The organism is Pseudomonas sp. PF05 (assembly GCF_056521845.1).
Window position 1 is genome coordinate 1 of sequence record NZ_JBWLPW010000015.1, and the last position, 113,692, is coordinate 113,692.

General features: G+C 61.9%; 103 protein-coding genes and 4 pseudogenes (1 of these 107 cut by a window edge). 49 read left to right on the forward strand and 58 right to left on the reverse strand.

The window, feature by feature from the left end; all coding sequences use genetic code 11:
* Positions 1-132 precede the first annotated feature (132 nt).
* A complete protein-coding gene (gene ppx / locus AC09SL_RS22260) occupies positions 133-1,635 on the forward strand; it encodes an exopolyphosphatase (protein WP_058542301.1) in 1,503 nt (500 codons plus the stop codon).
* A 205-nt stretch (positions 1,636-1,840) separates the two neighbouring features.
* Here ppx and ppk1 read toward each other — a convergent pair whose 3' ends face one another.
* Together ppk1 and hemB are read right to left on the reverse strand one after the other, a co-directional pair.
* Positions 1,841-4,057, reverse strand: a complete 2,217-nt coding sequence (gene ppk1, locus AC09SL_RS22265) for a polyphosphate kinase 1 (RefSeq protein WP_058542302.1) — start codon at positions 4,055-4,057, stop codon at positions 1,841-1,843.
* A gap of 17 nt (positions 4,058-4,074) precedes the next feature.
* On the reverse strand, positions 4,075-5,088 hold the full coding sequence (hemB, locus tag AC09SL_RS22270) for a porphobilinogen synthase (RefSeq protein ID WP_024619873.1): 1,014 nt from the start codon (positions 5,086-5,088) through the stop codon (positions 4,075-4,077).
* 205 nt (positions 5,089-5,293) lie between these two features.
* Between hemB and AC09SL_RS22275 the strand changes: the two genes are divergently transcribed.
* Complete coding sequence (locus AC09SL_RS22275) at positions 5,294-5,917, forward strand: DedA family protein (RefSeq protein WP_058542303.1); 624 nt, start codon at positions 5,294-5,296, stop codon at positions 5,915-5,917.
* Here AC09SL_RS22275 and AC09SL_RS22280 read toward each other — a convergent pair.
* On the reverse strand, positions 5,898-7,145 hold the full coding sequence (locus tag AC09SL_RS22280) for a sterol desaturase family protein (protein WP_058542304.1): 1,248 nt from the start codon (positions 7,143-7,145) through the stop codon (positions 5,898-5,900). The two genes, AC09SL_RS22275 and AC09SL_RS22280, sit on opposite strands and share 20 nt — an antisense overlap.
* Before the next feature lie 123 nt (positions 7,146-7,268).
* Here AC09SL_RS22280 and elbB point away from each other — a divergent pair, with 123 nt between their 5' ends.
* Positions 7,269-7,937: an isoprenoid biosynthesis glyoxalase ElbB gene (gene elbB / locus AC09SL_RS22285; protein WP_058542305.1), complete on the forward strand. Its 669-nt coding sequence runs from the start codon at positions 7,269-7,271 to the stop codon at positions 7,935-7,937.
* A 126-nt stretch (positions 7,938-8,063) separates the two neighbouring features.
* Here elbB and AC09SL_RS22290 read toward each other — a convergent pair whose 3' ends face one another.
* Complete coding sequence (locus AC09SL_RS22290; protein WP_058542306.1) at positions 8,064-8,519, reverse strand: YaiI/YqxD family protein; 456 nt, start codon at positions 8,517-8,519, stop codon at positions 8,064-8,066.
* A 135-nt stretch (positions 8,520-8,654) separates the two neighbouring features.
* Positions 8,655-10,553 carry a cytochrome c/FTR1 family iron permease gene (locus AC09SL_RS22295; protein WP_058542307.1) on the reverse strand — a complete coding sequence of 633 codons (1,899 nt, stop codon included), beginning with the start codon at positions 10,551-10,553 and terminating at the stop codon, positions 8,655-8,657.
* 315 nt (positions 10,554-10,868) lie between these two features.
* Between AC09SL_RS22295 and AC09SL_RS22300 the strand changes: the two genes are divergently transcribed.
* From AC09SL_RS22300 to AC09SL_RS22315, 4 genes are all read left to right on the forward strand, one after another.
* Positions 10,869-12,263: a COG3014 family protein gene (locus AC09SL_RS22300; protein ID WP_058542320.1), complete on the forward strand. Its 1,395-nt coding sequence runs from the start codon at positions 10,869-10,871 to the stop codon at positions 12,261-12,263.
* Positions 12,264-12,281: 18 nt separating this feature from the next.
* Complete coding sequence (locus AC09SL_RS22305) at positions 12,282-12,653, forward strand: YcfL family putative periplasmic lipoprotein (RefSeq protein WP_058542308.1); 372 nt, start codon at positions 12,282-12,284, stop codon at positions 12,651-12,653.
* Between the two features lie 210 nt (positions 12,654-12,863).
* Entirely contained in the window at positions 12,864-13,451 is a 588-nt protein-coding gene (lpoB, locus tag AC09SL_RS22310) for a penicillin-binding protein activator LpoB (RefSeq protein WP_058542309.1), read from the forward strand.
* A 3-nt stretch (positions 13,452-13,454) separates the two neighbouring features.
* Positions 13,455-14,198, forward strand: a complete 744-nt coding sequence (locus tag AC09SL_RS22315) for a hypothetical protein (protein WP_058542310.1) — start codon at positions 13,455-13,457, stop codon at positions 14,196-14,198.
* Positions 14,199-14,326: 128 nt separating this feature from the next.
* On the opposite strand, the gene rhtB is transcribed toward AC09SL_RS22315, so the two are convergent.
* The 3 genes from rhtB to AC09SL_RS22330 form a co-directional block, all read right to left on the reverse strand.
* Complete coding sequence (rhtB, locus tag AC09SL_RS22320) at positions 14,327-14,959, reverse strand: homoserine/homoserine lactone efflux protein (protein WP_058542311.1); 633 nt, start codon at positions 14,957-14,959, stop codon at positions 14,327-14,329.
* Positions 14,960-15,059: 100 nt separating this feature from the next.
* Positions 15,060-15,641 (reverse strand): mechanosensitive ion channel family protein, encoded by a 582-nt coding sequence (locus AC09SL_RS22325; RefSeq protein WP_058542312.1) that lies wholly within the window; start codon positions 15,639-15,641, stop codon positions 15,060-15,062.
* Entirely contained in the window at positions 15,641-17,551 is a 1,911-nt protein-coding gene (locus AC09SL_RS22330) for an ATP-binding cassette domain-containing protein (protein ID WP_058542313.1), read from the reverse strand. Before AC09SL_RS22330 ends, AC09SL_RS22325 begins: the two co-directional genes overlap by 1 nt.
* Before the next feature lie 50 nt (positions 17,552-17,601).
* Here AC09SL_RS22330 and AC09SL_RS22335 point away from each other — a divergent pair, with 50 nt between their 5' ends.
* Positions 17,602-18,066 carry a TIGR02444 family protein gene (locus AC09SL_RS22335; protein WP_058542314.1) on the forward strand — a complete coding sequence of 155 codons (465 nt, stop codon included), beginning with the start codon at positions 17,602-17,604 and terminating at the stop codon, positions 18,064-18,066.
* Here AC09SL_RS22335 and AC09SL_RS22340 read toward each other — a convergent pair.
* Entirely contained in the window at positions 18,063-19,196 is a 1,134-nt protein-coding gene (locus AC09SL_RS22340) for an AlgP family protein (RefSeq protein ID WP_064106869.1), read from the reverse strand. The genes AC09SL_RS22335 and AC09SL_RS22340 overlap by 4 nt on opposite strands.
* A 191-nt stretch (positions 19,197-19,387) precedes the next feature.
* Here AC09SL_RS22340 and AC09SL_RS22345 point away from each other — a divergent pair, with 191 nt between their 5' ends.
* Positions 19,388-20,053, forward strand: a complete 666-nt coding sequence (locus AC09SL_RS22345) for an FKBP-type peptidyl-prolyl cis-trans isomerase (RefSeq protein ID WP_058542315.1) — start codon at positions 19,388-19,390, stop codon at positions 20,051-20,053.
* Between the two features lie 59 nt (positions 20,054-20,112).
* Here the strand turns inward: AC09SL_RS22345 and AC09SL_RS22350 are convergent, their stop codons facing one another.
* The 8 genes and pseudogenes from AC09SL_RS22350 to AC09SL_RS22385 all read right to left on the reverse strand — a co-directional run.
* The gene (locus AC09SL_RS22350) at positions 20,113-20,571 is read right to left on the reverse strand and encodes an Rsd/AlgQ family anti-sigma factor (protein ID WP_058542316.1); all 459 of its coding nucleotides are present in this window, start codon (positions 20,569-20,571) and stop codon (positions 20,113-20,115) included.
* Positions 20,572-20,745: 174 nt separating this feature from the next.
* The gene (locus AC09SL_RS22355; protein WP_058542317.1) at positions 20,746-21,288 is read right to left on the reverse strand and encodes a disulfide bond formation protein B; all 543 of its coding nucleotides are present in this window, start codon (positions 21,286-21,288) and stop codon (positions 20,746-20,748) included.
* A 424-nt stretch (positions 21,289-21,712) separates the two neighbouring features.
* Positions 21,713-22,960 (reverse strand): heme biosynthesis protein HemY, encoded by a 1,248-nt coding sequence (locus AC09SL_RS22360; protein ID WP_058542318.1) that lies wholly within the window; start codon positions 22,958-22,960, stop codon positions 21,713-21,715.
* Entirely contained in the window at positions 22,957-24,090 is a 1,134-nt protein-coding gene (locus AC09SL_RS22365) for a uroporphyrinogen-III C-methyltransferase (RefSeq protein WP_058542321.1), read from the reverse strand. The genes AC09SL_RS22360 and AC09SL_RS22365 overlap by 4 nt, the downstream gene beginning before the upstream one ends.
* Before the next feature lie 36 nt (positions 24,091-24,126).
* Positions 24,127-24,873, reverse strand: a pseudogene (locus AC09SL_RS22370) (uroporphyrinogen-III synthase); the annotation flags it as partial.
* Positions 24,870-25,811, reverse strand: coding sequence for a hydroxymethylbilane synthase (gene hemC / locus AC09SL_RS22375; RefSeq protein WP_064106868.1), 942 nt, complete (start codon positions 25,809-25,811; stop codon positions 24,870-24,872). The gene hemC and the pseudogene AC09SL_RS22370, both read right to left, overlap by 4 nt.
* A gap of 137 nt (positions 25,812-25,948) precedes the next feature.
* On the reverse strand, positions 25,949-26,695 hold the full coding sequence (locus AC09SL_RS22380; RefSeq protein WP_058542663.1) for a LytR/AlgR family response regulator transcription factor: 747 nt from the start codon (positions 26,693-26,695) through the stop codon (positions 25,949-25,951).
* A pseudogene (locus AC09SL_RS22385) lies at positions 26,692-26,841 on the reverse strand (sensor histidine kinase); the annotation flags it as partial. The gene AC09SL_RS22380 and the pseudogene AC09SL_RS22385, both read right to left, overlap by 4 nt.
* A gap of 316 nt (positions 26,842-27,157) precedes the next feature.
* Between AC09SL_RS22385 and argH the strand changes: the two are divergent.
* Positions 27,158-28,552: an argininosuccinate lyase gene (gene argH / locus AC09SL_RS22390; RefSeq protein WP_058542662.1), complete on the forward strand. Its 1,395-nt coding sequence runs from the start codon at positions 27,158-27,160 to the stop codon at positions 28,550-28,552.
* Between the two features lie 130 nt (positions 28,553-28,682).
* Here argH and AC09SL_RS22395 read toward each other — a convergent pair whose 3' ends face one another.
* The gene (locus tag AC09SL_RS22395) at positions 28,683-29,342 is read right to left on the reverse strand and encodes a glutathione S-transferase family protein (RefSeq protein WP_058542661.1); all 660 of its coding nucleotides are present in this window, start codon (positions 29,340-29,342) and stop codon (positions 28,683-28,685) included.
* Between the two features lie 124 nt (positions 29,343-29,466).
* Here AC09SL_RS22395 and AC09SL_RS22400 point away from each other — a divergent pair, with 124 nt between their 5' ends.
* From AC09SL_RS22400 to AC09SL_RS22410, 3 genes are all read left to right on the forward strand, one after another.
* On the forward strand, positions 29,467-29,751 hold the full coding sequence (locus tag AC09SL_RS22400) for a hypothetical protein (protein WP_058542660.1): 285 nt from the start codon (positions 29,467-29,469) through the stop codon (positions 29,749-29,751).
* Positions 29,752-30,035: 284 nt separating this feature from the next.
* Entirely contained in the window at positions 30,036-30,281 is a 246-nt protein-coding gene (locus AC09SL_RS22405) for a TIGR02647 family protein (protein WP_003206789.1), read from the forward strand.
* A gap of 169 nt (positions 30,282-30,450) precedes the next feature.
* Positions 30,451-33,294 carry a class I adenylate cyclase gene (locus tag AC09SL_RS22410; RefSeq protein WP_064106867.1) on the forward strand — a complete coding sequence of 948 codons (2,844 nt, stop codon included), beginning with the start codon at positions 30,451-30,453 and terminating at the stop codon, positions 33,292-33,294.
* A gap of 13 nt (positions 33,295-33,307) precedes the next feature.
* Here AC09SL_RS22410 and rnk read toward each other — a convergent pair whose 3' ends face one another.
* From rnk to cyaY, 3 genes are all read right to left on the reverse strand, one after another.
* A complete protein-coding gene (rnk, locus tag AC09SL_RS22415) occupies positions 33,308-33,718 on the reverse strand; it encodes a nucleoside diphosphate kinase regulator (protein ID WP_058543102.1) in 411 nt (136 codons plus the stop codon).
* Between the two features lie 256 nt (positions 33,719-33,974).
* Positions 33,975-34,190 carry a DUF1289 domain-containing protein gene (locus AC09SL_RS22420; protein WP_058543104.1) on the reverse strand — a complete coding sequence of 72 codons (216 nt, stop codon included), beginning with the start codon at positions 34,188-34,190 and terminating at the stop codon, positions 33,975-33,977.
* A gap of 4 nt (positions 34,191-34,194) precedes the next feature.
* Complete coding sequence (gene cyaY, locus AC09SL_RS22425; RefSeq protein ID WP_058543105.1) at positions 34,195-34,527, reverse strand: iron donor protein CyaY; 333 nt, start codon at positions 34,525-34,527, stop codon at positions 34,195-34,197.
* A 184-nt stretch (positions 34,528-34,711) separates the two neighbouring features.
* On the opposite strand from cyaY, the gene lptM reads away from it, so the two are divergent.
* From lptM to AC09SL_RS22455, 6 genes are read left to right on the forward strand one after another with little or no spacing between them, the layout of a single operon-like run.
* Entirely contained in the window at positions 34,712-34,885 is a 174-nt protein-coding gene (lptM, locus tag AC09SL_RS22430; RefSeq protein ID WP_081264429.1) for an LPS translocon maturation chaperone LptM, read from the forward strand.
* A 9-nt stretch (positions 34,886-34,894) separates the two neighbouring features.
* Complete coding sequence (gene lysA, locus AC09SL_RS22435; RefSeq protein ID WP_058543106.1) at positions 34,895-36,142, forward strand: diaminopimelate decarboxylase; 1,248 nt, start codon at positions 34,895-34,897, stop codon at positions 36,140-36,142.
* 4 nt (positions 36,143-36,146) lie between these two features.
* On the forward strand, positions 36,147-36,977 hold the full coding sequence (dapF, locus tag AC09SL_RS22440; RefSeq protein WP_058543107.1) for a diaminopimelate epimerase: 831 nt from the start codon (positions 36,147-36,149) through the stop codon (positions 36,975-36,977).
* 13 nt (positions 36,978-36,990) lie between these two features.
* On the forward strand, positions 36,991-37,713 hold the full coding sequence (locus tag AC09SL_RS22445; protein ID WP_058543108.1) for a DUF484 family protein: 723 nt from the start codon (positions 36,991-36,993) through the stop codon (positions 37,711-37,713).
* On the forward strand, positions 37,713-38,612 hold the full coding sequence (xerC, locus tag AC09SL_RS22450; RefSeq protein WP_058543109.1) for a tyrosine recombinase XerC: 900 nt from the start codon (positions 37,713-37,715) through the stop codon (positions 38,610-38,612). The genes AC09SL_RS22445 and xerC overlap by 1 nt, the downstream gene beginning before the upstream one ends.
* Positions 38,609-39,313, forward strand: coding sequence for an HAD family hydrolase (locus AC09SL_RS22455; protein WP_058543110.1), 705 nt, complete (start codon positions 38,609-38,611; stop codon positions 39,311-39,313). Before xerC ends, AC09SL_RS22455 begins: the two co-directional genes overlap by 4 nt.
* Before the next feature lie 207 nt (positions 39,314-39,520).
* Here the strand turns inward: AC09SL_RS22455 and sutA are convergent, their stop codons facing one another.
* The 4 genes from sutA to glnK form a co-directional block, all read right to left on the reverse strand.
* Positions 39,521-39,844, reverse strand: a complete 324-nt coding sequence (gene sutA, locus AC09SL_RS22460; protein WP_007941277.1) for a transcriptional regulator SutA — start codon at positions 39,842-39,844, stop codon at positions 39,521-39,523.
* 102 nt (positions 39,845-39,946) lie between these two features.
* Entirely contained in the window at positions 39,947-40,372 is a 426-nt protein-coding gene (locus AC09SL_RS22465) for a secondary thiamine-phosphate synthase enzyme YjbQ (protein ID WP_014340828.1), read from the reverse strand.
* A gap of 212 nt (positions 40,373-40,584) precedes the next feature.
* Positions 40,585-41,910, reverse strand: coding sequence for an ammonium transporter (locus tag AC09SL_RS22470; protein WP_058543111.1), 1,326 nt, complete (start codon positions 41,908-41,910; stop codon positions 40,585-40,587).
* 33 nt (positions 41,911-41,943) lie between these two features.
* On the reverse strand, positions 41,944-42,282 hold the full coding sequence (gene glnK / locus AC09SL_RS22475) for a P-II family nitrogen regulator (protein WP_002555808.1): 339 nt from the start codon (positions 42,280-42,282) through the stop codon (positions 41,944-41,946).
* A 414-nt stretch (positions 42,283-42,696) separates the two neighbouring features.
* On the opposite strand from glnK, the gene AC09SL_RS22480 reads away from it, so the two are divergent.
* From AC09SL_RS22480 to AC09SL_RS22490, 3 genes are all read left to right on the forward strand, one after another.
* On the forward strand, positions 42,697-42,957 hold the full coding sequence (locus tag AC09SL_RS22480; RefSeq protein ID WP_058543112.1) for an accessory factor UbiK family protein: 261 nt from the start codon (positions 42,697-42,699) through the stop codon (positions 42,955-42,957).
* 368 nt (positions 42,958-43,325) lie between these two features.
* Positions 43,326-44,198 (forward strand): TylF/MycF/NovP-related O-methyltransferase, encoded by an 873-nt coding sequence (locus AC09SL_RS22485; protein ID WP_081264428.1) that lies wholly within the window; start codon positions 43,326-43,328, stop codon positions 44,196-44,198.
* A gap of 278 nt (positions 44,199-44,476) precedes the next feature.
* On the forward strand, positions 44,477-45,970 hold the full coding sequence (locus AC09SL_RS22490) for a YifB family Mg chelatase-like AAA ATPase (protein ID WP_058543113.1): 1,494 nt from the start codon (positions 44,477-44,479) through the stop codon (positions 45,968-45,970).
* 6 nt (positions 45,971-45,976) lie between these two features.
* Here AC09SL_RS22490 and AC09SL_RS22495 read toward each other — a convergent pair whose 3' ends face one another.
* The 3 genes from AC09SL_RS22495 to AC09SL_RS22505 form a co-directional block, all read right to left on the reverse strand.
* Positions 45,977-47,191, reverse strand: a complete 1,215-nt coding sequence (locus tag AC09SL_RS22495; protein ID WP_058543114.1) for an aldose 1-epimerase family protein — start codon at positions 47,189-47,191, stop codon at positions 45,977-45,979.
* A gap of 233 nt (positions 47,192-47,424) precedes the next feature.
* Positions 47,425-49,401: a methyl-accepting chemotaxis protein gene (locus tag AC09SL_RS22500; protein WP_058543115.1), complete on the reverse strand. Its 1,977-nt coding sequence runs from the start codon at positions 49,399-49,401 to the stop codon at positions 47,425-47,427.
* 182 nt (positions 49,402-49,583) lie between these two features.
* A complete protein-coding gene (locus AC09SL_RS22505; RefSeq protein ID WP_058543116.1) occupies positions 49,584-50,504 on the reverse strand; it encodes a LysR substrate-binding domain-containing protein in 921 nt (306 codons plus the stop codon).
* Positions 50,505-50,662: 158 nt separating this feature from the next.
* Here AC09SL_RS22505 and AC09SL_RS22510 point away from each other — a divergent pair, with 158 nt between their 5' ends.
* On the forward strand, positions 50,663-52,057 hold the full coding sequence (locus AC09SL_RS22510) for a NorM family multidrug efflux MATE transporter (protein ID WP_058543134.1): 1,395 nt from the start codon (positions 50,663-50,665) through the stop codon (positions 52,055-52,057).
* A gap of 111 nt (positions 52,058-52,168) precedes the next feature.
* On the opposite strand, the gene AC09SL_RS22515 is transcribed toward AC09SL_RS22510, so the two are convergent.
* Positions 52,169-53,839, reverse strand: coding sequence for a putative bifunctional diguanylate cyclase/phosphodiesterase (locus tag AC09SL_RS22515; RefSeq protein ID WP_058543117.1), 1,671 nt, complete (start codon positions 53,837-53,839; stop codon positions 52,169-52,171).
* Positions 53,840-54,111: 272 nt separating this feature from the next.
* On the opposite strand from AC09SL_RS22515, the gene rep reads away from it, so the two are divergent.
* A complete protein-coding gene (gene rep, locus AC09SL_RS22520) occupies positions 54,112-56,121 on the forward strand; it encodes a DNA helicase Rep (RefSeq protein WP_058543118.1) in 2,010 nt (669 codons plus the stop codon).
* A gap of 58 nt (positions 56,122-56,179) precedes the next feature.
* Positions 56,180-56,752 (forward strand): xanthine phosphoribosyltransferase, encoded by a 573-nt coding sequence (locus AC09SL_RS22525; protein ID WP_018602593.1) that lies wholly within the window; start codon positions 56,180-56,182, stop codon positions 56,750-56,752.
* 54 nt (positions 56,753-56,806) lie between these two features.
* On the opposite strand, the gene AC09SL_RS22530 is transcribed toward AC09SL_RS22525, so the two are convergent.
* The 6 genes from AC09SL_RS22530 to dadA form a co-directional block, all read right to left on the reverse strand.
* On the reverse strand, positions 56,807-58,729 hold the full coding sequence (locus tag AC09SL_RS22530) for an acetyl-CoA hydrolase/transferase C-terminal domain-containing protein (RefSeq protein ID WP_058543119.1): 1,923 nt from the start codon (positions 58,727-58,729) through the stop codon (positions 56,807-56,809).
* Between the two features lie 135 nt (positions 58,730-58,864).
* Complete coding sequence (locus tag AC09SL_RS22535) at positions 58,865-59,278, reverse strand: c-type cytochrome (RefSeq protein WP_058543120.1); 414 nt, start codon at positions 59,276-59,278, stop codon at positions 58,865-58,867.
* Positions 59,279-59,461: 183 nt separating this feature from the next.
* Complete coding sequence (locus AC09SL_RS22540; protein ID WP_003206841.1) at positions 59,462-60,010, reverse strand: cupin domain-containing protein; 549 nt, start codon at positions 60,008-60,010, stop codon at positions 59,462-59,464.
* A 128-nt stretch (positions 60,011-60,138) separates the two neighbouring features.
* The gene (gene alr, locus AC09SL_RS22545; RefSeq protein WP_058543121.1) at positions 60,139-61,212 is read right to left on the reverse strand and encodes an alanine racemase; all 1,074 of its coding nucleotides are present in this window, start codon (positions 61,210-61,212) and stop codon (positions 60,139-60,141) included.
* Positions 61,213-61,308: 96 nt separating this feature from the next.
* Positions 61,309-61,662: a RidA family protein gene (locus AC09SL_RS22550; RefSeq protein ID WP_058543122.1), complete on the reverse strand. Its 354-nt coding sequence runs from the start codon at positions 61,660-61,662 to the stop codon at positions 61,309-61,311.
* Positions 61,634-62,938 (reverse strand): D-amino acid dehydrogenase, encoded by a 1,305-nt coding sequence (gene dadA, locus AC09SL_RS22555; protein ID WP_058543123.1) that lies wholly within the window; start codon positions 62,936-62,938, stop codon positions 61,634-61,636. Before dadA ends, AC09SL_RS22550 begins: the two co-directional genes overlap by 29 nt.
* Before the next feature lie 155 nt (positions 62,939-63,093).
* Between dadA and AC09SL_RS22560 the strand changes: the two genes are divergently transcribed.
* Complete coding sequence (locus tag AC09SL_RS22560; protein WP_003206849.1) at positions 63,094-63,582, forward strand: Lrp/AsnC ligand binding domain-containing protein; 489 nt, start codon at positions 63,094-63,096, stop codon at positions 63,580-63,582.
* 39 nt (positions 63,583-63,621) lie between these two features.
* Here AC09SL_RS22560 and AC09SL_RS22565 read toward each other — a convergent pair whose 3' ends face one another.
* The gene (locus AC09SL_RS22565) at positions 63,622-63,975 is read right to left on the reverse strand and encodes a YkgJ family cysteine cluster protein (RefSeq protein ID WP_018602566.1); all 354 of its coding nucleotides are present in this window, start codon (positions 63,973-63,975) and stop codon (positions 63,622-63,624) included.
* A 146-nt stretch (positions 63,976-64,121) separates the two neighbouring features.
* Between AC09SL_RS22565 and AC09SL_RS22570 the strand changes: the two genes are divergently transcribed.
* Entirely contained in the window at positions 64,122-65,435 is a 1,314-nt protein-coding gene (locus AC09SL_RS22570; protein WP_058543124.1) for an NAD(P)/FAD-dependent oxidoreductase, read from the forward strand.
* Between the two features lie 112 nt (positions 65,436-65,547).
* Here AC09SL_RS22570 and AC09SL_RS22575 read toward each other — a convergent pair whose 3' ends face one another.
* Positions 65,548-65,793 carry a YjiS-like domain-containing protein gene (locus tag AC09SL_RS22575; protein WP_058543125.1) on the reverse strand — a complete coding sequence of 82 codons (246 nt, stop codon included), beginning with the start codon at positions 65,791-65,793 and terminating at the stop codon, positions 65,548-65,550.
* A gap of 179 nt (positions 65,794-65,972) precedes the next feature.
* On the opposite strand from AC09SL_RS22575, the gene AC09SL_RS22580 reads away from it, so the two are divergent.
* Positions 65,973-67,403, forward strand: coding sequence for an aminotransferase-like domain-containing protein (locus AC09SL_RS22580; RefSeq protein ID WP_058543126.1), 1,431 nt, complete (start codon positions 65,973-65,975; stop codon positions 67,401-67,403).
* Between the two features lie 37 nt (positions 67,404-67,440).
* Here AC09SL_RS22580 and AC09SL_RS22585 read toward each other — a convergent pair whose 3' ends face one another.
* The 3 genes from AC09SL_RS22585 to AC09SL_RS22595 all read right to left on the reverse strand — a co-directional run bounded on the left by AC09SL_RS22585 (position 67,441) and on the right by AC09SL_RS22595 (position 71,343).
* A complete protein-coding gene (locus AC09SL_RS22585; protein ID WP_081264427.1) occupies positions 67,441-69,789 on the reverse strand; it encodes a fimbria/pilus outer membrane usher protein in 2,349 nt (782 codons plus the stop codon).
* Positions 69,790-69,857: 68 nt separating this feature from the next.
* Complete coding sequence (locus tag AC09SL_RS22590; RefSeq protein WP_058543127.1) at positions 69,858-70,562, reverse strand: fimbria/pilus chaperone family protein; 705 nt, start codon at positions 70,560-70,562, stop codon at positions 69,858-69,860.
* Positions 70,563-70,695: 133 nt separating this feature from the next.
* Positions 70,696-71,343, reverse strand: a complete 648-nt coding sequence (locus AC09SL_RS22595; protein ID WP_058543128.1) for a DUF1120 domain-containing protein — start codon at positions 71,341-71,343, stop codon at positions 70,696-70,698.
* Positions 71,344-71,633: 290 nt separating this feature from the next.
* On the opposite strand from AC09SL_RS22595, the gene AC09SL_RS22600 reads away from it, so the two are divergent.
* On the forward strand, positions 71,634-73,172 hold the full coding sequence (locus tag AC09SL_RS22600) for a phospholipase D family protein (protein WP_058543129.1): 1,539 nt from the start codon (positions 71,634-71,636) through the stop codon (positions 73,170-73,172).
* Between the two features lie 22 nt (positions 73,173-73,194).
* Here the strand turns inward: AC09SL_RS22600 and AC09SL_RS22605 are convergent, their stop codons facing one another.
* Both AC09SL_RS22605 and AC09SL_RS22610 read right to left on the reverse strand, forming a co-directional pair.
* Complete coding sequence (locus AC09SL_RS22605; RefSeq protein WP_058543130.1) at positions 73,195-74,337, reverse strand: MFS transporter; 1,143 nt, start codon at positions 74,335-74,337, stop codon at positions 73,195-73,197.
* Between the two features lie 237 nt (positions 74,338-74,574).
* On the reverse strand, positions 74,575-76,068 hold the full coding sequence (locus AC09SL_RS22610; protein ID WP_058543131.1) for an aldehyde dehydrogenase: 1,494 nt from the start codon (positions 76,066-76,068) through the stop codon (positions 74,575-74,577).
* A gap of 233 nt (positions 76,069-76,301) precedes the next feature.
* Here AC09SL_RS22610 and AC09SL_RS22615 point away from each other — a divergent pair, with 233 nt between their 5' ends.
* Entirely contained in the window at positions 76,302-76,664 is a 363-nt protein-coding gene (locus tag AC09SL_RS22615; RefSeq protein WP_003206861.1) for a cupin domain-containing protein, read from the forward strand.
* A 150-nt stretch (positions 76,665-76,814) separates the two neighbouring features.
* Here the strand turns inward: AC09SL_RS22615 and rpmG are convergent, their stop codons facing one another.
* Both rpmG and rpmB read right to left on the reverse strand, forming a co-directional pair.
* Complete coding sequence (gene rpmG / locus AC09SL_RS22620; RefSeq protein ID WP_003177274.1) at positions 76,815-76,970, reverse strand: 50S ribosomal protein L33; 156 nt, start codon at positions 76,968-76,970, stop codon at positions 76,815-76,817.
* 11 nt (positions 76,971-76,981) lie between these two features.
* On the reverse strand, positions 76,982-77,215 hold the full coding sequence (rpmB, locus tag AC09SL_RS22625) for a 50S ribosomal protein L28 (RefSeq protein ID WP_003177273.1): 234 nt from the start codon (positions 77,213-77,215) through the stop codon (positions 76,982-76,984).
* Between the two features lie 437 nt (positions 77,216-77,652).
* Here rpmB and AC09SL_RS22630 point away from each other — a divergent pair, with 437 nt between their 5' ends.
* A complete protein-coding gene (locus tag AC09SL_RS22630) occupies positions 77,653-79,239 on the forward strand; it encodes an ABC transporter substrate-binding protein (protein WP_058543132.1) in 1,587 nt (528 codons plus the stop codon).
* A gap of 69 nt (positions 79,240-79,308) precedes the next feature.
* Here AC09SL_RS22630 and radC read toward each other — a convergent pair whose 3' ends face one another.
* On the reverse strand, positions 79,309-79,983 hold the full coding sequence (radC, locus tag AC09SL_RS22635) for a RadC family protein (RefSeq protein WP_064106866.1): 675 nt from the start codon (positions 79,981-79,983) through the stop codon (positions 79,309-79,311).
* A gap of 145 nt (positions 79,984-80,128) precedes the next feature.
* Between radC and coaBC the strand changes: the two genes are divergently transcribed.
* The 4 genes and pseudogenes from coaBC to argB all read left to right on the forward strand — a co-directional run bounded on the left by coaBC (position 80,129) and on the right by argB (position 84,387).
* Positions 80,129-81,337 carry a bifunctional phosphopantothenoylcysteine decarboxylase/phosphopantothenate--cysteine ligase CoaBC gene (coaBC, locus tag AC09SL_RS22640; protein WP_003206865.1) on the forward strand — a complete coding sequence of 403 codons (1,209 nt, stop codon included), beginning with the start codon at positions 80,129-80,131 and terminating at the stop codon, positions 81,335-81,337.
* A 4-nt stretch (positions 81,338-81,341) separates the two neighbouring features.
* Positions 81,342-81,797 carry a dUTP diphosphatase gene (gene dut / locus AC09SL_RS22645; protein ID WP_003206867.1) on the forward strand — a complete coding sequence of 152 codons (456 nt, stop codon included), beginning with the start codon at positions 81,342-81,344 and terminating at the stop codon, positions 81,795-81,797.
* 252 nt (positions 81,798-82,049) lie between these two features.
* A pseudogene (locus AC09SL_RS22650) lies at positions 82,050-83,453 on the forward strand (phosphomannomutase/phosphoglucomutase); the annotation flags it as partial.
* Positions 83,454-83,481: 28 nt separating this feature from the next.
* Positions 83,482-84,387 carry an acetylglutamate kinase gene (gene argB, locus AC09SL_RS22655; protein WP_003206871.1) on the forward strand — a complete coding sequence of 302 codons (906 nt, stop codon included), beginning with the start codon at positions 83,482-83,484 and terminating at the stop codon, positions 84,385-84,387.
* 462 nt (positions 84,388-84,849) lie between these two features.
* Here the strand turns inward: argB and pyrE are convergent, their stop codons facing one another.
* Positions 84,850-85,494: an orotate phosphoribosyltransferase gene (pyrE, locus tag AC09SL_RS22660; RefSeq protein WP_003206873.1), complete on the reverse strand. Its 645-nt coding sequence runs from the start codon at positions 85,492-85,494 to the stop codon at positions 84,850-84,852.
* A gap of 83 nt (positions 85,495-85,577) precedes the next feature.
* Here pyrE and AC09SL_RS22665 point away from each other — a divergent pair, with 83 nt between their 5' ends.
* Entirely contained in the window at positions 85,578-86,357 is a 780-nt protein-coding gene (locus tag AC09SL_RS22665) for an exodeoxyribonuclease III (protein ID WP_013694557.1), read from the forward strand.
* 109 nt (positions 86,358-86,466) lie between these two features.
* Here the strand turns inward: AC09SL_RS22665 and AC09SL_RS22670 are convergent, their stop codons facing one another.
* Together AC09SL_RS22670 and rph are read right to left on the reverse strand one after the other, a co-directional pair.
* Positions 86,467-86,835, reverse strand: a complete 369-nt coding sequence (locus AC09SL_RS22670) for a DUF4870 domain-containing protein (RefSeq protein WP_058545766.1) — start codon at positions 86,833-86,835, stop codon at positions 86,467-86,469.
* A gap of 31 nt (positions 86,836-86,866) precedes the next feature.
* Positions 86,867-87,589, reverse strand: coding sequence for a ribonuclease PH (rph, locus tag AC09SL_RS22675; RefSeq protein ID WP_003177262.1), 723 nt, complete (start codon positions 87,587-87,589; stop codon positions 86,867-86,869).
* Positions 87,590-87,861: 272 nt separating this feature from the next.
* Here rph and AC09SL_RS22680 point away from each other — a divergent pair, with 272 nt between their 5' ends.
* The 6 genes from AC09SL_RS22680 (at position 87,862) to AC09SL_RS22705 (ending at position 93,169) form a co-directional block, all read left to right on the forward strand.
* On the forward strand, positions 87,862-88,725 hold the full coding sequence (locus AC09SL_RS22680; RefSeq protein ID WP_058545765.1) for a YicC/YloC family endoribonuclease: 864 nt from the start codon (positions 87,862-87,864) through the stop codon (positions 88,723-88,725).
* 12 nt (positions 88,726-88,737) lie between these two features.
* Positions 88,738-89,358 (forward strand): guanylate kinase, encoded by a 621-nt coding sequence (gene gmk / locus AC09SL_RS22685; protein ID WP_053126561.1) that lies wholly within the window; start codon positions 88,738-88,740, stop codon positions 89,356-89,358.
* Between the two features lie 167 nt (positions 89,359-89,525).
* Positions 89,526-89,789 (forward strand): DNA-directed RNA polymerase subunit omega, encoded by a 264-nt coding sequence (rpoZ, locus tag AC09SL_RS22690; RefSeq protein ID WP_003177259.1) that lies wholly within the window; start codon positions 89,526-89,528, stop codon positions 89,787-89,789.
* 57 nt (positions 89,790-89,846) lie between these two features.
* Positions 89,847-91,952: a bifunctional GTP diphosphokinase/guanosine-3',5'-bis pyrophosphate 3'-pyrophosphohydrolase gene (gene spoT, locus AC09SL_RS22695; protein WP_058545764.1), complete on the forward strand. Its 2,106-nt coding sequence runs from the start codon at positions 89,847-89,849 to the stop codon at positions 91,950-91,952.
* 40 nt (positions 91,953-91,992) lie between these two features.
* Positions 91,993-92,373 (forward strand): RidA family protein, encoded by a 381-nt coding sequence (locus AC09SL_RS22700; RefSeq protein WP_003229509.1) that lies wholly within the window; start codon positions 91,993-91,995, stop codon positions 92,371-92,373.
* A gap of 55 nt (positions 92,374-92,428) precedes the next feature.
* Positions 92,429-93,169 (forward strand): hypothetical protein, encoded by a 741-nt coding sequence (locus AC09SL_RS22705; RefSeq protein WP_058545763.1) that lies wholly within the window; start codon positions 92,429-92,431, stop codon positions 93,167-93,169.
* A gap of 154 nt (positions 93,170-93,323) precedes the next feature.
* Here the strand turns inward: AC09SL_RS22705 and AC09SL_RS22710 are convergent, their stop codons facing one another.
* Positions 93,324-94,181, reverse strand: a complete 858-nt coding sequence (locus AC09SL_RS22710) for an SDR family oxidoreductase (RefSeq protein WP_058545762.1) — start codon at positions 94,179-94,181, stop codon at positions 93,324-93,326.
* A gap of 188 nt (positions 94,182-94,369) precedes the next feature.
* On the opposite strand from AC09SL_RS22710, the gene exbB reads away from it, so the two are divergent.
* From exbB to AC09SL_RS22740, 6 genes are all read left to right on the forward strand, one after another.
* A complete protein-coding gene (gene exbB, locus AC09SL_RS22715; RefSeq protein ID WP_058545761.1) occupies positions 94,370-95,371 on the forward strand; it encodes a tonB-system energizer ExbB in 1,002 nt (333 codons plus the stop codon).
* Between the two features lie 6 nt (positions 95,372-95,377).
* On the forward strand, positions 95,378-95,806 hold the full coding sequence (exbD, locus tag AC09SL_RS22720) for a TonB system transport protein ExbD (RefSeq protein ID WP_058545760.1): 429 nt from the start codon (positions 95,378-95,380) through the stop codon (positions 95,804-95,806).
* A complete protein-coding gene (locus AC09SL_RS22725) occupies positions 95,803-96,558 on the forward strand; it encodes an energy transducer TonB (protein ID WP_058545759.1) in 756 nt (251 codons plus the stop codon). Before exbD ends, AC09SL_RS22725 begins: the two co-directional genes overlap by 4 nt.
* Positions 96,559-96,913: 355 nt before the next feature.
* Complete coding sequence (locus AC09SL_RS22730; protein WP_058545758.1) at positions 96,914-97,834, forward strand: hydrogen peroxide-inducible genes activator; 921 nt, start codon at positions 96,914-96,916, stop codon at positions 97,832-97,834.
* Positions 97,835-97,843: 9 nt separating this feature from the next.
* Positions 97,844-99,919, forward strand: coding sequence for an ATP-dependent DNA helicase RecG (gene recG, locus AC09SL_RS22735; RefSeq protein WP_058545757.1), 2,076 nt, complete (start codon positions 97,844-97,846; stop codon positions 99,917-99,919).
* A gap of 79 nt (positions 99,920-99,998) precedes the next feature.
* The gene (locus AC09SL_RS22740; protein ID WP_058545756.1) at positions 99,999-101,396 is read left to right on the forward strand and encodes an aminoacyl-tRNA deacylase and HDOD domain-containing protein; all 1,398 of its coding nucleotides are present in this window, start codon (positions 99,999-100,001) and stop codon (positions 101,394-101,396) included.
* A gap of 97 nt (positions 101,397-101,493) precedes the next feature.
* On the opposite strand, the gene AC09SL_RS22745 is transcribed toward AC09SL_RS22740, so the two are convergent.
* The gene (locus AC09SL_RS22745) at positions 101,494-101,874 is read right to left on the reverse strand and encodes a hypothetical protein (protein WP_058545755.1); all 381 of its coding nucleotides are present in this window, start codon (positions 101,872-101,874) and stop codon (positions 101,494-101,496) included.
* 535 nt (positions 101,875-102,409) lie between these two features.
* On the opposite strand from AC09SL_RS22745, the pseudogene AC09SL_RS22750 reads away from it, so the two are divergent.
* Positions 102,410-102,788: pseudogene (locus AC09SL_RS22750) on the forward strand (DUF6124 family protein).
* Between the two features lie 232 nt (positions 102,789-103,020).
* On the opposite strand, the gene tagQ reads toward AC09SL_RS22750, so the two are convergent.
* The 8 genes from tagQ to tssM form a co-directional block, all read right to left on the reverse strand.
* A complete protein-coding gene (gene tagQ / locus AC09SL_RS22755; RefSeq protein WP_058545754.1) occupies positions 103,021-103,959 on the reverse strand; it encodes a type VI secretion system-associated lipoprotein TagQ in 939 nt (312 codons plus the stop codon).
* Between the two features lie 85 nt (positions 103,960-104,044).
* Positions 104,045-105,772 carry a formylglycine-generating enzyme family protein gene (locus AC09SL_RS22760; RefSeq protein ID WP_058545753.1) on the reverse strand — a complete coding sequence of 576 codons (1,728 nt, stop codon included), beginning with the start codon at positions 105,770-105,772 and terminating at the stop codon, positions 104,045-104,047.
* Entirely contained in the window at positions 105,765-106,961 is a 1,197-nt protein-coding gene (locus tag AC09SL_RS22765; protein WP_064106865.1) for an ABC transporter permease, read from the reverse strand. The genes AC09SL_RS22760 and AC09SL_RS22765 overlap by 8 nt, the downstream gene beginning before the upstream one ends.
* Positions 106,961-107,677, reverse strand: coding sequence for an ABC transporter ATP-binding protein (locus AC09SL_RS22770; RefSeq protein ID WP_058542809.1), 717 nt, complete (start codon positions 107,675-107,677; stop codon positions 106,961-106,963). Before AC09SL_RS22770 ends, AC09SL_RS22765 begins: the two co-directional genes overlap by 1 nt.
* The gene (locus tag AC09SL_RS22775) at positions 107,677-110,766 is read right to left on the reverse strand and encodes a serine/threonine-protein kinase (RefSeq protein ID WP_058542808.1); all 3,090 of its coding nucleotides are present in this window, start codon (positions 110,764-110,766) and stop codon (positions 107,677-107,679) included. Before AC09SL_RS22775 ends, AC09SL_RS22770 begins: the two co-directional genes overlap by 1 nt.
* Positions 110,763-111,494 (reverse strand): PP2C family protein-serine/threonine phosphatase, encoded by a 732-nt coding sequence (locus AC09SL_RS22780; RefSeq protein ID WP_058542807.1) that lies wholly within the window; start codon positions 111,492-111,494, stop codon positions 110,763-110,765. Before AC09SL_RS22780 ends, AC09SL_RS22775 begins: the two co-directional genes overlap by 4 nt.
* Positions 111,495-112,148, reverse strand: coding sequence for a type VI secretion system-associated protein TagF (tagF, locus tag AC09SL_RS22785; RefSeq protein ID WP_058542806.1), 654 nt, complete (start codon positions 112,146-112,148; stop codon positions 111,495-111,497). It abuts the gene before it with no gap.
* A protein-coding gene (tssM, locus tag AC09SL_RS22790) for a type VI secretion system membrane subunit TssM (RefSeq protein WP_058542805.1) crosses the window boundary here: on the reverse strand, positions 112,145-113,692 show its end. The gene runs 1,953 nt beyond the window's last position; 1,548 of the gene's 3,501 nt are visible here — the last part of the coding sequence; its start codon lies off the right edge, out of view — the gene reads right to left on this strand; it ends in the stop codon at positions 112,145-112,147. The genes tagF and tssM overlap by 4 nt, the downstream gene beginning before the upstream one ends.

Sequence of the window (113,692 nt, forward strand, 5' to 3'; positions counted from 1 at the left end):
GCGAGAGCGAGCTCCCTCGCCACAGGGAAGCCAAGCCAACACTGCTCTGGCTCAAGGGTTTGGTTCAGGTGCGTTGGCGTAAGCGGTTGATCGTGGCAGGATGGCGAGGTTATCGACCGAGACTTTTTGACCATGCCGCTATCCCAAGCCAAGAATCTGTCCCTGATCGCTGCTATCGACCTAGGCTCCAACAGCTTCCATATGGTCGTCGCCAAGGCCCAGAACGGTGAAATCCGGATTTTGGAGCGGCTCGGCGAGAAGGTTCAGTTGGCCGCCGGTATCGATGACGAGCGCAAGCTCAGCGAAGAATCGATGCAGCGCGGGCTCGATTGCCTGAAACGCTTTGCCCAACTGATCAATGGCATGCCCCTGGGGGCCGTGCGAATAGTGGGAACCAACGCCTTGCGCGAGGCCCGCAACCGCACCGAATTCATCCACCGCGCCGAGGAAATCCTCGGGCATCCGGTGGAGGTAATTTCCGGCCGTGAAGAAGCCCGCCTGATCTATCTGGGCGTCTCCCACACCCTGGCCGACACCCCGGGCAAGCGTCTGGTGGCGGACATTGGCGGCGGCAGTACCGAATTCATCATCGGCCAGCGCTTCGAACCGCTGCTGCGCGAAAGTCTGCAGATGGGTTGCGTCAGCTACACCCAGCGTTATTTCCGCGACGGCAAGATCACCCCGGCCCGCTACGCCCAGGCCTACACGGCGGCGCGCCTGGAAATCATGAGTATCGAACACGCCCTGCACCGCCTGACCTGGGACGAAGCCATCGGCTCCTCGGGAACCATTCGGGCCATCGGCCTGGCCCTCAAGGCCGGCGGCCACGGCACTGGCGAGGTCAACGCCGAAGGGCTGGCCTGGCTCAAGCGCAGGATGTTCAAGCTCGGCGATGTGGACAAGATCGATTTCGAAGGCATCAAGCCCGATCGCCGGGCGATTTTCCCCGCGGGCCTGGCGATCCTCGAGGCGATTTTCGACGCCCTCGAGCTGCAACGCATGGACCACTGCGAAGGCGCCCTGCGCGAAGGCGTGCTCTACGACCTGCTGGGGCGTCATCACCACGAAGACGTGCGCGAGCGCACCCTGGGCTCGCTGATGGAGCGCTATCACGTCGACCTGGAACAAGCCGTACGGGTCGAGCGCAAGGCGCTGCACGCCTTCGACCAGGTCGCCGATGACTGGGACTTGAACGACGGGGTCTGGCGCGAGTTGCTGGGCTGGGCCGCCAAGGTCCATGAAGTGGGCCTGGACATTGCCCACTATCACTACCACAAGCATGGCGCCTACCTGATCGAGCATTCGGACCTGGCGGGCTTCTCCCGGGAAGACCAGCAAATGCTCGCGCTATTGGTGCGCGGCCATCGGCGCAACATTCCCAAGGATAAATTTGCCGAGTTCGGCGATGACGGCATCAAGCTGATTCGCCTGTGCGTGCTGCTGCGCTTTGCGATCCTGTTCCATCACATCCGTGGCACCCAGGAAATGCCCCAGGTGGCCCTGCACGCCAATGGCGATCAGTTGGATGTGTTGTTCCCAGAAGGTTGGCTGGAAGAGAATCAACTGACCCAGGCCGACTTCGCCCAGGAAGCCGACTGGCTGACCCGGGTCGCGATTGTGTTGAACATTCACTGATTGCTTGCCGGTGGCTCTGCAATCCCGCCTGCCCCCGCCGGGCCTGTAGGAGCTGCCGAGCGAAGCGAGGCTGCGATCTTTCCCCCTGACGCTTGAGTCTCAAGCGAAAGATCAAAAGATCAAAAGATCAAAAGATCAAAAGATCGCAGCCTTCGGCAGCTCCTACAGTACAGCTCCGCGGGAGCAAGCGCCCCCGCCGCTGAACTTAACGAACCGCCAACACCGGGCTGCTCAAGCGCTCGAGCAAGGTCGCCTGGGCGCTGCGCGGGTTCTGGTTGCCGGTCGGCGTGTTGCGGATGTAACGGCCATCCGACTGCAAGCTCCAGCTGTGGGTGTTGTCGGTAAGGTAGCTTTCCAGCTCCTTCTTGACCCGCAGGATCAGCTTCTTGCCTTCCACCGGGAAGCAGGTCTCGACCCGCTTGTCGAGGTTGCGCTCCATCCAGTCGGCGCTGGACAGGAACATCTGCTCCTCACCGCCATTGAGGAAATAGAACACCCGCGTATGTTCCAGGAAGCGCCCGATGATCGAGCGTACGTGGATGTTATGGGACACCCCGGCAATGCCCGGCCGCAGGCAGCACATGCCACGCACCACCAGGTCGATGCGCACGCCCGACTGGCTGGCCTTGTACAACGCACGAATGATCTTCGGGTCGGTCAGCGAGTTGAACTTGGCAATAATGTGGGCCGGCTTGCCATCCAGGGCGAACTGCGTCTCCCGGGCGATCATGTCGAGCATGCCCTTTTTCAGCGTGAACGGCGCATGCAGCAGTTTCTTCATGCGCAAGGTCTTGCCCATGCCGATCAACTGGCTGAACAGCTTGCCGACGTCTTCGCACAAGGCATCGTCAGAGGTCAGCAGGCTGTAGTCGGTGTACAGGCGCGCGTTGGCGGCGTGGTAGTTACCGGTGCCCAAGTGGGCGTAACGCACGATCTCACCGGCTTCACGGCGCAGGATAAGCATCATCTTGGCGTGGGTCTTGAAGCCGACCACGCCATAGATCACCACCGCGCCGGCCGCTTGCAGGCGGCTGGCCAGTTGCAGGTTGGATTCCTCGTCGAAGCGCGCGCGCAATTCGATCACTGCCGTGACTTCCTTGCCGTTTCGCGCCGCGTCCACCAGGGCGTCGACGATTTCCGAGTTGGCGCCGCTGCGGTACAGGGTCTGGCGCACTGCAAGGACGTGGGGGTCCTTGGCGGCCTGGCGCAGCAAATCGACCACCGGCGTGAACGACTCGAACGGGTGCAACAGCAAGATGTCCTGCTTGCTGACCACACTGAAAATGTTCTCGCTGTTTTGCAGCAGTTTCGGGATCTGCGGCGTGAACGGCAGGTATTGCAGTTCCGGATGGCTGTCCAGGCCGGTGATGCTGAACAGGCGGGTCAGGTTGACCGGGCCGTTGACCTGATACAGCTCGGTCTCATGCAGGTTGAACTGCTTGAGCAGGTAGTCGGACAGGTGTTTCGGGCAGGTATCGGCCACTTCCAGGCGCACCGCATCGCCGTAGCGACGGGAGAACAGCTCGCCGCGCAGGGCGCGGGCCAGGTCTTCGACGTCCTCGGTGTCCACCGACAGGTCGGCGTTACGCGTCAGGCGGAACTGGTAGCATCCCTTCACCTTCATGCCCTGGAACAGGTCATCGGCGTGGGCGTGGATCATCGACGACAGGAACACATAATTGTCGCCGGGGCCACCGACGTCTTCCGGCACGCGGATGATGCGCGGCAGCAGGCGTGGCGCCGGAATGATCGCCAGGCCGGAATCGCGACCGAAGGCATCGACGCCTTCCAGCTCGACGATGAAGTTCAGGCTCTTGTTGACCAGCAGCGGGAACGGGTGCGTCGGATCGAGGCCGATCGGGGTGATGATCGGCGCGATCTCGTCGCGGAAATAACGGCGCACCCAGGTCTTGATCTTGGTGTTCCAGTTGCGGCGACGAATGAAACGCACCTGGTGCTTTTCCAGCTCCGGCAACAGGATGTCGTTGAGGATCGCGTACTGCCGGTCAACGTGACCATGGACCAGCTCGCTGATGCGCGCCAGGGCCTGGTGCGGTTGCAAGCCGTCGGCGCCGGCCTGTTCACGGGCGAAGGTGATCTGCTTCTTCAGCCCGGCGACGCGGATTTCGAAAAACTCATCCAGGTTGCTGGAAAAGATCAGCAGGAACTTCAGCCGTTCCAGCAGCGGGTAGGACTCGTCCAGCGCCTGCTCCAGCACGCGGATGTTGAACTGCAGTTGCGACAGCTCGCGATGGATGTACAGGCTGCTGTCATCCAGGTTGGGAATCACAATCGCCGGGGCCGGTGCAGGCTCGACGGCAGCTGGGGCAGCGGGCTCCAATGCCGGCGGTGTCTCGGCAACCTGCTCGACCACGGGTTGAGCGTCTTTTACGGCAACTTCGGAGAGTCCTTCGGTATTCATCGCAAGTTCCTGGGAGGCTATTTCTGCTCTCGTAACAATTGGGCGGCGCGCACAGCAAAGTAAGTCAGGATGCCATCAGCGCCTGCACGCTTGAAAGCGGTCAAGGACTCCAGGATCACCCCTTCGCCCAACCAGCCGTTCTGGATCGCGGCCATGTGCATCGCGTACTCGCCGCTGACCTGATAAACAAAGGTCGGCACTTTGAATTCGTCTTTGACCCGGCAAAGAATGTCGAGGTAAGGCATGCCAGGCTTGACCATGACCATGTCTGCCCCTTCTGACAAGTCAGCCGCTACTTCGTGCAAGGCTTCCTGACTGTTGGCCGGGTCCATCTGATAAGAGGCCTTGTTGGCCTTGCCCAGGTTCAGGGCCGAGCCGACCGCGTCGCGGAACGGGCCGTAATAGGCGCTGGCGTACTTGGCCGAGTAGGCCATGATCCGCACGTTGACGTGACCGGCCACCTCGAGGGCTTCGCGGATCGCCTGGATGCGCCCGTCCATCATGTCCGACGGCGCCACCACCTGGGCTCCGGCCTCGGCGTGGGACAACGCCTGCCTGACTAGTGCATCGACCGTAATGTCGTTCTGCACGTAGCCCTCTTCATCGAGGATACCGTCCTGCCCGTGGGTGGTGAACGGGTCCAGCGCCACGTCAGTGATCACTCCCAGCTCCGGGAAGCGCGCGCGCAGGGCGCGGGTCGCGCGCTGGGCGATGCCCTCCGGGTTCCAGGCTTGCGCGGCGTCCAGGGACTTGAGTGTCGGTGGCGTGACCGGGAACAGCGCCAGCGCCGGAATGCCCAGCTCGACCCAGTGAGCGGCTTCTTCGAGCAGCAGGTCGATGGTCAGGCGTTCCACCCCGGGCATCGACGCCACCGCTTCGCGACGGTTCTCACCGTCCAGCACGAACACCGGCAGGATCAGGTCATTGGTGGTCAGCACGTTTTCACGCACCAGCCGACGAGAGAACTCATCACGGCGGTTGCGACGCAGGCGAGTAGCAGGGAACAGACGATTGGCGGGGGTAAAGCTCACGGCAGACTCCTGAGCCCGTGCTGACGGGCGAGCGTGACAGTTATAAGCGCCCATTATGACGAAGACATTACAGTTATGTGCACCTGCGTCCTGTCGTCGCAGTTATTGTCATTGCAGGAATTGTTCACGTCGAGACACATTTCGATACTTTCCTGAATGTGCCTGAAGGGTTAGGCTGCGCGTTCATTTCGCCAGCACCCAGACAATGCTCCAACAATTTCTGCATGACTTCGGCTACTTGGCCTTGTTTATCGGCACGTTCTTCGAAGGCGAAACTATCCTCGTGCTCGCAGGTTTCCTGGCGTTCCGTGGCTACATGGACATCAATCTGGTGGTGGTCGTGGCGTTCTGCGGCAGCTACGCGGGCGATCAGCTGTGGTATTTCCTGGGACGCAAGCACGGGCGCAAGCTCCTGGCCCGCAAGCCGCGCTGGCAATTGATGGGGGATCGGGCGCTGGAGCACATTCGCCGGCATCCGGACATCTGGGTCCTGAGCTTCCGTTTCGTCTATGGCCTGCGCACGGTGATGCCGGTGGCGATCGGCCTGTCAGGCTATCCGCCAGGCCGATACCTGTTGCTCAACGGCATCGGTGCGGCGGTCTGGGCCACGGCGTTGGCCGCCGCCGCGTACCACTTTGGCGCAGTGCTCGAAGGCATGCTGGGCAGCATCAAGAAGTATGAGTTGTGGGTACTCGGCGCGCTGCTGGTGCTGGGCCTGGTCTTGTGGCTGCGCCGACGCATCAAGAATGCGCGGCTGGCCAGGAAAGTCCTCGAAGCCGAGCGCCTGGAGCGAGCCCGGTCCAGCGAACCTACGACGCCAACCGAGTAAACCGGCTGCGACAACAATACAGCCCGATGCCGCTGAGCAGGCTGTAGCTGAGCAACCCGGCCCAGGCCCCATGGCTCATCACAGCGCTGGCCGGCCACAACCCGGCCAATGGCGCCAGCCATACCAGCGGCAGGTTCGAGGCCAACCGCAACAGCTCCAGCCTCAGCGCCCACGGGCGATTCTCCAGGGCCACGCCCAACACGAACAGCCCCAATGCCACGGCGCCCCAACCCAGCACCAGGGCGGCGACCGGCAGGCGGCTTTCAAGGTTCATCAAATAACTGCCCAGGGCAATGTAGACGCAGAACTGCAGCCCCACGTACCACTGCTGGCGCGCATCCAACGGCACTTCGAATTTGCGGAACTGGCTCAGGTCCGGCTTGTTCAGCGGGTACTTGGCCGCGACGTCCGCCGGTCGCCAACCGGTGGGCATGAACCAGATCCGCAGCTTGTCTCTCCAGCGTTCGGCCCGCCGCGCATCGGCCCACAGCTGTGCATAGAACTGCAGGTTGGCCCACAACGGATTCCAGCTGGCCAGTGGCGTGGTCACGCCGAAAATCACCGGTTCGTTGGCGTCTTCTTCCTGGAAAGTGCCAAACAGACGGTCCCAAATAATGAACACCCCGCCGTAGTTGCGATCCATGTAGAGAGGGTTCTGTGCATGGTGGGCACGATGATTGGACGGCGTAACGAAGCACCACTCCAGCCAGCCGAGCTTGGGAATGTGCTGGGTGTGGACCCAGAATTGATACAGCAGATTCAACGCCGCGACGCTGACGAAGACCACCAGCGGCACGCCCAGCACGGCGAGCGGGAGGTAGAAGATCCAGCTCAGCAGGAAGCCGGTGCTGGTCTGGCGCAACGCAGTGGAAAGGTTGTAGTCCTCGCTCTGGTGGTGCACCGAATGGGCGGCCCAGAGGATGTTGCGTTCATGGCCCATGCGGTGCAGCCAGTAATAGCAGAAGTCGTAGAGCACAAAGGCAAACACCCAGGTCCAGGCGCGGTCGGCAGGCAGCTCGATGACAGCCAGGTGTTTCAACGCAAAGGCGTAGGTCACCAACCCCACGCCTTTGGTCAACAGGCCCGTGGTGGTCGACAGCACACCAGTGCTCAAGCTGTTGATCGCGTCTGCCACACGGTAGTGGCTCACGCCCCGCCAGCGATCGGCCAGCAACTCGACGGCGATCAGCACGAAGAAAAACGGCACGGCATACAGGATGAAATTCATGACGCAACCCGGGCATGCAAGGCAGGGAGATAGTCGGCAGATTAGGTGTAGCTGCCCGATCCCCCTATGGCAACGAGTGACAAATTAGTAGACATTTAACGCCATGAATCTGGAGAAAAGCCCATGAGCAAAAAAATTGCAGTGATCCTTTCCGGCTGTGGCGTGTATGACGGCGCCGAGATCCACGAAAGCGTGATCACCTTGCTGCGTCTCGATCAGCGTGGGGCTCACGTCCAGTGCTTTGCCCCCAACATTGCCCAGTTGCATGTGATCAATCACCTGACCGGCGAGGAAATGCCCGAGAGCCGCAACGTGCTGGTGGAATCGGCACGGATCGCCAGGGGTAACGTAAAGGACTTGCGTGAAGCCAGGGTCGAGGACTTCGACGCCCTGATCATCCCCGGTGGTTTTGGCTCGGCGAAAAACCTGTCCAACTTTGCCGTCGAAGGCGCCGGCTGCACGGTCCAGCCAGAGGTCCTGGCACTGACCGAGGCCTTTGCCGAAGCCGGCAAACCGGTGGGGCTGATCTGCATTTCCCCGGCCCTGGCGGCGAAAATCTATGGCCCGGGCGTGGTCTGCACCATCGGCAACGACGCCGACACTGCCGCCGCCGTGATCAAAATGGGAGGCACTCACGAAGAGTGCACCGTCACCGATATCGTCGAAGACCGCGCGCGCAAACTGGTCAGCACCCCGGCCTACATGCTGGCGCAAAACATCAGCGAAGCGGCTTCTGGCATCAACAAGCTGGTGGATCGGGTGTTGGAGCTGACGCACGAGAACGACGCCTGACACCGCCAACTTCCTTCCTGTGGGAGCGGGCTTGCTCGCGAAAGCGGTGTGTCAGCCACTCGATGGGCCAACTGAACCGACGCCTTCGCGAGCAAGCCCGCTCCCACAAGGGGATTGAGGCAAAGCTCAGGAAGTTCGGCTCAGGCGCGTCAGGATCCGGTCCAGCGCATTGGCAAACCCTTGCTTGTCCCGCTCGCTGTACGCCGCCGGGCCGCCGCCCATGTGGCCCTGTTCACGTAAATCGGTGAACAGGTTGCGCACCGCCAGGCGATCGCCCATGTTCTGGGCATCGAACTCTTTGCCGCGTGGATCCAGGGCGGCGACGCCCTTCTTCACCAACCGGTCGGCCAAGGGCACGTCGCTGCAGATCACCAGTTCACCCGGCTCGGCGTGCTCCACCAGGTAATCGTCCGCCGCGTCAGGGCCACTGGGCACCACGATCAGCTTCACACAAGCCAGGGCCGGCTTGATCTGCGGCTGGCCGGCCACCAGCACCACCTCGAACCTGCGCTTCAAGGCGAACTTGACCACCAGTTCCTTCGCGGCTTTTGGGCAGGCGTCGGCGTCGATCCATACACGCATTGAGTGATTCCTTCTAGATTAAAAGCATCGCGGGCAAGCCTTGCTCCCACAAGCCTTGCTTCCATAGCCTGTGGGAGCAAGGCTTGTGTGGGAGCAAAGCTTGCTCGCGATCATGAGCGCAGCGAATGCCGCTGTTCAGGAAACCTGAACCCGACGCTTCTCCACCACCCAACTGCGCCCATACAGCACCACGATCGCCAGGATCGCCACCACTTGAGCGGCCAGCGAATAGGCATCGGCATGAATGCCCAGCCAGTCGAAGTCAAAGAACGCCACCGGACGGGTGCCGAAGATCCCGGCCTCCTGCAACGCCTTCACGCCGTGACCGGCGAATACCACCGACAGCGCGCACAGCAACCCGGCATTGATGCTGAAGAACAATGCCAGCGGCAGTTTCGCCGAGCCGCGCAGGATCACCCAGGCCAACCCGACCAGCAATACCAACGCCGTCGCGCCGCCGGCCAGCACTGCGTCATGCCCGGCGGGGCCCGCCTGCAGCCACAGGGTTTCGTAGAACAGGATCACTTCGAACAGTTCACGATAGACCGAGAAGAACGCCAGGATCGCAAAACCAAAACGACCACCGCCGCCCACCAGGCTGCTCTTGATGTAGTCCTGCCAGGCCGCGGCGTGGCGACGGTCGTGCATCCACACCCCCAGCCACAGCACCATCACACTGGCGAACAACGCCGTCGCGCCTTCGAGCAGTTCACGCTGGGCACCGCTGACGTCGATCACATATGCCGCCAGCCCCCAGGTCGCCAGGCCGGCCAACAGCGCCAACCCCCACCCAACGTTGACGCTGCGCACGGCCGACTGCTGGCCGGTGTTGCGCAGGAACGCCAGGATCGCCGCCAGCACCAGGATCGCTTCCAGCCCTTCGCGCAGCAGAATCAACAACCCTGAGATATAGCTCAGCGACCAGCTCAAGCCATCGCCGCCCAGCAGGCCGGCGGACTCCTTCAACTTGGCCTTGGCCGCGTCCAGGCGCTGGACCGCCTGCTCGACCGGCAAACCGTCCTGCAAAGACTGACGGTAGGCCATCAGGGACTTTTCCGTGTCCTTGCGTACGTTGGCGTTGACGTTATCCAGCGAGCTTTCCACCAGCTCGAAACCTTCCAGGTAAGCGGCCACCGACAGGTCGTAGGCCTGGTCGTGGTCACCGGCACGGTACGCCGCAATGCTTTTATCCAGGGTGGCCGCCGTGTAGTCGAGCAACTGCCCCGGGCCTCGTTGCACCTGCGGCGGCTGGGCACGCTGGGCACGGAACGTCGCCGCCGCTGCTGGGCCTTGCACGGCGAGGACTTCGGCCGGGGTCTGGCGCGCCAGGTCAGCGAGGTTGAAGACCTGTTCACCTTTGGCAGCGGCCGGGTCGGCGCTGAGACTGGCGATGTAGGTCGCCAGGTCCCAACGCTGACGGTCGTCGAGTTGATCAGCGAAGGCCGGCATGTCGGTGCCCTCGATGCCCATGCCGACGGTGTTGTAGATCGCATAAAGACTCAGGCGGTCCAGGCGCTGGGCGTCCCGCAAGTTGGCGGGCGGCGGTTCCAGGCCGACACCGGCAGGACCGTCGCCAGCACCGTTGGCCCCATGGCACACCGAGCAATTCTGGGCATACAGCGGCGCACCGCGGGAAGGATCGGGAGTGATGACCGGCGCCTGGCTGACTTCATACGCCACCGCCAACCTGGCCCCCAGTTGCCGCGTCAGGCGGGCGACATCCTCGCCGCCCTGGCGCTGGGTAATCGCACGGCGCAAGGTATCGATGCCTTGGACCAGCTCAGTCTTTTCCGGCTTGGCCGGCAGCCCGGCGATCAAGCCTGCCAGCACCTGGGTGAATTCAAGCTGCTCGCGGTATTCCCCCTCCTCGATGACCTTGCCTGCCTCCACCGTCGCAGGGTAGTCCGCGCCGATGTAATCCAGCAAATGCAGCGCCTGGGGGGCGCCCTCGACGGTGTCGGCCAGCAGCGGAGTGCTGCACAGCACAAGCAATGGCAGTGCAAGCCAGGCCAGGAAACGGAACGGCGCAGTCATGAATGACTCTCGGTTGGTAATAAGAAGTAACACATTGTTCACTTCCAATGACTTTGGCTCAAGAGCCGATGTGCTTTGGCGGCACATTTTCATCGGATTTCCTGCTTTGGAGGTGATGTCACAAAAAAGGCACTTCGAGATTGAAAAGCCATTACATAGCCAAGCGCCATGTTTATAATCGCGCCGCTTTCTTATTGTTAGATGGCATAAAAGCTCCTCTTTTTATGAGGAACCGACAGCGTCCCGACGCTTGTCCGTGGGATCGCCCCAGCCCGACCCGCAAACCCCCGGCTGTTTCTCAGGGAAGAAATGTTCATGGCATCCCGCGCCGTTTTTTCGGTCGCCCTTGGCGCGATCACCTTGTTGTCCGGCTGTTCGGCCTTTCGCAACTACGACAGCGAATTGGCCCAGACCAACCAGCAGCTGGCTTCCGGCAATGTCGACGCCGCATTGACGCTGCTGGAAAAGAACAACGCCAGCCAGGACAAGGACCTGCTGTACTACTTCGAGAAAGGTGAGCTGCTGCGCGCCAAGGGCGATTTGTCTGGCAGCCAGACGGCCTGGACCAGCGCCGATCAACAGGTTGGCCAATGGGAAGACGCGGTCAAACTCGACACGGCCAAGTACCTGGCCCAGTTCGGCAGCTTCCTGGTCAACGATAAGGTCCGCCGCTACGAAGGCTACGATTACGAAAAGGTCATGCTGACCACGCAGATGGCGCTGAACCTGCTGGCTGTGAATGACTTCGACGGGGCGCGGACCCAGATCAAGAAGACCCACGAACGCGAAGCGGTGATCGCCGACCTGCGGGACAAGGAATACCTCAAGCGCGAGGAAGACGCCGAGAAGCAAGGGGTCAAGACCGAATACAAAGACCTCAAGGGTTACCCGGTGGCCAGCCTCGACGCCCCGGAAGTGGTCAGCCTGAAAAACAGTTACCAGAGCGCGTTCAGCCATTACCTGGCCGGCTTCGTCTATGAAGCCCTGGGTGAAAGGGACCTGGCCGCACCGGGTTACCGCCAGGCAGCTGAACTGCGCCCCAACACCCCGCTGCTGGAGCAGGCCCTGCTCAACCTCGACAAGCCTGCCGCCAAGAACGACGACAGCGACATCCTGATAGTGGTGCAGAGCGGCCTGGCACCGTCCCGGGACTCGATCCGCATTCCCCTGCCCTTGCCGATCAGCGGCAACCTGGTCATCACGCCGTTGTCGTTCCCGCTGATCAAGCCTGACACCTCCACGGCCACCTTCAGCCAGATCGGTGTCGACGGCCGTCAGTTGGACCTGACCCAACTCAACAGCACCACCGCCATGTCCCGCCGCGCCCTGCGCGACGACATGCCGGGCATCATCCTGCGCACGACCGTGCGCGCCATCACCCGTGGCGTGGCGCAAAAGCAGATCAACGATACCAACCCACTGGCCGGCCTGGCCGTCGGCCTCACCTCGGCCGTACTCGAAGGTGCCGACACCCGGACCTGGCGCACCCTGCCCGACTACACCCAGGTGGTGCGCCTGCGCCTGAAGAAGGGCGAGCACCAAGTCACCTTGCCAAGCTCGGTGGGCGGCTCGGTGGTCAAGGTCACCGTCGACCAGCGCTACCAGGTCATCAGCCTGCGGGCGGTGGGTAACCAGGTGTTCGCCGGTGGCCTGTCGGCCCAGGTGATGCCAAACGCCAACCCGACTGCCATTGCCCTCAAGCAACCTTAAGAACGGAGTCTTGTTCACATGCGTTTAAAACTGATCACCGTCGGCGCCCTGGCCTTGCTGGCCGGTTGCGCCACCCCGCCGCCACCGGAGCCGGGCAGCGCCGCCAGCAAGGTCGTGGCGATGGGCAAGACCAAAAACATCGTGGTCGGCGCCATGCGCGTGGCCCGGGAAAACGGCTACATGACCGTCAATGTCCAGTTGAGCAACACCAGCTACAACAACAAGACGATGTATTACCGCTTTGCCTGGCTGGGGCCGGAAGGCTTTCCGATCGCCGAGGAAGAAACCTGGAAAAGCCTGACGCTGTACGGCGAACAGACCCGTTTCCTGCCGGCCATCGCACCGACACCCAAGGCGGTGGATTTCCGTTTGGAAATCAATACGCCTTGAGCCTGGGCCATAGGAGCTGATGTAGGCACTGTGTAGGAGCTGACGAGTGCAACGAGGCTGCGATCTTTCCCCAGACACTTGAGTCGCAAGCGAAAGATCAAAAGATCGTCCGAACGCGGCCCGAGCCTTCGGCAGCTCCTACAGTGCGCAGCCAGCGGGGATAAATCCCATCGCCACAAAACCTTTTATACAGTTATTGAGAGCACCCACATGTTCGTACGCATTTCCTCCCTCGCCCTCGCCGCCCTGCTGGTCAGCGGCTGTGCCAACAACTCGCCGGTCCTGGGCAACAAGAACATCAGCTACGGTGACACCAAGGCCGTGGAAACCGTGACCAACGAGTTCGGCTCCACCGACCTGCAAATGATCGCCGAATCCATGACCCGCTCCCTGGCCCAGTCCGGCGTTTTGCAGGGTCGGCCAGTGGTCCAGGTCTATGACGTGAAGAACAAGACCAGCGAATACATCGATACCCGTGAAATCACCACCAGCATCAAGACCCAACTGATGAAGACCGGCGCTGCCCGTTTCGCCAGCGACAACACCGCTATGGACAGCCAGGTCGACCAGCTCAAGCTGCAGAACCAGAGCGGCCTGTACAAGAAAAGCACCGTGGCCAAGACCGGCAACATGATCGCTGCCAAGTACCGCCTCGAAGGCTCCATCAGCTCGATCGTCAAGCGCAGCAGCGACTACAAGGACGTCTTCTACAAATTCAGCCTGCAGTTGATCGACGTCGAAAGCGGTCTGGCCGAGTGGATGGACGAGAAAGAAATCCGCAAGACCACGGAGCGTTAAACCATGCGCACATGGATAGGTATCATGGCCCTGGCCTGCGCATTTGGCGCGCAGGCGGCCCCAAAAGTCGCGGTGACCGACCTTGCGTACCAGGAGCGGGTGGAAGAATACATCCACACCGTTTCAGCGCAGAGCAACTTCCAGGCGAACCCTTACAGCGCCAGCGCTTCCTCGAGCTACGACGAGATGGAAGCCACCAGCAGCTACATCGAGCAGGGCGAACTGCGCAAGTTCACCGGCGACATCAAGGGCGAGATCCTGCGCAGCGGGATGTTCCAGCTGACCCAGGGCACGCCTTACACGGCGGCGTCCCAGGGCGACGTCTATGACGTGATCAAGCGCATCAAGGCCGGGAACTTCAAGGGTGCCGACTACGTGCTGTTCGGCACGGTGTCGGATATCGACTTCACCCGCGACATCAACGAGTTGGCCAATACCGACAGCTACTCGGCCGTGCTGGCGCTGACCCTGGTGGCGGACTTCAGCCTGATCAACACCAAGACCTACGAAATCACCTCGGCCTTTACGGCCATGGGCGAAGGCCAGGACACCAAGCTGTTGAACCATCGGGACGTTCACATCAGCCTCAATCGTCCACGGGTGGTGCGCGAAGTGTCCAAGGCCCTGGGTGAAGACGTGGCGCGGCAACTGAGCGAACAGCTCGGCGGTCCAAGCTACCAGCAACCGGGTGAGCAGGTGCAGCGCAACAACCTGCCTCGGGACACAGCGCCGGTGATCCTGCGCTGACCTCGTAGGAGCTGCCGAGCGAAGCGAGGCTGCGATCTTTTTTTCTTTCGCTTGAGATTCAAGTGCCTGGGAAAAGATCGCAGCCTCGCTTCGCTCGACAGCTCCTACAGCTCCACTCCCGCTCGGTTTTACACCGCAGCCTTGCGAATCGTCGCCAGCAAACCCGCCGCGCCAATGAACATACCCGCGAAGGTACGGTTCATCCGCCGTTGCTGTTTCGGGGAGCGCAACAGTCGCAGGACTTTGGACGCCAGCCCGGTGTACCCGGCCATGACGATGAGGTCGACGACGACCATGGTGACGCCCAGGATCAGGTATTGCTGGATCAAGGGTGCATGGGGATTGATGAACTGCGGCAACACCGCCAGCATGAACACCAGCGCCTTGGGGTTGCTGATGTTGACCAGGAAACCGCGAAACACCAGCGCCAAGGGCTTGCCGATGGGCCGCGGGGACGCATCGTCAGTCATGTCACCGGGAATGGCCCGCCACTGTTTGACACCCAGGTAGACCAGGTAGACCACGCCGAACCACTTGATCGCATAGAACGCAGTGGCCGACGTCGTGAGGATCGCGCCAACGCCAGCGGCGACGATCACGATTTGCAACGCCAGGCCCAATTGCAGGCCCAAGGCGTTCCAGTAGCCACGCCAGAAGCCGTATCGCAGACCGCTGGACATCGAGGCAATAGCGCCGGCACCCGGCGAAAGACTGATCACCCAGCATGCGGCAAAAAACGCCAACCATGTTTCCAGCACCATCGCACACCTCGGCTCAGATTCGTCTAACCGCCTAAGCTAATGCGCCTTCGGGCGGTTGACCACCGCTTTTTGCAACGTCAGTCGATCGGCCAGCACCGGCTCATTCGACGAAACCACCCACCGGAAACGCTTCGCTGCCGCGCCAGCGTCGTACCGAACGCTGGAAGAACAGGCTATTGGGTACTTGCACCATGGCGCTGCCGGTGCCGAGTTCCTCGGGTTCGATCAGCGTGGTGTACAGCAGGTTGATCGCCACCACGCGCCCCTTGATGCCAGGCTTGTCGGTGGTGTCCACCAACTCGACCACATCGCCCAGGCGAAACGGTCCGACGGTGTAGATCAAAACGGCACAGAGCAGGTTCGACAGCACGCTCCAGATGGCAAAGAACGCCACCGCTGCCACCGCAACGAATCCCGACAGTGCCGTCCACAGCACCGTAGCCGAGACGCCCAGGCGTTCGAGCACCACCAGCACTGCGCTGCCCATGATCAGCCAGCGCAGTATGCCCCGCAGGATAATGACCAGTTGGGGTGGGAACGGGTAACGCTCGCCCAGGCCTGTCAGGGTCCGCGCCACGACACGCTGCGCGACATAACCGGCCAGCAGGATCAGCAGGATTTGCACACCCAGCCAGATCGGCTCGATCCACATGACCGGAATAGGCAACGCCAGCGCTTCCATCAGGACAATGCCTCCAGCTCCGCTTGCAGGGTTTCCAGCAGTTCCAGCGCTTGCATCCACGCCTCCTCGAGCTCCGCTTCCCGAACCTTCAGTTTGGCCTGCTCGGCCAGCAGGTCACGCAACTCATCCTTGCGCGCCGCCTCGTAGAGACCACTGTCGCCAAGGCTGGTTTCGATCTTTTGCAGTTTTTCATGCAACTTGCCCAGCTCGGCTTCGAGCTTGTCGGCCTCGCGCTTGTGCGGCGCCAGTTGCTGGCGCAATGCGGCGGCGGCCTGGCGCTGGGCTTTCTTGTCGGTCTTGTCCGGGTTGACCGGCGTGCTGCTGACCGGTGCGTTGCGCTGGCGGTATTCCACCAACCAACGGGCGTAGTCTTCCAGGTCGCCGTCGAACTCCTCGACCTTGCCGTCGGCCACCAGGAAGAAATTATCCGTGGTGCTCTTGAGCAAATGCCGATCGTGGGACACCACCAGCACTGCGCCATTGAATTCTTGCAACGCCATGGTCAGGGCCAGGCGCATCTCCAGGTCCAGGTGGTTGGTCGGCTCGTCGAGCAGCAACAGGTTCGGCCGGCCCCAGGCAATCAACGCCAGCGCCAGGCGCGCCTTTTCGCCACCGGAGAAATTCAGCACCGGCTCGTCGATGCGCGCCCCGCGAAAATCGAAACCGCCGAGAAAATCGCGCAGGGTCTGCTCACGCTCGGTCGGCGCCAACCGTTGCAGGTGCAGCAGGGGGCTGGCCTTGGAATCCAGGGAATCGAGCTGATGCTGGGCGAAGTAGCCGACCACCGTGTTCTCGCCCCGGGTCAGGCGCCCGGCCAGAGGCTGGAGTTCGCCGGAAAGGTTCTTGATCAGGGTCGATTTACCGGCACCGTTGGGCCCCAGCAGACCGATCCGCGCACCCGGGGTCAGTTGCAGCTTGACCTTCTCCAGCACCGTCTTGTCGCCGTAGCCCAGGCGCGCGTCGGACAGGTCGATCAGCGGGCTGGAAATCTTGGTCGATTCGCGGAAGACGAAATCAAACGGCGAATCGACGTGGGCCGCCGACAGCTCTTCCATCCGCTCCAGCGCCTTGATCCGGCTCTGGGCCTGGCGGGCCTTGGTGGCCTGGGCCTTGAAGCGGGCGATGTAGCTTTCCATGTGCGCACGTTGCGCCTGTTGCTTCTCGTAGGCCTGCTGTTGCTGGGCCAGGCGTTCGGCACGCGCGCGCTCGAAAGCACTGTAGCCGCCGCGGTAAAGGGTGAGCTTGCGCTGATCGACATGGGCCACGTGGTCCACCACCGCGTCGAGGAAATCACGGTCGTGGGAAATCAGCAGCAGGGTGCCGGGGTAACTCTTGAGCCAGTCTTCGAGCCAGATGATAGCGTCGAGGTCCAAGTGGTTGGTCGGCTCATCGAGCAACAGCAGATCCGAAGGGCACATCAAGGCCTGGGCCAAGTTCAGGCGCATCCGCCAGCCACCGGAGAAGTCCCCGACCTGGCGATCCATCTGCTCGTTGGTAAAGCCCAGGCCGGCGAGCAATTTGCGCGCGCGGGCATCGGCGGTGTAGCCATCGGCAGTGTCGAGTTCCGCGTGCAGGCGGGCCTGTGCGGCACCGTCGTGGGCCGCTTCGGCCTGCGCCAGGTCGCGCTGCACCTGGCGCAGGCGCAGGTCGCCATCGAGCACGTAGTCCACCGCCAGGCGCTCGAGGGTGTCGACCTCCTGGCGCATGTGGGCGATGCGCCAATCGGCCGGCAACAGGCAATCACCCGAGTCGGGGTGCAGCTCGCCTCGCAGCAAGGCGAACAGGCTCGATTTGCCGGCGCCGTTGGCACCGATGAGGCCGGCTTTGTGGCCGGCGTGCAGGGTCAGCTCGGCGTCTTCTAGCAGACGTTGCGGGCCACGCTGTAAAGTCAGGTTCTGAAGTCGGATCATAATGGCGGCGGAGTCTACCAGCTTCGCTCGCAACTGGCGCGAGTAGCACGATGTCCCCTGACCTGTGGAGTTTTTCCCTCGACCTCTATGCCAAGCCCGGCGTAGAGCCTGCCTGCCTGGCATCACAAGACGCCGGCGCCAACGTCTGCCTGCTGCTTTGTGGCTTGTGGCTGGCGCAGCGCGGCGTGGCCTGCAATGAACACAGGCTGCAGCAGCTTCGACAAGTGGCCGAGCCATGGGATACCGAGGTGGTGCGGCCGCTGCGCACGCTTCGTAGCCAATGGAAAACCAGCGCCCTCCAGGACACGGCACTCAATAGCCTGCGCGAGCAGGTCAAGCAACTGGAGTTGGCAGCCGAACGGCAATTGCTGGCGCGATTGCAAGCGTTGGCCAAGGATTGGCCCGGGGCACAACAGAACGATTCAGCGCAATGGCTGCAAGGGCTGGCGGCGAATGCCGGGCCAGCGATCCGCGACGCGCTGCATCAGCTGCGCGTCGCGGTGTCCGGCACTTAGGAAGCGCTGGTTGGGGTGCTGCTGGTGCTCGGCGCAACGGCGGTGGACGGGCTGGCCGCCGGAGTGCTGGCGGTTGGAGCCGGTGCCGCGGTCGGAGCCGGCGTCGCTGGCTTGGCTGCTGGCGCAGTCGACGGCTTTGCAGCGACTGGCTTTTTCACGGCAGGTTTGGCTGCTGGCTTGGCGGCAGGTTTTGCGGCGGCCGGCTTCGCGGCAGCTGGCTTGGCAGCAGGTTTTGCCGCAGCCGGTTTGGCAGCGGGTTTAGCTGCTACTTTGGCCGGTGCTTTGGCAGCGACGGGCTTGGCAGCCGTTTTCGCAGCAGGCTTGGCCGCAGCCGTCTTGGTTGCCGCAGGTTTGGCAGCTGGCTTGGCGGCGGCAGGTTTGGCAGTGGATTTTACCGCCGCTTTGGCAACAGGTTTAGCGGCAGCGGTTTTCGTCGCAGCGGGTTTTGCGGCGGCGGTTTTAGCGACAGGTTTGGCTGCAGCTTTTGCAGCGGGCCTGGCGGCAGCAGGTTTAGCGGCCGCCGTTTTTGCGACGGGCTTGGCAGCCGCCTTGACGACTGGTTTTTTTGCCGCAGGTTTTGCAGCACTGGCCGCGACGGGTTTGGCAGCAGGCTTGCTGGCAGCTTTGGCCGGCGCTTTCGCCGCAGGCTTGGCAGCGACTTTGGCCGGTGCTTTTGCCGCGACGGGTTTAGCCACCGACTTCTTGGCCGATACAGCGGTAGGCTTGGCGGCACGAAGTGTCAGCGCCTTGCCTGCGGCTTCCTGCACGCGACCGACACCCTGGGCCAGTTTCAGGCTTTCCTGGGCATCACGCTTGAGTTGCAGAATGTAGGCGCGGGTCTCGGACTGACGAGCCTTCAAGGCATCGAGCAGGTCTTCGAGTTCTTTCACGACTTCTTTGGCCTTGGCTTGCGCCTTGGCCTTGCCAGCGGTGGCTGCGTCTTGCAGTTTGGTGCGCGACTTGTGCAGTTTTTCCTGCGCTTTACCGCGTTGTTTTTCCAGTTTGGCGAGCAGTTTTTCAGCATCAGCCAGGGCTTGGGAGCAGGCGTTTTCCAAATGTTCGAGCAAGCTGCCCGAAAGTTGTTGGAGCAAGTGCAACGGAGTGTTTACAGGCTTCTTGGTGGCCGACATGGTTTACCTCCTGACTGACGTAAGTGCGGCTCATACTAGACCTCTGCTACAACCGCCGCTAGGGCATGTTGACACTACATAAGGCGTTGCGTTGCAAGAGACAAAAAATCTTCTGCGTCAGCGCCCAGGCAACACACCTTTATAGATATCGGCACTGGCATAATTTCTCGATTCGAAGCCGGAGAGCACACATGTCGCGTCACCTGTTTTTGTTCCTGTGCATGGCTTGCTCCACGGTCCAGGCCGTTGAAAAAACCAACGCAAACGATGCCCACGATCTGGCTTACAGCCTGGGCGCCAGCCTCGGCGAACGCCTGCGCCAGGACGTGCCGGACCTGCAGATCAAAGCCTTGGTCGAAGGCTTGCAACAGGCCTACCTGGGCAAGCCGCTGGCCCTCAAGGATGAGCGCATCGAACAGATCCTGGCCGAGCACCAGGCACAACTGAATTCGCAATCGACATCGCCGCAGATCGAAGCCGCGTTGAAAACGGAGCAGACATTTCTCAACGAAGAAAAGAACCGGCCCGGCGTCCAGCAACTTGCAGACGGCATCCTGCTGACCGAAATCAAGCCAGGCCACGGCGCGAAGGCCGGCCCGCACGGCAAGGTCCAGGTGCTGTATACCGGTCGACTGCCGGACGGCACCGTATTCGACTCAAACCGCCAGGCGCAGTGGTTCAACCTCGACAGCGTGATTGACGGCTGGCGCAGTGCATTGCCGCAAATGCCGGTAGGCGCAAAATGGCGCCTGGTGATTCCGTCGACCCTGGCCTATGGCGCCGAAGGGGCGGGAGATGTGATCCCGCCGTTCACGCCATTGGTGTTTGAAATCGAATTGCTGGGCGCGACGACCTGATGCCGGCCCAATAAAAAACGGTGCGCAATGCGCACCGTTTTTTCATGACTGCGAAACCCTCAGGCCTGGACCGCGTCTTCTGCCTTGTGAGCGGTGTGCAGCACTTCGATCAGGCAGTCTTCCAGTTCGAAACGTTCGTGCAGCAAGCCGCCCAGCTCCTTGAATTTTTCCGCTACGCACTTGCCTTCATCGCACAGGTCGTTGAACGCCAGCAGCTTTTCGGTAATGACGTCGATGCGCGGGTAGATTTGCTCGGCGAGCTCCAGGCCGCGCTTATCGTTGAAGGCCTTGGCCTCGCCCGTCAGTTGTTCGTAGATCTCGAAATGCCCGGCAGACACATAGTCGACCAGCACACCGCAGAACTCCTGCAAGGGTTTGCGGCTTTCGCCCAGCGCTTCAGGCCTGTCGCCGAGGGCATCATAGGCTCGAACCAGTTCGTGACGCTCCTGCAGCCAGCGATCGATCAGCAGATGCACCCCACCCCAGCGTTCCTGAGCATTCTGACAACTTTCGAGCATGGTGATTTCTTCCCTTGTGAGTCATGCCACTCGCAGCCTGTGCACGCCTGATGATCAGGGACAAGCCAGACATAACATGAGCGAGCGGCACAATTCCAATAACACGTGCGGGCCAGATTATGCCCGCACGACAATGGCTTCAAGGTACGCAGGAGATAAAGTTCATACAAGTGTTTAATCCAGGGCCCGGACCACCTGCGGCGTATCGCCGCTGAGCGGTCGTACCAGAGCACTCCAGGCAAGGCGCAGCAGCAGATAGGTCATCGCGCTGGACACCGCGAGAAAAAACAACAGGCTCCATTCGGGGACGCTCAGGTCGAACAGCGTCCAGGTGACATTCGCGCAGTCCACCGCTCCGTCCAGGACGCGATGCACGGCCCCCCACCAGGAATCTGCCCTCTGCAACTGCGCAATACAATCAGGTACCGGTTCGGAGGAAGCGCTCTGCACCAGAACCTGACGCCATGCCAGGACCATTCCCACCGACGCAAAAACCAACCCCATCGCCCCATAGCAAATGCTGCCTCTTTGACCTGGGCCATGTACGCAGGCCACGAGGCCAGTCACCAGGAACAGCATCAGACACAACCGCTGCAACACGCACAGGCTGCAAGGTGTCAGACCGACTGCATATTCCAGGTAGCTGGCTATGCCCAAAGCCAGGGCTGCGGCGATGGAAGCCATGAGAAACAAGAAGCGTGAGCTGGCCAAAGACATGGCGGTTCCGTAACAAAAGAGACAAGCAGTTACGGTAGAGGAAAGCCCTTGGGCCTTTCAAGGCAGGCCCGCGCAGACACTTCACCAGGGATGTAGGGAAATCCCGACAAGCCAAAGAGGATTCAGCGCGATGGGCTGTAGGACTTTACTAATGGCGTGACCAAAGCCCCTAAAACGGACCGGTGCTCGCCCCCTCTCTTTCGAGGTTTACACACACCTGTGGCAAGCAAGCTTGCTCCCGCCGGGCTGCATGCAGGACCTGTGTAGCTGTGTAGGAGCTGTCGAGTGCAACGAGGCTGCGATCTTTCCAAAGACACTTGAATCTCAAGCGAAAGATCAAAAGATCAAAAGATCGCAGCCTTCGGCAGCTCCTACAGGGCATCAGCCGAGCGAGAGCAAGCGCCCTCTCCACAATTATGCCCTCTCAGGTGGACAACACCTGGGCCGGAACCGGCAACGGCGCGGCCAGCAGGCGCTCGTCCAGCAGCCCCAACCCCTCCTGGAACAACTGGTTGCTGCGCTCGGCATCCCCCAGTTGCGCCAGCAATCGCGCCAGTTCAGCACAGGCTTCGGGATTGCGTTGGACGCGCAAGCTGCTTTCCAGGTAATCCCGCGCCTTGCCCCACAAGCTGTTCTGCAGGCATAGACGCCCCAGGGTCAGCAGCAGGCTTGGATCGGCCGGGTGATCCTTGAGCCAGCCTTCGGCCATTTGCAGTTGGCGGATCGGATCATTGCCACGAACCAAGCCGTACAGGCGCGCCAGATGGCTGTCGTAGTGACGCTTGAGCGCTCCTCGCAGCACCTCTTCGGCCTCGACCTGGGCGCCCAACTGGCGCAACTGCTCGGCATAGGCCAGCACCAGCGCCGACTCCTGGCGCTGCGCGGAGGTCAATTGTTGCCAGGCGCGATTGAGCGACTGCAAACCGACGCTGCCGTCCTCCTCACGATGGGCTGCCAGGGTGAGGTTTTCGCCCCAGGCGCGACGCTCCAATTCAGCCAGTTCAGCCCGCGGCAGGACCTTGTCCTTGCGCAGCTCCGGCAACAGCCGGATCACCGCCGACCAGTCGCCGCGTTGCTGATGCAGTCGTTGCAGTTGGCGCAAGACCTGGGCGTTATGGGGATGGCGCTCATGCATGGCCTGCAGCGTGCTCAACGCACCGTCCGTGTCGCCTCGGTCCGTCTGCAATTGCGCATGCGTCAGGGCAATGGCCAGTTCCGCCTGGGGCTGACGCTCCAGGGCGCGCTCCAGCAAACTGTCGCTCTGTTCGTAAAGACCTTGTTCGTTGGCCGCACGGGCGGCACCGAGGTAATACAGCAGCGGCTGGCGCTCGGCTTCGGCGGCACGATGCAGGTGCCGCTGGGCACTGGCCCAGCGTCCTTCGGCCAGGTCCAACTGGCCGTGCTCGATCGCCACTTGCACCCGACGGCTGCGGTTGCGCCGCGACCACGGGTTGACCACGCCACTGGACGTGGTCACCAGCCCGATCAGTGCCCTCAGGCCTCGCCACACCAGCCAGAGCACCGCCACCAGCGCCAGGGTGACCCACAGGCCGGCTTCATAACGGAAGTTCTTGTACGCCACCAACACGTAACCCGAATGCTCGGCAATCGCCACGCCCAGCAAACCGGCGGCAGCGATGACCACGAACAGAATCACGTAGAGACGCTTCATGGCGTGGCCTCCTGCGCGCCGGGCGCGGGCAGCGGCTTGACCGACTCCTGGGCATTGAGGTTGCGGCGCTCAAGGTAAGCCTGGACGCTGCTCAGCGTGCCCGTCAGGTCCGGGGTGACCACCGTCACCGGCTGCTTGGACAGCTCGACCACGCGCTCAAGCATGATCTTGCTTTGCGGGTTGTCCTGGTTGAAGTTGTTCTTCAACACGTCCCGAGCCTCGGTCAGCGCCTGGGTGTAGACCGATGCCTGACCATTGAGGGCGGCCCATTGCGCCTGCTCCAGCGCCAGGCTCAAGGCCAGGCGCACTTGCACAAGGCTTTGCCCGGCCAGTAGCGGACGGACGTTCTCATCGGCGTTGAAGTCGATACGGATATAGCGCGAGATCTGCTCCCACCACTGCGCCCAACGACTGGCGCCATCGCCGTCGGCGGTCAGGCCCAGCAGGGATTCACCGCGGTCCTTGTACTCGGGCGCCAGCTCGGTCAGTTCCAGGACCTGGTCACGCAAGGCACCCAGTTGCAGGAACAGCCCGGTACGATCCGGTTGCTCGGTGCTGCGCAACGCGGCGAGGGTCTTGGCCAGTTGCTCGCGGGCGGCGAACGAGCCGGGGTCGTTCTGCTCGCGCAGGATTTCGTCAGCCCCCTGGACCAGCGCCTGGGCACTGTTGATGTCCTGCAGGGCGGAAAGACGCAGGCTGGCCAGGCGCAACAAGTGCTCGGCCTCGGCCAGGCGCCAATCCTTGCGACTGGCACCGAGCACGGTTTCCAGGCGCTGGTTCAGGTGCTGCTGGTCACTTTGCAACTGGGCCACCAGGCGCCGCCGCTCCTCCAGCTCTTCGGCCGGGGGCAATTGCGCCAGGCGTTCACTCAGGCGTTGCTCGTTGAGCTTGAGGGTCTGGGCCTGGTCATTCAGCGCCTGGACCTGGGCGGACTGCTGCTGGTTATTGGTTTGCAGGTGACGCACCTGCCACACACCCCAACCGCCCACGGCCACGCCGGCGGCCCCGAGCAGCAATGCAACAATGGCCAACCCGTTGCCGCGACGCGGCGCCATCGGGGGCGGAGTTTCAACCGGCGCATCGATCGCTGGCTGGTCTAGATCTTCTTTTGGCAAGGCTGTTTCGCTCACGTATCCATCCTTTGCATTAGAAAACGGCACGCAGTGGTCCCGTAATGCCGCCAGCAAAGCCGCGGCATTGGCGCCACGACAATCCACAACAGTTCGGGCCCCGGCGGCACGCGCCATCTCGGCAACCCTTGGGCTTGGAACAAACAACGGTAACCGCGCCAAGGCCGGCCACGCATCGCCGGCCAGCCGCTGCAGATGCTCGAAGCCCTGCCCACTGCTGACCACCAGGGCATTCAAGCGTTCCGCTTCGACTTTCGCCAGTAACGCCCCTTCGCCGTAATGGGGCAAGTGGCGGCGGTACAATTCCAGATAATCGACACTAGCACCTTGCTCGCGCAAACGCTCTGCCAGCAAGCCACGCCCGCCTTCGCCCCGCACGATCAAAACCTTGGGGTCGGGCCGCGCGACTGCCTGGCGCAAGACCAAGTGCTCCAGCAAGGCTTCGCTGTCATCGCCGTTATCGGGATAAAACACTGTGAGGCCGGCATCGACGAGGATCTGTCCGGTGGCCGCGCCCACGCTGAACCATGGTTGGTCTGGAGGCTGGGGCCAGTATTGGCGCAGCAGCTCGACACACAGACGTGCGGCAGGTTTGCTGACCACGATCACGGCAGAGTATTGGTCCAGCGCCTGGAGTATCGCCCGCCCGGCATCGGACAGCGGGACCGGCTCGATATCCAGCAAGGGCAGGCTGCTGCTATAGACCCCCGCTTCGGCCAGGACCGCCGCCAGCGCAGACGACTCGTCTGCCGGCCGGGTGAGCAACAGCCGCCAGCCCGTCACGTGTGGCCGGCCTCGCCATAGACCGCCTTGAGAATATCGGCGGCGCCCTGGCTCAACAGGTCTTCGGCCACACGCACGCCCAACGCCTCGGCATCCTGGCGCGGCGCCCGGGCGTCGGCGCTGAGCAGCCGGCCACCGTTGGGATCCCCCACCAGACCCCGCAACCAGACCTGTTCGCCTTCGAGCACGGCGTAACAGGCGATCGGCACCTGGCAACCGCCATTGAGGTGTTTGTTGAGGGCGCGTTCGGCGAACACCCGCGTGGCGGTATCTTCATGGTGCAACGGCGCCAGCAAGGCGTGGATTTCGCTGTCGGCGCTGCGGCACTCGATACCCACCGCCCCTTGCCCACCAGCCGGCAGGCTGTCGTCGACGCCGATGGCCGAGGTGATGCGATCTTCAAAGCCCAGGCGAATCAGGCCGGCGGCGGCGAGGATGATCGCGTCGTACTCACCGGCATCGAGCTTGGCCAGGCGTGTATTGACGTTACCGCGCAGGAAACGGATTTGCAGATCCGGACGGCGCGTCAGCAACTGTGCCTGGCGGCGCAGGCTGGAAGTGCCGACCACACTGCCGGCAGGCAATGCTTCAAGACTGGAAAACGTGTTGGAAACGAACGCATCGCGTGGGTCTTCCCGCTCGCAGATGCAAAAAAGGCCCAGGCCTTCGGGGAAGTCCATGGGCACATCTTTCATCGAATGCACGGCGATGTCGGCTTCGTTGTCCAGCAACGCGGTTTCCAGTTCCTTGACGAACAGGCCCTTGCCGCCGATCTTCGACAGCGGCGAGTCCAGCAGCTTGTCACCGCGACTGACCATGGGCACCAGGGTCACGATCAGGCCGGGATGGGCGGCTTCCAGGCGGGCTTTGACGTATTCGGCCTGCCAGAGGGCCAAGGCACTTTTACGGGTGGCGATGCGGATCTCGCGAGGGGACATGGATCAATCCGTACTTAAAAGATACGGCAGATAATAACAGCTCAGCCAAAACCGCTTTGATTTGAATCACGACCCCAAGGCCTCCCTGGCCGTCAAATCCTCGAAATCAAACACATCGAACGCCTTGGACCGCCGTATCAAAGCTGCTGCATCATCTTGCGCACGCCGGCCACGTGTCGCCGGCTGACAATCAGCGCATCGCCATTGAGCCCCTTGAGGAACAGTTGGAAATGTCCAAGGGGGGTGCGTTGCAAACGCTCGATACGCTCGCGGGCCACGAGGGCGTTGCGGTGGATGCGTACGAAACGTTCGCCGAACTCGTCCTCGAGGGCCTTGAGGGGCTCATCCAGCAACACCTCGCCACTCTCATGGCGCAAGGTCACGTATTTGTGGTCGGCAATGAAGTAGACCACTTGGTTCAACGGGATCAGCTCGATGCCTTTGCGGGTACGCGCACTGATGTGGCTACGCGGGCCGCTGCCGCTTTCGGCGGCCGGACGGGTCAGCGCCGCCAGTTGTACCCGGTTGGGCCGCTCGGCCTTGCGCAAGGCGTCGAGCAATGCCTCGGCCGTCACCGGCTTGACCAGGTAGCCCACGGCACCGGCCTGCAACACCTCGGGAGGGAAGTCGTCCCGGGTGGTACAGAACACCACGGCGGGCGGCGACTCTCGTTCGCACAACCTCGCCGCGACCTGCAGACCGTCCAGGCCAGGCATGCGAATGTCGAGCAGCACGATATCCGGCTTGTGGCTGTCAATAAGGGCCAATGCCTCTTCGCCATTGGTGGCGCTCGGCTCCAGGACACTGTAACCCTCGAGCTCGCCAACCATTCGGCTCAGGCGCTCGCGGGCCAGTGGTTCGTCATCAACGATCAGGACATTCATATTGCGCTGGATTCCTGCGTGAGTCTCGCACAAGGATAGCGTAGACAGGGGAAGTGACATCCGTCACCGCGATCCACGCTAAGACTCGTCCGAGGGCCAAAAAGTGCCGCGAGACGGTTGCCTATCTTTACCAGCGCTTGCCGAGCGATGCCCGAGGCCCGTTGTCGCACGGCGTCGCCGTAGGGATTGTTAACTGTCGATCTGACCAATATGAGCACCCCCTTCTTATCTATATCCGCTGCGCCATGGATGGAAAAAGCAAAAGTCCTACCGTCCACTGTAGACGGTTGCCGCGACGATATTGCTCAATCGAAAAATATCGTTGTGGGAAAACCCGGTTGGATCCCAGGCTTGCATCGAAAAAACCTGCCGACCAGTGCCAGCGCCAGTCCCGGCAACCCTGCTATCATCCGCCGCAGCCTTTAACCGCTACTTTTTCTTCAGCCGATCACGAGCGAATTCATGAGCACTGACAAGACCAATCAGTCCTGGGGCGGCCGCTTCAGTGAACCCGTCGACGCCTTCGTCGCCCGCTTCACCGCCTCCGTCAACTTTGACCAGCGCCTGTATCGCCACGACATCATGGGCTCGATCGCCCACGCCACCATGCTGGCCAAGGTCGGCGTGCTGACCGATGCCGAGCGCGACAGCATCATCGACGGCCTGAAAACCATCCAGGCTGAAATCGAGGCCGGCCAGTTCGATTGGCGCATCGACCTTGAAGACGTGCACATGAACATCGAAGCGCGCCTGACCGACCGCATCGGCGTGACCGGCAAGAAACTGCACACCGGCCGCAGCCGTAACGACCAGGTCGCCACCGACATCCGCCTTTGGCTGCGCGACGAGATCGACCTGATCCTGGCCGAAATCACTCGCCTGCAAAAAGGCCTGCTGGAGCAAGCCGAGCGCGAGGCCGAGAGCATCATGCCGGGCTTCACGCACCTGCAAACCGCCCAACCTGTAACGTTTGGGCATCACATGCTGGCCTGGTTCGAGATGCTCAGCCGCGACTACGAGCGCCTGGTGGACTGCCGCAAGCGCACCAACCGCATGCCCCTGGGTAGCGCCGCGCTGGCCGGCACCACGTACCCGATCGATCGTGAATACACCGCGCAGTTGCTGGGCTTCGACGCCGTGGGTGGCAACTCGCTGGATAACGTCTCGGACCGCGATTTCGCCATCGAATTCTGCGCTGCCGCGAGCATCGCGATGATGCACCTGTCGCGCTTCTCCGAAGAGCTGGTGCTGTGGACCAGCGCGCAATTCCAGTTCATTGACCTGCCGGACCGCTTCTGCACCGGCAGCTCGATCATGCCGCAAAAGAAAAACCCCGACGTGCCGGAACTGGTGCGGGGCAAGAGTGGCCGGGTGTTCGGCGCACTGATGGGCCTGCTGACCCTGATGAAGGGCCAGCCGCTGGCCTACAACAAGGACAACCAGGAAGACAAGGAGCCGCTGTTCGACGCCGCCGACACCTTGCGCGACTCGCTGCGGGCCTTTGCCGACATGATCCCGGCCATCAAGCCCAAGCACGCGGTGATGCGCGAAGCGGCCCTGCGCGGCTTCTCCACCGCCACGGACCTGGCCGACTACCTGGTACGCCGTGGCCTGCCGTTCCGCGACTGCCATGAGATCGTCGGCCATGCCGTGAAATACGGCGTGGACAACGGCAAGGACCTGGCGGAAATGAGCCTGGACGAACTGCGCCAGTTCAGCGACCAGATCGAGCAGGACGTGTTTGCCGTGCTGACCCTCGAAGGCTCGGTCAATGCCCGTGACCACATCGGCGGCACCGCGCCGGCACAGGTCAAGGCAGCGGTGGTCCGTGGCCAGGCGCTGATCGCCAGCCGCTAAAAGCTGAAAAGCTTCGCGAGCCAGCCCGCTCCCACAATGGATCTTCAGTGAACTCAGAATCTTGTGAGCATGGAGATCTAATGTGGGAGCGAGCTTGCTCGCGATAGCTCACTTCAAAACACCACAAAACTCACTTCTTGGCAGCGATCATCGCCAAAAATTCCGGCATCGCCGCGTCCCTGTCCGCCGCGATCCGCTGCACATGCGGACTCTGCTCCAAGCGCTCCATCAGCGCCTTGGCCGCCGGCATGCCTGCCAGCAGGTCAATATCGAACAGTTTCCTGCCCACCTGGAGGGCCAGCGAAACGCTGTAGAAGAAATACAGGTCGGCAATACTCAAGCTATCGCCTGCTACATAAGGCGAAAATTTGCCGTGCCTGGCCAGTGACGCGAACCCCAGCAGCAATTCGGCCTTGGTCTTTTCCTTGATGGCCTCGGGCACCGACATGCCGAAAAACGCCTCGGCGTAGCAGGCTCGCCCCGGCAACTCGATGTACAACTCGATCTCCCGGCACAAGGCCAATACCTGGGCCCGCTCGAACGGGTCACTGGGCAGCAGGGCCTTGCCTGGCTGGGTTTGCTCGATGTACTCAAGGATGACGCTGGTTTCGTTGACGAACCCCTGTTCGGTTTTCAACACCGGCACCTTCCCGCGCGGGCTGATGGCCCACGCTTCAGGGGTCTGGTTGGGGTAGAAGTGCACTTCTTCGAAGGGCAGGCCCTTCTCCAACAGCGCCAGCTTGACCATGTTGTAATAGTTACTGACAGAGAAACCATAAAGCTTGAGCATTACAAAGCCTCCAGGCCGTGTGGGGTTGGCAGCCTTGCGTTATAGACCGTCGGGGCGCTTCTTGCCAGGCGCATCACGCCGCTGAATGCAGGTAAACTGGCGACCTTTCTCACAGGAGCCTGCCATGAGCGAGCCAACCGATATCGACAACGACGAAGAAGAATTCGTCGAGAACACGCTGATCCAGGCCATCGAAAACCAGATCGAAAGCGACAACCCGCCTGCGGCCAAGGCCACTTTCAACAAGTTGACCCTGGTCGGTTATGAGCGCGAAGAAATCCTCAACCTGATGGCCCATGTGCTGGCAGTGGAGATCGATGCGATCCTGGAAGAAGATCGCCCGTTCGATACCCAGTGGTACGAAGCCGCATTGCGCACCTTGCCTGAGTTGCCGCCGGAAAAAAACTGAACCGCTCTTGTCCCCCGCTCGGCTGCCCCCTGTAGGAGCTGTGTAGGAGCTGTGTAGGAGCTGTCGAGTGCAACGAGGCTGCGATCTTTCCCCTGACAATTGAGTCTAGAGTGAAAGATCAAAAGATCACAGCCTTCGGCAGCTCCCACACAGCTCCTACACAGCTCGGACCAAAGAGAATCGCTTTAAACAAAAAAAGCATGACACTGAGACTGGACAGCTCGGCCGAGTGCGCTCACCTTAGTGACGCTGTCGACCAAATTCCTAGAAAGTCTGGAGTCCTTATGTCGCTTACCCCTGAGCTGGTTGCCGAACTGGAAATCCTTGCACTCTTCAACCTGGACAGTTCCCAGGAAGGCCTGAAAATTCATCAGACCGCTGCCCCCAAAGCGATTGCCGCTGCCCAACGCCTGTTCGAAAAAGAACTGATCACCCAGCCCGACGGTGGTTACCTGACAAGCCTGGGCCGAGATGCCGCCCAAAACGTACAAACCGTCCTGACGATACTCAGCGTGCAAGAAGCCGCCTGATTCCCCCTGTCGCCCACGGGAATCTCCTTTACGGGATTTCCGCAGGCGCACGGGTGCCCTGCGTAAAAAACTGGCATCCAAATCCTGCTTCCAGCTTAAGAATTCTCAAGATCGGGCGCTAACCTGCCATCACCCCTACGTTCGACGCCGCGAGCCGGTTTGAGCTGACATGACCCGCAATCACGAAATACGCCCCGATCTGGACGAGGGAATCGACCGCAAGGTCTTGAGCCAGTTGCGCGCACGTTTTCTCAAGCTCAACACCGTGCGGATGGAGCGCGCCCTCGAAGGCCTGTCGCCTCGCCAGCAAGGCGTGCTGACGTTGCTGCCGCTATTCTTCCACGTCAACCATCCGCTGCTGCCCGGCTACGTCTCCGGCAGCACGCCTGCCGGGCTGTCGAACTACGAGCCTGACGTCACTATCCTTGCCGAAGCCCAACGACTGACCCGTTCGTTCTCCTACAAGCCCCGGCACGGCAGCAACCCGCCACGACCGATCCTTGGTCTGTTCCTGATGGGCAGCCTCGGCACCCTGGCCCAAGCCGACCAGAGCGACATGGACGTGTGGGTTTGCCACAGGCCGGACCTGAGCGACGATGAACTGGCCGAGTTGCGCAAGAAATGCCAGTTGTTGGAGATCTGGGCCGCGACCCAGGGTGCCGAAGCCCATTTCTTCCTGATCGACCCGACGCGTTTCGTACGGGGCGAGCGGGACAACCAGCTCAGTTCCGACGACTGCGGCACCACCCAGCATTACCTGCTGCTGGACGAGTTCTACCGCACCGCGATCTGGCTGGCCGGGCGCACACCGATCTGGTGGCTGGTGCCGGTCTATGAAGAAGAGAACTATGAGCAGTACACCCATACGCTGATATCCAAGCGCTTCATTCGCGCGGATGAAACGCTGGACCTGGGGCACCTGGCCTACATTCCGCCGGGCGAATTCGTCGGTGCCGGGCTCTGGCAGCTGTTCAAAGGTATCGAGTCGCCCTACAAGTCCGTGCTCAAGCTGCTGCTGACCGAGGTCTATGCCAGCGAACACCCGACTGTCCGCTGCCTGAGCCTACGCTTCAAGCAGGCCGTGTTTGCCAATCGCCTGGACCTCGAAGAGCTGGACCCGTACATGCTGGTCTACCGCCGCATCGAGGAATACCTCAACGCCCGCGGCGAATCCGAACGCCTGGAGTTGATCCGCCGCGCGCTGTACCTGAAGGTCAATCGCAAGCTCACCGGCCAGGCGCGTAGCAACGGCTGGCAACGGGTACTGCTCGAACGACTGGCCCGGGAATGGGGCTGGGACCAGCGTCAACTGGCGCTGCTGGACAGCCGCAGCCAATGGAAAGTCCGCCAGGTCAGCCACGAGCGGCGAGCACTGGTCAGCGAACTCACCCACAGCTACCGCTTCCTGACCCAGTTCGCCCGCACCGAGAAAACCGTCAGCCTGATCAACAAGCGCGATCTCAACGTGCTTGGCCGGCGGTTGTATGCAGCCTTCGAGCGCAAGGCCGACAAGGTCGAGTTCATCAACCCCGGCATCGCACCGGATTTGGCCGAAGACACCCTGACGCTGGTCCAGTCGCCCAACAAGAAAGAACCGGGACAGAACCAGTGGGGCCTGTACAACGGCAGCCTCAACGCCCTGGAGTGGGAGAACTTCGCACCGATCAAGCGCTGTCGCGAGCTGCTGGAACTGTTGACCTGGTGTCATCGCAACGGCGTGATCGACAGCAGCACGCGCCTGGCGCTGCACCCAGGCAGCAGCGACCTGAGCGAGTTCGAACTGTTCAACCTGCTGGGCAGCCTGCAACAGTCCATCGCCCTGCCCTTGGCCTCCGTGGATGAAGCACAGTTGCTGCGCGCCAGCGTGCCCAGCGAAGTGCTGATCCTGGTGAACGTCGGTGTCGACCCGCTCAAGCACCACCGCGACCTGAATATCCTGATGACCACCGAGCGTACCGACTCCCTGAGTTATGCCGGGGTCCGGGAGAACCTGGTGCTGACCCTCGACCAGGTCACGCTCAACAGCTGGAACGAGGTACTGGTCAACCGTTTTGACGGCGAACACGCCCTGCTCGACTGCCTGCGCGATTACCTCAACGACCTGCCCGTCACCCAGCGCCAGCCACGCTTGCAGGTGCGCTGCTTCTGCCACAACCGCGCCCAATTCATTGCGCGGCGCGTCGAAGAAGTCATCGAAACGGCGCAGACCCTGCTGTTGAGCAGGCTCAATCACCGCTATCTGCTTCAGGTCCAGCAGCACTATCACGTGTTGGAGCTGGTGCCCGGCCAGGTCAATCACGTGGCGCTGGGCAGCCTGTCGGCGCTGGTGGATTACCTGGGCGAGGATCTGACGGCCTACAGCCCCTTGCACCTGGACCCGATGGCCCTGGAGGACCATGACTTGGCGCTGATCCTGCCCATGGGCCAGCCCGAGTGCATCCAGGTGTTCTACCGCGTCGACGAAGACGAAGCCGATCTGTACGTGCTCGATGAATTCAACGCACTGTGGCAACAACACGTGCCTTATCACGACGAACAAAGCCTGCTGGTGCCGTTGCAACGCTTTTTGCAATCGGTGCTGTACCGTCGCGACGCCCTGCTGCCGCTGGATGCCGCCCAGCCGCTGACCCTGGAAACCCTGTACTACCAGTTATTGCCCTCCGGCAGCGGCCGGGCGCGACGGGTCGAAGCGCGGCAAGCCCCGCAGATGCTGGTCAACAAGCCGTTCTATGACGTTCAGGCGATCATCGGCAAAGCGGCGCACGGGCAGGTGCACGTCACCCTGTACTGCGATCAGCAGGAGTTTTCCGAACTGGAGCATGGCGACCAACTGTTTCGCGTAGTCGCCAGGGAGATCGTCCAACAGCGCCGCGAAGCCCAGCGCTATCGCTGCTACATCACCGACCTGGACCTCTCGGGCCTGGTGGGCGACGGGGCCTGTTCAAGCAATTTGTACCTGCGCTACAAGGCCGACCTGGAACGAGCCCTGAACGAGGCGCTGGCGTTGGTCTGAAGCCCCCAGGCACTCAGAGGTGGAAATCACCGCCTGCTTCAGGCTGGTATTCGACAGCCAGCAACGTCAGCTTCAACGTCTTGCCACCCGGGGCCGGCCAGTCGATGTGCTGGCCGACCTTCAGGCCCAGCAACGCACTGCCCACGGGTGCCAGGATCGAGATACGGCCTTCGTCGGCGTTCGCGTCCTGTGGATAAACCAATGTCAGGTGATAGTCCTTGCCGCTGCTTTCTTCGCGACAGTGCACGCGCGAGTTCATGGTCACGACGTCGACAGGCACTTCTTCGTGACCCACCACGTTCTCGGCGCGATCCAGTTCGGTTTGCAGCGCAATCACGCCCGGCAGCGTTTCATCAAGGCTGTCGATCAGGCGTTCCAGACGCTGTACGTCCAGACGGGTAAGGGTGATGGAAGGTGCGGTCATGGTCCTGGCAGACTCCTTTCTTCTGCACAAAAAAAGCAAAACCCCGCCACAAAAAGGCGGGGTTTTCACGGGCCTCGATAGGTTGAGGCGTAACCGGACACTATCAGTAGGAGCTGACGAGTGCAACGAGGCTGCGATCTTGCCCCGGGCTGTAGGAGCTGACGAGCGCAGCGAGGCTGCGATCTTGACTCGGGCAATTGGGTCTTAAGCGAAAGCCCCAAGATCAAGATCAAAAGATCGCAGCCTTCGGCAGCTCCTACAAGGATCTGCGCTTGAGCGCCTCGGCACAGATGACCCGCCGCCGCTCGTCGTCGGCCGAGCGCCATTGGCGGATATCTTCCACGTGGCGCGAACAACCGAGGCAGACTTTCCGTTCATCCAGCTTGCACACGCCGGTACACGGCGACGGCACGGCCGGGCTGACGTTGCTGTAGAGCGGCTTGGGTGGCCGTGGCGAGGCGGTCTGGCTCACGCGGTCACAGTCCTTCGAAGTCGAGTTCCTCGCCAGCCTGTTGCTTGACGATGCGCTCGAGCATTTCGCCCAGTTGCTCTTCGCTCTTGTCGCACATCCAACGCTCGCTTTCTTCGTCGTAGTCGAAGTGAAAACCACCGGAGACCGCCGCCAGCCATAATTGCCGCAACGGTTCCTGGCGACTGAAAATCAACTGGGTGCCGTTCTCGAACTTGACGGTGAGTACACCGGCGGAGACTTCCAGGTCAATGTCCAGGCCACTGTCATCGAACACATCCTCCAGCGTTTGCTGGGTCGCATCGACCAGATCGTGGAAACGGGCTTCAGTCAAACTCATTGCGGCAACCTCGAAAATGTCTGCTCATGCTCAAGCGCCGCAAGATACGGACGCTTCCCGGCGATTGCAAAGGATAACCCACTGACGACAACCAGCGCCGCCGGACGGGCGCCCCGTTGCATAGGCAAGCTGACGGGTGGCCGGTATACTCCGGCGCAATTAAAGCATTTTCAAGGATTTCGCCATGAAGCGCCTGATCTCTTCCCTTGCTGCGCTCGTCGCGGTTGCCTGCCTCGTGACAGCCTGTGGTCAAAAAGGTCCGCTGTATCTGCCTGATGACAGCAAGTCCCCTGAAGAACAGGCCAAGTCGTCGCAAGCCAAATCCCACTCGCACGACACCCACACCTCCACCTACTAAGGGAACGCCATGGACGCTTTTAACTACCGTGGCGGGGAGCTGTTCGCGGAAGGGGTTGCCCTGTCCGCGATCGCCGAACGTTTCGGCACGCCGACCTATGTCTATTCCCGCGCCCACATCGAAGCCCAGTACCGGACGTTCGCCGATGCCCTCGAGGGCATGCCGCACCTGGTGTGTTTCGCTGTAAAAGCCAACTCCAACCTGGGTGTGCTCAATGTCCTGGCGCGCCTGGGCGCCGGTTTCGACATCGTCTCCGGCGGCGAACTCGAACGCGTATTGGCTGCTGGCGGCAGCGCCGACAAGATCGTGTTCTCCGGCGTCGGCAAGACCCGTGAAGACATGCGCCGCGCCCTGGAAGTTGGCGTGCACTGCTTCAACATCGAATCCACCGACGAGCTGGAGCGCCTGCAAATCGTCGCCGCCGAGCTGGGTGTCCGCGCGCCGATCTCCCTGCGCGTGAACCCGGACGTCGACGCTGGCACCCACCCGTACATTTCCACCGGCCTGAAGGAAAACAAGTTCGGCATCGCCATTGCCGACGCCGAAGACGTGTACGTGCGCGCCGCCCAACTGCCGAACCTGGAAGTGCTGGGCGTCGATTGCCACATCGGCTCGCAACTGACCACCCTGGAGCCGTTCATCGATGCCCTCGACCGCTTGCTGGCGCTGGTCGATCGCCTCGGCGACTGTGGCATCTACCTGCGCCACATCGATCTCGGTGGCGGTGTCGGCGTGCGCTATCGCGATGAAGAGCCACCGCTGGTGGCCGACTACATCAAGGCCGTGCGCGAGCGCCTCGAAGGCCGTGAACTGGCGCTGATGTTCGAGCCGGGCCGCTACATCGTCGCCAATGCCGGCGTACTGCTGACCCAGGTCGAGTACCTCAAGCACACCGAGCACAAGGATTTCGCCATCGTCGATGCAGCGATGAACGACCTGATCCGCCCGGCGCTGTACCAGGCCTGGATGGACGTCACCGCCGTGCGCCCTCGCGATACCGCTGCGCGCAGCTACGACATCGTCGGGCCGATCTGCGAAACCGGTGACTTCCTGGCCAAGGGTCGGGAGCTGGCACTGGAAGAAGGCGATCTGCTGGCCGTGCATTCGGCCGGTGCCTACGGGTTTGTCATGAGTTCCAACTACAACACTCGCGGCCGTTGCGCCGAGGTGCTGGTGGACGGTGATCAGGCATTCGAAGTGCGTCGCCGCGAGACGGTAGCCGAGTTGTTTGCCGGCGAAAGCCTGCTGCCGGAGTAAAACCATGCTGCTGCGTTTTACCAAGATGCACGGCCTGGGCAATGACTTCATGGTCCTCGACCTGGTCAGCCAGCACGCGCATATCCTGCCCAAGCACGCCAAGCAATGGGGGGATCGGCACACCGGTGTCGGTTTTGACCAATTGTTGATCGTCGAGGCGCCCAATAACCCGGACGTGGATTTCCGTTACCGGATCTTCAACGCCGACGGCTCGGAAGTGGAGCAATGCGGCAATGGCGCGCGCTGCTTCGCCCGTTTCGTGCTGGACAAGCGCCTGACCGCCAAGCGGCAGATCCGCGTCGAGACCAAGAGCGGCATCATCGAACTGGATGTGCGCAGCGACGGCCAGATCGGCGTCAACATGGGCGCTCCGCGCCTGGTTCCGGCAGAAATTCCGTTCCAAGCGCCGGCCCAGGCCTTGAGCTATCCGTTGGAAGTCGATGGCAACACGATGGAGCTGGCGGCGGTATCCATGGGCAACCCCCACGCGGTGCTGCGAGTGGCCGATATCAACAGTGCCCCGGTGCATGAGCTGGGGCCGAAAATCGAGCATCATCCGCGCTTCCCCGCGCGAGTGAACGTCGGTTTCCTGCAAGTCATCGACCGCCACCGCGCACAATTGCGCGTCTGGGAACGCGGCGCCGGGGAAACCCAGGCCTGCGGTACCGGCGCCTGTGCCGCCGCAGTCGCTGCGATCAGCCAGGGGTGGATGGATTCGCCGTTGTTGATCGATCTGCCCGGCGGGCGCCTGTCCATCGAATGGGCAGGCCCTGGTCAACCGGTGATGATGACCGGCCCGGCAGTACGCGTATACGAAGGACAAGTTCGTCTTTGAGTGAGCCAAACCCATGACCGACCAGCCACAGGTTCCAGCCCCACAGCCCGACGAATCCCCCAGCCTGCCAGAAGCCGCCGCCGTGGCGGCTTACCTGGAAGCTCATCCGGACTTCTTCGTCGAGCATGAAGAACTGCTTGCGACGATGCGCATCCCCCACCGGCGCGGCGATACCGTGTCGCTGGTGGAGCACCAGATGAAAATCCTGCGTGAGCGCAACATCGAAATGCGCCATCGTCTTTCGCACCTGATGGACGTGGCCCGGGACAACGACCGGCTGTTCGACAAGACCCGTCGGCTGATCCTGGCCCTGATGGACGCCAGCACCCTCGAAGACCTGGTCATGAGCGTCGAAGACAGCCTGCGCCAGGATTTCCAGGTGCCCTTTGTCAGCCTGATCCTGTTCGGCGACAACACCATGCCGGTGGGCCGCTGGGTGACCCACGCCGAAGCGCAGACGGCCATCGGCGGCCTGCTCACGGAAGACAAAAGCGTCAGCGGCAGCCTGCGCGAGCATGAGTTGGACTTCCTGTTCGGCGAAGAGCAGCGCAAGCAGATCGGCTCCACCGCCGTCGTCGCCATTGCCCATCAGGGCGTGCACGGCGTACTGGCTATCGCAAGTCGCGATCCGCAGCACTACAAGAGCTCGGTGGGCACGCTGTTTTTGAGCTACATCGCCGAAGTCACCGGCCGGGTGCTGCCACGGGTCGCCGGTTCGCTGCGCTCGGTACGCTGATGGAACGGCAACTGGACGCCTACTGCGAACACCTGCGCAGTGAGCGCCAGGTGTCGCCCCACACGTTGTCGGCCTATCGCCGCGACCTGGAAAAAGTGCTGGTCTGGTGCCAGAAACAGAATATCGGCAGCTGGTCGGCCCTGGACATCCAACGCTTGCGCAGCCTCATTGCCCGCCTGCATCAACAGGGGCAATCCTCCCGCAGCCTGGCACGACTGTTGTCAGCGGTGCGCGGCCTGTATCACTACCTCAATCGCGAAGGCTTGTGCGATCACGATCCGGCCACCGGCCTGGCACCGCCCAAGGGCGAGCGCCGATTGCCAAAGACCCTCGACACCGACCGCGCCCTGCAATTGCTTGAAGGTGCCGTCGAGGATGACTTCCTGGCACGGCGCGACCAGGCGATTCTCGAGCTGTTCTATTCTTCCGGCCTGCGGCTTTCAGAGCTGACAGGGCTGAACCTGGATCAACTGGACCTGGCCGATGGCATGGTCCAGGTGCTCGGCAAGGGCAGCAAGACCCGCCTGCTGCCCGTCGGCCGCAAGGCCCGTGAAGCCCTGGAGCAGTGGCTGCCGCTGCGGGCGCTGACCAACCCCGCCGACGACGCGGTCTTCGTCAGCCAACAGGGGCGGCGCCTCGGCCCGCGAGCGATTCAGTTGCGGGTCAAGGCCGCCGGCGAACGGGAGCTGGGACAGAACCTGCACCCACACATGCTCCGGCACTCCTTCGCCAGCCATCTGCTGGAATCCTCCCAGGACCTGCGCGCCGTTCAAGAGCTGCTGGGGCATTCGGACATCAAGACCACCCAGATCTACACCCACCTGGATTTCCAGCACCTGGCGACGGTCTATGACAGTGCCCATCCCAGGGCCAAACGCATCAAGGGCGACGAATCATGACCATCGAGTTGATCACTTTCGACCTGGACGACACCCTGTGGGACACCGCACCGGTGATCGCCAGCGCCGAAGCCGTACTCCGCCAATGGCTGACCGACCACGCACCGAACCTGGGCGGTCTGCCGGTGGAGCACCTTTTTTCGATTCGCGAACAAGTGCTGCGCGAGGAGCCTGGACTCAAGCACCGCATCAGTGCGCTGCGCCGGCGGGTGCTGTTTCGTGCCTTGCAGGACGCCGGCTACGACCAGTGGCAAGCCTCCGGGCTGGCAGACCAGGCCTTCGAGACGTTCCTGCATGCCCGTCATCAACTGGAGATCTTTCCCGAGGTGCAGCCCACCCTGGAGATCCTGGCCAATCATTTCGCCCTCGGTGTAGTCACCAATGGCAACGCCGACGTGCGACGCCTGGGGTTGGCGGACTATTTCAAGTTCGCCTTGTGCGCCGAAGACATCGGCATCGCCAAGCCTGACGCCCGGCTGTTCCACGAAGCCCTGCAACGCGGCGGCGCCACGGCGCAGACCGCCGTACACATTGGCGATCATCCGGGCGACGATATCGCCGGCGCCCAACAGGCCGGCCTGCGCGCGGTATGGTTCAACCCGACAGGCAAGCCCTGGGATGCCGACCACGCGCCGGATGCGGAGATTCGCAGCCTGACCGAACTGCCGGGGTTATTGGCAGGGTGGCATGGCCAGCGCTGATCCCTACCCTGTAGCCACTACATCCCTCTGTGGGAGCGAGCTTGCTCGCGAAGACGGTCTCATACTCGACAAATGAGCTGACTGATAGACCGCTTTCGCGAGCAAGCCCGCTCCCACAGGGACTGCGCCGGGCCTGAAAATGGAATCGCGCCCATGAAAAAGCCCGCAGCGACGGCGGGCTTTTTCAGCAAGCAATGAAGCCGGTACTCAGATTGGGCGGCTGCCGTACTTGTTGTCAGGCTTCTTGGGCGGATCAGCGACCACATTGGCCTCCACTTCCTGCACCTTACCGCCCCTGGCCAGGAATTCCTCCATGGCCTTGGCGAGCGCATCACGCTCCTTGTTCTTGGCCTCTACGCTCGGCAACTCGTCGACCGACACGGCCGCCTTGGCCTTGCCTTTGGCGGTAGGAACCGGAACATCGGCCCCATCGTCATCGGCAACGTCTTCCGCCGCCGCTTCAAGGCCTTCTTCGGCCTCGTCTTCGTCGCCTACTTCGAGGTCGTCGTTTTCCAGATCATCGTCGCTCATGTTCTACCTCATGACTTGCGAAAAGCAGATTAGTTATAGCCCAGCTTCGCCATCTGTTCGAAGGCTGCCAGAAAAAATTCAACATCCGCCGGCAACCAGCGGTTATGCCCCTTCACCGTACAAGGTGGCGAGGACTTTACGAGCACCGCCGTGATCACGGTGCTCGCCCAGATAAACACCTTGCCAGGTTCCCAATGCCAACCGTCCTGCCGTGACCGGCAGGCTGAGCTGGCAACCGAGCACGCTGGCCTTGAAGTGCGCCGGGAGGTCGTCCAGGCCTTCGTCGTTGTGCTCATAATCGGCGGTTCCTTGTGGGATCAGCCGATTGAAAAATCGTTCGAAGTCTCGACGTACCGCCGGATCGGCGTTCTCGTTGATGGTCAACGAGGCCGAGGTATGCTGCAGCCACAGATGCAACAGACCGACACGACACGCCTGGAGTTCAGGCAGGCCGGCAAGCAACTCGTCCGTCACTAGATGAAAGCCCCGAGGCCTTGCCCGCAGGGTTATCAGCGTCTGTTGCCACATACAGATCTCCGCACGTTCGGCGCGCATTCTAGCGCGCTCTGGGAAAAAACAAAGGGCCTAATATTCTTGCTTCGGTGTAAGCCTTTGGCGGTATAAAAACCTGTGTCGCATCCACAACAAAAGGCGTCGGAAAAACCGCTGCACCTTGTGAGCAATGACAAATTCCAGACAAAAAAATGCCCGGCGAACCGGGCATTTTTTATTGCGTGTGCTTACAGGTTGTAACCACGCTCGTTGTGCTGGGCCAGGTCCAGGCCCACGGCTTCTTCTTCCTCGGAGACACGCAGACCCATGACGGCGTCCAGGACCTTGAGGATGATGAAGGTGACGATCGCGGTATAGATCACCGTGAAACCCACGCCCTTGAATTGAATCCACACCTGCGCACCGATATCGGTCACGGTGCCGAAGCCACCCAGGGCTGGTGCTGCGAACACACCGGTCAGGATCGCGCCGAGGATACCGCCGATGCCGTGCACGCCGAAGGCGTCCAGGGAGTCGTCGTAGCCGAGTTTGCGCTTGAGGGTGGTGGCGCAGAAGAAGCACACCACGCCCGCTGCCAGGCCAATGACCAGGGCGCCCATTGGGCCCACGGTGCCGGCAGCCGGGGTGATGGCAACCAGGCCGGCCACCACGCCCGAGGCGATGCCCAGTGCGCTTGGCTTGCCATGGGTGATCCACTCGGCAAACATCCAGCCCAGCGCCGCCGCAGCGGTCGCGATCTGGGTCACCAGCATCGCCATGCCGGCGGTGCCGTTGGCCGCGATGGCGGAGCCGGCGTTGAAGCCGAACCAGCCGACCCACAGCATGGCCGCGCCCATCAGGGTGTAACCCAGGTTATGCGGCGCCATCGGAGTAGTCGGGAAGCCCTTGCGCTTGCCCAGTACCAGGCACGCCACCAGGCCAGCAATACCGGCGTTGATGTGCACCACGGTGCCGCCGGCGAAGTCCAGCACGCCCCAGTCCCACATCAGGCCGCCGTTGCCGGACCAGACCATGTGGGCAATCGGTGCATACACCAGGGTGAACCACACGGCCATGAAGATCAGCATGGCGGAGAACTTCATCCGCTCGGCAAACGCGCCGACGATCAGGGCCGGGGTGATGATGGCGAACGTCATCTGGAAGGTGATGAACACCGCTTCAGGGAACAGGCCAGTCAGGCTATCGGGCGTGAGGCCCGCCAGGAATGCCTTGTTCAGACCCCCGACGAACGAATTGAAGTTGACGACGCCCTGCTCCATCCCCGTGGTGTCGAACGCAATGCTGTAGCCGTAAATGACCCACAGAATGCTGATCAGACCGGTAATGGCAAAGCATTGCATCATCACCGAAAGAATGTTTTTCGACCGAACCATGCCGCCGTAGAACAGCGCCAGGCCGGGAATGGTCATGAACAGTACAAGAATCGTGGCCGTGAGCATCCAGGCGGTGTCGCCGGAGTTCAGGACTGGGGCTGCCGCTTCTTCTGCCATGGCCAGGCCAGGCATTGCGAAGGACAACAGGGCTCCTAGCCCTGCGAATTTACGCAGAGTCATATTGTTTTCTCCTGGGGCGTTGGGTTTGGCGGCTTAGATAGCGTCGGTATCGGTTTCGCCGGTACGGATGCGGATAGCCTGTTCCAGATTGACCACAAAGATCTTCCCGTCACCGATCTTGCCGGTGTTGGCGGCCTTGGTGATTGCCTCGATCACCCGATCAAGATCCTTGTCGTCAATGGCGACGTCGATCTTCACCTTGGGCAGGAAATCGACCACGTATTCCGCGCCGCGATACAGCTCGGTGTGACCTTTCTGCCGACCGAAGCCTTTGACCTCAGTAACGGTAATGCCCTGCACGCCGATCTCGGACAACGACTCGCGCACGTCGTCCAACTTGAACGGCTTGATGATGGCAGTGACTAGCTTCATGAAACTTTCTCCCGAATTGGTGGACTTGCCCCAGGAAAACAAACCCGACTCAAGTCTAAGCGCAGTGCCTGGCTTTGTAACGCATCGTCGGCCCAAGTTGCCCGACAGGTGCCAGTTAACCGATCCTGACGGAACTCCCCGTTCCGTCTGCTGCACTGCATTCGTCACAGCGACTGCATCAGTGCATGGGTCATCAGCCTCTAAGCAGAAACCTTGCCATCTGCACCCAAACCCTCTGATATCAGTCTCTTGGCCACCTGCTCGATGTGCGCCGCGCCATGAAGTGCAGCGATACGCACAACAACAGTGCAGCGACGTCCAGCACCATGCGCGAAAAGCGTGCATCCCTGGCTTGCGAATTGACTATAGACACTGCGTGATACACTGCCTGCCATTGTTTTCAGGACACCTGCCATGCTTGCGCCCAAAGACCTCCTCGACGCCCTGAGCGGCCACGCCTCCCGCCTCTTGAGTGGCGACACGCCGCTGCCCAAAAGCGAAATCGAAAGCCAGTTCAAGGCCCTGCTGCAAAGCGGCTTCAGCAAACTGGACCTGGTGAGCCGGGAAGAATTCGACAGCCAGATGGTTGTGCTGGCCCGGACCCGGGCGCGGCTCGAAAGCCTGGAGGCCAAGGTCGCGGAGTTGGAGGCGAAGGTAAATCCACCTACCGAATAACCTTCCTTGCAGGGGTGGCCGAAGGCTGCGATTTGCTGTCTCGCCCTATTGCCCCCCCTATTGCCGCGCAAAGTTGGCGTTCCCGTGTACAAGGCCGTGCGTATTCTAATGGTGCCGGGGAGGCCCCCCATCGCCCGTTCAAATGATCATGCCCGGCAGGCCTAAACCAAATACTTTCTAGTAGCCTATCGCCATTGCATTTTTACACCGCCGTGCTATACAACGCTGGTTAACGTGCTATTTGCTGTTGAACATCGGTTTACGATCATGCTTAAAACTACATGAAGACACGGCTAGTGGGCTAATATTCGTCAACCCTATAAGTCTGGTAGTACCTGGAACGTCAAAAAATTAAACACGGAGATTCAATGACTCTACCTGACGATTTTTCCCCTGATAAGTATTTAGAGTTACACCCCGATGTGCTTAAGGCAGGATTAAATCCAGCACTGCATTACTTGAAATTCGGCATACCGGAAGGACGAGCTTACAAGGGTGCCGCACGTTATATTGAAAAAAAATATAACCCATTACACCCAAAAATTGATGAAACCTATAATCACGATGGGTTGGCCTCCAGACACAACCATGACTTCATGATTGATCCCGCTTACAGGACCGCCTATGGTCGCGGCGTAGCTGCCGCGGGCATGGATTACAAATGGTTCTGGAGAGTTCATGTTGGGCTTTGGGCCGCGAGATCTGCTGCGAAACTCACAGGTGACTTCGTGGAGTGCGGTGTCAATCGTGGATTCTTAAGTTCCGCTATTATGCATGACTTGGACTGGAACAAGACCAACAGAGTCTTTTATCTCTTAGACACTTTTGCTGGCCTCGATGAGCGTTATCTATCAGATGAAGAACGGGAGGGTGGTGTGTCTGAGCGTAACCGCAGAGAGATAACCTCCGGTTTCTATACAACCAATCTCGAGTCAGTGAAAAAAAATTTTGCAGAGTGGCCAAGAGCAACCATTATTCAGGGCAGCATTCCGGACACGCTCCCCCAAATTGATTCGACCCGAATTGCATTCCTGCACATTGACTTGAACTGCACGATTCCTGAAGTGGCGGCCATTGATTACTTGTGGGATCGCTTGGTACCTAATGCGTTTATTTTGTTGGATGATTACGCCTACTTTGGCTATCAGCCGCAAAAAGAAGGCATGGATCAATGGGCAGAAAAAATGAATTTGTCGATTTTGAGTTTGCCTACCGGTCAAGGTCTCTTGATCAAGCCTTGAGCTCGTATGAGGGAGATACGTCCAAGCATATGAGTAACAAAACTCTCGGTATCTATTGAGCATTCAGGTAGCGGCGGTCCGAGAGACTGCCCTCCCTTATCCCTCCCCCGGCAACGTTTCCGACGCCAAGGTTAGAGTGAGGAAAAATTTTTCTACGCGTCATTCATTTGTAACATCCGGTCCATATTTGACGGCTGCATCCTCACGCTAACTCGCCATATCGCTACTACCCTTCCAGAACCGCAGGACGCGGTTTGCCCCCACCAAAGGAACTATCCATGTCTCTGGCCATTGTCCATAGCCGCGCCCAAGTGGGTGTGGAAGCGCCCGCCGTTACCGTTGAAGTCCATCTGGCCAATGGCTTGCCGTCACTGACGATGGTTGGCCTGCCGGAGGCGGCGGTGAAGGAAAGCAAGGATCGGGTGCGCAGCGCGATCATCAATTCGGGGCTGAACTTCCCGGCACGGCGCATCACCCTGAACCTGGCGCCGGCGGACCTGCCAAAGGACGGTGGGCGCTTCGACCTGGCCATCGCTTTGGGGATCCTGTCGGCCAGTGTGCAGGTGCCAACCCTGACGCTGGACGACGTGGAATGCCTCGGTGAGCTGGCATTGTCCGGCGCGGTGCGACCGGTGCGCGGGGTCTTGCCCGCGGCGCTGGCGGCGCGCAAGGCCGGGCGCATGCTGGTGGTGCCGCGGGCCAATGCCGAGGAAGCCTGCCTGGCCTCGGGGCTGAAGGTGATCGCCGTGGACCATCTGCTCGAAGCAGTGGCGCACTTCAATGGGCATACGCCGATCGGCCCTTTCGTTTCCAATGGGCTGCTCTCGGCCAGCAAACCCTACCCCGACCTGAATGAAGTACAAGGCCAGGTCGGGGCCAAGCGGGCCTTGCTGATTGCCGCCGCGGGGGCTCATAACCTGTTGTTCAGCGGGCCGCCGGGCACCGGCAAGACACTGCTGGCGAGCCGCCTGCCGGGGCTGTTGCCACCGCTGGCCGAAAGTGAGGCCCTGGAGGTCGCGGCCATCCAGTCGGTGGCCAGTTGCGTGCCGTTGAGCCATTGGCCGCAGCGTCCGTTTCGCCAGCCACACCACTCGGCTTCCGGCCCGGCGCTGGTGGGTGGCGGGTCAAAACCGCAACCGGGGGAGATCACCCTCGCCCACCATGGCGTGCTGTTTCTGGATGAACTGCCGGAATTCGATCGTAGGGTGCTGGAGGTCTTGAGAGAGCCGCTGGAGTCTGGGCATATCGTGGTTTCTCGCGCTCGTGACCGAGTGCGCTTCCCGGCGCGTTTCCAGTTGGTGGCAGCGATGAACCCCTGCCCCTGTGGATACCTTGGCGAGCCCAGCGGCCGCTGCTGCTGTACACCGGACATGGTGCAGCGCTACCGCAACAAACTCTCCGGCCCGCTGCTGGACCGCATCGACCTGCACCTGACCGTCGCCCGGGAAGCCACGGCGTTGAACCCCAAGAGCGAAGCCGGAGACGATACCGCCACGGTCGCCGAGCAGGTGGCCGAGGCCCGGGAGCGTCAGCACCGGCGTCAGGGCTGCGCCAACGCCTTCCTCGATCTGCCGGGGTTGCGCCGGCATTGCAAGTTATCCACAACCGATGAAACCTGGCTGGAAACCGCCTGCGAACGGCTGACCTTGTCGTTGCGCGCCGCCCACCGCTTGCTCAAGGTCGCCCGGACACTGGCGGACCTGGAGCAAGCGGGGTGCATCCGCCGCGAACACTTGGCCGAAGCGTTGCAGTATCGGCCGGCTACCCCCTGAACCGTCTCATGGTTTGCTCAGGTCTACCAACGGTGTGTTCCGCACCTCGGTTTTTTGACCGTTCTGGATAGCGTCGATGCGCTTGAGCGCCGTATCCACGGCGCCCTTGTCCGCCAACAGGCTGTAGTGGATCTGGAATTGCTTATGTTCTTTCGGCCCGATGGTGGGAACCAGGCCCAGGGGACGTTGATACCGGCGGTTATAGGAAAAACTGGTGCCTGGCTCCAACCCGGTCACGTAGCCCTGGCCTTGGGTATCGGTGTTTTTCCATAGGGAGAACACCGGAAGCGTGCTGGTGTTGAAGCCCACCGACACACCGAGGCTACCGGCCTTGTTGTGCAGCACGGTGAGCGTGTCGCCCTTGGCATCGGCGTATGGCACGACGTTATAGACGGTTTCGTCGTAATCCTTGGTGGGGGCCCGATAGGTTTGCCAATCGGGCAAGTCACCCTTGGCCTTGTCGTTGAACGGCGAGACCTGCTTGACCGGTGCCGCGAAACGAGCGCCCTGCTCCAGGAAAGGTGTGCTGAAGTTGCTGTGGTAGAGCGCTTGGTACTCCTTCGGATAATCACCGTTGTTGGTCAGCGTATCGCTGAGCGCGAACGTCACGCTGCCAGGCTCGGTGACCAGTTCGGTCTGTACCGAGAAGTCGACCTTCTTGAACGCCTGCTCCTTCAACTCGCCACGCAGGGTGATGGCGTAGGGCGGTTTTTCATCAATGTGCAACGTGACTTTGTTGGCAGGAATATTCGCAGCGCGACCATGCAGGGTCAGCAGCTCGCCGTTGTCCATGCCGGGATGGCCGACCCACTCGTAGCCGCAACGGGTGACCAGCTCGTTGAAACCTTCAAGCCAGCCCAAGCCGCCTCGGCCGTTGAGCTCGATGAACGCCGGGTTGACCACTTCCTTGACGGGCGAATCCCACCCCATGCGCACATCACCGACTGACGCCTGCAGCACATTCATGCCACGGGTCGGGACGACTGAAAGCTTCAGGGTCCCATTGTCGATGTCGACGATGCTGACGCCTTCCTGCCGGCCACCGTGCAGGGTGCGCATCGTCACGGAAAAGGGCTTGCCGGTCTTCACGCCAAGTTGCTGGCTGGTGATTTGCCAGGGTTGGGCGGCTTTATCGGTATCCAGCAGGACGTAATCCCAAGCCATCGCATGGGAGGCAGCGCCCAAGGCGCCAAGGGTAACGAGGAGTTTGAGCGGAGTCATGGTCACGACCTTTTATTGGAGTTGTGCGGTTTTTATAGACTTGAAGAAACGTTTCAGCAAGCTTAAAAACAGCAATATTCCTAAAAAAGGGACGAGCTAAGGTTGGGAGCTTTTGTGGGAGCGAGCTTGCTCGCGATAGCGGTGGGTCAGATTGAGATGATGTTGGCTGGGCGGCCGTCATCGCGAGCAAGCTCCCACAGGGGTGTGGGTGAACTTGCTCGTGACGGGACGCCTCAGCGGAACCGATCAACCTCTTGGCGCAGGTCCTGGGCCAGTTTTTCCAGTTCCTTGGCGGTGAGTGCCAGGTTCGAGACCACTTGGCGCTGTTCGCTGTTGGCCATGGCGATGCTTTGCAGGTTGCTGCTGAGCAGGGTCGCAGTGCTGCTTTGCTCCTGGGTGGCGGTAGTGATCGCCGCAAATTGCAGGCCAGCCGAGCGGCTTTGTTCGTCGATGCGCGCCAGGGCCGTGGCCACGTTGGCGTTGCGCGACAGGCCTTCCTGCATCAACAGGTTGCCCTGCTCCATCGTGCTGATGGCATTGCCGGTTTCCTGCTGAATGCTGTTGATCATGCTGGAGATTTCGTCAGTGGCCTGGCGGGTGCGGGAAGCCAGGCTGCGGACTTCATCGGCCACCACGGCGAAACCACGGCCCTGCTCGCCTGCGCGGGCAGCTTCGATGGCCGCGTTCAAGGCCAGCAGGTTGGTCTGCTCGGCGATCGAGGTGATGACCCCCACGATGCCGCCAATTTCCTGGGAACGCTGGCCCAAGGTATTGATGACCGTGGCGGTGCTGTTCAACGCGCCGGCAATTTGTTCCAGGGACGACGACGCTTCATCCATCGAGGTTCGACCAATGCGGGTTTGCTGGGCGTTTTCCTGGGCCAGGCGCTCGGTGTTGCCCATGTTGTCGGCAATGTTCAATGAGGTTGCACTGAACTCTTCCACTGCGCCGGCCATGCTGGTGATTTCGCCGGATTGCTGCTCCATGCCCTCATACGCCCCGCTGGACAACCCGGACAGGGCCTGGGCACGGCTGTTGACCTCCTGGGAGGCCTTGCGGATGTGCTCGACCATGGTCGACAAGGCCTGGCTCATTTGGTTGAAGGCACGGGCCAACTGACCGATCTCATCATGGCTCGACACGTTCAGGCGCACGCTCAAGTCACCGGCACCCAAGGCTTCGGCCTGGCGCACCAGATCCCCCAGCGGGGCCAGTTTGCTGCGCAGCAACCACATCGCCGAGCCGACCGCCAACAACATCGCCAGCAGGCTGCCAATGGCCAGTTGCGTACCGACGCTCCAGGTCACGGCGCGAATCTCGGTCTTGGGCATGCTCGCCACCACCGCCCACGGCCCCTCTTCGAACGGCACGGCAACGCTGTAGAAATCTTCGGCGGTATCGGTCCAGAACGCGCCCTTGCCCGGTTTCTTGACCAGGCCAACGATGGTCGCGCTCGCCTGGTCCAGCGCCTGCACGCCGGCCGGAGGCACGAGCCATTTATTTTGTTCGTCCAGCAGGGCCAGCGAACCGGTCTGGCCAATGCGGAAGCGCTTGAGGTTCTCGAACTGCGCGTTCTGCGCATCGGTGTAGTCGAAACCTACGTACAGCACGGCAATGATCTTGCCGCTGCTGTCGCGTACGGGCGTGTACTGCGACATGTAGTAACGTCCGAACAGCAAGGCGCGGCCGATGTAGCTTTTCCCGCCTATCACGGGGCCGTAAGCCGGCCCGGCGCGGTCGAGCAAGGTGCCGATGGCCCGCGTACCGTCCTGCTTGGTCAATGACGTGCTGACGCGGATGAAGTCGTCGCCGTTGCGCACGAATACCGTCGCCACCCCGGCCGTCATTTGCTTGAACTCATCAACTTCCTTGAAGTTGTTGTTCAACACTTCGCTGCCCAGGCTCAAGCCTGGGGTTTGTACGCCCGCCACCGTCACCGGCTGGTCCTGATGCACGTTCAGGCCAGCGCTGAAGCGCTTTTCGAACAGACCGGCCAGGCGCTGGGTGCTCTCGCGCAAGGTGCTGTGGAAGGTATTGAGCTGATCGGCCATCAGGCGCGCTTCGCTGGCCAGGTGTTCTTCACGGGTGGCGAGGTTGGCAGCGTCCAGCGAACGCAGGGCGAAGACGGTACTGCCGGAGATCACGACCGCCAATATCACAGCGAGGGCAAGGCCTAGCTGTGAGGCGATCCGGGCACGGGGTTGAGACATGACGGCTCCTGGCCGAGAGACCGGATCATCCTGATCACGCTCGCACGCTCGGCATTTTCGAGTGAGGTGTAAGTTGGGCCCTTTCTGCACGAAGGTTCCATCCTCACTTCGGCGGCAAAACCAAATACTTGAGCGGTTTAGAAGGATTAATGCCAAGTGGCTAGCACGGCAACTGCAACGTTTCAGCCCAGGCGCTGCACGTCGGGTAATTGCATGGCCCTCACCTCACCCTGGAGGAAGTCGCTGAGCCGGCGCAAACGTTCACCTCCCGGGCGGGTTTTCGGCCAGACCAGATAATAGTGCTCACCGCTGGCGACAGCCGTCGGCCATGGCAGGCTCAGGCGTCCCTGGGCGACATCCTCGGCCACCATCAACAGGTCGCCCATGGACACCCCATAGCCACGTGCCGCCGCGATCATGCCCAGCTCCAGGGTATCGAACACCTGCCCCCCCTTGAGCGAGACCTTGTCGGACAGGCCCATGCGTTGCAGCCAATTGCGCCAGTCCCGGCGATCGGGCGTGGGATGCAGCAGCTCCGCGCTGGCCAACCGCGCCACATCCCAGGGTTGATCGTTCAACAGGTTCGGCGCGCCCACCGGGATCAATTCCTCGGGAAACAGCAAACTGGCCTCCCAGTCCGCCGGGAAATGCCCGTTGCCCAGCAATACGGCGCAATCGAAGGGCTCGGCGTTGAAGTCCACCGAGTCGATGTCCATCCAGGCACTGGTCAGCTGCACCTCGTTGCCAGGCTGCAAATGCCGGAAGCGACTCAAGCGCGCCAACAGCCAGCGCATGGTCAGCGTGGAAGGCGCTTTCATACGCAGGATGCCATCCTCGCCATGCAAGGTGTGGCAGGCCCGCTCCAGCGCCATGAAGCCCTCACGTACGCCCGGCAACAGCAACCGTGCCGCCTCGGTCAATTGCAGGTTGCGGCCGCTGCGCAGGAACAGCCGACAGGCAAAGTGATCTTCCAGCGTGCGAATGTGCCGGCTGACCGCGCTCTGGGTGATCGACAGCTCTTCAGCGGCCCGGGTGAACGAGCTGTAGCGCGCCGCGGCTTCGAATGCCCGCAGCGCATAAAGAGGAGGAAGACGACGAGGCATCGCAAAAGCTCCATGGCGAGGTCTGCAAACCCTACCAGAAACACGTCCAGCATGAGTTTTAATCATGCCAGCGATCTTTTTTATCCCTTTGTGCAATCCGCCGAGAGCGCCGAGAATCGTTGCTTTACTGCCTTGTTTGAACATGGAGCGTGATGATCATGCGGCATCCGGCGCGTATCGAACTCTGGGCCATCCTGCGGCTGGCGGGGCCGTTGATTGCCTCGCAGTTGGCGCACATGCTGATGGTGCTCACCGACACCGTGATGATGGCGCGCCTGAGCCCCCAAGCCCTCGCCGGCGGCGGGCTCGGGGCGGCCACCTATTCGTTCGTGTCGATCTTCTGCATCGGCGTGATCGCCGCGGTGGGCACCCTGGTCGCGATCCGCCAGGGCGCAGGCGATGTCGAAGGCGCCACCCGGCTGACCCAGGCCGGACTATGGCTGGCCTGGCTGATGGCGCTGATGGCCGGGTTGCTGTTGTGGAACCTCAAGCCGGTGCTGCTGATGTTCGGCCAGACCGAAACCAACGTGCTGTCCGCCGGACAGTTCCTGCTGGCACTGCCGTTCGCCCTGCCCGGCTACTTGAGTTTCATGGCCCTGCGCGGCTTCACCAGCGCCATCGGCCGGGCCACACCGGTCATGGTGATCAGCCTCGGCGGCACCGTGGCCAACTTCCTGCTCAACTACGCGCTCATCACCGGCATGTTCGGCCTGCCGAAACTCGGCTTGATGGGCATCGGCCTGGTCACGGCCATCGTTGCCAACTGCATGGCCCTGGCGCTGGCCTGGCATATCCATCGGCACCCGGCCTACCGTGCCTATCCACTGCTCGACGGCCTGTCGCGGCCCAATCGCCAGTACCTCAAGGAGCTGTGGCGCCTGGGCCTGCCGATTGGCGGCACCTACGCGGTGGAGGTCGGGCTGTTTGCGTTCGCCGCGCTGTGCATGGGCACCATGGGCAGCACGCCGTTGGCAGCCCACCAGATCGCGCTGCAAATCGTCTCGGTGGCGTTCATGGTACCGGCCGGGATGTCCTACGCCATCACCATGCGCATCGGCCAGCACTACGGTGCCGGGCAACTGCTGATGGCACGCCTGGCCGGTCGGGTCGGGATTGGCTTTGGTGCGGCGGCCATGCTGGCGTTCGCCATGGTGTTCTGGCTGCTGCCCCATCAATTGATCGGCTTGTTCCTGGACCACGACGACCCGGCGTTTCGCGACGTGATCAACCTGGCCGTGAGCCTGCTGGCGGTGGCGGCGTGGTTCGAGCTGTTCGATGGCACGCAAACCATTGCCATGGGTTGCATTCGCGGGCTCAAGGACGCCAAGACCACCTTCCTGGTGGGTCTGGGTTGCTATTGGCTGATCGGCGCTCCGGCGGCGTGGTGGATGGCGTTTCACCTGAACTGGGGGCCGACTGGCGTCTGGTGGGGCTTGGCCCTGGGGCTGGCCTGCGCGGCCGTGAGCCTGACGGCGGCGTTTGAATGGAAGATGAAGCGGATGATTCGCAGTGAGCCTGGGCAGCAACGTTTCCAAGCCATCCAGGCCGATTGAGATGTATCCCCCTGTGGGAGCGAGCTTGCTCGCGATAGCGGTGTGTCAGTCAAAATAAATGGGACAGACCTATCGCCATCGCGAGCAAACTCGCTCCCATAGGGTTTTGTGTCAGCTGATTTCCAGCATCGACTGTTGATCACCCTCGAACGTCAGGTATTCAACCAACTCCGGCAACGGCAACGGCTTGCTGATCAGGAAACCCTGCACCTGGTCACACCCGAAGCCGCGTAGCAGGTCCAGTTGTTCCTGGGTTTCCACACCTTCGGCCACCACTTCCAGGTTGAGGTTATGCGCCAGGTTGATCATCGCGTGCACCAGTTTGCGGTTCTCTTCGCGCTGCTCCATGCCGCCGACGAAACTCTTGTCGATCTTGAGCAGGGCGATGGGCAGGCTGTTGAGGTGCACGAACGAGGAGAACCCGGTGCCGAAGTCGTCCAGGGAGAAGCGCACCCCCAGGCGGCCCAGGGCATCCATGGTCTGCTTGACCAGTTCGCTACGGCGCATGACGGCGGTTTCGGTGAGTTCGAACTCCAGCCACTGCGCCTCGACACCCCGCTCGGCAATCAGTCGACTCAAGGTTGGCAGCAACTGGCTGTCCTGGAACTGTCGGAACGACAGGTTGACCGCCATGTGCAACGGCGCCAGCCCCCGCTCGCGCAAAGCCTGCATGTCCCGCAGCGCCCGGGAAATCACCCAGTAGCCCAGCGGCACGATCAGGCCGCTCTGTTCGGCCAGCGGCACGAACTCACTCGGTGGCAGCAAGCCACGTTCCCCATGACGCCAGCGCACCAGGGCTTCGAGGCCGACGATGTGGCCGCCATCAAGGTTCAACCGTGGCTGGTAATGCAGCTCCAGTTCGTCGCGGCGCAGTGCCCGGCGCAGTTCGCTTTCCAGGTCGGCGAGGCTGCGGGCATTGCGATTGATGCGCTCGTTGAAGATATGAAAAGTGCAGCCCTGGGTGCTCTTGGCCTGCTGCATGGCGATGTGGGCGTGCCACATCAGCGGATCGGCGCCGGCCTGGGCGCGAGCGTGGGCAACCCCCAGGCTGCAGCCGATCAGTAGGCTTTCACCGTCCACCCAATAGGGTTCGGCCAAGGCTTCGGTAATACGCTCGGCCATCCACTCGGCCCGCTGTGGCGCGCGGCGGGTGTCGATCAGCAGGGCGAATTCATCACTGCCCAACCGCGCCAATTGATCGCCGGCCTCGAGCGAGCCCTTGAGCCGCGACACCACTTGCAGGATCAAGCGGTCACCGGCCTGATGGCCGAGGGCGTCGTTGGCGTGACGAAAGTTGTCCAGGTCCAGGTGACCGAGCGCCAGGCCACGGCCGTCGTTTTCCGCCAGGCGCGCCGCCAGCAGCGTCTGGAAGCCCTGGCGATTGGCGATGCCCGTCAAGGGGTCCTGTTCGGCAAGGCGCTGCAAGGTGTTTTCCAGCACGCCCCGTTCGCGCACATGCCGCAGGCAACGACGCAGGGTCGCGCTGTCGAGGACATCACGCACCAACCAGTCGCTGACACCGTCGGGGGCAACCGCCGGCTCGTGCTCGAGCAACAGGATCGTCGGCAGGCTGCAACGGCCCGGCGCCGGCTGCAACGCCGCGACGGTCAGCAACACCGCGTTGCGATTATCTTCGAACAGGCTGCTGACTGACTCCCAGCTCGGGGCGCTGATCAACACGACCGAAGGCCCCAAGGGCGCCAGGCACTCGCGCAATATTGCTGACCACGCAGGCTCTTGGGCCAATAACAGCAAACGCAAGGGTTCGACAGGCGTTGACAAGCTGACTCCCTAGACTCTGCAAGGTGGTAGGCGCCGGGCATTATGACGTGCCCATGGGCAATGACCAATGCCAATGGTTCTCAAACACGCGGTTTCGGTGGTTTTTTCCACTCCAAATCCTGCGCTGGACGCAATTGGCCTCACATCCTGCGTGAAAGTAACAAAAGCGGCAAATGACAATGCGCTGTGCGTCACAAGTCGGACAGAGCAGCACAATTCTCTGAGCCTGTTAAAATGCCGGCCCATTTCGCAAACGACTCCCTGATCCTGTCATGTCCCGACTCAATCCCCGGCAGCAAGAAGCCGTGAACTATGTCGGCGGCCCTCTTTTGGTGCTCGCCGGTGCAGGCTCCGGCAAGACCAGCGTAATCACCCGCAAGATCGCGCACCTGATCCAGAATTGTGGCATCCGCGCCCAGTACATCGTCGCCATGACCTTCACCAACAAAGCCGCCCGGGAAATGAAAGAGCGGGTCGGTGGCCTGCTGCGCGCCGGTGAAGGCCGCGGCCTGACGGTCTGCACCTTCCACAACCTGGGCCTGAACATCATCCGCAAGGAACACGCGCGGCTGGGCTACAAACCGGGCTTCTCGATTTTCGACGAGACCGACGTCAAGGCCCTGATGACTGACATCATGCAGAAGGAATACTCGGGCGACGACGGCGTGGATGAGATCAAGAACATGATCGGCGCCTGGAAAAACGACCTGATCCTGCCGCCCGAGGCCCTGGAAAACGCCCGCAACCCCAAGGAACAGACCGCCGCCATCGTCTACGCCCACTACCAGCGCACGCTCAAGGCGTTCAACGCGGTGGACTTCGACGACCTGATCCTGCTGCCGGTCAAGCTGTTCCAGGACCACGCCGACATTCTCGAGAAATGGCAGAACAAGGTCCGCTACCTGCTGGTGGACGAATACCAGGACACCAACGCCAGCCAGTATTTGCTGGTGAAGCTGCTGATCGGCAAGCGCAACCAATTCACCGTGGTGGGTGACGACGACCAGTCGATCTATGCCTGGCGCGGCGCGCGGCCGGAAAACCTGATGTTGCTCAAGGAAGACTATCCGTCGCTCAAAGTGGTGATGCTGGAGCAGAACTACCGCTCCACCAGCCGTATCCTGCGCTGCGCCAACGTGCTGATTTCCAACAACCCCCACGAGTTCGAAAAACAACTGTGGAGCGAGATGGGCCACGGCGACGAGATCCGCGTGATCCGTTGCCGCAACGAAGACGCCGAAGCCGAGCGCGTGGCCATGGAAATCCTCAGCCTGCACCTGCGCACTGACCGGCCGTACAGCGATTTTGCGATCCTGTACCGCGGCAACTACCAGGCCAAGCTGATCGAGCTGAAACTGCAGCATCACCAGATCCCTTATCGCCTGTCAGGGGGCAACAGCTTTTTCGGACGCCAGGAAGTGAAGGACCTGATGGCCTACTTCCGCCTGATCGTGAACCCGGATGATGACAACGCCTTCCTGCGGGTGATCAACGTGCCGCGCCGGGAAATCGGTTCGACCACCCTGGAAAAACTCGGCAACTACGCCACCGAACGCAAGATCTCGATGTACGCCGCCACCGACGAAATCGGCCTGGGCGAGCATCTGGACAGCCGTTTCACCGATCGCCTGGCGCGCTTCAAGCGCTTCATGGACAAGGTCCGCGAACAGTGCGCCGGCGAAGACCCGATTTCGGCGCTGCGCAGCATGGTCATGGACATCGACTACGAGAACTGGTTGCGCACCAACAGCTCCAGCGACAAGGCTGCCGACTACCGCATGGGCAACGTCTGGTTCCTGATCGAGGCATTGAAGAACACCCTGGAAAAAGACGAAGACGGCGACATGACGGTCGAGGATGCCATCGGCAAACTCGTGCTGCGCGACATGCTCGAACGCCAGCAGGAGGAGGAAGACGGCGCCGAAGGTGTGCAAATGATGACGCTGCACGCCTCCAAGGGCCTGGAATTCCCCTACGTGTTCATCATGGGCATGGAAGAAGAAATCCTGCCGCACCGCTCCAGCATCGAGGCCGACACCATTGAAGAAGAACGGCGCCTGGCCTATGTCGGGATTACCCGTGCCCGTCAGACGCTGGCCTTCACCTTCGCCGCCAAGCGCAAGCAATACGGCGAAGTGATCGACTGCGCCCCCAGCCGCTTTCTCGATGAACTGCCGCCGGACGACCTGGCCTGGGAAGGCAACGACGACACACCGACGGAAGTCAAAGTCGTTCGCGGCAACAGTGCCCTGGCCGATATACGAGCGATGTTGAAGCGTTAGTTTTCCACCACACTTTTTACCCAATCCAGGCGCCGCAGGCGTCACCAGAGGAGGCTTCATGGAAGCCCTGCACCAGAAAATTCGCGAGCAAGGCATCGTGCTTTCCGATCAGGTCCTGAAAGTCGACGCGTTCCTGAACCATCAGATCGACCCGCAGTTGATGAAACTGATCGGCGACGAATTTGCCGCGTTGTTCAAGGACTCGGGCATCACCAAGATCGTCACCATCGAAGCCTCAGGGATTGCCCCGGCGATCATGACCGGCCTGAACCTTGGCGTACCGGTGATCTTCGCCCGCAAACAACAGTCCCTGACCCTGACGGAAAACCTGCTGTCGGCCACTGTGTATTCGTTCACCAAGAAAACCGAAAGCACCGTCGCCATCAGCCCGCGTCACCTGACCAGCAGCGACCGGGTACTGATCATCGATGACTTCCTGGCCAACGGCAAAGCCTCCCAGGCGCTGATCTCCATCATCAAGCAGGCCGGCGCCACCGTCGCCGGGCTGGGGATCGTGATCGAGAAGTCATTCCAGGGCGGTCGCGCGGAACTCGATGCCCAGGGCTATCGGGTTGAATCGTTGGCGCGGGTGAAGTCGCTGGCCGGTGGGGTTGTGACCTTCATCGAATAACCCTGTGCCTCCTGTGGGAGCAAGCTCGCTCCCACAGGGGTTTTAGGTGGGTCGCTAAGGCGCGGTGGCCTTAAGCCCCGCCAACAACAACCGTTGAAACAACTCTTCTTTCAGCCCTTCAGGGCTGGCCAGCTGCATCCGCTCCAGATGCCCGGCAAACTCCCAAGGCTCCGGCGCATCGAGCGCGGCTTTGCCCAACTCCAGGATCTCGGTGAGCTTGAACTTGCTCTTGAGCCAGTTCAGTGCCCGCAGCAGGTCCCGCTCGACCTCATCGAAATCACACCCCAGCGGGTATTCGGGAAACAGAGTCGGATGCCGCGCCTGGATCGCCTGCAAGCGTTCCGATGTGTTGTCGGCGAACCGCGGATCGAGACGGAAGTCCTTCGGCAGCTTGCCGGCACTTTGCGCCTGCTCGATCAGCCCGGGCTGGAAGCGTGAATCGCTGATATTGAGCAACGCCTCGATCACTGCGGCGTCGGTCTTGCCTCGCAGGTCGGCGATGCCGTATTCGGTCACCACGATGTCGCGCAAGTGCCGCGGAATCGTGCAATGGCCGTACTCCCAGACGATGTTCGAGCTGATCTCGCCCGCGGCCTCACGCCAACTGCGCAGCAGCAGGATCGAACGCCCGCCCTCCAGCGCATGGCCCTGGGCAACGAAGTTGTACTGCCCGCCCACACCGCTGAGCACCCGCCCGTCTTCCAACTGATCGGCCACCCCGGCCCCCATCAGGGTCATGGTGAAGACCGTGTTGATGAACCGGGCGTCCAGGCGCTGCAGGCGCTTGAGCTGTTCCTGGCCGTACAGCTCGTTGATGTAACTGATGCGCGTCATGTTGAATTCAAGAAGACGGCTGTGCGGCAACTCACGCAGGCGTTGGTAAAAACTGCGCGGCCCGAGGAAGAACCCGCCGTGTATGCAGATGCCGTCGGGCTGCGCCGCCTCGTCGAGGGTACCGGCGTTGGCCCGTTCCTGGGTTGGAACGTCGGGGTAGACCTTGCGCCGGATGATCCCGGCCTCGGCCAGCACCAGCAAACCGTTGACGAACATTTCACTGCAGCCGTACAGCCCTTTGGCAAATGGCTCGACCCCGCCCTCGCGCTCGATCAGTTGCGCCCACTGGCTTAGGTTCAGGTCCACCAGCAACGCCTGGTAACCGGCGTTGTCGGCCTGGCGCGCCAGCAGCGCCGCCGTCAAGGCATCGCCCATGGCGCCGATGCCGATCTGCAGCGTCCCGCCGTCGCGCACCAGGGTACTGGCGTGCAGGCCGATCAGATGGTCCTGCAAGCCCACCGGCATGTTCGGCGTGGAAAACAACGTGTGGTTGTCCTTCTCATCGATCAACAGGTCGAAAACGTCGATGCCGACTTCCGCGTCACCCGGCATGTACGGCAAATCGTTGTGCACCTGGCCGACCAGGAGGATGGTTTCTCCGGCGGCCCGGCGCTTGGCGATCATCGGCAGCAGGTCGAGGGTGATGTCCGGGTTGCAGCTCAGGCTCAGGCGATCCGGATGCTGTGGCTCGCTCGCCACCAATTGCGCCACCAGGTTCAAGCCGGCAGCGTTGATATCCCGGGCCGCGTGGCTGTAGTTGCTGCTGACATAGTTCTGCTGGGCCGACGCGCTGTGCAACAGGCTGCCGGGCTGCATGAAGAACTGCTCGACCCGTATGTTGGGTGGCACACTGTCCTGATGCAGGTCGGCCAGGTAATCCAGTTCGGCATAGTCGCCGAAGACCCGCTCGACAAAGGGCTCGAGGAAACGCTTCTGCAGGCCATCACCCAGGTTTGGCCGCCCCAGGCTCAGGGCCGTGTAGATCGTCAGCTGTCGCTCGGGTAGTTGAGCGATGCGCCGGTACAGCGCGTTGGCGAACAGGTTGGGTTTGCCCAGCCCCAGGGGCATGCCCAGATGAATATGCGCGGGCAGGCGCTCGAGCACGTCATCCACCGCTTGTTCGATTGAACACAACTGCACCATCGCACCCTCCTGGACATTCCATGAATGTGGGTTGGACCGAGCTTGCCGGGTCTTGGTTGCGATGAACAGCCCTGAAGAACCCCAGGCACAAAAAAGCCGCTCGTAAGCGGCTTTCTTGTGCAGGATGTCGGCGTATTACAGGCCAGACATCTCTTTGATGGCGCCCTTGAGCTCTTCATCCGAGCAATCGGCGCAGGTGCCTTTTGGCGGCATGGCGTTGATGCCGGTAATGGCCTTGGCCAGGATGCCGTCGAGGCCGCCCTGGTGATCGGCGCGCTCTTTCCAGGCTGCCGTGTCACCGATTTTCGGCGCACCCAGCAGGCCGGTACCGTGGCAAGCATTGCAATGTTTGGCAATGATATCTTTCGGCGCCTTGGCACCGCCAGCGCCGCCGGCGGCAGTGGCAACTTCCATGCCTTTGCATTCTTTCCCCTGGACGCAGACCTGGCCGACGGGTTCGAGGCGCTTGGCGATTTCGTCGGTGGTCGCCGCTTGGGCACTGACTGCCCATAGGGCCAATACGGTTGCTGGTGCAGCCAGCATTTTCATAATTAGGTTCACGCGTACACCCTCAATGGTGGCTAGTCACGCCTGCGGCCACGGTTTGCAGGCGGGCGCAAGTATAGCGGTAAGCCCGTCACACTGAAACAACCCCAAAGTCGCAAGGGTCTTGTTTGCGATGACAGCTCATTGCTTGGACGCCTTTGCCCTGCGGGGCCGGCGCCGCTTTTTCTAGAAATTGGCCGGTGTGGCTGCGCTGATCAGTCGCGCCGGCACGTCGAACGGATTACGAAAACGGTGCGGCTTGGTGCTTTCGAAATAGTAGCTGTCGCCGGCTTCGAGCACGAAGGTTTCGACACCGACCACCAGTTCCAGCCGCCCTTCCACCAGGATCCCGGTTTCCTCGCCTTCGTGGGTGAGCATCTCTTCACCGGTGTCGGCGCCAGGCGGATAGATCTCGTTGAGGAAGGCAATCGCCCGGCTCGGGTGCGCCCTGCCCACCAGCTTCATGGTCACGGCGCCGTCGGAGATGTCGATCAGTTCGTTGGCTTTATAGACGATCTGAGTCGGTTTCTCCTGAAGGATTTCTTCGGAGAAAAACTCGACCATGGACATGGGAATCCCGCCAAGGACCTTACGCAGCGAGCTGATCGAGGGGCTGACGCTGTTCTTCTCGATCATCGAAATAGTGCTGTTGGTGACGCCCGCGCGCTTGGCGAGTTCACGCTGGGAAAGGCCTTTGAGTTTACGAATGGATTGCAGTCGTTCACCGACGTCCAATGCTGGAGCCTCCAGGGAATCAGGTTGTGAGGAAAGTGAGCGTTATCATGGCGACAGCGTTCAGTATTTACAACACTTTGACCCGAATCCTGTGCGGTGAAGCGACTTTCGGTAGCTGGCGCTTGGTGTCAGCCCCCGGAATAGAGGCGTGGCACCCGCCGCAGGTTGCAGAAAATCTGATAGGGAATCGTGTCGGCGGCCTTGGCAACGTCGCTGGCGAGGATGTGCTTGCCCCACAACTCAACGGTCGAGCCGAGTCCGGCCTGGGGGACATCGGTCAAGTCGACACACAGCATGTCCATCGACACGCGTCCGACCAGTTGGCTGCGCTGCCCATCCACCAGCACCGGTGTACCGGTGGGCGCCTGGCGTGGGTAGCCGTCGGCATACCCCATGGCGACCACGCCGACCCGGGTCGGTTGCGTGGTCACAAAACGGGCACCGTAGCCCACCGGTTCGCCGGCGGGCAATTCGCGCACGCTGATGATCTTCGACTCCAGGGTCATCACCGGTTGCAAGCGCGAGGCAACAGCGTTGGGCTCGTCAAAGGGCGTCGCCCCGTAGAGCATGATGCCCGGGCGTACCCAGTCGCTGGGTATCTGCGGCCAGCCCAGCACGGCCGGTGAGTTGCGCAGGCTGATCTGCGCCACCAGGCCCTGGCGGGCCTTGTCGAATATCGCCAGTTGCTCGGTGCTGCTGGGATCGTGCAGTTCATCGGCACGGGCGAAGTGGCTCATCAAGACAATCTTCGCCACCTTGCCGCTTGCGAGCAGGCGACGGTAGGCCGCCTGGTAATCCGCCGGATGCAGGCCGACCCGGTGCATGCCGGAATCGAGCTTGAGCCAGACCGTGATCGGCTGGCTCAGCGCGGCTTTTTCGATCGCTTCGAGCTGCCACAACGAATGCACCACACACCAGAAATCATGCTCGACGATCAACGGCAGCTCACTGGCCTCGAAAAACCCCTCCAACAGCAGGATCGGCCCACGGATCCCGGCGGCCCGCAGCTCCAGGGCTTCTTCGATGCAGGCCACGGCGAACCCGTCCGCCGTGTCCTGCAGCGCCTCGGCGCAACGCACCGCGCCGTGCCCGTAGGCGTCGGCCTTGATCACCGCAAGGGCCTTGGCCCCCGTGACTTCGCGGGCCAATTGGTAGTTGTGACGCAGGGCTTGGAGATCGATCAGGGCACGGGCAGGACGCATGGCGGCAGACTTCTAGGCGGTCATGAATAAAACCGGTGCCGGCTGACAGCATGGAACCACCAACAGCACCGGGAGAGGGATCGTTTGGGGCGATATTTAAGGCAGCGCGGCCACGACCGACAGCTCCACCAGGATCTCCGGTTCGCACAGCTTGGCTTGCACCGTGGCACGGGCCGGGGCGACGCCCTTGGGCAACCATTTGTCCCAGACTGCGTTCATGCCTTCGAAGTGGGCGTCGATGTCCTTCAAGTAGATCGTCACCGACAGCAAGCGATTCTTGTCGGTACCGGCCTGGTCCAGCAAGCGCTCGATATTGGCCAGGCTTTCACGGGTTTGCTGTTCAATACCGGCATTCATGTCGTCGCCGACCTGTCCGGCCAGGTAAACGGTGCCGTTGTGCACGACAACCTGGCTCATGCGGTCATTGGTGAGCTGGCGCTGGATTGACATGTTTTGCAGACTCCTGGTGTTTGCTGCCATAACGGGAAATATCGAGGCCTTCGGCGCTGATCTGCGGCTTTTTCTTGGCCATCAGGTCGGCCAACAGGCGACCGGAACCACACGCCATGGTCCATCCGAGGGTGCCGTGGCCGGTGTTCAGGAACAGATTCTTGAAGGGCGTGGCCCCCACGATTGGCGTGCCGTCCGGGGTGGTCGGGCGCAAGCCGGTCCAGAAGCTGGCCTGGGCCAGGTCGCCGCCCTGAGGATAAAGGTCGTTGACGATCATCTCCAGGGTTTCGCGCCGACGCGGGTTGAGGGACAGGTCAAAACCGGCGATTTCCGCCATGCCGCCCACCCGAATGCGGTTGTCGAACCGGGTGATCGCGACCTTGTAGGTTTCGTCGAGAATGGTCGAAGTCGGCGCCATCGCCGGGTTGGTGATCGGCACGGTCAGGGAGTAGCCCTTGAGCGGATAGACCGGTGCACGGATCCCGAGGGGCTTGAGCAGTTGCGGCGAATAGCTGCCCAGGGCGAGGACGTAGCGGTCGGCGGTTTCCAGCTTACCGTCGATCCAGACACCGTTGATGCGGTCACCGGCGAAGTCCAGGCGCTGGATATCCTGGCCGAAGCGCAATTGCACACCGAGCTTCTCGGCCATTTCCGCCAGGCGCGTGGTAAACATCTGGCAGTCACCAGTCTGGTCGTTAGGCAGGCGCAAGGCGCCGGCCAGAATGTCGGTGACATTGGCCAAGGCTGGTTCAACCCGGGCAATGCCCTCGCGGTCGAGCACTTCGAACGGCACACCCGACTCTTTCAACACCGCGATGTCTTTTGCCGCGCCATCGAGCTGGGCCTGGGTGCGGAACAGTTGGGTGGTCCCCAGGCTACGGCCCTCGTAGGCAATGCCGGTTTCGGCGCGCAGCTCGTCGAGGCAGTCACGGCTGTACTCGGACAGGCGCACCATGCGCTCCTTGTTGATGGCATAGCGGCTGGCGGTGCAGTTGCGCAGCATCTGTGCCATCCACAGGTACTGGTCGATGTCGGCGGTAGCCTTGATCGCCAGCGGCGCGTGGCGTTGCAGCAGCCATTTGATGGCCTTGAGCGGTACGCCCGGTGCGGCCCACGGCGAGGCATAACCCGGCGACACCTGGCCGGCGTTGGCGAAACTGGTTTCCATGGCAGGCGCCGGCTGACGGTCGACCACCACCACTTCAAACCCGGCACGGGCCAGATAATAAGCACTGACGGTACCGATGACGCCGCTACCCAAGACCAGAACGCGCATGTTGATGCCCTCATCGCGGATAACCGCTGACGTTTGTTGTACATAGCTTTGATGGTCGCAGTGTAAAAAAGATTAGCCAGTGCTTTTCACTATATAAACGCCTATATTTGGCGAGAATTCTCGGCAGAAACCCTTTTCACGGAGGCGCATCACCTGTGCGTACCAACACCCAGACCAAACGTGAGCTGGACAAGATCGACCGCAATATCCTGCGCATTCTCCAGGCGGACGGGCGCATCTCCTTCACCGAGCTGGGGGAAAAGGTCGGCCTCTCCACCACGCCCTGCACCGAGCGGGTACGGCGCCTGGAGCGCGAGGGCATCATCATGGGCTACAACGCCCGGCTCAATCCGCAGCACTTGAAAGGTAGCCTGCTGGTGTTTGTCGAGATCAGCCTTGACTACAAATCCGGCGACACTTTCGAAGAGTTCCGACGCGCGGTGCTGAAACTGCCTCACGTGCTGGAATGTCACCTGGTGTCAGGGGACTTTGACTATCTGGTGAAAGCACGGATTTCCGAGATGGCTTCGTATCGCAAGCTGCTGGGTGACATCCTGCTCAAGCTGCCCCATGTGCGCGAATCCAAGAGCTATATCGTGATGGAGGAAGTGAAGGAGAGCTTGAACCTGCCGATTCCGGATTGAGCCTGGCTCGCGAAGGCCGCGACTCGGTATCCGTACCTGCTAGACCAACACCTGCCGGGTGCTGGCCATGTACTCATGAATCTGCTTCTCGACTCGTGGATGAATCAGTTCCACCGGCCGCCGTCCATTGGGACACGGCAAGGTCGCGGTGGTGCCGAAGAGCCGGCAGATCAGCGGGCGCTCGTCGTAGACGGTGCAACCGTTGGGTCCCAGGTGCACGCAGTCGAGCGCGTCCATGGCCGCGTCTTGTTCGGCGCGGGTCTTGCGGGGCAAACGGGCCATTTCCTCGGGCGAGGTGGTCACCGGACCACAGCAGTCATGGCAGCCCGGTACGCACTCGAACGAGGGAATCTGCTGGCGTAGCGTGCGGATTTTTTGACTGTTGCAGCTCATCGAGTCGATTACCGAAGGAGATGGTCTAGGATTTTGCCTTAAAAGCCGCGCGCCAGACAGCGCGAACCGACCGGTGTTGCCCAGCGGGGAATCCCCGGCTTATGCTCCGTAAATTTTCTCAAACACAAAAAATCAGGATTACGCACATGAACGCCCGTGTTCAGCAACCTGTCCCGAGCCACGCGCACGCCGCCTCTTATTACGCCGCCAGCAGCCTGCCACAGCCGGACCATCCGCTGCTGCAGGGTGAGTTGCTGGCGGATGTCTGCGTGGTTGGCGGCGGGTTCTCCGGCTTGAACACGGCGATCGAACTGGCCGAGCGCGGCATGAGCGTGGTGCTGCTGGAAGCGCATCGGATCGGCTGGGGCGCCAGCGGGCGCAACGGTGGCCAGTTGATTCGTGGCGTCGGCCATGGTCTCGATCAGTTTGCGCCGATCATCGGTGCCGACGGCGTGCGCCAGATGAAACTCATGGGCCTTGAGGCCGTGGAAATCGTCCGACAGCGCGTCGAGCGTTTCCAGATCCCGTGCGACCTCACCTGGGGCTACTGCGACCTCGCCAACAAGCCTGGCGACCTGGAAGGCTTCGCCGAAGACGCCGAAGAATTGCGCAGCCTGGGTTATCGCCATCCGACCCGACTGCTGCAAGCCAACGAAATGCACAGCGTCGTGGGTTCGGATCGTTACGTCGGTGGGTTGATCGACATGGGCTCTGGCCATCTGCATCCACTGAACCTGGCCGTGGGCGAAGCTGCCGCCGCGCAACAGCTGGGGGTCAGGCTGTTCGAGCAATCGGCAGTCACACGCATCGACTACGGTCCTGAAGTGAAGGTGCACACCCACCAGGGCTCGGTCCGCGCCAAGACGCTGGTACTGGGCTGCAACGCCTACCTCAATGGACTCAGTCCGCAACTGGGCGGCAAAGTGTTGCCGGCTGGCAGCTACATCATTGCAACCGAACCCTTGAGCCAGGCCCAGGCACAGGCGTTGTTGCCGCAGAACATGGCGGTCTGCGATCAACGCGTGGCCCTGGATTACTACCGGCTTTCGGCGGATCGACGCTTGCTGTTTGGCGGAGCCTGTCACTATTCCGGCCGCGACCCACAGGACATCGGCGCCTACATGCGTCCGAAAATGCTCAAGGTTTTCCCGCAATTGGCGGATGTGAAAATCGATTATCAGTGGGGCGGGATGATCGGCATCGGGGCCAACCGTTTGCCGCAGATTGGCAAGCTCAAGGACCAACCCAACGTGTATTACGCCCAGGCCTATTCCGGCCATGGGGTGAATGCCACGCACCTGGCCGGCAAGCTGTTGGCCGAAGCCATCAGCGGTCAGCAAAGCACTGGGTTCGATCTGTTCGCCCAGGTCCCGCACATGACCTTCCCGGGCGGCAAGCATCTGCGTTCGCCACTGCTGGCGCTGGGGATGTTGTGGCATCGCTTGAAAGAGTTGGTTTAAAGAACTCAGCGCTACTCATAACGCTATCGCGGGCAGGCCTTGCTCCCACAAGCCATTCCAATCTGTGGGAGCAAGGCTTGCCCGCGATAGCCATCTCAGGGCCAGCACCGCTTCAAAGCCGCCAGAACGGTTTCAATCCCTCCTCCCGCGCCTGCTCCCGCGTCAGCCCGATATCACGCAACTGTTCGGGTGTAAGTTCCAACAAGGCTTTGCGTGTATGCAGACGATGCCAGAGCAGGGCCCAACGGCTCAGGCCGGACGGCGGATTACGCAGCATCGCGCTGCGCAGCCCCTTCTCCTGCCCTGCCACCAGTTCCTGACTGTGTAACGTCAGCCGCACATCGCTCAAGCCGTTCATTTTGATCGCTCCTGTTTACTTGGGTAGCCAGAGGTTTCATGATGCGCGGACGGTCAAAAGCAATACAGATTCAACTCATTTCTTTTATAAGCATACAGATTCGGTATTTCCGGCACTGAATTGTCATTTTCCACCTCAACTGTATCGGTTGCAGTGGTCCATCTCATCGGGAGCGCACCATGACCCTCTACGTGAACCTCGCCGAATTGCTGGGTACCCGCATCGAACAGGGCTTCTACCGCCCCGGCGACAGGCTGCCATCTGTGCGGGCATTGAGCACGGAACATGGGGTCAGCTTGAGTACGGTGCAGCAGGCCTATCGCGTGCTGGAAGACAGTGGGCTGGCGATGCCGAGACCCAAGTCCGGCTACTTCGTACCCGTGGGCCGCGACCTGCCCGACCTGCCGGCGGTAGGCCGTCCGGCCCAGCGCCCTGTGGATATTTCCCAGTGGGACCAGGTACTGGAGCTGATCCGCGCCGTACCGCGCCCGGACGTGGTGCAGCTGGGACGCGGCATGCCGGATATCAACTCGCCGACCATGAAACCGCTGCTGCGCAGCCTGGCGCAGATCAGCCGTCGACAAGACATGCCCGGCCTGTATTACGACAATATCTACGGCAACCTCGCGCTACGTGAACAGATCGCCCGGCTGTCGCTGGACTCCGGCTGCCAGTTGGGGCCCAACGATGTGATCGTCACCACCGGCTGCCATGAGGCGCTGTCGGTCAGCATTCGCGCCACTTGCGAACAAGGCGATATCGTCGCGGTGGATTCACCCAGTTTTCACGGGGCCATGCAAACCCTCAAGGGCCTGGGCATGAAGGCTTTGGAGATTCCTACCGACCCGCTCACCGGCATCAGCCTGGATGCACTGGAACTGGCGCTGGAGCAATGGCCCATCAAAGCCATACAGTTGACCCCCAGCTGCAATAACCCGTTGGGCTACATCATGCCCGACGCCAATAAACGCGCACTGCTGAACCTGGCACAGCGCTTCGACGTGGCGATCATTGAAGATGATGTGTATGGAGAATTGGCCTACACGTACCCTCGCCCACGCACCATCAAATCCTTCGACGAAGACGGCCGCGTCCTGCTCTGCAGTTCATTTTCCAAGACCTTGGCTCCAGGCCTGCGCATTGGCTGGGTCGCCCCTGGCCGGTATCTGGAGCGGGTGCTGCACATGAAATACATCAGCACCGGTTCCACCGCGCCACAACCGCAGATCGCCATTGCCGAATTTCTCAAGGGGGGGCATTTCGAGCCCCATTTACGTCGGATGCGCACGCAATACCAGCGTAATCGCGACGTGATGATCGATTGGGTCAGCCGTTATTTCCCCCACGGCACCCGGGCCAGCCGGCCCCGGGGCAGCTTCATGCTCTGGGTCGAGCTACCAGAAGGTTTCGATACCTTGAAGCTCAACCGCATGCTCCATGATCAGGGCGTTCAAATCGCCGTCGGCAGTATCTTCTCGGCGTCTGGCAAATACCGTAATTGCCTGCGCATGAACTACGCTGCCAAGCCGACCCCGCAAATCGAAGAGGCGGTGCGCAAGGTAGGTGCGGTCGCGATCAGGCTGCTGAACGATACCCCGTCACCTGCATGAACCTCGATCGGCCCGGCGCCTTGGCTGGCTTGGCACATCATCGCGCCTGACAAACCACGTCGGCGCTGTCATACGGTCCTGAAGCCGTCGGCAACCGACCCGTATCAAGCTCCAGGCTGCAAGCGCGGCCCTCGGAAAGCAACACCCGCAACCGAACCACTGCAGGTGCGTGATCCAGGTACACCAGGCCCGTATCGACCACCGAGGTCAGGTACTGATTGTGTTCGTCATACACCCCAAGGCCCTTGCTCACAGGCCCCCCCTCGTCGGTGCGTATGCTCAGCATCAGGCGACGAACCGAACCCGCCTGGAAGTCGAGCCGCGGCACGGCGCCACGTGCAGCCAGTACTTCTTGAAATCCATTGGGTACATCGAGGTTGCGTGGCAGGCTGGACGTATCGATTTCAATCCGACTGGCCTGGTAGGCGGACAAACTGGACGCCACCGCGCGTCCTCCGGCGTCGGTCCAGACGGGACCGTGGGGCGTGCCAATCCTGATTCCCGCGTCATCGCCGACCTTGATCAGGCCAAAGGTATCGCGCAAAGGATAAGGCGAAGGCGTCATGCCGTCCTCGTGCAACGCCAAGCCGCCGCGCAGGGCCAGATCATAATGACGGGCCCCGGCGCCACTGCGGGAGAGGCCGATGTCCACGCTGGTATAACGCGGCAAGGCGTTGAGTCTGGCGTTGAGATCGTTCTGGCCACTGGCCGAGCGGTCGACACCGACGCTATAGCCCAGGCTATCGCTGAGCTGCTCGGTGTAACGAGCTCCGGTACGCAGCCCTCGATCATCATCCTGGCGGGCGAAGGTACTGATCCTTCGGTTGCGCCCCAGGGGCACGCTGAGGTTCGCGGACATGCCGGTATTGCGTGCTTGCCCGACATGCTCGTGTTGCACACTCAATGACAGGGTCGTCCTGTCGAATGTTCGGGACCAAGCCGCGCTGATTCGTGCGGCATCCCTCCCCATGGCCCCGGAATAACGCGTCAGCGCTCCACTGAGCGCCCCCCATCGCGGATCGGCACGTCGCAAGGAGATGGCCCAGTGACGCTCTGCCCAAGCGAGTCGATCATCGGTCGCGGCGTCCAGCCCCGTCTCAGCCAGATGCCGGAAACCACCGCTGCGTCGCCCCGTCGTCAACCCGATCGAAAACCTATCGTTCAGAACCGTGTTCAACGCGGCCTGCAGGTCATGCCCCTGAGTACCCCGGGCCGTGCGCGAACCTAGCTGCTGGAACCGCGCCGTCATGTTACGCGTCAGCGCCTGCTCGATTCCCCATCCGATGGAGCGATATTCGTCAGCGCCCATCACCCCGGCGCTGAACTGCGTTGCCTGCCCAAACCGCCAGTCCCGGCTCAGGGCGAAAAACGACGGAGTATCACGCTCATCGTTGTTGAGCCGCCGCACCTTGCCGACCGCCAGCGCATAGCTGGGCGCGGTTCTCAGGCTCACCGGACGCAGGTTGGCGGCGGGGACACGGAAATCACGGCGCTCGCCATTTTCTTCAAGGACGCTCACGTCCAGGTCGAGACGCTGGCTGAGCAGGGGCAAGTCGCTCAGTGTGAAAGGCCCCGCGGGCACCAACGTGTTAAAGATCACCACACCGCTTTGCCGGACTTCGACCCGCGCTGTCGAGTAGGCGAGCCCTTGCACCACCGCTCCGCCGCCCACGCCACCACTTGCTTGCGAGAGCGCCGTTTCCGGAAGAATCTGCGCGCCGAAAAAGGGTTCGCCCGCAAACAACGATGAGCGCATGTTCAACTGCCCCAACTGAACCTGCGCTCCGTAGCGCTCCCAGGTCTTTGAAGCCTGGGTGTACAGCGTTTCGAAACGCGTTACACCTGCAAAAGAGGTGTAGTTCTGACGGCTGCGCACCACCCAATCGCCAGCGTTGAATCCCAACTCGGTGCCCAGGCTGCGGTATGGGCTGGACTGCCCGGCGGCAGAACCGTTTACCATCAGCGCATCATAGTTGATGACACCGGCCATCCCGCCCGACGTCCAGGCGTCCCGGCGGGTCGCCGCAGCGAGCAACCAGTCGGTGGGCACCAGCAGGCGCACCAGGTTCAGCCCCGGCTCAAGCCATACCTGGGCCCCGGACAGGCTTTCAGTCACCCGTGAACACGGCACCTTCCCGGCGTCGGGATGCAGGCCTGATGGCGCAGCTATTGCCGCCCGATCCAGCAGGTCCGCATCCAGGCATAGCTGTCCTTGCTCGTCAAAAGTGGCCATTACCTGCCCCGCCGATGCGCCATTGACGCTCAAGGAGATCAGATGGCGCCCGGCCGCGAAGCGCGGCGCATCGCGAAAATACTCGGCGATCTGCGGATCAAGCCCTCGGGCCTCGAGCACTGATCGGTCGAACTCGGCGAAGGTCCGGGCCATGGTCCCCGCCTGTGTTATCCCAAGCAAGGCCAAGCCACCGGCCAGGCGAAATAAGACTCGAAAACGCACTATTGCAAACTCAAATGTGCGTCATAGCTGCCAGTTGCAAAACCGTAAGTGGTCGCGGGAAACAGCCGGACATGGGTAGCCAGACTCGAAGGCGTACTCAGTGTCAGTACTTCGCCGGGCAGGATATAAGTGCGTCCGAGGTCCAGCATTGCGCCCCCAGGAATCAGACTCACCGACCGCGCCAGTCGGACAACATAGGGACTGGGATTGTTTACGCGGACCAGGCCACCCTTGGCGCTCCAGACCAAGCGCTTCCACGGTGCTCGCTCAACCGCGAGCCCGGCGGGGCGAAGAATCACCGGAATATTCTGCCGCACGCCCATGGCGATCTGTGCGCCATTGCCCGCCGGACGCGACTGGATGCCCTCGAACTGCACGCGCTTGAGCCGCTCCGTCTTCAGGGGGACAGTGGTGTGCAGGATAAAGCGCACTTGCTGGCTCTGGCCCGGTTCGACCCGGGCCACTGGCGGACTCAGAACCAGCAAAGGGTCCTGGTCCTGCGGAAGATGAATGACCGAGCTATGAAGCAATGCCGGCTGAGCATCGGTGTTCCTGACGGTGAGTGTCGCCTCGCCCTTGCCTTGGTCGACGATCACGACCGGCGTCTCCGGGACCATGCCGGCGCCTTGGACACTTTGGACGATAAACGCCAGGCACAGCGCGACTACCACGCTGAGCTTCGGCGAAGATATTGGGGAAAACATGGGAATCTCCAGAGGGTGTCAGCCGGGCAGGAAAAACGGCGTAGCCCGCACCCGGCCAACCCGCAGGAGCGTGGCCCTTTCAGGCAAGCAGGCGGCTTTCAAGCGCCTGCCACGCTCCGTCATGGGTCAGGACTCAGAGGTAGAACACATCGAACGTCACCGAACCGTCGAGATCGAACTCGTCGTTGGTTGGCGGCAATTCGGAAGTCGGTCGAATGGAGGCGACTACCTGCATCGGGAAGCTGTGCAGACTGGCAGCGACTGGGCCCGCCAACACATTCGCCCCCCAGGAATAAGCCGGTGTATTGGCCACCAGGCCGTTGGTGGACACTTGCCAGGCCGGATTGGCGGACGTACGCATCAGCAAGGTCTGCGGGCTGCCGTCAGCCATTGGTTGGCCGGACAATAAACCGAAACCACCGATCCCCTCGCCCTGGGTGCTGCCCAGGCCGAAGTAAAGGTCGTTATCTCGACGGCCATTGAAAACCAGTCCCGGCACCTTGGTAGCGCCGCGGTTATCGGTGACGGCAATTTCCACTGCCGCGGGTGCGTCACAAGAAATGTTCAGCATGATGTCCCGAGGCGGCAGATCGTTCTGCCGGTCAGGGGCCAGGGTTGAAGAGAAGATCCGTCCCAGATTGACCTCATTGCCACCGGCGAACGCCGGCACACAAGTGGTCGGGATAACGCGGCCGGTCACGCTCAAGTCGACACTGGCAGCCTGGGCGGCGAACGGGATTAATGTGGCAGCGGCCAGTGTGCCGGCGAGAATTATTTTCATGCTCATGGACCTGTTGAATGGTTGGAAAACATCCGTGACGCAACTGCGAGACTTCACTGCTGCGAACACCCACGCATAGTTGCCCGTCGAGTAGGATTTTTCTGTAGGAGGAAGCTCTGTTAATTGCAGTATTCCTCAACAAGGCTCGTGGCTTTTTCGACCTACACAGCCAATGAGCCGCCAGGCTGCGTCGCGTTTCGAGCGGGCGTGAAAAATCCGAAGCCGTGCCATACTTCGCTTTTCTCAAAGCCGGATGACCTCGTTTGAGACAGCACCTTGCTCTGCCATTCATGCTGTTGATCGCCATGCTGCTCAATGGCTGCGCGAGCCTTGATGTAGTGCGCGAGCCCAGCCAGGCGCTACCGGCGACAGATTCCGCCTTCGGCCGTTCGGTTCAGTCCCAGGCCGCACCACATGAAGGTCGCTCAGGCTTTCGCCTGTTGGCCGACAGCACCGACGCCTTCATCGCCCGGGCCGAGTTGATTCGCCACGCCCAAGGCAGCCTGGATTTGCAGTACTACATCGTCCATGACGGCATCAGCACCCGAATGCTGGTGGACGAACTGCTCAAGGCCGCAGATCGCGGCGTACGCGTGCGCATCCTGCTGGATGACACCACCAGCGACGGCCAGGATCAGATCATCGCCACCCTCGCCGCTCATCCGCAGATCCAGATCCGCCTGTTCAACCCGCTGCACCTGGGACGCGCCACCGGCGTGACCCGCAGCCTCGGTCGCCTGCTCAACCTGTCACAGCAACACCGCCGGATGCACAACAAACTGTGGCTGGCGGACAACAGCATGGCCATCGTCGGCGGCCGCAACCTGGGCGACGAGTATTTCGACGCCGAACCCAACCTGAACTTCACCGACATCGACCTGCTCGGTGTCGGCCCGGTGGCTGAACAATTGGGGCACAGCTTCGACCAATACTGGAACAGCGCCCTGAGCAAACCCATCGAACAGTTCCTGTCCCGTCGCCCCACGCCCAAGGACCTGGCCAACAACCGCCTGCGCCTGCAAGAGTCCCTGGAGCAGACCCAAAAGGAAAATCACGCGCTCTACCAGCAGTTGACCGCCTACAAGACCCAACCGCGCCTGGACATTTGGCGCAACCAGTTGATCTGGGCCTGGAACACAGCGCTGTGGGACGCGCCCAGCAAAGTGCTGGCCAAGGACGAGCCGGACCCGCAGTTGTTGCTGACCACGCAACTGGCCCCCGAGCTGACCGGCGTCAGCAAAGAGCTGATCATGATTTCCGCCTACTTCGTCCCCGGCCAGCCAGGTTTGGTGTACCTGACCAGTCGCGCCGATGCCGGCGTGTCGGTGAGCCTGCTGACCAACTCCCTGGAAGCTACCGACGTGCCCGCGGTGCACGGCGGCTATGCGCCGTACCGCAAGGCCTTGTTGCAACATGGCGTACGCCTGTTCGAGCTGCGGCGACAACCGGGCGACACCGGCAGCAGCCCTCACCTGTTCTACAGCAAATCCTACGGCCAATCGGACTCCAGCCTGCACAGCAAGGCGATCATCTTCGACCAGCAGAAATCGTTCATCGGCTCGTTCAATTTCGACCCGCGCTCGGTGCTGTGGAACACCGAAGTCGGCGTACTGGTGGACAGCCCTGAACTCGCCGGCCAAGTCCGTGAGCTGGCCTTGCAGGGCATGGCGCCGGCCCTGAGTTATCAAGCCAGGCTGGAGCACGGAAGGCTTGTATGGACCACCGAAGACAACGGCCAGATACACGACCTGGACCGCGAACCGGGCAGTTGGTGGCGCCGGTTCAATGCCTGGTTCAGCACGACGATCGGGCTGGAGCGGATGTTGTAGGCCTGCTCAAACCGCTGTGGGCTCAGGCTGTTTGGCTCGCCCCGAACGCCCCTTGGCGCATTAGCAGAATCACCAGGCCAAACGCCCCTGCCGCCATGAACAAAGGCAGCGCATGCCCGCTGATCCACTGGCTGCCCGCTCCCGCCGCCAGTGGGCCGATCAGGCAACCAAGGCCCCACAGTTGCGCGACATGGGCATTGGCCCGCACCAGCGCATCGTCGCGATAACGCTCGCCGATCAGGATCAGCGACAACGTGAACAAACCTCCGGCACTGGCACCGAACAGCACCCACAACGGCCAGATCAACAGGGTATCAATCAACAGCGGAACCGCCAGGCTCGATAACGTCAGCGCCACCGCACACCCCGTCAACAGCGCCCGGCGAGACACGCGATCGGCCAGGGCGCCGATGGGCAACTGCAACAAGGCATCGCCGACCACCACGGTGCTGACCATTGCCAGCGCGATGTCGGCAGTGAAGCCCTGGCGCAGGCAATACACCGGCAGCAACGTGAGGATCATGGCCTCGAACGCGGCGAACAACGAGACCGCCCAGGCAATCGCCGGCAAGCCTCGGCAAAACGTCCACAAGTCGCTAAACGTAACGCTGCCGGCCTCGCTGCTCGGCGCACCGCTGCGGCCCAGCAACAGCAAAGGTGCGACCAGCAGCAGGCCGACGCCCACCCAGAACCCATAGTCATGATCGGTCCCCAGCGCGCCCAGCAGCAGCGGGCCGGACAACTGGCTCAGTGCGTAGCAGCTGCCGTACAGCGCCACCAGTCGCCCACGCCACTGTTCAATGACCAGTTGATTGATCCAGCTTTCACCGAGAATGAACACCAGGGTCAGGACCACGCCAATCACCAGGCGCAGCAGCAACCAGACCGGATAGCTGGGCAACAGTGCCAGCAACCCGATGGACACTGCGCCGCCCCACAGGCACAGGCGCATCAACGCTGCCGTACCGAACCGCGCCGCCAACCGGCTCGACACCTTGGCCCCAAGCAACACCCCCACGGCCGGCATGGCGGCCATCACGCCAATGGCGAACGAGCCATAGCCCCAGCCCTCCAGGCGCAGCGACACCAGCGGCATGCTCACGCCCAGGGCCAGGCCGACACTCAGGACAGATGCCAATACGGCGAAATAGGTCGCCCAACGCATTTCCACGCTCCTGTGGACAGTGATCGGTTTTTCAGACACCACTCAAAACAATGTGGGAGCGAGCTTGCTCGCGATGACGGCGCAACATTCAACAAAGTCGTCGTCTGTCATACCGCTATCGCGAGCAAGCTCGCTCCCACAGGGATTTGTGTCGACCGCCAATCTTCCGCTCTTCCCCGCTCCCACAGGGTGAATCAGCGCTGCATGACACCCCGCACAGATCCGGGGCCGCCTCTGTCAGAGCTTGATCCAGGTCGACTTCAGCTCGGTGTACTTGTCGAACGCATGCAGCGACTTGTCGCGACCGTTGCCCGATTGCTTGAAACCACCGAACGGCGCGGTCATGTCGCCGCCGTCGTACTGGTTGACCCATACGCTACCGGCACGCAGGGCCTTGGCGGTCAGGTGGGCCTTGGAGATGTCCTTGGTCCATACCGCTGCGGCCAGGCCGTACGGTGTGTCGTTGGCGATCTCGATGGCCTGCTCGGCGGTGTCGAAGGCAATGACCGACAGCACCGGGCCGAAAATCTCTTCCTGGGCGATTTTCATCGCGTTGCTCACGCCATCGAAAATTGTCGGCTCGACGTAGGTGCCGCCCGTTTCCTCAAGGATGCGCTTGCCGCCGGCCACCAATTTGGCGCCGTCGCTGTGCCCGGCCTCAATGTAGGACAGCACGGTGTTCATCTGCTGGGTATCGACCAGGGCGCCGACATTGGTGGCCGGGTCCAGGGGGTTGCCAGGCTTCCAGCCCTTGAGGGCTTCGATCACCAGTGGCAGGAACGTGTCCTTGATGGAGCGCTCCACCAACAGCCGCGAGCCGGCGGTGCAGACCTCGCCCTGGTTGAAGGCGATGGCGCTGGCGGCGGATTCGGCGGCGGCTTGCAGGTCCGGGGCATCGGCGAACACGATGTTCGGGCTCTTGCCGCCGGCTTCCAGCCAGATACGCTTCATATTGGATTCGCCGGAGTAGATCATCAGTTGCTTGGCGATCTTGGTAGAGCCGGTGAACACCAGCGTATCGACGTCCATATGCAGGGCCAGGGCCTTGCCGACGGTGTGGCCATAGCCTGGCAGCACGTTCAGCACGCCTTTGGGAATACCGGCCTCGATCGCCAGTGCGGCGATACGGATGGCGGTCAGCGGGGATTTTTCCGACGGTTTGAGCACCACCGAGTTACCGGTGGACAGCGCCGGGCCGAGTTTCCAGCAGGCCATCATCAACGGGAAGTTCCATGGCACGATAGCGCCCACGACACCCACCGGCTCACGGGTTACCAGGCCCAACTGGTCGTGGGGGGTGGCCGCCACTTCGTCGTAGAGCTTGTCGATGGCTTCGCCGCTCCAGCTCAAGGCTTGGGCCGCGCCGGGAACATCGATATTGAGGGAATCGCTGATCGGCTTGCCCATGTCCAGGGTTTCGAGCAGGGCCAGTTCTTCGGCATGCTGCTTGAGCAGGCCGGCGAAACGAATCATGGTGGCTTTGCGCTTGCTTGGGGCCAGGCGCGACCAGGCGCCGGAATTGAACGTGGCACGAGCGTTTTCGACCGCACGCTGGGCGTCGGCCACGTCACAGCTGGCGACCTTGCCCAGCAAGCGGCCATCGACCGGGCTGAGGCAATCGAAGGTTTCGCCGGACACCGCATCGGTGTACTCGCCGTTGATGAAGGCGCGGCCTTCGATCTTCAGGTCGCGGGCGCGTTGTTCCCAGTCGGCACGAGTCAGGGTGGTCATGCGTGTGTCCTCCTCTTATTGAGTACGAACGCCGCGCAATGCGCAGCGCTCAAAAGAATTCTGCCCGGCCAGCCTGTTTTCGACGCTATTTTCGACACGGGCACCCGCCACCCTAAACCAGCGACCGGTCATGTTTCAATATATTTGACACTACGCGGGCAAACGGCCTTGCGATGTTCATTTTAATAAACATAGACTCGAAGCCTTCCAAGCGATCACTGGGGATCACCCACATGAGCATTCAGGACATTGTCGATTTCAGCCAAGCCAATACCACCGCCGAACGCTATCGCCCGGACCCGGCCAAGGTGTTCAAGGGCGACCCCGAACAAACAGTGTTCAACCACTACAGCAGCCCCTGCGGGCAAATGAATGCTGGCGTATGGGAAGGCGCCGTCGGCCAGTGGACGGTCAATTACACCGAGCATGAGTATTGCGAGATCGTCCAGGGCGTTTCCGTGCTGCGGGACGACGATGGCAATGCCAAGACCCTGCGGGCCGGCGACCGTTTCGTGATTCCAGCGGGGTTCAAGGGTACTTGGGAAGTGTTGGAGCCGTGCCGCAAGATTTACGTGGTGTTCGAACAGAAGGCTTGAGGATTTGGCGTGGCCTGGGCAGGCCTCATCACCAGACCGTATGACGCCTGAGATCCCTGTGAGAGCTTGCTCGCGATGAGGCCCTCACAGGCAACAAAAAAGGCCCGTATCTCGCGATATAGGCCTTTTTCGTAAGAAGGGAAAAATCAATTACTTGATTTTGCCTTCCTTGTAGATCACGTGCTTGCGAACAACCGGATCATATTTCTTGATCTCGATTTTGTCCGGGGTAGTACGCTTGTTCTTGTCGGTAGTGTAGAAGTGACCAGTACCGGCGCTCGAGATCAAACGAATCAATTCACGCATGATTAGCTCCCTTAAACCTTGCCATCGCGACGAAGTTCGGCCAGCACGACACTGATGCCACGCTTGTCGATGATACGCATGCCCTTGGCAGATACGCGCAGACGCACAAAACGTTTCTCTTCTTCAACCCAGAAGCGGTGATGCTGCAGGTTCGGCAGGAAACGACGACGGGTTTTGTTGTTTGCGTGGGAAATGTTATTCCCAGTCACCGGACCCTTACCGGTAACTTGACAGACTCTCGACATGCCTCAGCCCTCTAAAACCACATGCCCAACCCGGCATGGGTTGGCCGCTTAATCTCTCAGTCATTTGGCGCCAGGCGCCGCGTTTCTTTAAGGGTCTTACCGGCTACACCTACAGTGAAGGAACCGGGCCCCTAGAAAAGAGCGCTGCTTTATACCAGAAAGACCACAGTGCAACAACAGCCGATGTGATTTGTCTTCATGGCCAATCATCGACCAACCGCCCCGGACGGCGGGCGCAAAGGCTGGCGCAGCCTCTTACCGCTCGTCGCTGCATGCAGGTTTTTTTCACCCGCGGCGTTTTCCAGCCCATCAACGCACCGACGCAGAGTGCCGGAAAATGCAAAAAGGGGATAGTCATTTAGCGGCGAGCCCACTAGGGTAGGCCTTTTCCAGACTGCACTCGCAGATGGGCCTTCGACTTGCACAGGAAACCGACCATGCGCCTCGCTGCCCTACCATTGTTGCTCGCCCCTCTGCTGATCAGCCCGCAGGCCTTGGCCGCCGCCCTGAGCGTCTGTACCGAAGCCAGCCCGGAAGGGTTCGATGTCGTCCAGTACAACTCCCTGACGACCACCAACGCCTCCGCCGACGTGCTGATGAACCGCCTGGTGGACTTCGATACCGCCAGTGGCAAAGTGGTCCCAAGCCTGGCCGAGCGCTGGGAAGTCTCCACCGATGGCCTGACCTATGTGTTCAAGCTGCGGCCACAGGTCAAGTTCCACCGCACCGACTACTTCACGCCGCGCCGCGACCTGACCGCCGAGGACGTGAAGTTCAGCTTCGAGCGCATGCTAGACCCGGCGACCCCATGGCACAAGGTTGCGCAGAGTGGCTTCCCCCATGCCCAGTCCATGCAATTGCCGGCGCTGATCAAGAAAATCGACGCACTGGACCCACTGACCGTGCGCTTCACCCTCGATCACGCCGACTCGACCTTTTTGGCGACGTTGAGCATGGGCTTTGCCTCCATCTATTCGGCCGAATACGCCGATCAGTTGATGAAGGCCGGCACGCCGGAAAAACTCAACAACCAGCCGATCGGCACCGGCCCGTTCATTTTCAACCGGTTCCAGAAAGATGCTTCGATTCGCTACAAGGCCAACGCTGATTATTTTGGCGGCAAGCCCCAAGTGGATCCCTTGATCTTCGCCATCACGCCGGACGCCAACGTACGCCTGCAGAAACTGCGCCGCAACGAATGCCAGATCGCCCTGTCGCCCAAGCCGCTGGACGTACAAGCCGCCAAGCAAGAACCTACGCTGAAAGTCGAGCAGACCGACGCCTTCATGACCGCGTTCGTGGCGATCAACAGCCAGCATCCGCCACTGGACAAGCCTGAGGTGCGCCAAGCCATCAACCTGGCCTTCGACAAGGCCAGCTACCTCAAGACCGTCTTCGAAGGCACCGCCGAAGCCGCCAACGGCCCCTACCCGCCCAACACCTGGAGCTACGCCAAAAACCTGCCCGGCTACGCCCATGACCCGGCAAAGGCCCGCGACCTGCTGGCCAAGGCCGGTTTGAAGGAAGGCTTCCAGACCACCATCTGGACCCGCCCTTCCGGCAGCCTGCTGAACCCCAACCCCAGTGCCGGCGCACAGCTGCTGCAGTCCGACCTGGCGCAAATCGGCATCCAGGCCGAGATCCGGGTGATCGAATGGGGCGAGTTGATCCGTCGCGCCAAGGCCGGCGAACATGACCTGCTGTTCATGGGTTGGGCGGGCGACAACGGCGATCCGGACAACTTTCTCACGCCACAATTTTCCTGCGCGGCGGTCAAGTCCGGCACCAACTTCGCCCGCTACTGCAACCCAGACCTGGACAAACTGATCACCGCCGGCAAGACCACTGGCGAACAAGGTGTGCGTACCAAGCTCTATGAGCAGGCCCAGGCCCAGATCCAGCAGCAGGCCCTGTGGCTACCCCTGGCCCACCCGACCGCGTTCGTCCTGACCCGCAAGGATGTGCAGGGTTATTCGGTCAGCCCGTTTGGGCGCCAGGACTATTCGAAAGTCAGCATCAAGTAACCCCTGCCCCACAGTCCCCCTCTTGTGGGAGCTTTGCTCCCACAAGGGATTATTCAAGCCTGACCCTGCCTACATCCACCCACACTCCGCCATCGACAGCGGCTCCCCATCGCCAACGATGAAATGATCGAGCACCCGCACATCGATCAGCTCCAGCGCCTCCCGAAGCCGCTCGGTGAGCACCCGATCGGCCTGGCTGGGCTCGGAGTTACCGGAGGGGTGGTTGTGGCACAGGATCAGCGCGGCGGCGTTATGGGCCAAGGCCCTTTTGACCACCTGCCGGGGATGAACACTGGCGCTGTCGATGGAGCCGCGAAACAGCGCCTCGAAGGCCAACACCTGGTGCTTGGAGTTGAGAAACAGGCAACCGAACACTTCGTGGGGCTCGTGGCGCAGCATCGATTTCAAGTACTCACGCACCACGAATGGGCTTTCCAGCGAGGTCTTTTCCCGGGCTCGTTCAGCCAAATGCCGACGGCTCATTTCCTGAGCCGCCTGCAGTTGGGCAAACTTCGCCGGCCCGAGCCCCATATGGTTGCTGAATGTGATCTGATCGGCCTCAAGCAGTGCGCGCAGGCTGCCAAATTGAATCAATAGTTGTCGTGCCAGATCCACCGCACTTTTGCCCGACACGCCGGTTCGTAAAAAAATCGCCAGCAGCTCGGCGTCCGACAGACTCCCCGCCCCCAGCGCCAATAACCTCTCCCGCGGCCGCTCGGCTGCGGGCCAATCGCGAATACTCATGGCATCTCCCTGATTGTGGGCGCCGCTGTTCCGTAGCGGTCGCTGTGATATCGTAGCCCATCTTTTTTGCAGGCGATTTGCACCCTGGCAGGCTGCTGCCAAGGGGTTCGCCTTGCACTGACCACTGAAATCGAAAGGCAGGCCTATGCAGCGGCTGTATCGGAAACGCATCGTTCTGGGCGTCGGCGGCGGCATTGCCGCCTACAAGAGCGCCGAGCTGGTTCGCAGGCTTATCGACCAGGGCGCGGAAGTACGGGTCGTCATGACCCGCGGTGGCAGCGAGTTCATTACCCCGCTGACCATGCAAGCCCTGTCCGGACACCCCGTGCACCTGGATTTGCTCGACCCGGCGGCAGAAGCCGCCATGGGCCATATCGAACTGGCCAAGTGGGCCGACCTGGTGCTGATCGCCCCGGCCACGGCCGACCTGATCGCCCGTTTGGCCCAAGGCATCGCCGACGACCTGCTGACCACCCTGGTGCTCGCCACCGACGCGGTGGTCGCCGTGGCGCCGGCCATGAACCAGGCCATGTGGCGCGACCCGGCCACCCAGGCCAATCTGCAACTGCTGGAAAGCCGCGCCCTGAAAGTCTTCGGCCCGGCCTCCGGCAGCCAGGCCTGCGGCGATGTCGGCATGGGCCGCATGCTTGAAGCCACCGACCTGGCCCAATGCGCCGCCGACTGCTTCCAGCGCCAGGCGCTGACCGGCAAGCACGTACTGATCACCGCCGGGCCGACCCAGGAAAACATCGACCCGGTGCGCTACATCACCAACCACAGCTCCGGAAAAATGGGCTTCGCCCTGGCCGAGGCCGCCGTGGAAGCCGGCGCCCGGGTGACGCTGATTACCGGCCCCGTACACTTGCCAACGCCGGACCGGGTCACGCGCATCGACGTGGTCAGCGCCCGGGACATGCTCGCAGCCTGCGAAGCAGCCATCCCCTGCGACCTGTTCATCGCCTCGGCGGCGGTGGCGGACTACCGTCCCGAAGTCGTTGCCCCGCAAAAATTGAAGAAAGACCCTACAAGCGGCGACGGCCTGCTACTGCAAATGGTGCGCAACCCGGACATCCTGGCCAGCATCGCCACCCGCCCCGACCGCCCGTTCAGTGTCGGCTTCGCCGCCGAGACCGAACACCTGCTCGATTACGCCGCACGCAAGCTCAAGGACAAGAACCTCGACTTGATCGTCGCCAACGACGTGGCCAACCCGAGCATCGGCTTCAACAGCGAAGAAAACGCCTGCAGCGTGATCGACCGCCAGTTGCACGCCACACTTTTCGCCCAGACCAGCAAGAGCAAGATTGCCCGCCAGCTGATCACCTTTATCGCCGAACGTCTGAACCAGGTTTAATGTCATGCACGCCCTACAAGCCAAAATCCTCGATCCACGCATCGGCAACGAATTCCCGCTGCCGCAATACGCCACACCGGGCTCCGCCGGCCTCGACCTGCGGGCGATGCTCAAGCAGGACACGATCCTGGAGCCGGGCCAGACCCTGCTGATCCCTACCGGCCTGTCGGTGTACATCGGCGACCCGGGCCTGGCCGCGCTGATCCTGCCGCGCTCGGGCCTGGGCCACAAGCACGGCATCGTGCTGGGCAACCTGGTGGGCCTGATCGACTCCGATTACCAAGGCGAACTGATGGTGTCGTGCTGGAACCGCGGCCAAACGGCCTTCAACATAGCCGTGGGCGAACGCATCGCGCAGCTGGTGCTGGTGCCGGTGGTCCAGGCCCACTTCGAACTGGTCGAAGAATTCGACGAAAGCCAGCGCGGCGCAGGTGGTTTCGGGCATTCCGGCAGCCATTGACCGGTGGTTTTCGGGCCGGGCGTCCTGCCTGGCCTGTTTGTGAAGCTTGTGTTTCAGGACAAAAAATGCGCAATGGCTTTCTGCTAGGTTTCCCATCCGGAATCAATGTATTAGGCGACCGAGGCCGGGATAACGCTGTCTCATGGCACTTTCCCACCACGAACTCTCTGTCAAAAACGCCGTCATACCCTTCAGCTTGAGCCTGCCGACGCTAACCGTCGGCCTGTCCAGTCACCTTCCAGATAGAGCGCCCCGCCCATGAACACTCCAGCCGCAATCGCCCCGATCTTCCCTGAAAGCATCTTCCGCGCCTACGACATCCGTGGCGTGGTACCGGAAACCCTCACCGCCGAAACCGCCTACTGGATCGGTCGCGCCATTGGCTCCCAGAGCCTGGCCCAGGGTGAACCGAATGTGTGCGTCGGCCGTGATGGCCGTTTGTCGGGCCCTGAGCTGGTCGAACAACTGATCAAAGGCGTTGCCGACAGCGGCTGCCACGTCAGCGACGTAGGCCTGGTGCCGACCCCGGCGCTGTACTACGCCGCCAACGTGTTGGCCGGCAAGTCCGGGGTGATGCTCACCGGCAGCCACAACCCGTCGAACTACAACGGCTTCAAGATCGTCATCGCCGGCGACACCCTCGCCAACGAGCAGATCCAGGCCCTGCACACCCGCCTCAAGACCAACGACCTGAGCAGCGGCCAGGGCAGCGTGACCAAGGTCGATATCCTCGAGCGCTACAACGACGAGATCGTCAAGGACGTGAAACTCGCCCGACGCCTGAAAGTGGTGGTCGATTGCGGCAACGGCGCGGCTGGCGTGATCGCCCCACAACTGATCGAAGCCCTGAACTGCGAAGTCATCCCGCTGTTCTGCGACGTGGACGGCAACTTCCCCAACCACCACCCGGACCCGGGCAAGCTGGAAAACCTCGAAGACCTGATCGCCAAGGTCAAGGAAACCAACGCCGACCTGGGCCTGGCCTTCGACGGCGACGGCGACCGCGTGGGCGTGGTGACCAATACCGGCAGCGTGGTGTTCCCCGACCGCCTGCTGATGCTGTTCGCCAAGGACGTGGTGGCGCGCAACCCGGATGCCGAAATCATCTTCGACGTCAAATGCACCCGTCGCCTGGTGCCGCTGATCAAGGAATACGGTGGCCGTCCATTGATGTGGAAAACCGGTCATTCGTTGATCAAGAAGAAAATGAAACAGAGCGGCGCCCTGCTGGCCGGCGAAATGAGCGGCCACATCTTCTTCAAGGAACGCTGGTTCGGTTTTGACGACGGCATCTACAGCGCCGCGCGCCTGCTGGAAATCCTCAGCAAGGAGAAATCCACGGCCGAAGAGCTGTTCGCAACCTTCCCGAACGATATTTCTACGCCAGAAATCAATATCCATGTGACCGAAGAGAGCAAATTCAGCATCATTGATGCACTGCACGACGCTCAATGGGGCGAAGGCGCCGAACTGACCACCATCGATGGTGTGCGGGTCGACTATCCCCATGGCTGGGGCCTGGTTCGCGCATCCAACACCACACCGGTGCTGGTACTGCGTTTCGAGGCCGACAACGAGGCCGAGTTGCAGCGCATCAAGGATGTGTTCCACACCCAACTCAAACGTGTTGCACCTGATCTCCAACTACCGTTTTGATTTTTTTCAAGCACCACCGGAGCCCTGAATGACCCTCGAACGCGAAGCCGCCGCCAACACCGCCAAGGTCCTGTCCGAAGCGTTGCCTTATATCCGACGCTACGTCGGCAAGACCCTGGTGATCAAATATGGCGGCAACGCGATGGAAAGCGAGGAGCTGAAAACCGGCTTCGCCCGTGACATCGTGCTGATGAAGGCCGTGGGCATCAACCCGGTGGTCGTACACGGTGGTGGCCCGCAAATCGGTGACTTGCTCAAGCGCCTGTCGATCGAAAGCCACTTCATCGATGGCATGCGTGTCACCGACGCGCAGACCATGGATGTGGTGGAAATGGTCCTGGGCGGCCAGGTCAACAAGGACATCGTCAACCTGATCAACCGCCATGGCGGCAGCGCCATCGGCCTGACAGGCAAGGACGCCGAGCTGATCCGGGCGAAAAAGCTCACCGTCACTCGCCAGACACCGGAAATGACCCAGCCGGAAATCATCGACATCGGTCATGTGGGCGAAGTGGTCGGCATCAACACCGACCTGCTGAACCTGCTGGTCAAGGGCGACTTCATCCCGGTCATCGCGCCCATCGGCGTGGGCGCCAATGGCGAGTCGTACAACATCAACGCCGACCTGGTGGCCGGCAAGGTTGCCGAGGCACTGAAAGCTGAAAAGCTGATGCTGCTGACCAACATCGCCGGCCTGATGGACAAGTCGGGCAAGGTCCTGACCGGCCTGTCGACCCAACAGGTCGATGACCTGATCGCCGACGGCACCATCTACGGCGGCATGCTGCCGAAGATTCGTTGCGCACTGGAAGCGGTACAAGGCGGCGTCGGCAGCTCGCTGATCATCGACGGACGGGTGCCGAATGCGATCCTGCTGGAGATCTTCACCGACACTGGCGTGGGTACGTTGATCAGCAATCGCAAGCGTCCTTAAGCGACACCTGTAAAAAAGACCCCGCTCAACCTGGTTGGGCGGGGTCTTTTTTTACACCTCTTTTCAGATGATGCTTTTGTGGCGAGGGAGCTGCCGCCGCGTCTTCGACGCTGCGCTGTCGCGCAGTGAACTGGTCTTGTGGCGAGGGGATTTATCCCCGCTGCGCAGCCCAGCGGGGCGGTGCGACGTTTCGCTAAATCCCCTCGCCACACGGGAATAGCGGTCCAACTGAGCCACATTGCAGCTTGTTGAAAAGTACTTCAAAAACATGGGGTTGTAATTTGTTCCATGAGAGCTTGCTCCCGCTGGGCTTTTGTAGAAGCTGGCGAAGCCTGCGATCTTTTGATCTTTCGCTTGGGATTCAAGTGGCCGGGGAAAGATCGCAGCCTCGTTGCACTCGACAGCTCAGGCCCAGCGGGAGCAAGCTCCCTCGCCACAAGATCAAAATCAGCGGGCTTCTTATTAGACGCCGAACTGCGCCCGATAAGCCTCAACCGCCGGCAAATGCTGCTTGAGCTGCGGATCGTCGGCCAAAAACTCCAGCACCTGGTTCAGCGACACAATGCTGATCACCGGAATGCCGAAGTCGCGCTCCACTTCCTGGATCGCCGACAACTCGCCGTTACCACGCTCCTGGCGGTTCAGGGCAATCAGCACGCCAGCGGCCTTGGCGCCTTCCTGGGAACCGATGATCTGCATCACTTCACGAATGGCAGTGCCGGCGGTGATGACGTCGTCGATGATCAATACATCGCCGGTCAGCGGCGCGCCCACCAGGCTACCGCCTTCGCCATGGGCCTTGGCTTCCTTGCGGTTGAAGCACCAAGGCAAGTCGCGGCCGTGGTGTTCGGCCAGGGCGACGGCGGTGGTGGCGGCCAGCGGGATGCCTTTGTAGGCCGGGCCGAACAGCACATCGAACGGGATGCCACTCTCGACGATGGCTGCCGCATAGAAACGACCCAGTTGCGCCAGGGCGGAACCGGTGTTGAACAGGCCGGCATTGAAGAAGTACGGGCTGGTGCGCCCGGACTTGAGGGTGAACTCACCGAAGCGCAAAACGCCGCGATCGATGGCAAAGCGAATGAAATCGCGCTGATACGCCTGCATGAAAAAAAGCCTCAAATACCGCGGATTTAGCTAAATAGGTACACGGCGTGTATCATACACGCACGTGATTTTTGGGGCCATTTATGCGGATCATCAGTGTGAACGTCAATGGTATTCAGGCTGCAGTCGAGCGTGGTTTGCTCAGTTGGCTGCAAGCACAGAATGCCGACGTCATCTGCCTGCAGGACACCCGCGCCTCCGCCTTTGAACTGGACGATGCAGCCTTCCAACTGGATGGTTACTTCCTTTATGCCTGCGATGCCGAAGTCCCCGCCCAGGGTGGCGTGGCTTTGTACTCGCGGCTGCAACCGAAGGCTGTCATCAACGGTCTCGGTTTCGAGACGGCGGACCGCTACGGGCGCTACCTGCAAGCCGATTTCGACAAGGTCAGCATCGCGACCTTACTGCTCCCTTCGGGGCAGAACGGCGATGAAGATTTGAATCAGAAATTCAAGTTGATGGACGACTTCGCCCGTTACCTGGATAAACAGCGGCGCAAACGTCGCGAGTACATCTATTGTGGCTCGCTGTACGTGGCGCAACAGAAGCTGGATATCAAGAACTGGCGCGACAGCCAACAATCTCCTGGCTTCCTGGCGCCGGAACGGGCCTGGATGGACGAGATCATTGGCAACATGGGTTATGTCGACGCCCTGCGTGAAGTCAGCCGTGAAGGTGACCAATACAGCTGGTGGCCGGACAACGAACAGGCCGAAATGCTCAACCTCGGTTGGCGTTTCGACTACCAGTTGCTGACGCCTGGGCTGCGCCGCTTCGTACGCAGCGCCCGCCTGCCGCGTCAGCCACGGTTCTCGCAGCACGCGCCGCTGATCGTGGATTACGACTGGACGTTGACCATCTAAGCACCGTTTGTACCCATAAAAAACCGACAGCAATGTCGGTTTTTTTATGTCGCTGAAAAACCACTGTGGGAGCAAGCTCGCTCCCACAGGGACAGGTCTTTACTGGTTGTTATTTGACCAAGCGCCAGGTAAACGGATACCTATACGGCAGCCCTTCATTGGCCTTCACGCCGCCAATAATGGTCAGCACCAGCGCACCGATGGCCACCAGGCCGAACAGGAAGAAGCCGATCACCACGACCATCAGCAACAGGCAGATCGCCGAGGCAATCGCCACGGTAATCTGGAAGTTCAGCGCTTCCTTGCCCTGGGCATCGATGAACGGGTCGGATTCACGCTTGAGCTGCCAGAGCACGAGCGGCCCGATCAGGGTGCCGAACGGAATCCAGATCCCCAACAAGGCGGACAGGTGACAAAACATTGCCCATTGACGCGCCTCTTTGCTCGGCTGGGGCAGCAGGATTTGCTCATCACTCATGACGCTCTCCTTGTCTTGAAGCGGGGATCGATCAGTCAGCCAAGGCGGCCTTTTGCAGTTCGAATATCTCGTTCATGCCTTTCTTCGCCAACTCCAGCATAGCGTTCAATTCTTCCGGCTGGAACGGCGCGCCCTCGGCAGTACCCTGGACTTCGATAAAACCACCGGCACTGGTCATGACCACGTTCAGGTCGGTCTCGGCGGCGGAGTCTTCCAGGTAATCCAGGTCCAGCACCGGCTCGCCCTGGTACATGCCCACGGACACCGCGGCGATCATTTGCTTGAGCGGGTCGCCGCCCTTGAGGCCGCCGCGCTTCTTGATCACTTTCAAGGCATCGACCAGTGCGACCATGGCTCCGGTAATGGACGCGGTACGGGTGCCGCCGTCAGCCTGGATCACATCGCAATCTACATACAGCGTCACGTCGCCCAACTTGGACATGTCCAGCGCGGCACGCAGCGAACGGCCGATCAAACGTTGGATTTCCAGGGTACGGCCGCCCTGCTTGCCACGGCTGGCCTCACGTTGATTGCGCTCACCAGTGGCGCGCGGCAGCATGCCGTATTCAGCGGTCAGCCAGCCTTGACCCTGGCCCTTGAGGAACCGTGGCACGCCGTTTTCGACGCTGACCGTGCAGATGACTTTGGTATCACCGAATTCGACCAGTACAGATCCCTCGGCGTGTTTGGTGTAGTTGCGGGTAATGCGGATCGAGCGAAGCTGATCGGCAGCGCGACCACTTGGACGTTTCATAGGGAATACCTGTACAGAGGACGGAAAACTGCCGAGCATTATAGAGCCGTGAATCGTCAGAGGGCAGTTAAACGTAGCGCCGCAAGAAAAGCCGGCGCAAGCGAAGCCGCGCAAAGCCCCGCCCGACGGGCTGCTGCGCTTTGTCGCAAGCGCGGTTGGGGCATACGCCTCACTGCGCTACAATCCTGCGCCTTTGCTGCCCTTGGGCTTTTAATTTACAGATCCCAGGCCCGCGACCACCGTCGTGCCGGCCTGCATTGCGAGGAACCTCCATGGTGCACAGCATGACCGCCTTCGCCCGCGTCGAAAAAGCCGGGGCCCAAGGCACGCTGAGCTGGGAACTGCGCTCGGTCAACAGCCGCTACCTGGAGCCGCACCTGCGCCTGCCCGAGTCTTTCCGCGACCTGGAAGGCGGCGTGCGCGAAGCACTGCGCCAGGGCCTGTCCCGGGGCAAGCTGGAATGCACCCTGCGCTTCACCGAAGAAAGCACCGGCAAGACGCTTCAGGTAGACCGCGAACGCGCCGCGCAACTGGTCGCCGCCGCCGAAACCGTCGCCAGCCTGATCAAGAACCCCGCCGCCCTGAACCCACTGGAAGTCCTGGCCTGGCCCGGCGTGCTGGTGGGGGACGCGAATGACCCGCAGGCGCTGAACGCCGAGGCGATGGCGCTGTTCAATGAAGGTCTCAAAGAACTCAAGGCCGGCCGCGAGCGCGAAGGCGCGGAGCTGGCCCGGCTGATCAACGAGCGCCTGACCTCCATTGAAGAAGACGTCAGCACCCTGCGCGAACTGGTCCCGCAGATGCTCGCCACCCAGCGCCAGAAAATCCTCGACCGCTTCACCGACATGAAGGCCGAGCTGGATCCGCAACGCCTGGAACAGGAAATGGTCATGCTCGCGCAAAAGAGCGACGTGGCCGAAGAACTGGATCGCCTGAGCACCCACATCATCGAAGTTCGCCGGGTGCTCAAGTCCGGCGGTGCGGCCGGTCGCCGCCTGGACTTCCTGATGCAGGAACTCAACCGCGAAGCCAACACACTGGGCTCCAAGGCCTTCGACCCGCGCAGCACCCAGGCGGCGGTCAACCTCAAGGTGTTGATCGAACAAATGCGTGAACAAGTGCAGAACATTGAGTAAGGCTAACCCGACATGACCCACAGCACCGGCACTCTCTACATCATTTCCGCGCCCTCGGGCGCCGGCAAGACCAGCCTGGTCAAGGCGCTGATCGACGCCGAGCCGCAGATCCGCGTCTCGGTCTCGCACACCACCCGCGCCATGCGCCCGGGCGAAGTGAACGGCGTGAACTATCACTTCGTCGACCGCGAAGAGTTCGTGAAGATGGCTGAGCATGGTGATTTCCTGGAGCGTGCCGAAGTCTTCGGCAACCTCTATGGCACTTCGCAAAGCTATCTGCAGCAGACCCTGGACGAAGGCCACGACCTGATCCTGGAAATCGACTGGCAAGGCGCCGAGCAGGTGCGCAAGCTGATGCCCCAGGCCCGTTCGATCTTCATCCTCCCGCCAAGCCAGCAAGCCTTGCGCCAGCGCCTGACCAACCGTGGCCAGGACAGTGACGAAATCATTGAAGGCCGGATGCGCGAAGCGGTCAGCGAAATGAGTCACTACGTCGACTATGATTACCTGATCATCAACGACGATTTCGCCCACGCGCTGGACGACCTGAAGGCGATTTTCCGCGCCAGCCAGTTGCAGCAGAAACGCCAACAGCAACGTTTCGGCAAATTATTGGCCGAATTGCTGGGCTGAACAGCCCTTCCCAAAACCGCTGCGACGGCTTTACATTGGTACTCGCAGCGCGCCGAGGGGCTTGGTCAAAAAATCAGCGCTTCCCTAAACGCTGGTGTTTTTTTAAACTGTCGAGTCCGCTCGCCCAACCGGGCAGCGCGCATATTGCATTCGCTCCGAGGAATACCATGGCCCGCGTAACCGTTGAAGACTGCCTAGAACACGTGGAAAACCGCTTTGAGCTGGTCATGCTCTCTACCAAGCGTGCCCGTCAACTGGCCACCGGCGGCAAAGAGCCATTGGTCCAGTGGGAAAACGACAAGCCTACCGTAGTAGCGCTGCGTGAAATCGCCGAAGGCCTGATGAGCTACGAGTTCATCGCCAACGCTGAAATCGTCGAAGACGAACCGCTGTTCGCAGCGTTCGAGGACGAGTCCAACGAGGCGGTCTAAGCCTATGCCTGGTCGACGTAGCACGGCGCGGGGTCACAGCAAACGGCAGGAGTCATCATGCCGAGCATAGACGCCCTCGCCGATCGCTTATCGGCCTACCTCGGCACGGACCAGGTCAACCTGGTCCGCCGAGCCTATTTCTACGCCGAACAAGCCCACGACGGCCAGCGCCGCCGCAGCGGCGAGGCGTACGTCACGCACCCCCTTGCGGTGGCGAATATTCTTGCCGACATGCACATGGACCATCAGAGCCTGATGGCGGCGATGCTGCATGACGTGATCGAAGACACCGGCATTGCCAAGGAAGCGCTGCAAGCGCAGTTCGGCGAAACCGTGGCCGAACTGGTCGACGGGGTCAGCAAGCTGACCCAGATGAACTTCGAGACCAAGGCCGAGGCCCAGGCCGAGAACTTCCAGAAAATGGCCATGGCCATGGCCCGCGACATCCGCGTGATCCTGGTCAAGCTCGCCGACCGCCTGCACAACATGCGCACCCTGGAAGTACTCTCCGGCGAAAAACGTCGGCGCATCGCCAAGGAAACCCTGGAAATCTACGCGCCCATCGCCAACCGCCTGGGCATGCACGCGATCCGCATCGAGTTCGAAGACCTGGGCTTCAAGGCCATGCACCCGATGCGTTCGGCGCGGATCAACCAGGCCGTCAAACGCGCCCGGGGCAACCGCAAGGAAATCGTCAACAAGATCGAAGAGTCCCTGAGCCACTGCCTGGCTATCGACGGCATCGACGGCGAAGTCAGCGGGCGGCAGAAACACCTCTACGGCATCTACAAGAAAATGCGCGGCAAGCGTCGGGCCTTCAACGAGATCATGGACGTCTACGCGTTCCGGATCATCGTCGACAAGGTCGATACCTGCTACCGCGTGCTGGGCGCTGTACATAATTTGTACAAACCATTGCCGGGGCGCTTCAAGGATTACATTGCGATCCCCAAGGCCAACGGCTATCAATCGCTGCACACCACGTTGTTCGGCATGCACGGCGTACCGATCGAAATCCAGATCCGCACCCGTGAAATGGAAGAGATGGCCAACAACGGCATCGCCGCCCATTGGCTCTACAAATCCAGCGGCGACGAACAACCCAAGAGCACCCACGCCCGGGCCCGGCAGTGGGTCAAGGGTGTGCTGGAAATGCAGCAGCGCGCCGGCAACTCCCTGGAATTCATCGAGAGCGTGAAGATCGACCTGTTTCCGGACGAGGTCTACGTCTTCACGCCCAAGGGCCGGATCATGGAGCTGCCCAAAGGCTCCACGGCCGTGGACTTTGCCTATGCCGTGCACACCGACGTCGGCAACAGCTGCATCGCCTGTCGCATCAACCGTCGCCTGGCACCGTTGTCCGAACCGCTGCAAAGCGGTTCCACGGTGGAAATCGTCAGCGCTCCGGGCGCACGGCCCAATCCGGCGTGGCTCAATTTCGTGGTCACGGGCAAGGCCCGCACACACATCCGGCACGCCTTGAAACTGCAACGCCGCTCCGAATCCATCAGCCTCGGCGAACGCCTGCTGAACAAGGTGCTGAACGGTTTCGACAGCTCGCTGGACAAGATCCCGGCCGAACGTGTGCAGGTAATGCTCCACGAATACCGCCTCGAACTGATCGAAGACCTGCTCGAAGACATCGGGCTGGGCAATCGCATGGCCTATGTCGTCGCCCGCCGCCTGCTCGGCGAAGGCGAACAATTGCCAAGCCCCGAAGGCCCGCTGGCGATTCGCGGCACCGAAGGCCTGGTGCTCAGCTATGCCAAGTGCTGCACGCCGATCCCGGGCGACCCGATTGTCGGCCACCTGTCCGCAGGCAAGGGGATGGTGGTGCACCTGGACAACTGCCGCAACATCAGTGAAATCCGCCACAACCCGGAAAAATGCATCCAGCTCTCCTGGGCCAAGGATGTCACCGGCGAATTCAACGTCGAGCTGCGGGTCGAGCTGGAGCACCAGCGTGGCCTGATCGCCCTGCTGGCCAGCAGCGTCAACGCCGCCGACGGCAATATCGAAAAAATCAGCATGGACGAACGCGATGGCCGCATCAGCGTCGTCCAATTGGTGGTCAGCGTGCACGACCGTGTGCACCTGGCCCGCGTGATCAAGAAACTGCGCGCCCTGACCGGCGTCATCCGCATCACCCGCATGCGCGCATAGCTCCTCAAATAGCCCCCCTATTCCTTACAAGGAGTCATCAATGACCAAGACCGTTATCACCAGCGACAAGGCCCCGGCCGCCATCGGTACCTATTCCCAGGCGATCAAGGCCGGCAACACCGTGTACATGTCCGGCCAGATCCCACTGGACCCCAAGACCATGGAACTGGTTGAAGGCTTCGAAGCCCAGACCGTGCAGGTGTTCGAAAACCTCAAGGCCGTGGCCGAAGCTGCCGGTGGCTCGTTCAAGGACATCGTCAAGCTCAACATCTTCCTCACCGACTTGAGCCACTTCGCCAAGGTCAACGAGATCATGGGCAAGTACTTCGACCAGCCTTACCCTGCCCGCGCCGCCATTGGCGTGGCCGCCCTGCCAAAGGGTTCGCAGGTCGAGATGGATGCCATCCTGGTCATCGAGTAAACAGGTCGGCGCAGCGTCCCCCGCTGCGCCGTTTTCGTTTTGAAAGGATTCCACCATGCGCAAAGCGCTTGCTCTCCCCCTGCTCGCCCTCCTGCTGGCCGGCTGCGCCAGCGACCCTGCCGACCGTGACATCAGCGGTACCTGGATCAACCAGGCCGCCATCGACGCTGCCGCCAAGGGTGGCCCGCTTCGCGAGGCATTGCAGGGCTATGGCCCGAACCTGGAATGGGACGTCAACACCCGGGCCGGCCAGGCGCGCTACACCAACGGCTTTGAAAACGTCGAAGGCAAATTGCTGGGCGAAGAAGACGGCACCTGGAAAGTCGATTTCTACGGCAGCTCCGCCAGCGAACTCAAGCGCGACGGCGACCAGTTGAGCCAGGCCGCCACCGAGAACGAACCGCAGCAGGTGTTCGATCGCGCACAAGTCCAGGTACCGGAAGGCGCGCCCATCGGCGCCAGTTTCGAGCGCGCGCTGTATGCCGCCTACCTTGGCGGCACCTGGAACATCGCCAGCGGCCCCGGCCAGGGCGCTACCGTGCAATTCCAGCCCGACGGCCAGGTCAGCGGCCTGCCGGGGGCCGATCGCTACGCCTTGTGCCTGGCCGGCGATTGCGCCTCCATGAGCGGTGGCAACGACAACATCTGGCTGCAGCAGAACGGCCAGGGCAATCCCTGGATCTTTACCCGCGACGGCAAGAAGCTGGAAATCTTCCAGACCGTCAACGCGGCGCTGGCCGATGAAATGCCGTCGTTCACGCCGGGTGATCGTAAGTGGGTACTTGAAAAGCAGTAGTGCGAATACCCTGTAGGAGTGGACCTGTGGGAGCAAAGCTTGCTCGCGATAGCGGTTCTACAGCCAACAGAAATGTTGTATGTGGCGACGTCATCGCGAGCAAGCTTTGCTCCCACAGGCCCGTTCCCACAGTTTGCTTTGGGCTGACCGTCAGTCAGCAGCGCCCTTCCAGAATCGCTGCATACCCCTCGCGAAAACTCGGATAACGCGGCGTCCAGCCCAAGGCCTTCGCCCGGGCATTGCTGCAGCGCTTGCTGCCGGCACGCCGCACGCTGGCGTCTTCGGCCCACTGGGTGACGCCCATGTATTCACGCAACCAGCCCACCACCTCGGCCAGCGGCGCAGGGGCGTCGTCGACGCCGATGTAGCAATCGTCCAGCACCCGGCCCTGGCGATCGGCCTCCAGCAGGAACGCCAGCAAGCCGGCCGCATCGTCGGCGTGGATGCGATTGGCGTAGAGCGGCGGGTCGATCACGACGCGATACCCTTGGCGCACCTGGCTCAGCAACCACTCTCGACCCGGCCCATAGATACCGGTCAGGCGCACGCGGCTGGCCGGGATGCCGCTGTCCAGGGCCACTTGCTCGGCTTCGAGCATCAGCCGACCGGAATACCCGCCGGCCACGGTTGGCGAGGCTTCATCCACCCATTCGCCCTGCTGTTGCCCATAAACACTGCTGCTGGACACAAAAAGCAGACGCTTGGGCTGCTGCCCATGCTGCTTCAACCAGCTCAACACATGCTGCAACCCCTCGACATAAGCCGTGCGATAACCCGCTTCGTCATGGTCGGTGGCGGCAGCGCTGTACACCAGGTAATCCAGCGACCCGGTGGGCCAGTCGGTAGGACATTGCTCGCTGAACAAATCCCCCGCCACCCCGATGACGCCCGCCGGCAGGTTCGAAACCGTGCGCCGCAGGCCATGGACTTGCCATTGTTCGGCCACTAACCGGCTGGCCAGGCGGCCGCCGATATCACCGCAGCCGGCGATCAAAACAGAAGGCGCGGACATCATGAACTCCTCTGGCAAAGCCGCAGACTAGCCTCCGTGGGGGACGAGCGGCTAGCCATGTGAGAAAAAAAGTTACTGTATTACTTTTGTTAACAAGAATTAATTGCAATAATGCCCACCACTTTTGTTCTCGGCCCACGAGGCCTGGAAGAACATCAACCTTCTTTTTTCTCTCAGGTCCGGCCAGCATGAAACGCTCTCTATCCCCCGCTTCGCCAACCAATCGACCTCGTGCCTGGAGCACGGTAGCCGCCCTGCTGTTCAGCCTGCTGCTGGCACCTGCCGCCGCGTTCGCTGATCAAGCCTCCGCTCCCACAGCCACTAACGAACCCGCTGCAAGCGCCACGCCGAACGTACCGCGCAACCCTGACGGCAGTGTGGACACCTCGTCACTTCCTCCGGAAGTCCAAAAGGCGTTGTCCGAGCTCGGCGAAACGGCCGAGCTGATGGAACAAGAGCAGCAAAACGCCGACAACTCCCTGGGCATGGCCCACGACCTGTCGCCATGGGGCATGTACAAGAACGCTGACATCATCGTGAAAATCGTGATGATCGGCCTGGCCATCGCCTCGATCATCACCTGGACCATCTGGATCGCCAAAGGCTTCGAGCTGCTGGGTGCCAAGCGTCGCTTGCGCGGTGAAATCGCCGCCCTGAAAAAAGCCACCACCCTCAAGGAAGCCAGCGCCAGCGCCGCGAAGGCAGGCACTCTTGCCAACCTGCTGGTGCATGACGCCCTCGAAGAGATGCGCCTGTCGGCCAACAGCCGCGAGAAAGAAGGCATCAAGGAACGCGTGAGCTTCCGTCTCGAGCGCCTGGTCGCCGCCTGCGGTCGCAACATGAGCAGCGGCACCGGCGTGCTCGCCACCATCGGCTCCACCGCGCCGTTCGTCGGCCTGTTCGGCACCGTATGGGGCATCATGAACAGCTTCATCGGCATCGCCAAGACCCAGACCACCAACCTCGCCGTCGTGGCCCCCGGCATCGCCGAAGCGCTGCTGGCGACTGCGCTCGGACTGGTCGCGGCAATCCCGGCCGTCGTGATCTACAACGTCTTCGCCCGCTCCATTGCCGGCTACAAGGCCCAAGTCTCCGACGCCTCGGCCGAAGTCCTGCTGCTGGTCAGCCGCGACCTCGACCACCTGCCGCCCGAGCGTGGCTCGCAACCGCACATGGTGAAAGTGGGGTAATCGGCCATGGGCCTGCATTTGAAAGAAGGCGCAGACGACGATCTGGCCGAAAACCACGAAATCAACGTCACGCCGTTCATCGACGTGATGCTGGTGCTGTTGATCATCTTCATGGTGGCCGCCCCGCTGGCCACCGTGGACATCAAGGTTGACCTGCCGGCGTCGACGGCCAAGCCCTCGCCACGGCCGGAGAAACCGGTGTTCCTCAGCGTCAAGGCCGACCAGCGCCTGTTCCTGGGTGAAGACGAGGTCAAGGCCGAAACCCTCGGCGCGACCCTCGACGCCAGGACCCAGGGCAAGAAAGACACGACGATCTTCTTCCAGGCCGACAAAGGCGTGGACTATGGCGACCTGATGAGCGTGATGGACGCGCTGCGGGGCGCCGGCTACCTGAAGGTCGGCCTGGTCGGACTCGAGACGGCGCCGCAGAAATGATCACGACGCGCCAAAAGCTGATGCGTTACAGCACTAGCCTGGTGGTGGTGCTGGGCGTGCATGCGCTCGCCATCGCCCTGGCGCTGAACTGGACATCGCGCCCGCCCATCGAATTGCCTCCCCAAGCGATGATGGTCGAGCTGGCGCCGATGCCTGCGCCGCCGCCACCGGCACCGCCGAAAGTCGTCACACCGCCGCAACCTCCCGAGCCGGTCGAAGAATTGCCGTTGCCCAAGCTTGCCGAAGCGCCGAAGCCGGAGATTTCCGTGCCCAAGCCGGTCAAGCCCAAGCCAAAGCCTCAACCGCCCAAGCCCAAACCGGTGGAGAAAAAGCCCGAGCCGCCGAAAGAACCGCCCTCGGAGCAAAAGCCCAGCGACACCCCGCCGACCCAGTCACTGGCCGAGAAGTCCGCGCAACCGGCTCCCGGCCCGTCGCCTGCGCAATCGGCGGCCAAGGCCAATTGGCAGGGCACGTTGCTGGCGCACCTGGGCAAGTACAAGAAGTACCCGCACAGGGCCCAGCAGATGAACAAGGAAGGCACCAACCGCCTGCGCTTCGTGGTAGATGCCGAAGGCAACGTGTTGTCGTTCGAACTGGTGGGCAGCTCCGGCACGGACTCCCTGGACCGGGCCACCCTGGAAATGATCCGCCGCGCCCAACCGCTGCCCAAGCCGCCAGCGGAGCTGCTGACCAACGGCACCATCGAACTGACGGCGCCGTTCGTGTACTCCATCGACAAGCGCCGGCGTTGATCCAGACCTGGCACCCCGATGGCATGATGAATCCTGTGGCGAGGGAGCTTGCTCCCGCTGGGGCCTGAGCTGTCGAGCGGAGCGAGGCTGCGATCTTTCCAAAGACGCTTGAATCCCAAGTGAAAGATCAAGATCAAAAGATCGCAGGCTTCGCCAGCTCCTACAGAGACCAGCGGGAGCTGGTTCCGTCGCCACAATGGGTACAACCAACAGGAAGGCATCGAAAGATGCCTTTTTCATATCCGGCAACGACCCGACAGACATTGGACAGTGTCACACCGCACCCCCAGTCTGATAACGTGCGTCTATCGATTGCAGCCGGTATGCTTGGCTCGCAACTTCACGGACGCTCGCCATGACCCTCACAGAATTACGCTACATCGTGACCCTCGCCCAAGAGCAGCATTTCGGCCATGCGGCCGAGCGTTGCCATGTCAGCCAGCCGACGCTGTCGGTGGGTGTGAAAAAGCTTGAAGACGAACTCGGTGTGCTGATTTTCGAGCGCAGTAAGAGCGCGGTGCGCCTGACCCCCGTGGGCGAAGGCATCGTGGCCCAGGCGCAGAAGGTCCTGGAGCAGGCCCAGGGCATTCGCGAATTGGCCCAGGCCGGCAAGAACCAACTGACTGCCCCGCTGAAAGTCGGCGCGATCTACACCGTCGGCCCGTACCTGTTCCCGCACCTGATTCCGCAACTGCACCGGGTCGCCCCGCAGATGCCGTTGTACATCGAAGAAAACTTCACCCACGTGCTGCGCGACAAGCTGCGCAACGGCGAGCTGGACGCGATCATCATCGCCCTGCCGTTCAACGAAGCCGATGTCCTGACCCTGCCGCTCTACGACGAACCGTTCTACGTCCTGATGCCGGCCCAGCACCCCTGGACCCAGAAAAAAACCATCGACGCCGCCCTGCTCAACGACAAGAGCCTGCTGTTGCTTGGCGAAGGCCACTGCTTCCGCGACCAGGTGCTCGAAGCCTGCCCGACCCTGGCCAAGGGCAGCGAAGGTGCCAAGCACACCACGGTGGAATCCAGCTCCCTGGAAACCATCCGCCACATGGTCGCTTCCGGCCTGGGCATTTCGATCCTGCCGCTGTCGGCAGTGGACAGCCATCATTACTCCCCGGGCGTGATCGAAGTCCGCCCGCTGACGCCGCCCGTGCCGTTCCGCACCGTCGCCATCGCCTGGCGCGCCAGTTTCCCGCGGCCCAAGGCCATCGAGATCCTCGCCGACTCGATCCGCCTGTGCTCCGTGGCCAAGCCGCCTGCCGGCAAGTAAGCCACGGCCATGACTGAGCTGTCGAAAGTGCCGGTCACGGCACTCAAGGGTGTCGGTGAAGCCATGGCCGAGAAACTGGCCAAGGTCGGCCTGGAAAACCTCCAGGACGTACTGTTCCACCTGCCGCTGCGCTACCAGGACCGCACCCGTGTGGTGCCCATCGGCCATTTGCGCCCGGGGCAGGATGCGGTGATCGAAGGCACCGTCAGCGGCGCCGACGTGGTCATGGGCCGCCGTCGCAGCCTGGTGGTGCGCTTGCAGGACGGCACCGGCGGGCTCAGCCTGCGCTTCTACCATTTCAGCAATGCACAAAAGGAAGGCCTCAAGCGTGGTACCCGCGTGCGCTGCTACGGCGAGGCACGGCCCGGGGCTTCGGGGCTGGAAATCTATCACCCGGAATACCGCAGCATCACCGGTGACGAACCGCCGCCTGTGGATGAAACCCTGACCCCGGTCTATCCGCTCACCGAAGGCCTGACCCAGCAACGCCTGCGCCAGCTCTGCCAGCAAACCCTGACCCTGCTCGGCCCCAGCAGCCTGCCCGACTGGCTGCCCACGGAACTGGCCCGGGATTACCACCTGGCGCCGTTGGCCGATGCGATCCGCTACCTGCACCATCCGCCCGCCGATGCCGACGTGGACGAACTCGCTCTCGGCCATCACTGGGCCCAGCATCGCCTGGCATTCGAAGAACTGCTGACGCATCAACTGTCCCAGCAACGCCTGCGCGAAAGCCTGCGTTCCCTGCGCGCCCCGGCCATGCCCAAGGCCCGGGAGCTGCCGGCTCGCTACTTGGCCAACCTCGGCTTTACCCCAACGGGCGCCCAGCAACGGGTCGGCAACGAAATCGCCTACGACCTGAGCCAGCCCGAACCGATGCTGCGGCTCATCCAGGGCGATGTCGGCGCCGGCAAGACCGTGGTCGCCGCCCTCGCCGCGCTGCAGGCCTTAGAGGCCGGTTATCAGGTAGCGTTGATGGCGCCCACCGAGATCCTTGCCGAACAACATTTCATCACCTTCCAACGCTGGCTCGAACCGTTGGGCATCGAAGTCGCCTGGCTGGCCGGCAAGCTCAAGGGCAAGAACCGCGCCGCCGCCCTGGCACAGATCGCCGAAGGCGCCCCCATGGTGGTCGGCACCCATGCGCTGTTCCAGGACGAAGTGCAGTTCAAGAACCTGGCCTTGGTGATCATCGACGAACAACACCGCTTCGGCGTGCAACAGCGCCTGGCCCTGCGGCAGAAAGGCGTCGGTGGGCGGATGTGCCCTCATCAACTGATCATGACCGCGACGCCGATCCCGCGGACCCTGGCGATGAGCGCCTACGCCGACCTCGACACCTCGATCCTCGACGAACTGCCTCCCGGCCGCACGCCGGTCAATACCGTGCTGGTCACCGATACCCGTCGGGTCGAAGTGATCGAGCGTGTGCGCAGCGCCTGCGCCGAAGGGCGGCAGGCTTATTGGGTGTGCACGCTGATCGAAGAGTCGGAAGAACTGACCTGCCAGGCGGCCGAAACCACCTATGAAGACCTCACCGCCGCCCTCGGCGAGTTGAAGGTCGGGCTGATCCATGGCCGCATGAAACCCGCCGAGAAAGCCGCCGTCATGGCTGAATTCAAGGCCGGCGCCCTGCAACTTTTGGTTGCCACCACGGTGATCGAGGTCGGCGTCGACGTGCCCAATGCCAGCCTGATGATCATCGAAAACCCCGAGCGCCTGGGCTTGGCGCAGCTGCACCAACTGCGCGGCCGGGTGGGCCGGGGCAGCGCCGCCAGCCATTGCGTCTTGCTGTATCACCCGCCGCTGTCGCAGATTGGGCGGCAGCGACTGGGCATCATGCGCGAAACCAACGACGGTTTCGTCATCGCCGAAAAAGACCTCGAATTGCGCGGCCCCGGTGAAATGCTCGGCACCCGCCAGACCGGCCTGCTTCAATTCAAGGTAGCCGACCTGATGCGCGACGCCGACCTGCTCCCCGCCGTACGCGATGCCGCCCAGGCGCTGCTGGAGCGCTGGCCCGACCACGTCAGCCCGCTGTTGGATCGCTGGCTGCGTCACGGGCAGCAATACGGCCAAGTGTGAGCACGCGCTCAGTTTTCCGGACGCGCGTACCGGACAAGCTGGTTATACTGACCAACTTGTAGGAAAACGGATACAGACCATGACAGAAGCTGCCCTCGCCCCCGAATCCCCGCACGCTCCGTCTGTTATTCGGCTGTTGCTCGATAAATTGGGCATCGGCTTTGACGAAGTGCTTGAACGCCCCGGCCTGAACCCAGCCCGCAAAGTGCAGGCGGTGTTGCTGCACGATGCCGTTGGCGCGCTGATGGTGCTGTTTCCGCAAAGCCAGCTGCTGGACCTCAACCGCCTGGCCGAACTCACCGGTCGCAAACTCACGGCAGTACCGACCGAACGCCTGGAGCGCATGCTCGGCAAACACAGCCTGAGCCTGCTGCCCGGCCTGCCGGCGCTGACCAGCTCGCCATGCCTGTACGAAGAAAGCCTGCTGCGCGAGCCGAAGTTGCTGATCAACTCGGGCGAGCCGGGGCTGCTGCTGGAAGTCACCAGCGAAGCGTTCAAGACCATGCTCACCAAGGCCAGCGCCGCGACGTTCGGCGAAGCCGTGAGCAACATCACCCCCAACCTGGACCGCCCGCACGACGACCGCGCGGAAATCACCCAGGCTGTGCAGGCGTTCACCGCCCGGCGTATCCAGCAACGGCTGGAAGAAACCATCGAAATCCCGCCGCTGGCTGAAACCGCACAAAAAATCATCAAGCTGCGGGTCGACCCGGACGCCACCATCGATGACATCACCGGCGTGGTGGAAACCGACCCGGCCCTGGCCGCGCAAGTGGTGAGCTGGGCGGCATCGCCCTACTACGCATCACCCGGCAAGATTCGTTCAGTGGAAGACGCCATCGTGCGGGTCCTGGGCTTCGACCTGGTGATCAACCTGGCGCTGGGTCTGGCCCTGGGCAAGACCCTGAGCCTGCCCAAGGACCATCCGCAACACACCACGCCGTACTGGCACCAGTCGATCTACACCGCCGCCGTCATTGAAGGCCTGACCCGCGCCATGCCGCGCGCCCAGCGACCCGAAGGCGGCCTGACCTACCTGTCCGGCCTGTTGCACAACTTCGGCTACCTGCTGCTGGCCCACGTGTTCCCGCCGCACTTCTCGTTGATCTGCCGACACCTGGAGGTCAACCCGCACCTGTGCCACAGCTACGTGGAACAGCACCTGCTGGGCATCAGTCGCGAACAGATCGGCGCCTGGCTGATGCGCTACTGGGACATGCCCGACGAACTGGCCACCGCCCTGCGCTTCCAGCACGACCCGCACTACGATGGCGAATACGCCGAGTACCCGAACCTGGTGTGCCTGGCCGTGCGCCTGCTGCGCGCCCGTGGCATCGGCACCGGCCCGGATGAAGAAATCCCCGAAACGCTGCTCGAGCGCGTGGGTTTGACGCGAGACAAAGCCAATGACGTGGTCAGCAAGGTGCTTGAGGCTGAAGTGCTGCTGAGGGAGCTGGCTTCGCAGTTCGGCCACTGACCGCTGATGCAGGCAACTGAGCTACTGTGGCGAGCGGATTTAGCTGTGGGAGCAAAGCTTGCTCCCACAAGGCTTGGCTCCTACAGAATCCACTCGACTAAACCTTCTTAGCCTTCTTCGGCTTCAGGTATTTGGTCAACCCCTGGAACCAGATCACCAGCGCCGGGTTGCCCTTGATCTGGATCGACTTGTCCTGGATCCCCGTCATGAACGCCAGTTGCTTGTTCTTGGCCTGCATCGTGGCGAAGCCATAGGCCGCGTCCTTGAAGGCGATGGCGAACGCAGGCTCCGGGTAGGTGCCCGACTGGCTGGTGATGCGCTGGTTTCTCACGGTGAAATGCCGGGCGACTTTACCGTCCAGGGTTTGCAGCTGGAACACCAGCTCCTTGTCGCCCAACTGCTGCTGGAACGCCGGATTGGTCCGGCTGGCCTTGCCCATCAACAATCCCAACATCCACAGCAGAAAACGAAATTTCATGGGCACAGCCTCGTGAGAAAAGATCGATGGCTGGCAGTTTAGCGATTCTGCGGCGTAACGCCATCATCGGATCTCTTTGCCGGAAGATAAGCTAGTTTTCACGAAAGATGACCGCTAAGTCACGAAACCAAAAATCAAAAGATCGCAGCCTTCGGCAGCTCCTACATCGATTTCTGTAGGAGCTGCCGAAGGCTGCGATCTTTTGATTTTTTTGCCCTCCTGTTCCTCGGACATTTCCTTCAAAACGCCGGGCTGTTCATGAACTAGGCAGCGCTTTGGGACGCCGCTAACCTCTGTTCGTCATCGCAAAAAACGGTGACCCGGACGTGCAAGTCCGGTACATATCGGCGCGCGAACTGCCACACCAATTGGCTCATGCTCATATTGGTGCGTTTATGGCGGCTGCGCGCGGGAGACTCTCGAGGTCTGCCGGGGTCCGATATGCCCGGTCTTGCACACCCGCGCACAGCTGCCACCTTCTTCGGTGCAACGAGAGGTGTCAGCTTCCAATCAATTACATATCGGGTAATTAATCATGTTCAAAGCAACTCCGAATCCGCCGCAAAACCAACGCAAATCCCGCGTCGAAATCCTCGAAGAAAAACGGCTCGATGACGCTGCCACCCGCGCCCTCGACTAATAGCTCAACCCCAAGCCCGACTCACCGCCCGAACCTGACAGCACCCAGTTGTTCATCGTCGCCCCCCACATCGACACCGAAACCCGCTCGCCAACGCCTCCGAAGACTGCCCATCAGCACCATCGCCGCCGACCTGGCTGACGATGTGGACGACTCACGCCGCTGCGTGGCCCTGGCGATCAGTCGCATGGCCGATGGGGTGCAGTTGTTGGTTGAGCGGGCGTTGGATCATCTGGAAACCAAGGAGATGTCGGCGCCTGGGACCGAGGGGTAGCGCATAGCTTTGATGCAAGCTGTGCCGACGCCATCGCGAGCAAGCTTTGCTCCCACAGGGGATAGGGGCTTGGCGCAGATATTTCAGCCAGCACAAAACAACTGTGGGAGCGAACTTGCTCGCGATGACGGCGGGTCAGTCAACATAGATGCCAACTGAACCAACGCTATCGCGAGCAGGCTCGCTCCCACAGGTTTTAGCTGCTGATCAACGATCAGCCGCCCTCACTCAATCAAACATTCGGGCAAGGAACCGGTGCCCAGTCGCCCAGGTCCGGGTTTTTGCACATGCTGTTGACCTGGCTGGTACCGGCACTGGCAACCTGCTTGCTTTCATCCTGCTTGGCCTTGGCAGTCTGCAGGGTTTTCTCGGTGGTCACCGCTTCTTTCGGCACGGTTGGCAGCACCGGTTTTTTCGCCGGCTTCGTGGCTTTCTTGGTCTTGGTCTTGGACGACGCCACAACCTGCTTGGTTTCGGCGGTAGCCACGGTCACCACGTCAGTACGCTGCACGCCCACTTGCTGCAGATCTTTCTCGTAAGCCTGGGTGTAGTTGTTCAAGTCTTCGGACGCTTTGCCGTTGACCGCAACGATCAGGTCGTTCGACTCTTTCAAACCAGAGACGATTTCCGCCAGGCGCTTGCGGCCTTCAGTGTCGTTGACAGTCTTGGCCTTGCGGTCGGCAACCAGTTTGCTGAACGCGTTCTGGTAGCACTGCTGCGACGTCTTGGCGTAGGCGGTGCTGCGGTCGATGTCGGAGACGCTTTTGTTGACGTCGGTGGCGTAGGACGCGATGCGCTGGTTGTCATCGGCGATCTGCTTCTGGCGCTCGGTGTAGTAACCGGTTGCACCACCGGCCAACGCGCCGCCCGCGGCACCGATGGCGGCGTTGCGGCCACGGTCTTCCTTGTCGGCAGTCAGGACGCCCAACAGTGCACCACCGACCGCACCCACGGCCGCACCGGTGATGACCGACTTGGTCATGTTGCCTTCGGTGGCGCGCAAGTGTTGCACCGGCTCGTAGCAGTTCGGGTAGTACTCGACCTTGGTGCTCGACGCGACCTTGGACGTCGGCGACGTGGCGCAACCAGTCAGTACGGTGCTGAAGCCGACAGCGACCATCAGCAAGTGACGCTTGGAAACCGAAGCAAAAGGTTTACGGGGAAAAAGCATAATTATGTTCTCGTTTAAGTGTTGACCAGCTCAGCGCGGCGCTATCGCCGCCTGAGTCCCTTCCAAGCTCGCTGACAACGAACACTCAAGACCGCTGAGCGCTCGATACGAGCAATTCCTTCAATATCGCCGCCGGGTCGGCTCGTTTTTGCTGACGATAAGCCCCGACGTGACGAACGAATAACGTGGCGCGCGCCACCAGGCTCTTGCCCAGCACCGGCTTGCGCTCCAACTCTTCCTTGATGCGTTGAAACTGCGCCTGGATCACCGCATCGGTGTAGCGCGTGCCGGTCGCCAGGTTGTCGATGTAGATCGCCACCGCGCCATCCAGCGCACTGCGGCCGTTGTCGATGGCCGTGCCGAACAGCGTGGCGCTGGCCTCGTCCTTGGCGTCCAGGGCGGCTTGCCGACTGTTCTGCAGATTGGTCAGGCGAATGTTGTAGTTGTTGATGGTCTCGGCCACCAGGGCCGCGGACTGGATCAGGTTGCCCGCAGCTTCCTCGCGCTGCTGGGCGATGAGCGAGACGTTGCGCTTGAGCTCTTCGTTGACCAGCCCCAGCTCGGCTTGCAGGCGTGGGTCGATGCTGGCGGCGATGATGCTGTCCAGGCGCTTGGTCGGGTCTTCGGCATCGTCGATAGCATCGGTCAGCGACGCGAGCCGACCTTCTTTCTGCCATTGGGCAAACAATTCCTTGTAGCGCGAACGCGGCGCCAACAACGCACCGACGGCCACGCGAAAACCGGTGGTTTCGTTGCTTTGCTCAGTGCCATCGGCGGCGAACAGCGGGTATTCGCGGCGCATGCCGGTGAACAATGTGCCCTCGCCTTCCAGGTAGTTGCCGCCCTTGACCACGAAGCCGCCGTAGGCGCCCTGGCGGCGACCGGCGTGCACCAATTGGAAGGATTCCTGGACCATTTCGGCGGCGTTGCCCACCACATCGAACAGGCCGATGGGGTTCGGCCGCTTGGTGCCGATAGGCATCAGCCGTGCCGCCTGACCAGTGCCCCCAGCGACCTGGTTGAACACCGCCCAATCGGCCAGCGGCCCGTCGCTTTCACTGCCTTCCAGGCGGCGCGGAAACAGGCGCCCTTCCAAGTCCTGACGGCTCACGGCTTGCCCGCCACGGGCGGCGAATTCCCACTCCACTTCCGTCGGCAAGCGCACGAAACCCAGCCCGCCGTCTTCGGCGGAACTGCCGCGACCACTCACCGGCAGCAGGTCCTTGTGGTATTTCATCAGCCAGGCGCTGTACACCGCCGAAAAGCGCTCGGCCTCGAACTTCGACAGTTTCACCTTGGGCAAACGCCCGGCCACGCCCTGAGGCAAATCGGCTTGCAAGGTTTCGCAGGCCGGTGCCGGCTCACCGCTGGCCAGCGATTGCGCCTGGGCCATGACCTGGGCGTATTGCCGGGCCGTGACCTCGTACTTGCCGATGAAATACAGCATCGGCTTGAGCGGCGTCTTGGCGTCGGTCTTGGGCATCAACGGCGTGATGGTCTTGTTCCACGCCTTGGGCAGGTCCTTGAGGGTGAACTGGCCGTTGATGAAGTCGCGCCGGTAGCCGGAAATGAACGACTGTTGATAGCCCGCCTCGCCTTCGCTGAACGGGTAACCGAGGCTGATCTCGCGGTCGTCCAGGGTGCCCTGGGCGAGGATGTAGACGTAGCGGAACACCATCTGGCCTTCGCACGGCAGCGGCAGGCTGACGTCGTCGGGCAACGGCTTGGGGTTGTCCAGCTTGTCCGTGCTTTCATCTGCCCAAACCATGCTGGCCAGGCTCAGCGCCACGGCGGCGCCCAATAGCTTATACATCGCGAATTCCTTCACACGCCTGGATGCGCGCCACCCGCCAGCCACCACAAGCCGCTGCCACGGCGCTGACGCCGAGCACGGCCACCAGGGCCAACGCGTAATGACGCACCAGCAGATGACTGGCGTATTCGCCGGGCATCTGCGCAAATAAATAATTCAGGCCTGACTGCGCCAGGCCATACAGACCGGCACTCAACAAGGCCGCAAAGGTGGCGCTGTAGAGCGCCTGCAACACCACGAACAACAACAGCGCCGCGGTGGAAACCCCCAGCAGGCGCAACACCGACAGCTCCCGGCGCTTACGCTCGACCGCTGCCAGGGCACCGGCAAAAATCGCCGCGAACGCCCCGGCCAACGCCAACCCGGCAATGATCCAGAACACGATCGACAGGTTGCGGCTCAACGATTGCACTTGGGCGATAGTCTGGGCCTGGGTCGACACCAGCAGGTTCTGCCCGGCGAAGTACTGGCGCAGCGGCTCGACGTCGCCGAGGCTGCGGGCGTACAAACGAAACGCCGGGTAGACCCGTTGCCCGGCCAGCCCAATCGCCTCGCCCGGCCAGCCGAACGCGGGCACGGCACGGCCGTCGCGGTAATCCTCAGCCGCCTCCAGCAACGCCAGCGGCGCAAACAAGCCGTCGCGGGCGAAGGCTTCCAAGGGCAGCACGTGCAGCACCTGCACACGGGTGCGCTGCGCCTCGCTGCGACCGGCCACCTGCCGGCCGAAACTGGCCTGCAACCAATCGCCGGCCTTGGCGCCGAGCTTTTCAGCGGCGGTCTGGCTGAGCACCACTTGATCCAAGCCTTGCGGCACCGGCAAGTGATCGAACAAGGGATCGTTGGCCGCGGTGGGAATCATCTCGACCGTGACGGCCGAAGCATCGCTGCTCAAATCGGCGGTTGCCGCGATTTGCCGAGTGCGCGGCAAGGCAAAGGCCACATCGCTGCGCAGGCTCAATTGTTCGACGAATTCGGCACTGAAGCGGCCGCCGCCCAAGGGGATGATCTCCCGGGTCGCCGGGTCGTTCTGCAAGCGCTCGGTCAGGCTGCTGACCAGGCCGAACTTCAGGCCGAACAGCACCAGCAATGGCGCCACCACGGCCACCAAAGCCAACACCGAGCAGGCCGACAGCCAGGCATCGTTGCGGTAATCCTGCCAGGCCAGGGAAGCCACCAGCGCGCCGCGCATCAGCAGGCCTCCCCGAGGGTGGCGGTGACACCGCCGTCGACGTCGCGACGGCAACTGATGCGCCGCACCTGCAAACCACTGGCGCGGGCCAGCGCCTCATCGTGGGTCGCGACCACACAGCACACGCCGTGCTCGCGCGCCTGGGTCACCAGCAACTGCATGACGCGCTCGGCGTTGAGCGGGTCGAGGGCGGCGGTCGGTTCATCGGCCAGCAGCAGGCGCGGCCCATGGGCCAACGCCCGGGCACAGCTGACTCGCTGGCGTTGGCCGACGGATAAGTCCGCCGGCTTCTTGTCCAGTTGGTCGGCAATATCCAATTGTCCAACCAGGCGCGTCACGCTGCCGTCATCCTTCAAACCCAACAGTTTGCGCGACAACTCGATGTTGCCGCGCACATCCAAAAAGCCCAACAGGCCACCGGTTTGCAGAACATAACCCAGGTATCGACTGCGCAGCTCGGCCAAGGCCTCCTGTTGCGACCCACGCCACAATTTGGCGATGTCCAGCGGCGTGTTGGCCGGCGTGAAGTCGAATTGCCCGGCCTGATCCGGCGCCAATACCAGCGCCAACAAGTCCAGCAAGGTGCTCTTGCCGCAGCCGCTGGGGCCGACCACCGCCAGTTGTTCGCCGCCGCGCAAATGCAGCCGCGGAATCACCAGGCTGTAGCGCTGGCTGGCGGTGCCCCGGCTTTTGTGCACGGCGTTCAGGGTCAACATCACGGCAGCGTCGACAACGGAACGCGGTACAAGGCATCACCCGGCTCGGCGTCACCGAAACGCACCCAGTTGGCGAGGTCGTTGTGGAAGGTTTCGTAGAGGCGGATTTTCGAATCCAGCTCGTCGATGAAATCTTCCTGCTCGGCCACGCTCAACGACAGCCACAGATCCTGGGTCATGTTCAGCGACTTGCTGCGGTACGGCAGCCCTTCGAGGTACTCGCCGAGAATCCCGCCGTCGGCCAGGTTGCCGCCCTTGCGCAGGGCCGACGGGTCGCGGCTCATGTAGGCACTGGCGCTGGCGATTTCCTGGAAGAAGTCCTTGGGCGAACTCTGGGTCTTGCGGGCCGCGTCGACGATCAGCTTGAGCGATTGCTGCAAGTCGTTGAGTTGCAGCTTGGTCAGCATCACGCAGACCTGGAACGCCGGCAGTGCCGGGTTGGTCAGGTCGCGGTCGGCGGTCCAGGCGCTGACCAGTTGCGGCGCCTGGCTGGCGGATTTACGCCCCAGGAAGTCCATGTGCATCGCATAGCCGATCGCTGCCGACTTGTCGGCCAGGCTCGGCGCGGCACTGAGCAGCGGCACACTTTGCGCCTTGTTGCTGCGCACCTGATGCACCAGGTCGGCGAACACCGAGCCGATCTCGTCGACGCGCTGGCCGAACTTGCGCACATCGGCACCCGGCACCGGAATGTACAGGTCACCGATCTGCGGGTTGGCGTCGGCGGTCAGGATGCGGTACTGGCTCTGGGCGCCGGCGTGGGTTTTCTTGCCGGCGTCGCTGAGCAGGTGCAAGGCGTAGATCTTGATCTGCTTGCCCAGCGCCGCCTGGCGCACTTCGGCTTCGTTCATTTGCGTGGCGGCAAATGGATCGTTCTTGCGCAGGGCCCCGGCGTCGGTGACCAACAGGATCAAGCGCCCGCCGTAACCGGACCAGTCCATGCCTTCGACGGCTTCCATGACCCCGGCAAACGCATCCTCGTTGAACGAATGGCTCGACACCGTCGAGGCCTTGACCTGCCGCGCCAGCGCCATGAAGCGTTGCGGGTCGCGCCCCTGCTCCAGGGTGATCAAGGTCTTGGCGACGTATTCCAGCCCAGGGGTTTTCTTGATGCTGCTGCGGAAACCCACCATGCCGAAGCTGACGCTGTCCAACTCGCCGCGCTCGGCGATGCGGGTTTGCAGTTCGTGGACCACGTCGCGCACCTGGTCGATGTAGGGCTGCATCGACACGGTGGTGTCTACCACCAGCACCACGGCGGTACGGAATGCGTCGGCGTTGGCGGTGGTGATCGGCGTATTGGTCGTCGCCCTGGGTGTGTTGCCCGGGTCGATGGACGCCACGTTCAGCAACTGCACCGGTTGGCCGTTCTCATCGAGGCTCTCGCGGGAATCGAAGATCGGCAACAGGTAGAACTGATTTTGCGGCACGGCGCTGGCGGCCGGCTCCAGGGCCAGCACTTGCTGGTCTTCGTGGGGGTTCTGCTGGGCCTTGAGCAGCACGTTCCTGGCCGCCGAAGGGTTAGCCAAGAGCTTTTCCACTTCGCCGGGCTGACGCAGGAACATCACCGGCGCCCGGCCGGAACGTTCGGTGAACTTGAGCACCAGGCTTTGCTTCCAGTCGCTGACCTGGGCGGCGGGCAACCAGCCGTCGCTGCGCCCGTCAGTGGCGGCGCCGACCCGCACCCACGAACTGCCGTCGACGTCCTTGCGCTGATACACATACAACACGGAGAACGCCGGCAGCGCCTTGCCCGGGGCTGCGCCCGGCGCCTCGGCGAGCTTCGCCCCCGGTTTGCTGAGCACGCGCTGGAACAGGGTTTTCTTGCCGGCCATCAACAGCGGACGCTGGCCGCCATCGGCCTCGGTCGCCACGGGTGGCTGGGCAGCCGGTGGTTTGACCGCCGGCACTTCGGGGGCCTTGGGCGGCGACACTTCAGGGGGCTTGACCGAGGTGGTCGTGGCCACTGGCGTCTTCACGTCTTTGCCGTCATCACCGGACAACCACCAATAACCCGCGCCACCCAACGCCAGTGCCACGGCGACCGCAACGGCAGCCAGGGCGAACACCGGCCCCTTGCGTTGCTCCGACACAGAGGATTGAACCGGCGGTTTTATCGGCGGCGCAACGGGCTTGGGCTGCGATTGTGGCGGCGGTGGTGAATAAGCCGGGCCGCTGGGAATGTCGATGGACATGGGGGTCAAACCCGCCAGGTCATCCACCGGTTTCGGCGTCTGCGGCAGTTGCAGCGACAACGGCCGAATCAGCGTCGCTTCTGCCGATTCCTCTGGCAGGTTATCCAACGCCCGCAACAACGCCGCCGCATCCGGGAAACGCTCCGCCGGATCCTTGGCCAGCAGCTTGCGCAACACGTCCTGGTAACGGCCGTGGTGCACCGGCAATTCCGGCAACGGTTCGGTCAGGTGCGCCAGGGCCGTGGACAATGCGTCGTTGCCGGTATACGGCAGTTTGCCAACGAGGATTTCGTAGAGCACCACGCCCAGGGCGTACAGGTCGGCGCGGCCGTCGATGTCTTGGCCTCGGGCCTGCTCCGGGCTCATGTAGCTGGGCGTGCCGACGGCAAAACCGGCCTGGGTGAACTGGGTGCGATCGTCCAGGGACTTGGCAATGCCGAAGTCCGAGAGCACCGCCGTGCCATCGGCGCGGAACAGGATGTTGGCCGGCTTGACGTCACGGTGGACCAGGCCCAGCCCGTGGGCATAACCCAGGGCCGAGGCGATCTGGCGGATGTAGGTCAGGCCCTGCTCCGGCGTCAGGCCCGCGGCGATGCGCTCCTTGAGCGTGCCGTTGGGCAGGTATTCCATCGCCATGTAATACAGCTCACCGACGTTGCCGATGTCATGGATGGTGACGGTGTGGGGGTGCGACAGGCGCGCCAGGGTCTTGCCCTCGCGCAAAAAACGCTCGCAGAACGTCGGGTCGGCGGCCAGCGCGGCAGCCATGACTTTCAACGCCACCTTGCGTTCCAGCGAGCGCTGGGTCGCCAGGTACACGCTGGCCATCGCGCCTTCGCCGATCGCCCCTTCGATGTCGTAGCCGGGGATGACAATGTTCAGGGTCAAGCTCATGACGGCACCTTCACAACCACCACGGTGATGTTGTCCGGAGCGCCGCGCATCAGGCCCAGGGACACCAGGCTGCTGGCGATTTCGCCGGGCTCGTCGTGGCTCAATACTTCACGGATTTCATCGTCCTCGACGGTCTTGGTCAGCCCGTCACTGCACAACAGGTAACTGTCGCCGGGCACCAGCAACAGCTCGGTCAGCGCCAGGTTCAATTGCGCCTCGACGCCAATGGCCCGGGTGACAATGTTGGCCCGCGGATGCACCCGCGCCTCGGCTTCACTGAGCAGGCCGCTGTCCTGCAAGTCCTGGACGTAGCTGTGGTCCCGGGAGATGCCTTCGAGCACGCCGTCGCGCAGGCGATACAAACGGCTGTCGCCGGCCCACAGGCACATGCCGCGCAGATCACGGGCGGCCAACACCACCACGGTGCTGCCCATCATGGTCACGCCACGGTTGGCGGTTTCTTCACGCACGGCGGCGTTGACCCGCAGCAGGTCGCTTTGCAGCGCCGCGACGTATTCGTCCAGCGAACGCCCGACGGCAATGCTGCGCAGGCTGTCGACGATCAGGCTGCTGACGTAGTCGCCCGCCGCGTGCCCGCCCATGCCGTCGGCCACGACCCACAGGCCTTTTTCCGGCAGGTCCAGGCAGGCGTCTTCGTTAACCTGACGGACCATCCCGACATGGCTCTTGCTTGCAGACTTGATTGCTTTTCCGGCACTTGGACGCATCTACACAACACCTTCTTGGCCGAGCAAAAATTGCGCGAAATCAGCCGCCGCCGGCAGTCCCTGGCAGCGCATCAAACCCGGGGCAATGCGTTCCGATCCCTGGCCCCACCACAGGCTCGCGCCTTCGCAGGCCACCTCGGCGAGGGCGCTCATGCGCCGCTGCGGGTCGGTGGCATCGAAGCGATGCAGGCTGGCAAAGCGGCTGCTCGGCGAACGCGGCAGGTACATCGGGCTGCCCAGGGTTTCCAGCTGCCCGCTGAATGCCTCGAAACTGGCCTCTACACTCAACGTGCTCAGCAACAGGTTCTCGACCCGCTCAAACCACTCGTCCGCACCGCCCACCACGGACGCCGGGTCCGCGTCAGGCTCCAGCAGCATCGCGACAGTCAGCGGGAAATAACGGCCGACCCGGTCGATGCTCGGCATCACCACCCCAACCGCGGCGTCCGGGCCACACACACCCGGTGCGACCATGAAGCGCCACAACGGGCTGACCAGATAAGCATCCAGCCAGCGTTCACCGAGGCTGGTCTGGCTGGCGAGCAAACCCGCCGCCAGCCACGAATCCCACGGGCCGATAAAACTCTGGGGCAAGCTTCGGCTGACGAAGTCTCCGCGGCTGGCCAACTTTCCATAGAAGCCCGGCGTACTCATAGCCGCTCCGGCAGGCTGAATCCGCTGAGCACCCGGCTCTTGAACGGGTTGAAGGCGCTATTGGCCCGCAACTCATAAGAGGCGCTGGCACCATCGACCCGCAGCCGCAGGCTGAAGCGGTCCGGCGAGTTGCCGGCGGTCAGGTCCGATTGCTCCAGCAGCCGGAACCAGGCCCATGGCCCGTCCAGGGTGATGCCGGAGCGACCGCTGGCGGACGGCGGCATGATCGAGATCCGCACCACACCGATGCTGCCCGGGTTCGGCCACTGCATGGCGGTCGGGCGGCTCGGGCCGTGGTCGTAGCTCAGTTGCTGGCCGTCGAGGTCGAGCAGGAACTGGGTGATCGTCGAGTCCATCGCCACTGGCTTGAGCTCGAAGCGCACCATCGGCTGCGTGCCGCCGGAACGGAAGAACGCATCGCGAATGGTCGCCGCACGCTGGAAGGTCTGCAGCACGCCAGGGGCGATGCCGAGCTTCTGCGCCGCGCCCGGCTGCCAGCGCCAGGTCGGGGTCGAGGTGTCGACGTAGGGTTGCAAGTACTTGCGAAAGTAGTTGTCCATCACCCCGCCGACGCCGAAGAACTGGCCGAAATCATCCAGGGTCGCGTCCCGCGCACTGCCTGGTGACATCGGATAGCGCCCGGCCAGGGACTGGCGATAGATGTTCACCACTTCGCTGGTCCAGGCGGCGTTCAGTTGGTTGCGCACCCCGCCCATCATGCTGTTGGTGGTGGAGTTGACCACCGACTTGACCAGGCCCTGCACCAGCGGCGGCTGGCGTTCGGCGTTGAGGCTGACGCGCGTAGCGGCAGCCGTGGCCTGGTTCTTGGCTTCGCCGAGCAAGGCGTCGCCGCTGGCACCGACCATGGCGCTGACCTGCACGTACAAGGCGTTCATGTCCGCCAGCAAGCCGTCGATGGGCGCCGGTTCGCCTTCGCTTTTGCTGACGATGCTGTTGAGCTCAGCGAAGTGCGCGGTGATCGGGTCATCGCTCGCCGCCGGTGCGTTTGACGTCGGCTGTTCCTGGCCGAGCAAGCTGCCCAGGCGTTCCTTGAGTTTGTCCACGCCGCCGTCCACTGGCGCACCTTGGGCCGCCAGCAGGCGTTCATCCTGTTGCAGGTCGGTTTCCTTCGCCACCGCCACCAGCAGTTTTTTCAACGGCGAGGTCGGCCCGGAAATCACCCGCAGCACATCGGCGGCCTGGGCCACGCTGGTGATCGGCACGAAGTCGATGTCGGCCAGCAAGGCGTCCCATTGGCGCAGGTAATCCTGGAAGTACAGCCGCCGCACATCGGCGGCCAGGCTGGCGACGTTCTGCTGATCGCCCTCTTCGTGGCCCAGCACCCATTGCTCTTCGGCCAGGGTGCCGGTCTGGCTCAGGCTGGAGAGCAAGAAGCCCTGGCGGTAGCCCTTGACGGTGAAGAACCCGCTCAAAGGCTCGCCCAATGGCTTGCCGCTCTTGCGGCTGAACACCAGCGCCGCGTCACGTCCGGCGGCTTCGTTGATGCGAAAGTCCGGGATGCCTTCAGGCAGCTTCTGACGCTT

Coding starts and splice junctions, on each gene's coding strand:
- exbD (WP_058545760.1), top strand. CDS start 95,378: ATGGGCCTGCATTTGAAAGAAGGCGCAGACGACGATCTGGCCGAAAAC.
- AC09SL_RS22595 (WP_058543128.1), bottom strand. CDS start 71,343: ATGAAAATAATTCTCGCCGGCACACTGGCCGCTGCCACATTAATCCCG.
- radC (WP_064106866.1), bottom strand. CDS start 79,983: ATGAGTATTCGCGATTGGCCCGCAGCCGAGCGGCCGCGGGAGAGGTTA.
- AC09SL_RS22580 (WP_058543126.1), top strand. CDS start 65,973: ATGACCCTCTACGTGAACCTCGCCGAATTGCTGGGTACCCGCATCGAA.
- AC09SL_RS22585 (WP_081264427.1), bottom strand. CDS start 69,789: ATGGCCCGGACCTTCGCCGAGTTCGACCGATCAGTGCTCGAGGCCCGA.
- AC09SL_RS22490 (WP_058543113.1), top strand. CDS start 44,477: ATGTCTCTGGCCATTGTCCATAGCCGCGCCCAAGTGGGTGTGGAAGCG.
- cyaY (WP_058543105.1), bottom strand. CDS start 34,527: ATGAGTTTGACTGAAGCCCGTTTCCACGATCTGGTCGATGCGACCCAG.
- AC09SL_RS22350 (WP_058542316.1), bottom strand. CDS start 20,571: ATGCTCGAAAGTTGTCAGAATGCTCAGGAACGCTGGGGTGGGGTGCAT.
- AC09SL_RS22395 (WP_058542661.1), bottom strand. CDS start 29,342: ATGCTCAAGCTTTATGGTTTCTCTGTCAGTAACTATTACAACATGGTC.
- AC09SL_RS22405 (WP_003206789.1), top strand. CDS start 30,036: ATGTCGCTTACCCCTGAGCTGGTTGCCGAACTGGAAATCCTTGCACTC.
- AC09SL_RS22525 (WP_018602593.1), top strand. CDS start 56,180: ATGGAAGCCCTGCACCAGAAAATTCGCGAGCAAGGCATCGTGCTTTCC.
- AC09SL_RS22495 (WP_058543114.1), bottom strand. CDS start 47,191: ATGACTCCGCTCAAACTCCTCGTTACCCTTGGCGCCTTGGGCGCTGCC.
- AC09SL_RS22740 (WP_058545756.1), top strand. CDS start 99,999: ATGACAGAAGCTGCCCTCGCCCCCGAATCCCCGCACGCTCCGTCTGTT.
- AC09SL_RS22325 (WP_058542312.1), bottom strand. CDS start 15,641: ATGGAAGCGCTGGCGTTGCCTATTCCGGTCATGTGGATCGAGCCGATC.
- AC09SL_RS22290 (WP_058542306.1), bottom strand. CDS start 8,519: ATGCGTGTATGGATCGACGCCGACGCCTGCCCAAAAGCCGCGAAGGAA.
- ppx (WP_058542301.1), top strand. CDS start 133: ATGCCGCTATCCCAAGCCAAGAATCTGTCCCTGATCGCTGCTATCGAC.
- AC09SL_RS22600 (WP_058543129.1), top strand. CDS start 71,634: ATGCTGTTGATCGCCATGCTGCTCAATGGCTGCGCGAGCCTTGATGTA.
- AC09SL_RS22400 (WP_058542660.1), top strand. CDS start 29,467: ATGAGCGAGCCAACCGATATCGACAACGACGAAGAAGAATTCGTCGAG.
- AC09SL_RS22670 (WP_058545766.1), bottom strand. CDS start 86,835: ATGAGTGATGAGCAAATCCTGCTGCCCCAGCCGAGCAAAGAGGCGCGT.
- AC09SL_RS22500 (WP_058543115.1), bottom strand. CDS start 49,401: ATGTCTCAACCCCGTGCCCGGATCGCCTCACAGCTAGGCCTTGCCCTC.
- tagQ (WP_058545754.1), bottom strand. CDS start 103,959: ATGCTTTTTCCCCGTAAACCTTTTGCTTCGGTTTCCAAGCGTCACTTG.
- AC09SL_RS22770 (WP_058542809.1), bottom strand. CDS start 107,677: ATGTTGACCCTGAACGCCGTGCACAAAAGCCGGGGCACCGCCAGCCAG.
- gmk (WP_053126561.1), top strand. CDS start 88,738: ATGACCCACAGCACCGGCACTCTCTACATCATTTCCGCGCCCTCGGGC.
- AC09SL_RS22610 (WP_058543131.1), bottom strand. CDS start 76,068: ATGACCACCCTGACTCGTGCCGACTGGGAACAACGCGCCCGCGACCTG.
- AC09SL_RS22570 (WP_058543124.1), top strand. CDS start 64,122: ATGAACGCCCGTGTTCAGCAACCTGTCCCGAGCCACGCGCACGCCGCC.
- AC09SL_RS22345 (WP_058542315.1), top strand. CDS start 19,388: ATGTCGCGTCACCTGTTTTTGTTCCTGTGCATGGCTTGCTCCACGGTC.
- lpoB (WP_058542309.1), top strand. CDS start 12,864: ATGTTCGTACGCATTTCCTCCCTCGCCCTCGCCGCCCTGCTGGTCAGC.
- AC09SL_RS22380 (WP_058542663.1), bottom strand. CDS start 26,695: ATGAATGTCCTGATCGTTGATGACGAACCACTGGCCCGCGAGCGCCTG.
- AC09SL_RS22510 (WP_058543134.1), top strand. CDS start 50,663: ATGCGGCATCCGGCGCGTATCGAACTCTGGGCCATCCTGCGGCTGGCG.
- elbB (WP_058542305.1), top strand. CDS start 7,269: ATGAGCAAAAAAATTGCAGTGATCCTTTCCGGCTGTGGCGTGTATGAC.
- tagF (WP_058542806.1), bottom strand. CDS start 112,148: ATGAGTACGCCGGGCTTCTATGGAAAGTTGGCCAGCCGCGGAGACTTC.
- AC09SL_RS22615 (WP_003206861.1), top strand. CDS start 76,302: ATGAGCATTCAGGACATTGTCGATTTCAGCCAAGCCAATACCACCGCC.
- rnk (WP_058543102.1), bottom strand. CDS start 33,718: ATGACCGCACCTTCCATCACCCTTACCCGTCTGGACGTACAGCGTCTG.
- AC09SL_RS22590 (WP_058543127.1), bottom strand. CDS start 70,562: ATGTTTTCCCCAATATCTTCGCCGAAGCTCAGCGTGGTAGTCGCGCTG.
- AC09SL_RS22455 (WP_058543110.1), top strand. CDS start 38,609: ATGACCATCGAGTTGATCACTTTCGACCTGGACGACACCCTGTGGGAC.
- AC09SL_RS22550 (WP_058543122.1), bottom strand. CDS start 61,662: ATGTCAATCCAGCGCCAGCTCACCAATGACCGCATGAGCCAGGTTGTC.
- AC09SL_RS22530 (WP_058543119.1), bottom strand. CDS start 58,729: ATGGTGCAGTTGTGTTCAATCGAACAAGCGGTGGATGACGTGCTCGAG.
- argB (WP_003206871.1), top strand. CDS start 83,482: ATGACCCTCGAACGCGAAGCCGCCGCCAACACCGCCAAGGTCCTGTCC.
- AC09SL_RS22305 (WP_058542308.1), top strand. CDS start 12,282: ATGCGTTTAAAACTGATCACCGTCGGCGCCCTGGCCTTGCTGGCCGGT.
- AC09SL_RS22745 (WP_058545755.1), bottom strand. CDS start 101,874: ATGAAATTTCGTTTTCTGCTGTGGATGTTGGGATTGTTGATGGGCAAG.
- dapF (WP_058543107.1), top strand. CDS start 36,147: ATGCTGCTGCGTTTTACCAAGATGCACGGCCTGGGCAATGACTTCATG.
- AC09SL_RS22680 (WP_058545765.1), top strand. CDS start 87,862: ATGGTGCACAGCATGACCGCCTTCGCCCGCGTCGAAAAAGCCGGGGCC.
- AC09SL_RS22725 (WP_058545759.1), top strand. CDS start 95,803: ATGATCACGACGCGCCAAAAGCTGATGCGTTACAGCACTAGCCTGGTG.
- AC09SL_RS22665 (WP_013694557.1), top strand. CDS start 85,578: ATGCGGATCATCAGTGTGAACGTCAATGGTATTCAGGCTGCAGTCGAG.
- AC09SL_RS22280 (WP_058542304.1), bottom strand. CDS start 7,145: ATGAATTTCATCCTGTATGCCGTGCCGTTTTTCTTCGTGCTGATCGCC.
- AC09SL_RS22465 (WP_014340828.1), bottom strand. CDS start 40,372: ATGTGGCAACAGACGCTGATAACCCTGCGGGCAAGGCCTCGGGGCTTT.
- lysA (WP_058543106.1), top strand. CDS start 34,895: ATGGACGCTTTTAACTACCGTGGCGGGGAGCTGTTCGCGGAAGGGGTT.
- exbB (WP_058545761.1), top strand. CDS start 94,370: ATGAAACGCTCTCTATCCCCCGCTTCGCCAACCAATCGACCTCGTGCC.
- AC09SL_RS22505 (WP_058543116.1), bottom strand. CDS start 50,504: ATGCCTCGTCGTCTTCCTCCTCTTTATGCGCTGCGGGCATTCGAAGCC.
- rph (WP_003177262.1), bottom strand. CDS start 87,589: ATGAAACGTCCAAGTGGTCGCGCTGCCGATCAGCTTCGCTCGATCCGC.
- AC09SL_RS22485 (WP_081264428.1), top strand. CDS start 43,326: ATGACTCTACCTGACGATTTTTCCCCTGATAAGTATTTAGAGTTACAC.
- AC09SL_RS22330 (WP_058542313.1), bottom strand. CDS start 17,551: ATGATCCGACTTCAGAACCTGACTTTACAGCGTGGCCCGCAACGTCTG.
- argH (WP_058542662.1), top strand. CDS start 27,158: ATGAGCACTGACAAGACCAATCAGTCCTGGGGCGGCCGCTTCAGTGAA.
- AC09SL_RS22630 (WP_058543132.1), top strand. CDS start 77,653: ATGCGCCTCGCTGCCCTACCATTGTTGCTCGCCCCTCTGCTGATCAGC.
- AC09SL_RS22760 (WP_058545753.1), bottom strand. CDS start 105,772: ATGTATAAGCTATTGGGCGCCGCCGTGGCGCTGAGCCTGGCCAGCATG.
- rpmB (WP_003177273.1), bottom strand. CDS start 77,215: ATGTCGAGAGTCTGTCAAGTTACCGGTAAGGGTCCGGTGACTGGGAAT.
- rep (WP_058543118.1), top strand. CDS start 54,112: ATGTCCCGACTCAATCCCCGGCAGCAAGAAGCCGTGAACTATGTCGGC.
- rpmG (WP_003177274.1), bottom strand. CDS start 76,970: ATGCGTGAATTGATTCGTTTGATCTCGAGCGCCGGTACTGGTCACTTC.
- AC09SL_RS22700 (WP_003229509.1), top strand. CDS start 91,993: ATGACCAAGACCGTTATCACCAGCGACAAGGCCCCGGCCGCCATCGGT.
- pyrE (WP_003206873.1), bottom strand. CDS start 85,494: ATGCAGGCGTATCAGCGCGATTTCATTCGCTTTGCCATCGATCGCGGC.
- AC09SL_RS22480 (WP_058543112.1), top strand. CDS start 42,697: ATGCTTGCGCCCAAAGACCTCCTCGACGCCCTGAGCGGCCACGCCTCC.
- AC09SL_RS22705 (WP_058545763.1), top strand. CDS start 92,429: ATGCGCAAAGCGCTTGCTCTCCCCCTGCTCGCCCTCCTGCTGGCCGGC.
- AC09SL_RS22565 (WP_018602566.1), bottom strand. CDS start 63,975: ATGAGCTGCAACAGTCAAAAAATCCGCACGCTACGCCAGCAGATTCCC.
- rhtB (WP_058542311.1), bottom strand. CDS start 14,959: ATGGTGCTGGAAACATGGTTGGCGTTTTTTGCCGCATGCTGGGTGATC.
- dut (WP_003206867.1), top strand. CDS start 81,342: ATGCACGCCCTACAAGCCAAAATCCTCGATCCACGCATCGGCAACGAA.
- AC09SL_RS22470 (WP_058543111.1), bottom strand. CDS start 41,910: ATGACTCTGCGTAAATTCGCAGGGCTAGGAGCCCTGTTGTCCTTCGCA.
- hemC (WP_064106868.1), bottom strand. CDS start 25,811: ATGTCCCCTCGCGAGATCCGCATCGCCACCCGTAAAAGTGCCTTGGCC.
- AC09SL_RS22765 (WP_064106865.1), bottom strand. CDS start 106,961: ATGCGCGGCGCGCTGGTGGCTTCCCTGGCCTGGCAGGATTACCGCAAC.
- AC09SL_RS22605 (WP_058543130.1), bottom strand. CDS start 74,337: ATGCGTTGGGCGACCTATTTCGCCGTATTGGCATCTGTCCTGAGTGTC.
- AC09SL_RS22575 (WP_058543125.1), bottom strand. CDS start 65,793: ATGAACGGCTTGAGCGATGTGCGGCTGACGTTACACAGTCAGGAACTG.
- AC09SL_RS22295 (WP_058542307.1), bottom strand. CDS start 10,553: ATGACTGCGCCGTTCCGTTTCCTGGCCTGGCTTGCACTGCCATTGCTT.
- ppk1 (WP_058542302.1), bottom strand. CDS start 4,057: ATGAATACCGAAGGACTCTCCGAAGTTGCCGTAAAAGACGCTCAACCC.
- AC09SL_RS22535 (WP_058543120.1), bottom strand. CDS start 59,278: ATGAAAATGCTGGCTGCACCAGCAACCGTATTGGCCCTATGGGCAGTC.
- glnK (WP_002555808.1), bottom strand. CDS start 42,282: ATGAAGCTAGTCACTGCCATCATCAAGCCGTTCAAGTTGGACGACGTG.
- AC09SL_RS22730 (WP_058545758.1), top strand. CDS start 96,914: ATGACCCTCACAGAATTACGCTACATCGTGACCCTCGCCCAAGAGCAG.
- alr (WP_058543121.1), bottom strand. CDS start 61,212: ATGCGTCCTGCCCGTGCCCTGATCGATCTCCAAGCCCTGCGTCACAAC.
- AC09SL_RS22780 (WP_058542807.1), bottom strand. CDS start 111,494: ATGCGTCCAAGTGCCGGAAAAGCAATCAAGTCTGCAAGCAAGAGCCAT.
- spoT (WP_058545764.1), top strand. CDS start 89,847: ATGCCGAGCATAGACGCCCTCGCCGATCGCTTATCGGCCTACCTCGGC.
- coaBC (WP_003206865.1), top strand. CDS start 80,129: ATGCAGCGGCTGTATCGGAAACGCATCGTTCTGGGCGTCGGCGGCGGC.
- recG (WP_058545757.1), top strand. CDS start 97,844: ATGACTGAGCTGTCGAAAGTGCCGGTCACGGCACTCAAGGGTGTCGGT.
- AC09SL_RS22315 (WP_058542310.1), top strand. CDS start 13,455: ATGCGCACATGGATAGGTATCATGGCCCTGGCCTGCGCATTTGGCGCG.
- sutA (WP_007941277.1), bottom strand. CDS start 39,844: ATGAGCGACGATGATCTGGAAAACGACGACCTCGAAGTAGGCGACGAA.
- AC09SL_RS22445 (WP_058543108.1), top strand. CDS start 36,991: ATGACCGACCAGCCACAGGTTCCAGCCCCACAGCCCGACGAATCCCCC.
- rpoZ (WP_003177259.1), top strand. CDS start 89,526: ATGGCCCGCGTAACCGTTGAAGACTGCCTAGAACACGTGGAAAACCGC.
- AC09SL_RS22275 (WP_058542303.1), top strand. CDS start 5,294: ATGCTCCAACAATTTCTGCATGACTTCGGCTACTTGGCCTTGTTTATC.
- AC09SL_RS22340 (WP_064106869.1), bottom strand. CDS start 19,196: ATGTCGGCCACCAAGAAGCCTGTAAACACTCCGTTGCACTTGCTCCAA.
- AC09SL_RS22410 (WP_064106867.1), top strand. CDS start 30,451: ATGACCCGCAATCACGAAATACGCCCCGATCTGGACGAGGGAATCGAC.
- AC09SL_RS22300 (WP_058542320.1), top strand. CDS start 10,869: ATGGCATCCCGCGCCGTTTTTTCGGTCGCCCTTGGCGCGATCACCTTG.
- AC09SL_RS22360 (WP_058542318.1), bottom strand. CDS start 22,960: ATGAAGCGTCTCTACGTGATTCTGTTCGTGGTCATCGCTGCCGCCGGT.
- AC09SL_RS22355 (WP_058542317.1), bottom strand. CDS start 21,288: ATGTCTTTGGCCAGCTCACGCTTCTTGTTTCTCATGGCTTCCATCGCC.
- xerC (WP_058543109.1), top strand. CDS start 37,713: ATGGAACGGCAACTGGACGCCTACTGCGAACACCTGCGCAGTGAGCGC.
- AC09SL_RS22775 (WP_058542808.1), bottom strand. CDS start 110,766: ATGAGCTTGACCCTGAACATTGTCATCCCCGGCTACGACATCGAAGGG.
- dadA (WP_058543123.1), bottom strand. CDS start 62,938: ATGCGCGTTCTGGTCTTGGGTAGCGGCGTCATCGGTACCGTCAGTGCT.
- AC09SL_RS22710 (WP_058545762.1), bottom strand. CDS start 94,181: ATGTCCGCGCCTTCTGTTTTGATCGCCGGCTGCGGTGATATCGGCGGC.
- AC09SL_RS22335 (WP_058542314.1), top strand. CDS start 17,602: ATGTCCCCTGACCTGTGGAGTTTTTCCCTCGACCTCTATGCCAAGCCC.
- lptM (WP_081264429.1), top strand. CDS start 34,712: ATGAAGCGCCTGATCTCTTCCCTTGCTGCGCTCGTCGCGGTTGCCTGC.